Origin of the sequence: Streptomyces sp. NPDC059994 (assembly GCF_042737755.1) — a bacterium.
In the GTDB taxonomy this organism is placed as follows: domain Bacteria; phylum Actinomycetota; class Actinomycetes; order Streptomycetales; family Streptomycetaceae; genus Streptomyces.
Map to the genome: position 1 here is coordinate 54,547 of NZ_JBHWUR010000009.1, position 102,737 is coordinate 157,283.

A 102,737-nucleotide genomic window follows, 5' to 3' on the forward strand; every position below is an offset into this window, starting at 1 on the left:
TGGGGCTGTTACGCCGGGTTCGCCGTCGCCCTGTGGACCAAGACCAAGTTCGTACGGATCACACTGAACGACAGTGAGGTCACCGACCTCGCCGTCCTCATCAAGCACTACACCGCCACCATCGCCATCCTGGCGATCCTCAGCTACATCGTGGCGATCTACGGCCACTTCCCGGACGAGGGCGCGATCCCGAGGCACGTGCGGTTCGCGCGGACCGTGCAGCGGGTCGCCGCCAAGGCGTCCGTGGCCACGCTGATCCTGCTGACCGTGCTGTTCTTCACGGTCGTCGACCGTTCCGTCCCCTCCGACCGGTTCGTGTCGGACCATGCGGGGCAGTGGGGCGCGACGCTCTATATGAGCGTGTTCTACCTGTACTTGGGCGCCTCCTCGGCCGTCTGCGCGTACCAGTGGGCGCTGGCCACCGGCAACACGCAGGTGCGGCATCTGCGCGTCGGGCTCGGCATGATGACGTTCGCCATGTTCATCGGCGTGGCCTACACCCTCAGCCGGACGCTGTTCCTGTGGGTGAGCGTGGCCGACCGGCCGAGCAAGTCGTTCGCGCTGGAATTCGACGAGATCACCGAGGCCTCGCAGATCGTGCTGTTCGCGTTCTTCGCGCTCGGCGCGTCCGTCCCCGCGTGTCGCAAGGGCTGGCGGCGGCTGCGGCTGTGGCGGGCGCAGGCGCGGCTGCACCCGCTCTGGTACGGGCTGATGACGGCCTTCCCTGACCAGCCGTTCGAACCGCCGGCGCCGCTGCTGCGGGAGCTGACGCGCTTCGACACCCCGGCCGACCTGCGGATCGACCGGTGGGCCGCGGACATCGCGGACGCGGTGGAGAAGCTGCGCCACTATGTGCCGGACGAGCTCCTGGACGCCGCCAAGGAGGCCGCCGGGCCCGAGGCGGCCGGGCCGCTCGCCGACGCGCACTGGATCAAGGCCGCGCTGGCCGCCAAGGCAGACGGCGCTCCCGCGGGCCGGGCCGCCGCCATCGAGCCGCAGCACGCCACGGACCAGGACGGCGAGGTCGCCTGGCTGGTGCGGGTGGCCGCCGCGTACAAGACGATTCCGTACGACCGGGCCCGTGAGGTCCTGGCGTCCGCCGAAGACCGAACCCAGGCCCAGGCCCAGGAGACCTCCGCGTGACCAGCAGCACCGAAAGCCGCACCGCCGGGCTCGACGATCCCGCCCGGCGCCCCGTCGCCCTCGCCGTCACCAATGTGCTCCAGCCCCGCAACTGCCTCCTCGTCGGCATGCTCGGCATCGGGTTCGCGGCGGCGGGCGACTGGACCGGGCTGCTGTGGGGGTTCCTCGGGGCGCTGTGCGCGGGCCTGATCCCGGCCGGGTACATCGAGTGGGAGCGGGGGCGCGGCACCTGGGGCGACCGGCATGTGGTCGACCGTACGAAGCGGGCGCCGATCTTCCTCGTGATCCTCGGCTCGATCGGCACCGGCTCGCTCGTCATGGTCCTCGGGGACGCGCCCGTCGGCATCCTCGCGGCGATGCTCGGGCTGTGGGTGATGACGATCGGGCTGCTCGCGGTGAACACGGTCTGGAAGATCTCGGTGGACGCGTCGGTCGCGTCGGCGGTGGTGGCGCTGCTCGCGGCCGTGCAGCACGAGCCGCTCTGGCTCCTCGCGTACGCGCTGACGATCGCCGTGTGCTGGTCGCGGGTCGCCCTGAGCTACCACACGGTGGCCCAGACGGTCGCGGGCGCGGCGCTGGGGGCGGCGACGGCGGTGGCGTTCGTCTTCGTCTGACCGCGACGACGTGCGGCCCGCTGCGCGGAGTGGCTCGCTTTTCGCCTGCGGGCCGTCACAGCCTCACAGGTGGATCGGGCCCGCGTCTCCGCCCTCCGTCGGGTGCGGATGGGGCGGGCCCTTTCGGTAGAGCACGACGGTGAGCAGCAGCAGCGAGCCGAAAGCCAGGGCGTACGCGGTGACGATCCACTGGCGGTTGCCGTCGCTGAAGCCGAGATCGCTCTGCGCGGAGGGCAGAGCGATGTTCACGATGGTGGCGTCGAGCACCACCATGAGCTGGGCGACGCCGATGACCGCGAGGACCAGCCAGCGGTGTTCATGGGCGGCGCCCGGATGGGCGGTGCGCCCGGCGGCAGCGGCGGCGGCCGTGGCCGCGCCCCCGCCGCGCAGTGGCTGTCCGGGACTCGCCCCGGCCGCCGCCGCTCCGGCACTCTCCTCCGGTGCCGAAGCGGCGGCTATGCGTTCCGCCCTGCCCTCCTCGACGGCGTCCTTGGTGTGGCGACCCATGGCGTACGTCTCCTTACAGGGGATACGCGCCCTTCATCACGCTAAGGGGAGGTACGGGGTTCCGCCACGCGAGTGACACGGGGGGCCAAAGGGCGGGGCGTACCGGGCGCACCGCACGCGAACGAACCGTCGCGGGGAGCAACCGCGAGACGTTACGGCATGGTGGGCGGCCGGGGCCCGGACACGCCGGGCTCCGGACCCAACAACCGGAAGCGCAGGCCACTTCGGGCTCGAAGCGGGCGTCCGGGTCGTTCAGCGCGGACCCGAAGAGCCGCTCGATGCGGCGCAGGCGCGGGCGCCGGCGTACGGTCTGCGGATGCAGCGCGAGCTGCTCGGCAGAGCTGTGCCGCTTTCACGCATTTCCCGTGCCTGCGCGACGGGCGCGCTCGCGGTGACGGGCCCGGTGATCTGACCTTCAGAGGCTGCGCACGAAGGCGCTGAAGGCGGCGGGGCCGATGACGAAGGCCCCGCCGTCGGGGTTCTTGGAGTCGCGGACGGCGATGCGGTGGGGTTGGGACGCGATCTCGACGCAGTCGCCGCCGGTGTTGGAGCTGTACGACGACTTACGCCAGGCGGCAGCCCCGAGGGGCGCGCACTCGACGCATTCGCCGCCGGTGTCGCCGCTGTAGGACGACTTACGCCAGGCGGCAGCCCCAAGGGGCGCGCACTCGACGCATTCGCCGCCGGTGTCGGAGCTGTACGACGACTTACGCCACTGGGTGGCGCTTGTCAGGTTCAGGTTGGTCCCCATAACGCTCCTCCATTACGCGGGCGATCAATGCCGCCGAATCCTCCACGGAGAGGGCAGTGGCCTGCAAGTGATCGTAACGGAGTGAACCCTCCCTGATAGCGCGCGGGTTGGCCGTCATGTGGCCGCTGACGAAGTCCTCGGTGTACACGAGGTCCGGGTCGTCGTCGAACCGCAGGGTGGTGAAGGAGCCAGGCAGCCCCGCGTGCGCCCCAGCCTCGAAAGGCAGCACCTGCACCTTCACCCACTCCCGCTTCCTGTGCAGGTCCAACAGATGCTCAAGCTGCTCCCGCATGACCTTGCGGCCGCCGATCTCCTGATGCAGGACCGCCTCGCTCATCACCGCCCAGGTCAGCGGCGGAATCTCGCGGTCCAGGATCCGCTGCCGTTCCATGCGGGCCTCGACGCGCGCGTCGATGTCACCCTCGTCCCGGACACCGAGCACCGCACGGGCGTAATCCTCGGTCTGGAGCAGCCCGTACACCAACTGCGCCTGGAACGTGGAGATGTACGCCGCCCGCGCCTCCATCTCCGCGTACTGCTGGAACCACGACGGCAGCTGGCTGCGCAGGACCAGGCCGACGAGACGCGCGAAGAACCCCTCCGTGAGGAGCGCGGCGTCGAGCCGCTCGGAAATGTCCCGCGTAGGGACCTTCCGCGCCGTTTCGATCTGGCCGATCAACGACGCCGCGCAGAAGATGCAGCTCCCGAGCTGCTCCTGCGTCATTCCGGCTGCTTCGCGTTTGCGGCGCAGCTCGGAACCGTAATAATCCAGCGGTGAGGCGCTGGGATCGAGGTCTCGGATGTTGACCATGACGAAGGGTCACCCCCAACCACACGCGGTGGGCAGATTTTTCGGCCCATACCGAACGTAACCAGTTCACCGCACTCTGGTGGCGTGAACCACGCAACTCACCCTTCCGAGGCGGAAGTTGGCGGGCGCTACGGGATGACCCTCACCGTGGGCGACCACTCGGCCCGGCATTTACGCCGGATCCTCCGCCAGTATCTGGCCAACTGGTCCATGACCGAGCTGGTCGACGACGCGGAACTCGCGCTGACCGAGCTCATGGCGAACGTCGTACGCCATGTGCCCGGCCGTACCTGCCGGTTGGTGATATTCCAGCGCGCGGGCGGACTGCGCGTGGAGCTCACGGACGACTGCCCGAAGCTGCCCGCGATGCCCGCCCACCCCGACGAACTGGCCGAATCCGGCCGGGGGTTGCTGATCGTGGCGACGGTGGCGAACCGGTGGGGCGTGGTGTCGCACGCGGGGGGCGGGAAGACGGTGTGGTTCGAGTGCGACACGAGCGGTGAGCCGGAATAGGTGAGCCGGAATAGGTGAGCCGGATCAGCGGAAGCCGCCCATAGCGGCCCGTACCTCGTCGAGGGTGACCTCCGCGATCGCGTTGGCGCGTTTGTTGCCCTCGCGCAGGACCTCCCGTACGTACGGGAGGTCGCTCGCGTACTCCGCCCGGCGGGCCCGCATCGGCGCGAGGTAGGTGTTGACGGCCTCGGTGACGTGGCGCTTGAGCGCGGCGGCGCCGCCGTCCCCGATCTCGGCGGCCACGTCGTGCGGGTCGCGGTCCTGGCAGAGGGCGGCGAGCTGGAGCAGGCCGGAGACGCCGGGGCGGTCGGCGGGGTCGTACGTGATGCGGCGGTCCGCGTCGGTCGTGGCGCGGCGGATGAGCGCGGCGGTCTCGTCGGCGGTGGCGGAGAGGGGGACGGAGTTGGAGCGGGACTTGCTCATCTTCGTACCGTCGGTGCCGAGGAGCAGGGGCGCGGCGGAGAGCAGGGCCTCGGGCTCGGGGAAGACCTGCCCGTAACGGTCGTTGAAGCGGCGGGCGATCGTACGGGTGAGCTCCAGGTGGGGGACCTGGTCCTGGCCGACGGGGACGACGTCGGCCTTGCAGAAGAGGATGTCGGCGGCCTGATGGACCGGATACGTGAACATCAGGCCGCTGACGGCCGATTGGCGCGAGTGCGCGATCTCGTCCTTCACGGTGGGGTTGCGGCCGAGCTCGGCGACGGAGACGAGGCTGAGGAAGGGGAGGAGGAGCTGGTTGAGGGCGGGGACGGCGCTGTGGGTGAAGACGGTCGCGCGGGCGGGGTCGATACCGGCGGCGAGATAGTCGAGCACGAGGCCCTCGGTGTGGCCGACGAGGTTGTCGGCGAGGTCGCGGTCGGTGATGACCTGGTAGTCAGGGATGACGAGGAAGACCTCCACGCCGTCGTTCTGGAGGCGGACGCGGTTCTGGAGCGTGCCGAAGTAGTGGCCGAGGTGGAGGGGGCCGGTGGGGCGGTCGCCGGTGAGCATGCGGGTCATGTGGCTGCCTCTCTGGGTGGGTGGCGGGCGTCGTCGGGGACGGCCGGTCCGGTCCAGAGGGGTCCGGGCATGCGAAAGGGCCGTCCGTATCGAACGGCCCTCGATGGCGTGCAGGTGTCGTGGCCGCTCCTAGAAGGAGCGCCACCAGCAGAGAGTGCTGACACGGTGCACGTCGGAAGTCATATGGGGAGTGTAACGGGACGGGGGTCCCGGACGGCAGGGAATTCCGTCACTCACTTGTGCGCGTGGTCCCCCACGTAGAAGAGCAGCCAGACGAACCCGGCGAACAGGTGCGTGCCGAAGATGTAGAACCCGGCGCGGAGGGCGATACCGCGCTCTTTGCTCTTCTCGGTGTCCTCGGCCACGGGGGGCTCCTTGGGGTGCGGGGGCGGTTCCAGGGTACGGGGGCCGGGACAGCTACAGGGCGTCGATGGCCTTGACGATCAGGGCGCGGGCGTCGGAGCCGTACACGGCCATGGTGCGCAGGTGGTCGAAGGCCTTCAGGTAGAGGGCGATCTCGGAGGGCTGGGTGATGTTCACCTGGGCGGAGAGCAGCTCCACCGAGACGAGGGTGTCGTCGTACACGTGAAACGTCTCGTGGGGCCACATCGTCCGTTCCGGGGCGCTCCTCGGGACGATGCCGAGCGAGACGGCGGGCAGGGCCCCGGCGGTGAGCAGATACCCGAGCTGTGCGGCCATGGCAGCGGCGTCCCCCACCTGGTAGTACAGCGCGGCTTCCTCGATGAGCAGCACGAACCGGTGCCCTGGCTCGTGGATCACTCGGGAGCGCGCCACCCGGGCTTCGGCCGCGGCGGGTCCGTCGTTCGGGATGTCCCGGAAGTCGGCGATGGCGGTCAGCAGGGCTGTCGCGTACCCCTCGGTCTGGAGCAGCCCGGGTACCAGCGTGGACGAGTAGACGCGGAAGAGCCGGGTCTCGTGGAAGAACCGCACCCAACTGTCCTGAAGCTGCTTCAGGCCGCTGCGCACCTGGTGGCGCCACTCGCTGTACATCGACTCCGCGTTGAGGGACTGAGCGATGAGGTCGCTTGCCTGGTCAGCGGCCTGACAGGCAGCGCACCACAAGGCGATGTCCTTGGTCGAGGGGGCGGTGCGGGCGTTCTCGATGCGTGATGTCTTGGCATGGTGCCAGCCGCAACGGTCGGCCAGCTCCGTGACCGTCAGCCCCGCGCGCTTTCTGATCTCGCGCAGGCGGCCCGCGACCGCTTCGCGAGCCGCCTGGGCGGAGGAGGAGGGGGATATGGGCATGAGCGGGCCGGACCGGTGCTTTCTGTCAGTGGATCTCGTAGTCGTCGTGCGGGACGGCTCGCTCCCACACGGCTTCGAAGGCCGTGGCGCAGAGCTTCGCGGCGGCGGGGTGATCGGAAACTTCACCGCCGCCCGATGAGCCGTCTCCGGAGAAGTGGTTCCAGTGGACCCACTGCTCGTCGAAGAGCCAGAAGTCGTTGCCCGGCAGGGCGATGTCGGAGGCCCGGCGCCGGGGCAGCCAGCGGACCTGTTCGCCGGCTGCGACGTTGGTGAAGGTGCCCGAGTGTTCGAACCGGATGTACTCGCTGACCGGCTCCGAGACGATACGGGCGCGACGCACCACTACTCCTCGGGAGACCGTCTCCGACATCAGGTCGAGCCAGGGACGCCACCACGACGCCCGGTCAGCGGGGTCCAGGCGGTGACCGGCACGCCAGTCCGCGAACGGTCCCTTCTCGTAGTCGACGGCGTAGGAGTCGCGCATCTCCAGGTGCACGGCTGAGCGTGTGCACCGCGCGAGCAGCTCATCGAACGTCTCAGGGCTCGACGGCATCGCACGCCTCCCTGATCAAGCGCACCATCCTGGCCGGGATCCGGATCACTGCCTCGTTGTCCGGGATGCCCTTGGCGTGCCCGGGGACCTCCGTGGCAGCGCACTCCGCTGCGATTTCGGGGGTGGGCTTCCAGCCCTGGAGAACGAGCTCGCGCCTTTCCCTGTCGACCCACACGGTCGGGCTCTGCCTGTCCCCGGCATTCGGGTCGATGCCGACGAAGAGTAACGCCATGTCAACCTCCTTCGATGGCCGTGCAGTTGCGTGCACCACGGTCGCGCGGGAGACGTGATCGATCAAGAGGGCCGATAAGCCATTCACCAGGTCTGATTGATCTCTCTGCACATGTCTGCACATCGCTGGCAAGCGCTCACGCACCGCCTCTGGCGTCGGCCGCACCGACGACGCACACGGAGGTCACCCATGCGCTACCGACTCGATGTGGCCCGCAATGGCGACGAGGACGCGGACGGAGACGGGGGCGAGCCCAACCCGCCCACCGGGGACTCGGACGACGGCCGCCAGTACAACCACGTCCGCACCCGCTGATGACTCACTGGCACGCGTACGCGTGGACCGGGCCGGAGCGGCCCGCCGACCGGGAACGCGTCGATCCCGCCAACCCGGCCCCGCCTCTGGAGATCGCGGACTGGCTGCGGAAACAGGTGGGGCCGGAGGCGACGTTCGGGGACCGGGAGCGGGCCGCCGCGTGGCTGCGCGCCCAGGGCGAGGAGCACCGGCACCTCAGCCACGGCGCGTTTCCGCTGGACGAGCGCATGGAGTACGTCCACGAGGCGCTGGGGCTCGGGACGGATGTGGTGTGGGGCTACTACTCGACCGCCAAGCGGTACGTCTCCCGCAGCCTGATCGCCTGCCCCCGCGAGCATTACGCGTGCCCGGCGCCGCCGGGGGCGGGCTGAGCCCGCGCCGCTCGGACGCCCTTCCGCTCCCCCGCCTGCGACCCGTACGTGGCCGCTCGCGCGTGGCCTGCGGGTTGTGGTGGGTTGCTCGCGCAGTTCCCCGCGCCCCGAGGGGTTGGTGGTCTGCGGGTTGTGGTGGGTTGCTCGCGCCGTTCCCCGCGCCCTTTGGATGCCGCTGCGCGGCATCCTTGGGGGCGGCCCGAAGGGGCGCGTCTTTAGGGGCGCGGGGAACTGCGCGACCAGCCCCCACCGGCCCGCAGCCGAAAAGCGACCCACTCCGCGAAGCGGGCCGCCGCGCGCAGGGGCGGACGCCGACGGTATCGGACCACCCGCGAGAGGCCCGGGCCTCACCAACCCGGCCCAACGGGCGGGCGGGGTGGGGCAGCCCCCGGGCCGCCGGGGGCGGGCGCACCACGTACGCGCGGGCGGACGCCAACGGTGGGCGACCACCCACGAGAGGCCCGGGCGACCCAACCCGGCCGAACGGGCGGGCGGGGTGGGGTGGGGCAGCCCCCGGCCCGCCGGGGGCGGGCGCACCACGTACGCGCGGGCGGACGCCAACGGTGGGCGACCACCCACGAGAGGCCCGGGCGATCCAACCCCGCCGAACGGGCGGGCGGGTGGGCGATGCGGCGCCGCCGAACCGGCCGCCCCACCCCGGCCTACTCCCGCGTGTAGAACACATAGAACGCCGCCGCCATCATCCCGCCCCCCAGCAGCGCCCCCATCATCGACGCCCCGAACACACTCTCGCCCGACTGGGCATACAGAAACCCCGTCCCCGCCCCGAACAACGCTCCGAACGCCACCGCCCGCAGCTCCCGGGGCAACCGGCCCTGGATCATCAGCAACCCCAGCCCGAGCGCGGCGATCACCACTCCGGAGACCAGCCCGAGCGCTATGTTGCCGCCGGTGACCTCGCCGCCCCGCCGGTTGATGGACGCGGCCCAGAAGCCGTAGAAGATCCCGATGACCACCGGCAGGGCGATCAGCGCCAACGGCAGGCCCAGACGGGTGGTCAGGCCGGAGAGAGGGCCGGGCCGGGACGGTGCCGGCATCGTTGCGTGTGCGGACATGGCGCAACTCCTTCCACTTCCCCCATACAGCCCACACCCGCGCGCGCCGCCCGGCAACCCGGGGTTGGCTGGACCCGTGCGCTCCTCCGTCACCGCAGTCGGCCTCGGCATCGCCGCGGGCGGGCTCGGGCTGCGCGCCCTGGTCGCCCTGGGCCGTGTCCTCACCCTCGCCGACCTCCCGGCCCACGCCGACCCCGGCACCGCCGCGGGCGTCTATGACACGCTCACCGCGATCCTGCGCGGCGCCGCCTGGGGCGCCGTCGCCGTCGGTCTCGCCCTGGCCCTCACGGCCTGGCTGAGCGGCCGCGTACGGCGAGCTCCGCCAGCCGACGAAGCGCCGCGTCAAGCACCGGCCGTGGCGGCGACGCCAGACCCACCCTGACCGCGTCCGGCGCCGAAGCCGCGCCCACCGCGAACGCCGAACCGGGCGTGACCGCGATCCCCAGCTCCTCCGCGGCCGCCGCCGCGAACGTCTCCGCCCGCCACGGCGCCGGCAGCTCCCACCAGCAGTAGTAGGAGCACGGGTCGGTGCGAATCGCTTGGTCCCCCAGTTGTCCCGCCACCAGCGCGTGCCGCGCCCCCGCCTCCGCCCGCTTCGCCGCCGTCACCGCCTCGACCGTCCCGTCCTCCACCCACCGCACGGCCGCCTCCAGGTTGAACCGGCCCGCCGTCCACGCCCCGGACCGCAGCGCCCGCGCGACCTCCTCCCCGTACGCCTCGGGGACGCTCAGGAACCCCACCGTCAGCCCGGGCGCCAGCCGCTTCGACAGGCTGTCGACCAGAAGAGTCCGCTCCGGCGCGTACGCCGCCAGCGGCGGGGGCGTATCCGCGGCGGCCAGGAACGCCCACGTCGTGTCCTCCACCGCCACCAGTGCCAACTCCCGCAGAACCCGCGCCAGTTCCTCGCGGCGCGCCCCCGGCATCGTCAGCGACAGGGGGTTGTGCAGCGTCGGCTGTACGTACACCGCGCTCAGCGGCGTACGCCGGTGCGCCGCCTCAAGCGCCGACGGCAGCAGCCCCGACCCGTCCGTCCCGATCGGTACCAAGGTGATCCCCAGCCGCTCCGCCACCGCCTTGACCAGCGGATACGTCAGCTCCTCCACCCCCACCCGACCCCCGGGCCGCACCAGCGCCGACAGCGCCGCCGCGATCGCCTGGCGGCCGTTGCCCGCGAACAGCAGCCGGTCCGGGTCCGGATGCCAGCCGGGGCGGGCGAGCACCCGGGCCGCCGCCTCCCGCGCCCCGGGTGTGCCGTCCGCCGCCGCCGGGCGGGTGGCCTCCAGGAGTACGTCCGGGCGGGCCAGGCCCGCGAGTCCGCGCGCCATCAGCTCCGACTGGCCGTCCGCCACGGGGTAGTTGAGCTCCAGGTTCACCGGGGCGCGGCCGCTGTCCTCCGCGAGCACCGACCCGGGGTGCGGCGGCGCCGCCCGTACGAACGTGCCGCGCCCGACCTCCCCCACCACCAGGCCCCGGCGCACCAGCTCCCCGTACGCCCGTATCGCCGTGGAGACCGCCACCCGGTGGCGGCGCGCGAACGTCCGCTGGGGCGGCAGCCGGTCGCCCGGGCGCAGCCTCCCCTCGGCTATCGCCTTCGCCACGCCGTCCGCCAGCCGCCGGTAGTCCACCTCTGCCAGCCCCTCCCACATTGCACCGAGAGCAAAGATCTTATTGCACCGAGCAGTTGAGCACGCCTAGCCTCCTGACATGCCCACCACCTACACCGACCGGGGCATGGGCGACGCCCTGCTCCTGGTCCACGGCCATCCCTTCGACCGCACGATGTGGGACCCCCAGATCGAGGAGTTCGCGCGTACGCACCGCGTCGTCGCCCCCGATCTGCGCGGCTACGGCAGCGCGCCCGGCGCCCCCGGCACCACCCTCCTGTCGGACTTCGCCGAGGACGTCCGCGCGCTCGCCGACCGGCTCGGCATCGCGCGCTTCGCGCTCGGCGGGCTCTCCATGGGCGGCCAGATCGTCATGGAGTGCTACCGGCTCTTCCCGGAGCGGATCACCTCGCTCGTCCTCGCCGACACCTTTCCCGCCGCCGAGACCCCGGCCGGGCGCATCGCCCGCCGCGAGATGGCCGACCGGCTCGCAGGCGAGGGCATGAAGCCGTACGCGGACGAGGTCCTGGAGAAGATGGTGGCGCCCTACGCGGACGCCGAAGTGAAGGCGCACGTCCACCGGATGATGACCGCCACCGATCCCGAGGGCGCCGCCGCCGCGCTGCGCGGGCGCGCCGAGCGGCCCGACTACCGCGAGCTGCTCACCACCGTCACCGTCCCCACCCTGATCGTCGTGGGGCGCGACGACACGTACACGCCGGTCGAGGACGCCGAGGCGATGCACGCGGCGGTCCCCGGATCCACCCTCGTCGTCGTGGAGTCGGCGGCCCATCTGCCCAATCTGGAGCGGCCCGCCGAGTTCAACGCGGCCCTGCGCGCCCATCTGACGGGCTGACGGCGCACACCGGCGGATACTTGAGGGCGCAAAGGCCTGTCGAACCGTCGACCGGGAGGGTCCCTTGGACGCCCTTGGCACCGCACCGCCCTGGCCCGCCACGGACGCGGCGGCGGGGCCGCCCGGGGAGCGGGGGCACCCGTGGCGCCGGGCGAGTGCGGTCCTGGGCGGGCTGGTGCTCGCCGGGGTCAGCGCGGTCGTCGGGTGCCGGGCCGCGGCCTCGGACGGGGTCACGCCCGTGCCGCAGCTGCTCGCCTTCCTGCCGTGGCTGCTGGTGCCGGGCGGCGCCGGGCTCGTACTGGCCGCGTTCGGGCGGTGGCGGACCGGGATGGCGTGGGCGCTCGTCGTGCTGGCGGTGACCGGCTGGTACACCCAGCCGTACGGCGCCGAGATCACCCGGCCGCACGGCCGCCCCCTCGGTGAGCTGCGCGTGCTCACCTCCAACACCGAATTCGGCTGGGCGACGGACGACTTGATCGCGGCGGTGCGGCGCGAGAAGCCGGACTTCGTCTTCGTCGAGGAGTGCGCCTTCGTCTGCGCGGACGCGCTGGAGCAGCGGGTGGCGAAGGCGGACTACCCGTATCGGAACGTCGTACGCGAGGACGGCTCGGCCGGGTCCGCGGTCCTCAGCAGGTACCCGCTCACGGCCGCCCCCACGATCCCCTCCGAGATGGCCATGCCGGGCGCGGTGGCGCTGGTCGCGGGCCGGAACGTACGGCTCCAGCTCGCGCATCCGGAGCCGCCGCTGCCGGGCCGGGAGGGCACGTGGCGCCGGGAGCTGGGGCGGGTGCGGGACTTCGCGGCGTCGGTGAAGGGGGAGCCGGTGATCGTCGCCGGGGACTTCAACGCCACCCAGGACCATGCCGCCTTCCGGTCGGTCCTGAAGGCGGGCGCCCTGCACGACAGCGCCCGGCTGGCGGGCAGGTCCCGCGCGTACTCCTGGCCCGCCGACCGCGCCACGCCGTTCCGGACCCAGATCGACCATGTGCTGGTCAGCGGCGACGACTTCACGGTCAGGTCGGCGCGGTTCCTGACCCTGCGCGGGACCGACCACCGGGCGCTCGTCGTCGACCTCGAACTGTTCGAGGGCTAGGGCCGGATGGCGGTTCCCCGGGGTGCGGGCGGCGCGGTCCTGGGTGAGGATCGGACCGTCCGTAGGCCTGGTTGCAGGGGGGCCGAGCAGGAGGCGTACGCGTATGCGCGCTGTCGCGGTCCAGGCCTTCAGGGCCACGCCGGGGGTCATCCATGTCCCCAAGCCGGTGCCCGGCCCCGGCGAGGTCCTGGTGAAGATCGACTACGCCGCCCTCAACCCGTTCGACTGGCAGGTCGCCGACGGTCTCCTCGACGGCCGCCTCCCGCATGTCTTCCCGCTGGTCCTGGGCCTCGACTTCGCGGGCCGCGTGGACGTGGTCGGCCCGGGCGAGAACCGGTTCGTGGTGGGCGACGCGGTGTACGGGCAGGCGGCGCGGCCACCGGTGGGGACCGGAACGTACGCGGAGTACGTGACGATGCCGCACGACTCGACGATCGCCGGGGTGCCGGAAGGCCTCGCGCTGCGGGCGGCCGCGGCCCTGCCCACGGCCGGGATGACCGCGCTCCAGATCCTGCGCACCGGCGTGGCGCTCGAACCGGGCGACTCCATGCTCCTCGTGGGCGCGGCGGGCGGGGTCGGCAGCGCGCTGACCCAGCTGGCGGCGGCACGGGACGTCCGGGTCGTGGCGGTGGTGCGGGGCGACGAGCGGGAGCGGATGCGGGCGCTGGGCGCGGCGGTCGCGATCGACTCCACCGAGCAGTCGGTGCCCGAGGCGTGCGCGCGGGCCGCGCCGGGCGGGGTGGACGCGGTGGTCGACCTGGTGTCGGCCGACGCGGAGGCCTTCGACGCGTACGCGTCGCTGATGCGGCCGGGCGGTGCCGCGCTGAGCACCCGGGGCGCGGCCCCGCCCGGGAAGGGCGTGAACTTCCGGCTCACGGCGTCGGGAGCGCTGCTCGACGCGCTGGCCGCGGTGGCGCTGGCGGGCGAGGTGCACGTGCCGGTGGACGGGGAGTACCCGTTGGAGAAGGTGCCGGAGGCGCTGGAGCGGAACCGGGCGGGCGGGGCGCGGGGGAAGACGCTGTTCGTGCCGTAGGGGTGGCTCGGCGGGAATGTTTATCCACAGGGTGTGGATAAACATTCCGACGGTCGAACACTCATCTGCGGCCCGGTGGGGGCTGGTCGCTCCCCCAAGTTCTCGGCTTCGCTCGAACAGGGGGGGACCCCCATCGCGGCGGAGCCGCAAATGCCACAGCCCCACGCCCCTGAAAACCACCGCTCGTCTGCGGACCGTGCTGGGTTGCTCGCGCAGTTCCCCGCGCCCCTTGGGCAGTCCGCCGCAGCCGGAGAATCCAGCTCAGCCACAGCCCTCCAGGGGCGCGGGGAACTGCGCGACCAGCCCCCACCGGCCCGCAGACAAACCCCGGGCAAAGATCATTGTGCCGAAGACCCGCCCAAAAGGCCTGAATCACCGTGATCGCATACTGATGCCATGGGTGGACAGCTCGACGTGGACAAGGACCCGGGCGACCGGGGGCGGGTGCGGCTGACGCCGCCGCAGTGGCTGGTCAGCGGGTTGCGCCCGCAGAGCACGCCGATCGTGTGGCCCGCCGTCGCCCGGGCCGGGATCGGCCTCGCGGCCCCGCTCGCCGTGGGCTTCGCCACCGACCAGCCGGCGTACGGCGCGCTGGTGTCGATGGGCGCCCTGTCGGGGGTCATCGGCGACACCGCCGACGCGTACCGGATGCGGGTCTTCAACATCGCCGTGCCGCAGCTCTTCGGCGCGATCGGCGTCACGCTCGGCACCCTGGTGTACGGGGACGGCTGGCTCGCCGTCGCCGTGCTCACCCTGGTCGCGCTCGTCTCCGGAATGATCTCGTCCATCGGCGCGGTGGCCTCCGTGTCCGGGCTGCTGCTCCTGCTGAACGCGGTGGTCGGGGCCGGGCTTCCGATGCCCTCGCCGTGGTGGAAGGCGCCGCTGCTGCTCACCCTCGGCGGCCTCTTCGTCCTCCTGCTCACCCTGCTCGGCTGGCCGCTGCGCAACCGGGTACCGGAGCGGGCCGCCGTCGCCGCGACCTACCGGTCGGTGGCCGATCTGCTCGAAGCGGCGGGCACACCGGCGTACGACGCCAGGCGGCAGGCGGTCACGCAGTCGCTCAACACGGCGTACGACCTGGTGCTCGCGCGCCGCACCCGCGACCACGGACGGCGCAGCCCGCTGGTACGGCTGCTCGCCCAGCTGAACGTGGTGATCCCGCTGGTGGAGGCGGCCCCGGCCGCGCATCTGCGGGGGCGGCCGCTGCCTCGTGACATCCCTGCCGCTGTACGGGAGTTGGCGGAAGCGGTGGAAGAGGCCCGGACGGGGCCGGTGCCGGACCTGACGCTCCCCGAGCCCGCCAAGCCGTCGGAGCGGGCGGTGGACGCGGCGCTGCGGCACGCGGCGGTGGTGGTGCACAAGCCGGACCCCGACCCGTACAACGTCGACGACCGGCTCGGGCGCCCGGCGGCGCTGCGCATCCGGCTGCGGCGGGGCGCGCGCAACGTGCTGTTCTCGCAGGCGTCCTGGCGGTACGGGCTGCGGCTCGCGCTCTGCATCGGGCTCGCCCAGGCGCTGGTGTCGCTGGTGGCGGTGCCACGCTCGTACTGGGTGGCGCTGACCGTCACGTTCGTCCTGAAGCCGGACTTCGGGTCGGTGTTCTCCCGGGCGGTGCTGCGGGCCCTCGGCACGGCGGTGGGGCTGGTCACGGCGGCGGCGGTACTCGCGGAGGTGCCACGGGGCTGGTGGGACGTGCCGGTGATGGTGGTCCTCGCGGCCCTGATCCCGGCGTTCTCGGCGAAGGGGTACGCCTTCCAGACGGCGGCGATCACCCCCGTGATCCTGCTCCTCTCCGACGTCCTGAACCACCAGGGCTTCGCGCTGGTCCTGCCGCGCCTGTGGGACAGCCTGATCGGCTGCGGGATCTCGCTGGTGGCCGGGTACCTGCTGTGGCCGGAGAGCTGGCACACCCGGATCGGGGACCGGCTGGCGGACGCGGTGGGGGAGGCGGCGGGGTACGTGGAATGCGCGTTCGCCGGCCGGGACCAGGTGGAGCGGGTGCGGCGGCGGCGCCGGCTCTACCGGGACCTGTCGGTGGTCCGCTCCGAGTTCCAGCGGGCCCTGACCGAGCCGCCGCCGACCGGGGCGCGGGCGGCGGCGTGGTGGCCGCTGGTGGTGGCGGTGGAACGGATCGTGGACGCGACGACGGCGGCGCGGGTGCGGGTGAACCACGGGGCGGCTGCGCCGGGCGCGTCGGAAGTGGCGGAGGTGTCCCGTGAGCTGCGCGCTCTGGCGGACGGGCTCCGGGCCTCATCCACCCTGGTGGAGGTACGGGCGTCCCTGACGGGGTCGGAGGAGAGCGTCCTCGCCCCCCTCCGCCAGGAGGTCCGAGCGGCGCGGGCGATCGCGTCCCCGCGCTAGCTGTATTGCGCCGCACGCCCACCCACCCGCCCGCCCGTTCGGCGGGGTTGGGTCGCCCGGGCCTCTCGTGGGTGGTCGCCCACCGCCGGCGTCCGCCCGCGCGTACGTGGTGCGCCCGCCTCCGGCGGGCCGGGGGCTGCCCCACCCCGCCCGCCCGTTCGGCGGGGTTGGATCGCCCGGGCCTCTCGTGGGGGTCCGATACCGTCGGCGTCCGCCCCTGCGCGCGGCGGCCCGCTTCGCGGAGTGCGTCGCTCCTCGGCTGCGGGCCGGTGTGGGCTGGTCGCGCAGTTCCCCGCGCCCCTAAAGACGCGCCCCTTCGGGCCGCCCCCAAGGATGCCGCGCAGCGGCATCCAAGGGGCGCGGGGAACGGCGCGATCAGCCCACCACAACCCGCAGACCACCAACCCCTCAGGGGCGCGGGGAACGGCGCGATCAGCCCACCACAACCCGCAGACAGCCAACCCCTCAGGGGCGCGGGGAACTGCGCGAGCAACCCACCACAACCCGCAGACCACCAACCCCTCAGGGGCGCGGGGAACTGCGCGAGCAACCCACCACAACCCGCAGACAGCCAACCCCTCAGGGGCGCGGGGAACTGCGCGAGCAACCCACCACAACCCGCAGACCACCAACCCCTCAGGGGCACGGGGAACGGCGCGAGCAACCCACCACAACCCGCAGACCACCAACCCCTCAGGGGCACGGGGAACGGCGCGAGCAACCCACCACAACCCGCAGACAGCCAACCCCTCAGGGGCGCGGGGAACGGCGCGAGCAACCCACCACAACCCGCAGACAATCCGGAAAGGGCCGCAGGCAGACGCGCGACCAGCCCTCCACGGCCTGCGGACGGCAACCCGAGGGGCGTGGGGTGTGAGCCGGCCGCGGGCGGCCACCCGGCGGAGGACCGGGCCGTGCCAACCCCGCCGGACGGGCGGGCGGGCGGGTGGGCGAGGGCCGGGTCAGAACAGGGGCAGCTGGCCCGGGAACAACGCCACTTCGTAACCGTCCAGCGTCCGCTGGCCCGCGGACGCCGGTGCCCGGCGCTTCGAGCCGGGGCAGAGCGTCAGCTCCCCGCCGCCCCCCGTGCGCGTGCGCGGATCGTGGCGCGCGTACTTGCCCGCCACCACGGCCACGGCACGGCCGCACGACGGACACGGACGGCGGGGAGAGACACTCGGCATACGTTCATGCTGCCAGAGGGGTACGACACCCAGGTGCCCCACCGGCCCGCCCGGCCGCATGCCGAGTCGGAAAGGGCGGCTCAGAACGGGCCCGGCCACCCCGCACGCCACCGGAACGGCCCGTAGACACCCAGGTGCCCCACCGGGCCGCCCGGCCGCATGCCGAGTCGGAGGTCCTCGGTATCGGCGCGGCTCAGGACGAGCCCGCCCCCGTACCCCTTACGCCGCAGGCACCGCCTTCGGCACCGCCGCCGGCTTGAACGCCGACGCCAGGCCGTTCCGCCACAGGCTGTTCACCCGCGACCGCTCCGTGCTGTTCGGGTACGCGTTCCTGCACGACGTGCCCGGCCCGCCGCCGGACATCAGCTCGCTGCACGGGCCCGAGTAGTGGTCCGGCAGACCGAGGACGTGGCCGGTCTCGTGGGCGACCACGCGGACCGAGTAGTACTGCTGGTTCTGCTGGTAGTCGAGGAAGATGTACCCGCCGCCGTGCCCGTCCGTGGACGCGTACGAGCCGTTCGGGTCGTTGCCCTCGTAGTACGAGAAGTCGGCGCCGGAGGAGGACTCGGTGAGGCGTACGTTCTGCACCGAGGAGTTCCAGATCTGCGCGGACTGCGATATCTGGGAGCGGAAGCTCGGCGCGTTGCGGGTGCTGTAGTAGACGGTGACGGAGGCCGCCAGCGGGTTGGCGGCCCGCTTCTTGGCCACCGACTTCATCACGGCGTCGTAGAACGCCTTGTTGTTGGCCGCCTCCTTGGCGGAACCCGCGTACGTCGAGCCCTGCGCGTACGCGGAGGTGGCGGCGGTGGACGGGGAAGGGGCGGCGGCCGTGGCGGGGATCGCGCCGAGGCCGGCGAGCGCCAGACCCAGTGCGGTGGACAGGACGACAGTCCTCTGGTGTCTCATGGGGGGGCTCCTGGTCGTTCTCGTGGGGGTGGCCCCGGTGGGTTGCCGGGACCAGGGCGAGTGTCGGGGAGCCGGGTGCGCGCGGGGATGATGGCAATCGGCGATAACTCGGCGTTATCGGCGGGGAATCGGCCGTCTAGTGCGGGACATGACAACCCCTTTACCCTCGGGCCATGGAGCTCGACGTGAGGCACCTCCGCGCCCTCTGCGCGATCGCCGACACCGGCAGTCTGCACAGGGCCGCGCGGCAGCTCGGAACCAGCCAGCCGGCCCTGACCACCCAGCTCCGGCGCATCGAGCACTCACTGGGCGGCCTGCTCTTCTCCCGGGAGCGCACCGGCTGCCGGCCGACCCCCCTCGGCCAGACCGTCCTCAGCCGCGCCCGCCCCCTGCTCGCCGGGATGGACGCGCTGGTCACCGAGGTGCGGGCGGCCGTCGACGGGGTGGACGGGCGGCCCCGGCTGCGCATCGGCTCGACCGCCAGCCGTGCCATCCCCGGCTGGCTGAGACGGCTGCGCGAACGCCTGCCCAACGCCGAGACCCAGCTGCACGTCGCCGTCTCCGCCAACGCCCTGCTCGGCCTGGTCGCGGCGGGCGAGCTCGACGTGGCCTTCGTCCACCAGGTGGAGGGCTGCCCGCTGCGGGTGCCGGACGGCCTCGACGTGCGCGTACTCGTCGAGCGCGAGCCCCAGTTCATCTCGCTCGCCGTCGACCACCCGGCGGCCGACGGCGAGGTGGTGGACCTCAGCGATCTGGCGGACGACCGGTGGATGGTCGATCCCAGCGTGGACGGCGAGTGGGACGGGCTGCGGCGCGTGTTCGCCGCCGCCGGGCTCAACCCCCGTGTGCTGCACGGCGATTACCTCACCGCCGCCTCCCTGGTCGCCACCGGCGAGGTCGTCACCCCCTGCCAGCCGACCTCCCGCCCGCGCCCGGACATGGCGATCCGGCCGCTGCGCGGCGACCCCCTGGCCGTACGGCTGCTGCTGGCCGCGCGGGCGGGGGCGTACGAGGAGGCGCTGTACGGGACGGTCCACTCCGCGCTCGACGGGGCGTACTGGGAGGCGGCCCGGATGTCCGCCCCCTACCGCGCGTGGCTGGCCGGGCCGCTGCGGACCCCGGCCCCCCGGCCCTGCCTGCGATAGGCGCCTCGCGGCATGGCGGACGCGACGGCTCCGTATGGCTGGATCCGTCCTCGTACGCGGGGGAGACGCGGCACCCCCTGCCCGCTCCGGAGCCCACTACGATGCACGCGGCTTCCGGATGCGCGTGGGCAACACCCGTTCCGGCGGCCGGAGTTCTGACATACCGCCATATGTCACGCAGCAAAGGACGTTCTGGTCATGAGCAGCAGCCGCAGCACGGGCAGAGGGCTACGCTCCAACGCCCTCGGCACGTTCGACACCGTCGTCATGGCCGTCGCGGGCAGCGCGCCCGCGTACTCGCTGGCCGCCACCACCGCCGTACTGACCGGGGCCGTCGGCCTCGCCGGACCCGCCGCGCTGCTCTACTGCGCGATACCCATGCTCGGCATCGTCCTCGCCTTCGGGCGCCTGGGACGCATCGACGTCAACGCGGGCGCCGCCTACTCCTGGGTGGCCCGGACCCTGCACCCCTTCCTCGGCTTCATGAGCGGCTGGGCGCTGGTCGTGGCCGCCACCCTCTTCATGGTCGCCGGATCGCTGCCCGCCGGGCAGATGACCCTCGCCCTCCTCGACCCCGAGCTCGCCCGCCACACCGCGCTCGCCACCGCCACCGGCGCCGGCTGGTTCCTGGTGATGCTCGCCGTGGTGCTCGGCGGCGCCCGGCTCTCCGCCCGCGCCCAGGTGATCGTCTCCGGCGTGGAGCTCGCGATCCTCGTCGTCTTCGCGGTCGGCGCGCTCCTCCACCACGGCGGCGCCGCCCCCTTCGACTGGTCCTGGCTGGGGTTCGGCCACTTCGACGGCCTGCGCGGCTTCGCCTCCGGCACCCTGATCGCCGCGTTCTACTACTGGGGCTGGGACGTCACCAGCAACCTCAGCGAGGAGACCCGCGACAGCCGCCGCACCGCCGGACTCGCCGCCCTCGTCGGCCTCGCCGTCGTCTTCCTGCTCTTCGTCGGCTTCACCGTCGCCGTCAACATGACGCTGACGCCGGGCGCGATCGAGCAGCACGGGTCCAACGTCCTCGCCGTGCTCGGCGAGACCATCTGGCCCGGCGTCGGCGGCAAACTCATGGTGCTCGCCGTGGTCCTGTCCACGATCGCCACCCTGGAGACCACGCTGCTCCAGGTCACCCGCTCGCTCTTCGCGATGGGCCGCGACCGTACGCTGCCCGCCGCGCTCGGCACCGTGCACCGCCGCTGGAACACGCCCTGGGTCGCCGTCGTGGTGGTCGGCGCCGTCGCCCTCGCCCTGTTCGTCGCCTCCAACGCGCTGGGCTCGGTCGAGGACATCATGGCCGACGCGCTCGCCGCGATCGGCCTCCAGACCACGTTCTACTACGGCCTCGCGGGCCTGGCCGCGGTCGTCGCGTACCGGGGGACGCTGACCAGATCGGTGGGCTCCTTCGTCTTCGGCGGACTGTGGCCCGCGCTCGGCGCCGTCTTCATGTTCTGCGTCTTCGTCGCCTCCCTCGCCCAGCTCAGCGCCGCCGCGATCGCCATCGGCCTCGGCGGCCTTGCCGCCGGGCTCGCCCCGATGCTCTGGTACTGGCGGCGCGGCAGCGCCTACTACCGGCCCGCCGCCCTCGACGCCGGCCGGGCCATCGCCGTCGACGAGGTGTACGCGGCCTCCGGCGCGGGCCGCCCCGAGTACGCGGGCGCGGCCCTGCCCACCGACTTCTGACCACCTGGCCCCGAGCCACCGACCAGAGAGGGGTGTTGATGGCCGCTGCCCGCCGCCGCTCCCCGGCCGTCCGCTTCGACCCGGACCTCGGCGACCGCCCGCTCGCCACCGCCCGGCACGACATCGTGATCGGGCGCTGGCAGGGCGTACGGGACCTGCTGCGGGCGACCGGCGAGAACTGGCCACTGCGCACCCACCGGATCCGGCTGCTCGCGCCCGCCGTCGCGGGCTCCACCGTCGTGGAGGCCTGGCGCGCCGCCGAGCCCGACAGCGCGGACGCGGCCGTACTGCGGGCCGCCACCGAAGTGGTCCGGGTCTTCCACCTCGCCATCGCGGCCGGGCGCGGCGCGGCGCCCGACCGGGACCGGCTCGACGTGGCGGTGATGGCCTGCCTGGGCGCGGCGGACGCGCACCCCGGCGACCCGATGCCGTGGGCGTCGCTGCTCACGGTGGCCCGGCTGTACGAGGGCGGGGTGGGGCGGCGCGATCTGCGCGGCTGGTGGGACGAGTTGCGCCGGCGCGACCCGTACCACGTGGAGGGCCATGTGCAGATGCTGCGCTACTTCTCGGCCCGCTGGCACGGGACGCACGGCACGATGTACGACTTCGCCCGGGACGCGGCGGGCGCGGCGCCCGAGGGCTCCGCGCTGCCGGTGCTCGTGCAGATCGCCCGGGTGGAGGAGTACCGGTACGCCGCCGAGGGCGCCAAGGGGCAGCCGGTGCGGGGGTTCGGGCAGCACTGGAGCGGCGAGCTGGCGGTGACCGACCTGCGCCGCACCTACGACCGCTGGCTGGGCGGCCGCCCGCCCGGCCCGGTGCCGGTCGCGGAGGCGGCCGAGCTCAACTACCTGGTGCACGCCGCGTGTTGTGCCGGGCTGAGTCTGGAGGCGCGTTCCCTGGTGGGGCTGCTGGGGGAGCGGGCGGCGCGGGTGCCGTGGGTGTACACGGGCGATCCGGAGCAGCAGATCACGCGCTGGCGGATGCCGTCCGGGGCCTAACCGGTACGGCGCCGTCCGCCCCCTGCCGAGGTTGACCGGATCGGATCGCTAACCTTACGTGTCCACGCTCGTGGTCCCGCTCACGCGACGTGGATACATATGGATACGTAACTGGATGGCAATCGGATACGTAAAGCCATGCAACGCATATCGCACCCAACTCATGCGAAAGGCCTCGCCCATGGGCATTCGGAGCTTGCTGCGCAAAGTGTTCGGACGCGATCGCGACGCGGAGAGCGCCGACCTGACGGCGGCTCCGGCGGAGGAATCGGCACCGGCCGCGGCCACCGTGCCGGCCCCCGCCGAGGAGTCCGCACCCGCGACCCCGACGGTGCCGGCCCCGGCCCGGCGCGACCTCTCCCCCGCGGAGGAACTGGTCGCGGCGGCGTTCGACGCGTCCTCGTCCCGTCCGGCGGTCCCGTCCCCGGCGCGCCCGACGGAGGACACCTCCCTGACTGAGGCCCCGGCCCCCGCCACGCCCCCGGCCGGCTCCGACGTCCCGCAGCCGCGGGGCGAGTCCCCACTGACGGAGCCCGCCGCCCCGGCGGAGCCGGAGCCCGTGGTGGCCGAGCCGGCGGTGGCGGAGGTGGAGCCCGTGGAGGCCGAGCCGGCGGTGGCGGAGGCGGAGCCCGTGGAGGCCGAGCCCGCCCCGGCGGAGGCGGAGCCCGTGGAGGCCGAGCCCGTGGTGGCGGAGGCGGAGCCCGAGCCCGTGGTGGCCGAGCCCGAACCGGTGGCGGAGGCTGTCGAGCCCGAGCCGGTGATCGTGGCCGAGCCGGAGCCGGTGGTCGTGGCCGAGCCGGAGCCGGTGGTCGTTGTGGCCGAGCCCGAGCCGGTGGCGGAGGCTGTCGAGCCCGAGCCCGAGCCGGTGGCGGAGGCTGTCGAGCCCGAGCCCGTGGCCGTGGTGGCCGAGGCCCAACCGGTGGCGGAGGCTGTCGAACCCGAGCCCGAACCGGTGATCATGGCCGAGCCCGAGCCCGTGGCCGTGGTGGCCGAGCCCGAGCCCGTACAAGCCGAGGCCGAGCCGGAGCCGGAGCCGCAGGCCGTGGAGCCCGAGCCGGAGCCCGTCGCTGTCGTGGCCGAGCCGGACCCGGAGCCCGTCGCCGTCGTGGCGGAGCCCGAGCCCGTACAGGCCGAGGCCGACCCGGACCCGGAGCCCGAGCCGCAGGCCGAAGAGCCCGTGGCGGCAGCCATCGACGCCGAGGCCGAGCCCGCGGAGCCCGCCGCCAAGGCGTCCGCGGCCGTCGCCCTCCCCCGTATCAAGTCCCGGGCCCCCGGCCTCGTGGAGCACTACAAGGCCGCCGGGGCCCAGCTGCGCAAGGCCGGGCTCGTCGGGGCGCGGGCCAAGGTGTACCTCGTGCTCGACCGGTCCGGGTCGATGCGGCCGTACTACAAGGACGGCAGCGCCCAGCAGCTCGCCGAGCAGGCGCTCGCGCTCGCCGCGCACCTCGACGAGGACGCCGCCGTCCACACCGTGTTCTTCTCGACCGAGCTCGACGGCACCGCCGACCTCTCCCTCGGCTCGTACGAGGGCGTCGTCGACGACGCGCACGCCGCGCTCGGCCGGATGGGCCGCACCAGCTACCACTGCGCCGTCGAGGCGGTCGTCGAGCACTACGAGAAGAGCCAGTACGACGGCCCCGCGCTGGTGGTCTTCCAGACCGACGGCGCCCCGGACGCCAAGGTGGCCGCCCGCCAGGCGCTCGCGGACGCGTCCGGCAAGCAGTTGTTCTGGCAGTTCGTGGCGTTCGGCGAGGACGACAGCAAGGCCTTCGACTTCCTGCGCAAGCTGGACGCGCCGAACGCCGCGTTCTTCCATGCCGGGCCGGCCCCGCGCGAGCTCGATGCCGCCGCGCTCCAGGCCGGGCTCATCGGTGGGTTCGCCCGCCGCTAGACGCTCCGCGAGGAGGACCGTTCTCCGTCTGCGGGCCGGTGGGGGCTGGTCGCGCGGTTCCCCGCGCCCCTGAAGGGGCTCGGTACCGCAGCCTCCCTCCACCGCGCAGGACGCTCGACAGGCTCCGGCAGACGCACCACCACGGCCAGGCCGCCCTCCGGGAGCGGTCTGGCCGTCGCCGTTGCGCCATGGGCCGTCGCCACCGAGCGCACGATCGAGAGGACCGGGCCCGCCCCCGGGCCCATCCGGTCGCGGCCCCGGACGCGTCCTTCGTACGGGAGCGGATGTTTCGCGGACCTCTCCACCGGCCGCCGCGGGTTTATGCGGGTGAGTGGATCTCCCCGCGGCCGTTAGGATTTCGACCATGGCGGCCACTGGATCCGAGAAGCAGGGGGCGAAGGCGTTTTACGTCTCGACCCCCATTTACTACGTCAACGACGCTCCTCACCTGGGCCACGCCTACACGACCGTCGCAGGCGACGTGCTCACGCGCTGGCACCGTCAGCGCGGCGAGAAGGTGTGGTACCTCACCGGCACGGACGAGCACGGTCAGAAGATCATGCGCACTGCCGACGCCAACGGGGTGACCCCGCAGGAGTGGTGCGACAAGCTCGTGGAGGAGGCCTGGAAGCCCCTCTGGGAGCACCTGGAGATCGCGAACGACGACTTCATCCGTACGACGGAGAAGCGGCACACCGACCGTGTGCAGGAGTTCGTCCAGGACCTGTACGACAAGGGCGAGATCTACAAGGGCGGCTACGAGGGCCCGTACTGCGTGGGCTGCGAGGAGTACAAGCTCCCCGGCGACCTCATCGAGGCGGAGGACGGCACCAAGCTGTGCCCCGTCCACAAGAAGCCGGTGGAGATCCTCAAGGAGGAGAACTACTTCTTCAAGCTGAGTGAGTACGGCCCGAAGCTGATCGAGTTCTACGAGGCCAACCCCGGCTTCATCCAGCCCGAGTCGGCCCGCAACGAGGTCGTGAACTTCGTGAAGCAGGGCCTTGAGGACCTCTCGATCTCCCGTTCCACCTTCGACTGGGGCGTACCGGTCCCGTGGGACGACAAGCACGTCATCTACGTGTGGATCGACGCGCTCCTGAACTACGCCACGGCGGTCGGTTACGGGGCGAACCCGGAGAAGTTCGACGAGACGTTCCCGGCCAATGTCCACCTGATCGGGAAGGACATCCTCCGCTTCCACGCGGTCATCTGGCCCGCGATGCTGCTGGCCAACGGCCTGCCGGTGCCCGGCAGGATCGCGGCCAACGGCTGGCTGATGGTCGGCGGCGAGAAGATGTCGAAGTCCAACCTGACCGGCATCAAGCCGCAGGACCTGACCTCGCACTTCGGCGTCGACGCCTACCGCTGGTACTTCCTGCGCGCCATCGCCTTCGGCCAGGACGGCTCGTTCTCCTGGGAGGACTTCACCGCGCGGTACACCTCGGAGCTCGCCAACGACTACGGCAACCTCGCCTCGCGCCTGGCGGCCATGGTCGGCAAGTACTTCGGCGGCACGCTGCCCGCGGCGACGGCCTCCGGCCCGGCCGAGCAGGCCATCGCCGACGGCCTGACCAGGGCCGTCACCGAGGCGGACCGGAAGATCGGCGAGGAGCTGGACTTCCAGGGCGGCATCCTGGCGGTCTTCGACTTCGTGAAGCAGGTCAACGGCTACATCACGGAGCAGGAGCCGTGGAAGGTGGCCAAGGACGAGTCGGAGGAGGGCCGCGCCCGTCTCGCGACCATCCTCTACACGGCCGCCGAGGCGCTGCGCGCCGTCGCCGTCCTGCTGAACCCCGTCATGCCGGACACCTCGCAGAAGCTGTGGGAGTCGCTCGGAGCCGAGGCCGCAGGCCTCGGGCCGCTGGCGGACCAGCGGGTCCAGGACGCGGCCCGCTGGGGGCAGCTCCCGGTCGGCGCGACGGTGACGAAGGGCGCGGTGCTGTTCCCGCGTCTGGAAGAGAAGCCGGCGTAGGCGTTACGTACGTGTGAAGGGCCCGGAACCGGCCAGGTTCCGGGCCCTTCGCGTGCGGTCCGCGGTTGCGGGGCGCCTCCTGTGGGCGCACGCTGCACGTGAATATGTACGTGCATGAGGGGGTGCGCGCCATGACCAGGAGTACGGACCAGCAGCGGGCCGAGGAAGAGGCCCAGCGCCGCGAGGAACTCATCCGCAAGGTCCGCGAGGCGAATCGCCAGAGCGCGAATCGCCCCACGGGACCGCCGTCCCCGGACTTACCGTCCCGGGACGAGGACTGAGGCGGGCCAACAGGATCAGCGGGACAGGGCCGCCGCGTCCCCCATCACGACCACCGGGGTGCGCGCCGGGTCGAGCGCGCGCAGCAACTGCCGCATCCGGTCCCGGGGAAGAGCCACACAGCCCTGCGTCGGGCCGCCGTGGTCGACGTGCAGCCAGATCCCGCCGCCGCGCCCGGCGCCGAGCGGCCGGGTCCAGTCCAGCGGGGTGGTCCCGGGCGCGCGGTTGTAGTTGACCGCCACCACGTAGTCGAAGGACCCGGCGAGCGGCTCGCCCTCGACGCCGGTGCCGCGCGCGGTGAACCCGGGCCCGTGGTCGTACGGGAGACGGGTGCCGGGGTCGGCGAGGCGGCCGCCCGCGTCGGTGAGGCCGAACACCCCGACGGGCGAGCGCAGATCGCCCGCCCGGTGCTCGCCGGTCCAGCCGCGCGCCGCGTTGCGTGCGGGCCAGGGGCCGTCGGCGGGCAGCCAGCCCTTGACCCGGTCGCGGGTGTAGAGGACGGCGGTGGCCCGGTTGGCGTCGGGCCCCTCGCCGGTGACGACGAGCGCCTGGGTGCTGGCGGCGGGGATACGGGCGCGGGTGGCGGGGCCGAGCGCGGGTATCTCGCGGGGGCGTACGGGTTCGGGCGCGGCCCGCCCCGCGTGCGCGCCCACGGCGTCGGTGCCGACGTCGGTGCCGACGTCGCTGCTGACGTCGCTGCTGACGTCGCTGCTCACGTCGGCGAGCGTGCCGGGCCCGTCACCCTCGTCCCGGACGCCCTGGCCGTCGTTCCCGCACCCGGTCAGCAGCAGGGTCGCCAGGGAGAGGGCGACCCAGGCGCCCCGGGTGGCACGCACGGACATGGCGGGGCCTTTCTTCGCGGGGACTTTCGTGGAGACGTTCGCGGGGACTTTCGCGGAGACGTTCGCGGAGACGTTCGCGGAGACGGCGGTCACTTCCGCCTCCCCTCGGGGGTGGGGTTCCTGGTGGGCGGGGGAGTGTCCCAGGTCGCGGTGTCCAGGACGCCGCGGACCTCGTCGGCGAGGCGGTCGGTGCCGTTGCCGGTGCCGGTCCCGCCCGCACACAGGCTCGCGAACAGGGCCGTTCCGGGGTTCCCGGTGGCGCGCAGGGTCGTGTACTGCGCGCTGCCGCCGATCCGGCGGCAGCCGGGCCACACCTCGCCGGAGCGGACGAACGCCGCCCCGTTCGGCGCCACCTTGGTGCCGAAGTCCCCGCCCCGCACCAGAGTGAGCGAAAGCAGGACGCCCCCGGGGCCCAGCCGCTCCACGGGCTGGCAGAGCATGCCCGACCCGCCCGGCCTCTTCAGCTCCGGGCAGGTCCGCTCGTACGGCTGGAGCCGCTGCGAGGCCACGAAACCGGTCGCCTGGACCTTGCGGGTCTCCTCGCCCGGCAGCCACAGCGCGTCCCAGGACGCGGGCAGCCGCAGCACCAGGCCGTCGAGCTCGGGGAAGGGCGCCCGCACCCCGGCGGCCCCGGTCACCGCCTGCGGCGGGGTCGCGGCGGGGGGCACGCCGTGCCGCTCGGTGCGCAGCGCGTCGGGCAGCAGCGCGCCGGCCGCCACCAGCGAGACCACCGCGACGGCCGCACCCCCGGCGGCCCGCCGCCGCCTGCGCCGCGCCAGCCGCTCGCGCACCTTGTCGAGGCGGCTCGCGGGGACGGGCGGCTGGGGCACGGCCCGCTCCAGCAGGATCCGCAGCGCCTGCTCGTCGTCGGGGAGGCCGTGGCCCGGGGAGCCGTGGCCAAGGAAGCCGTCGTCACTCATGGCGCTCCTCGATCAGTACGGGCAGCAGCGTCCGCAGGGTGCGCAGCGCCTTGGCGGCCTGGCTCTTGACGGTGCCCGGCGCACAGCCGAGCACCGCCGCCGTCTCCTCGACACCCAGGTCCTCGAAGTAGCGCAGCACCACGACCGCGCGCTGGCGGGCGGGCAGCGCGCGGACGGCCGCCGCCAGCGACTGCTCCAGGTCCACGCCCTCGTACGCGTCGAACGGACCGGCGGCGTCCGGGAGTTCGCCGTGCGGGACCTCGCCCCGCCAGCGCCGCCGCCACCAGGAGGTGTAGGTGGTCACCAGCGTCTTGCGCAGATACGCCTCGGGGTGGTCGTCGGCTATCCGGTGCCACTTCGGCCAGACCTTGGCGAGCGCCGTCTGGAGCAGGTCCTCCGCCAGGTGCGCGTCGCCGGTCAGCAGCCAGGCCACCCGCAGCAGCCGGGGGCCCCGGGCGGCGACGAACTCCTCGAATCCGTCGGGTGCGTCGGGGGCCATCGTCGTGTCCTCGTCTGTCTGTCCGGGCTCTCACACCTGTCGAACGCGGTGGGGTGCCCGCCGGGTTGCCCCGGGCACGCGGAAGGGCCCGGATCCGCAGGAGGATCCGGGCCCTTCGTGACGCGTGCGGCGGACTACTTCTCCGCGCCGACTTCTCCGCGCCTACTTCTCCGTGCCTACTTCTCGGTGCCTACTTCTCCGTGCCCTTGGCCACGACCGGCTTGCGGAGCTGGATGTTGAGCTCGCGCAGACGCGACTCCTCCAGCTCGCTGGGCGCGCCCATCATCAGGTCCTGCGCGTTGCCGTTCAGCGGGAACGCGATCGTCTCGCGGATGTTGGGCTCGTCCGCGAGGAGCATCACGATGCGGTCGACGCCCGGGGCGATGCCACCGTGCGGCGGGGCGCCGAGGCGGAACGCCTTGAGCATGCCGCCGAACTCCCGCTCCACGGTCTCCCGGTCGTAGCCCGCGACCTCGAACGCCTTGAACATGATGTCGGGCTCGTGGTTGCGGATCGCGCCCGAGGACAGCTCGATGCCGTTGCAGACGATGTCGTACTGCCATCCCAGGACGTCCAGCGGGTCCTGGGTCTCCAGGGCCTCAAGGCCGCCCTGCGGCATCGAGAACGGGTTGTGCGAGAAGTCGATCTTGCCGGTCTCCTCGTCCTTCTCGTACATCGGGAAGTCGACGATCCAGCAGAACCGGAAGACGCCCTCCTCGAAGTGGCCGGCGCGCCTGGCGGCCTCGACGCGGACCGCGCCCATGATCTTGGAGACCTCGTCGTACTCGCCCGCGCCGAAGAACACGGCGTGACCGGCGGCCAGGCCGAGGCGCTCGGTGAGGACCTTGATGTTCTCCTCGGTGAGGAACTTGGCGATCGGGCCCGCGAACGTGCCGTCCTCGCCGACGCGGATCCAGGCCAGGCCCTTGGCGCCGTGCTCGACCGCGTACTCGCCCAGGCCGTCGAAGAACTTGCGGGACTGGCCCGCCACGTCCGGCACCGGCAGCGCGCGCACGTGCTTGCCCGCGAACGCCTTGAACTCCGAGCCCTCGAAGACATCGGTGATGTCGACGAGTTCGAGCTGGGCGCGCAGGTCCGGCTTGTCGTTGCCGTACTTCAGCATCGACTCGCGGAACGGGATACGCGGGAACGGCGAGGTGACGTGGCGGCCGCCGCCGAACTCCTCGAACAGCTCGGTCATGAGCTTCTCGATCGGCTGGAAGACGTCCTCCTGCTCGACGAAGCTCATCTCGACGTCGAGCTGGTAGAACTCGCCCGGCGAGCGGTCCGCGCGGGCGTCCTCGTCGCGGAAGCAGGGCGCGATCTGGAAGTAGCGGTCGAAGCCCGAGATCATCAGCAGCTGCTTGAACTGCTGGGGGGCCTGCGGCAGCGCGTAGAACCTGCCGGGGTTCAGCCGGGACGGGACGACGAAGTCGCGGGCGCCCTCGGGGGAGGTCGCGGCGAGGATCGGGGTCGCCATCTCGTTGAAGCCGAGCGCGGTCATCTTGTGGCGCATCGCCGAGATGACGGCGGAGCGCAGCATGATGTTGCGGTGCATGCGCTCGCGGCGCAGGTCGAGGAAGCGGTACTCCAGGCGCCGCTCCTCGTTGACGCCGTCCTCGGCGTTGATCGTGAACGGCAGCGGGCCGGCCGCGCCGAGCACCTCGACCTCGCCGACCTCGATCTCGATCTCGCCGGTCGGCAGGTCCGCGTTCACGTTCTCGGCGCCGCGCGAGACGACCTTGCCGTCGATCCGGACGACGGTCTCCTTGGAGAGCTTGTCCAGGACCTCCGCGCCGGCCGTGCCGGGGCGGGCGACGAGCTGCGTGATGCCGTAGTGGTCGCGCAGATCGATGAAGAGGATGCCGCCCAGGTCTCGGCGATTGTGCAGCCAGCCGCTCAGCCGGACGTCGGTACCGACGTCGGAGGCGCGGAGCTCGCCGCAGGTGTGGGACCTGTACCGATGCATTTCTTCATCCAGTTCTTCGCGTGACAGGCGGGAAACAGTCCCTCCAGGTTACCGGCCGGGCCGAACACCTCTCGCCGGTATAAATCCGGCTGCCTAGAGTGGGGATCATGCGCACCGAGGACGTCCTGGCTGCGATCGCCACCGGGCTGTGGCGCTGGGACAACGCGTCCGGAACGGTCACGCTCGACGCCGAGGCCGCCCGCCTGCTCGGCCTGCCCCCCGAGCGTGCCGAGCTCACCGGGGCCGCCGTGCGCTCCCGCTTCCACCCGGTCGACTGGAACGAGGTCGACCAGATCGTGGCCCTCGCGCTCGCGGAGGGCACCCTCGCCGAGGCCCGGCTGCGGATCATGGACGAGAACGGCCGGGTGCTGCGTACGGTACGCAGCCGCTCCAAGCCGCTGCGCAAGTCCACCCCCGGGAACAGCGGGGACGGCCTGGACTACGTCCTGGTCGGCACCCTCCAGGAGGTCGCGGAGCCGCAGCCCGGCACCACGGCCGCGCACACCTCCATCACCGGCGACTGGCGCCGCTCCCGCGAGGCGTTCCTGCTGGACGCGGGGCGGGCACTGGCCGAGGCCCGCTCCACGGCCGAGGTGCTGCGGGTGGCCGCCTCCCTGTCCATGCCGGGCTTCTCGCCGGACGGCCTCGCCGTCTTCGGGGTCGCGGGCGACCGCCTCTCGATCATCGGCCACCACGGGCACAACCCGGGCGACGACGGCCCCTTCGCGGACATGCAGCTGGACACGGACTACCCGGCCGCCGACGTCGTACGGACCGGCCGGGCCATCTACCTCCCCAGCCCCGAGGAGTACCGCCGCCGCTACCCGGCCACCTGGCCGCTCGCCCAGCGCTTCGACCGCCGGTCCTGGGCCTTCCTGCCGCTGATCGTGGCCGGCAGGACCATGGGCACCTGGATGGCGGCATTCAAGCACCCGGTGGCGTTCACACCCGACGAGCGCTCGGTCCTGACGACGGTGGCGCGCATGCTGGCCCAGGCGCTGGCGCGGGCGGGCGAGGCCGAGTCCGAGCGGGAGCTCTCGCTCGGACTCCAGCGCTCGATGATGCCCACGCTCGGCCCGGAGATCCCGGAGATGACGGTCGCCGCGCGCTATGTGCCGACCGGCGGCGGACTCCAGGTGGGCGGCGACTGGTACGACATGATCCCGCTGCCGTCCGGCCGGTTCGCCCTGGTCATCGGGGACGTCCAGGGCCATGACGTACGGGCCGCCGGGCTGATGGGCCAGCTCCGCATCGCCCTGCGGGCGTACGCGAGCGAGGGCCACCGCCCCGACGCGGTCCTCTCGCGCGCCTCGCGCTTCCTGTACGGGATCACCGAGTCGTACGGGGAGTCCTACGCGGGTGACGACGACCACCCGCGCTTCGCGACCTGCCTCTACATCGAGGTCGACCCGGCGACCGGCACCCTCGACATCGCCCGGGCCGGACACCCCGACCCGGTGATCCGCACCGCCGAGGGCACGGCGCTGATCCGCCAGACGTCGGGCGGCCTCCCCCTGGGCATCGAGGCGGACTCGGACTACCCCACCACCCAGCTCGTCCTGGAGCCGGGCGAGACGATGATGATCTGCACGGACGGCCTGATCGAGACCGGCGGCCACGACATGGGCTCCGGCTGGACACGGCTGCGCCCGGTCCTGGAGGAGGACAACGGGGCCAGCCTGGAGGAACTGGCGGACGCCCTGGTCCAGGCGGTGCACGGACCTCCCTCGCACCACACGGTGGGCCCGCTGGCCGACCGCCGCGAGGACGACATCGCGGTGCTGCTGCTGTGCCGCAACAGCGATGTGTGCGGCTGCGGCACGGGCCCGGGCGCCGGGGTGGTCCCGGCCCGCCGCACCGCCGTGACCGTCGCCCAGACCGAGCCGCACCGCATCGCGGGGGTCCGCCGCGAGCTGCGCGAGCTGCTGCACGACTGGGCGGACGACGAGCAGGTGGACGCGGCGGTCCTGATGGTCTCCGAGATGGTCACCAACGTCCTGGTCCACACGGACGGCCACGCGCTCCTGGTGGCCGAGGCCACCGGCACCCCGGGCACGCGCTGTCTGCGGGTGGAGGTGGCCGACGCCAGTGACGACCTGCCGCACAAGCGCCGCCCCGGCGAGATGGCGTCCAGCGGGCGCGGCCTGGTGCTGATGGAGATGCTCGCGGACCGCTGGGGGGTCGATCCCAGGGGCGAGGGCAAGTCGATCTGGTTCGAGCTCTACGAGGGGCCGGACGGGGGTTCCGCCGGTGCGGGCGGCTCCTCGGTGGCGTAACGCTTCCGCAGCTCGCTGAACACGCCGAACCCGGCGGCTGCCACGGGCACGGCGAGCAGCATCCCGAGCAGCCCGGCCACGCCGGCCCCCGCCGTGATGGCGATCATGACCATCGCGGGATGCATCTGCACGGTCCGGCTCTGGATCATCGGCTGGAGGATGTGCCCCTCCAGCTGCTGTACGGCGAGGACGACCCCGAGCGCCCAGAGCGCGATGCCGATCCCCCGGTCGGCGAGCGCCACGAGGACGGCGACGGCGCCGGAGACGAAGGCGCCGAGGTAGGGGATGTACGCCCCGATGAACACGAGCGCGCCCAGCCCCACGGCACCGGGGACCCTGAGGATCAGCAGCCCGACGGTGATGCAGAGGGCATCGATGAGGGCGATGATCGTGGTCCCGCGCATGAACCCTTCCACGGCCTCGAAGGCGCGCCGGGCCATGGCCTCGACGGTGGGCCCGGTGCCGCGGGGGGCGAGGGAGTGGGCGAGGCCGACGGCCCGGTCGGAGTCCTTCAGGAAGAAGAAGGTCAGGAACAGCGAGAGCACGCCCGTCGCGATGAGCGAGCCGACGATGCTGAGCCCGGTGAGCAGCCCCGAGGCGGCGCTGGCGCCGAACTTCCCGAGCAGCTTCTTGGCGTTGTCGGCGAGGCTGGACACCCCGTCGCCACTGGCGACCCCGAAGTGATCGGCGAGCCACGCGCCTGCTTGCCGCAGGGAATCGATGATCTGGTCGCCGGTGTCGATGAGGGCGCTGACGACGACGTACCCGGCGCCGCCGACGACGGCGACGAGCGCGACGCAGGTGAGCCCCGCGGCGAGCGACCGCTTCATCCGCAGCTTCAGCAGCCGCCGGAAGACGGGCCCGAGGAGGGCTGTCCCCAGCAGGGCGAGCAGTACGGGGGTGACGGCGGTCTTGAACACCACGCACAGCCAGATGGCGACGGCGGCGACACCGGTGACGAGCAGCACGACGACGCACCAGGCGGCGAGCCGCCGCGCGGGGTCGGGGAGTAGTGGCTTGCCGGGCTCCACGGGGCCAGCGCACCACGCCCGGTCCCCCTGCGCCCGTGGGGGGCGCCCGCCTGGGTGTTCCCCACCCCGCCCCTTCCCGAGACCCTCCGGGGGCGGGTGGGGGCTGAGGTGGCTCTCCCGGGGCTGGGCCCCCGGACCCCGTTGCGGGGCCCGCGGCCCCTGCACCCCGCTTCGGCGCCCCGGGTACCCCCGCTGGGGCTGCGCCCCCGCCCCCGCCCCCGCTTCGGGGCTCCGCCCCCCGGACCCCGTTTGTCTGCGGGCTGTCCGTGGCTGGTCGCGCAGTTCCCCGCGCCCCTGAAGGGCGGGGCCTGCGGCCCCTGCCCCGCTCCTCAAGCGCCGGAGGGGCTGAGCTTTGGCCGAGCCCCGCGCCTCGCACGCCCGAGGGACTGAGTTTGGGCCGAGCCCCCTTGCCTTTAGGGGCGCGGGGAACTGCGCGGCCAGCCCCCACCGGGCCTGCGGAAAAACGAGGGGTTCGGGGCGCAGCCCCGGCCGGGGGCCGGGGGCGCAGCCCCCGGGTACCCACCTCCGCCCCCTCCCACCCCCGGAGGGTTCAGGGAAGGGGCGGGGTGGGGTGGGGCTCACATGCCGTGGACCGCCGGGATCGTCCCCAGACGACCCTTCTGGAAGTCGTCGAACGCCTGCTGCAGCTCATCCCGCGTGTTCATCACGAACGGCCCGTAGTGCGCCATCGGCTCACGAATGGGCCGGCCCCCAAGCAGCACGACCTCCAGATCCGGCGTGTGGCCGTCCTGCGTCGCGTCCGCCCGGACCGTGAGCGACCCACCGTCACCGAAGACGGCCGTCTGGCCCATGTGGACGGGCCGGCGCCCCGCACCCACCGACCCCCGCCCGGCCAGCACGTACGCCAGCCCGTTGAAGTCCGACCGCCAGGGAAGCGTGACCTCCGCCCCGGGGCGGATCGTCGCGTGGATCATCGTGATGGGGGTGTGGGTGATGCCAGGACCCTCGTGGCCGTCCAGCGCCCCCGCGATCACGCGGAGCAGCGCACCCCCGTCCGGCGAGGTGAGCAGCTGGACCTGGCCGCCGCGGATGTCCTGGTAGCGCGGGTCCATCATCTTGTCCGCGGCGGGGAGGTTCACCCACAGCTGGAGGCCGTGGAAGAGGCCGCCCGAGGTGACCAGGGACTCCGGCGGCGCCTCGATGTGGAGCAGGCCGGAACCGGCCGTCATCCACTGGGTGTCGCCGTTCATGATCGTCCCGCCGCCACCGTTGCTGTCCTGGTGGACGAAGGTGCCGTCGATCAGGTACGTCACGGTCTCGAAGCCGCGGTGCGGGTGCCAGGGCGTGCCCTTGGGCTCGCCCGGCGCGTACTCCACCTCACCCATCTGGTCCATCATGATGAACGGGTCGAGGTACTGGTAGTTGATCCCGGCGAACGCGCGCCGCACCGGGAACCCCTCCCCCTCGAAGCCGCCCGGCGCTGTGGAAACGGCGAGCACGGGACGCGGCACCGCACCTTCCGGCGCGGCCACTCGCGGCAGGGTGAGCGGGTTTTCGACGGTCACAGCAGGCATGGGACGGCCCTCCTCGCGGGATGCTCAGCATCCAAAGTAGTTGAATGGTGAACAGTCGGCAAGGCGTGCTGATTCCCGGAGGTGTCGCAGAGAGGCTCCGCAGGGGTTCCACAGAGGCTCCGCAGGTGTTCCGCAGGGGTTCCACAGAGGCTCCGCAGGGGTTCCGCAGGAGTTCCGGGGACGCCCCACCCCCGTGAAGTCGGCCGGAAATCGGCCGCGAAACGGGGCCGGGCAGCCCGAGCCGCCTCAGCCGTACATCCGCCGCATCGCGAAGTCCACCATCTGCTCGACCGCCTTCGCGTCGAACACCATCCGGTGGTCGCCCTCCATGTCGAGGACGAAGCCGTACCCGGTCGGGAGCAGGTCGATGACCTCCGCGCCGGTGATCACGAAGTACTTCGACTCCTTGCCCGCGTACCGCCGCAGCTCCTTGAGCGACGTGAACATCGGGATGACCGGCTGCTGGGTGTTGTGCAGGGCCAGGAAGCCGGGATTGTCGCCGCGCGGGCAGTAGACCTTCGAGCCCGCGAAGATCTGCTGGAAGTCCTCGGCCGAGAGCGAGCCCGTGGTGAACGCCCGCACCGCGTCCGCGAGCGAGGGCGGCGACGGCTCGGGGTACAGCGGCTGCTCCCCGTAGGAAGGCTGCGGCTGGGCGTACTGCTGCTGAGCACCCTGGTTCTGGTCGTAGCCGTACATGGGCGCAAGAGTAGTGCGCCACATATGTGCCCAGAGGGGTTGCGTCTTATTACCGACGGGTAGCATCATCGTAGCTACTTGCTGGTACAGATGTAACCGATCCTGCTTACGGAGCCGTCGCCATGGGGCACTACAAGTCGAATCTCCGCGACATCGAGTTCAACCTCTTCGAGGTCCTCGGACGCGACAAGCTGTACGGCACCGGCCCGTTCGCCGAGATGGACGTCGACACCGCCAAGACCATCCTCGACGAGATCGCGCGCCTCGCCGAGAACGAGCTGGCCGACTCCTTCGCGGACGCCGACCGCAACCCGCCGGTGTTCGACCCGGAGACCAACACCGCGCCGGTCCCGGCGTCCTTCAAGAGCTCCTACAAGGCGTTCATGGACAGCGAGTACTGGCGCCTGGGCCTGCCGGAGGAGATCGGCGGCACCGTATCGCCGCGCTCGCTCATCTGGGCCTACGCCGAGCTGCTCCTGGGCGCCAACCCGGCCGTCTGGATGTACTCGTCCGGTCCGGCGTTCGCGGGCATCCTCTTCGAAGAGGGCAACGAGGCGCAGAAGAAGGTCGCCGAGATCGCCGTCGAGAAGCGCTGGGGCTCGACGATGGTCCTGACCGAGCCGGACGCCGGTTCGGACGTCGGCGCCGGCCGCACCAAGGCGGTCGAGCAGCCCGACGGCTCCTGGCACATCGAGGGCGTGAAGCGCTTCATCACCTCCGGTGAGCACGACATGGAGGAGAACATCCTCCACTACGTCCTCGCCCGCCCCGAGGGCCACGGCCCCGGCACCAAGGGCCTCTCGCTCTTCCTGGTCCCGAAGTTCCACTTCGACTGGGAGACCGGCGAGCTGGGCGAGCGCAACGGCGTGTACGCGACGAACGTCGAGCACAAGATGGGCCTCAAGGCCTCCAACACGTGCGAGATGACCTTCGGCGACAAGCACCCCGCCAAGGGCTGGCTGATCGGCGACAAGCACGACGGCATCCGCCAGATGTTCATGATCATCGAGTTCGCCCGCATGATGGTCGGCACGAAGGCCATCGCGACGCTGTCGACGGGTTACCTGAACGCGCTTGAGTACGCCAAGGAGCGCGTCCAGGGCAGCGACCTCTCGCAGTTCATGGACAAGTCCGCGCCCAAGGTGACGATCACTCACCACCCGGACGTGCGCCGCTCCCTGATGACGCAGAAGGCGTACGCCGAGGGCATGCGCTCCCTCGTGCTCTACACCGCCGCCGTCCAGGACGCGATCCAGGTCAAGGAGGCCGCGGGCGAGGACGCGAAGTCCCTCGTCGGCCTCAACGACCTGCTGCTGCCGATCGTGAAGGGCTACGGCTCGGAGAAGTCGTACGAGAAGCTGTCGTCCGAGTCGCTGCAGACCTTCGGCGGCTCCGGGTACCTCCAGGAGTACCCGATCGAGCAGTACATCCGCGACGCCAAGATCGACACCCTCTACGAGGGCACCACGGCGATCCAGGGCCAGGACTTCTTCTTCCGGAAGATCGTCCGCGACCAGGGCGCCTCGCTCAACCTCCTCTCCGAGGAGATCAAGAAGTTCCTCGCCGAGCAGTCGGGCCACGAGGAGCTGGGCGGCGCGCTCGACTCGCTGGCCAAGGCCGCGGTGGACCTGGAGGCGATCGTCGGCACGATGATCACCGACCTGACCGCCACCGGCGAGGACGTCAAGAACATCTACAAGGTGGGCCTCAACACCACCCGCCTGCTGATGGCGTCCGGTGACGTCGTCGTCGGCTACCTGCTCCTCAAGAGCGCGGCCGTCGCCGCCGAGAAGCTGCCGTCGGCCTCCGCCAAGGACGTCCCGTTCTACACCGGCAAGATCGCCGCCGCGAAGTTCTTCGCCGCGAACATCCTGCCGGGCGTCGGCGCCGCCCGCGCGCTGGCCGAGACCGTCGACAACTCCCTGATGGAGCTGGACGAGGCGGCCTTCTAGACCGTCCCCCGGCCTCCTTCCAGGCCGCCGGACGAAGGGCCCGCTTCCCGCTGGGGAAGCGGGCCCTTGTCCGTCAGCGGCCCTCGTTAAGGTGAACACATGAGCACACCCTCCCGCTTCGACCGCGGACACACCGACGACCTGATGTCCTTCCTCGCGGCGAGCCCGTCGCCGTACCACGCGGTGGCGAACGCGGCCGCGCGGCTGGAGAAGGCCGGATTCCAGCAGGTGCGGGAGACGGACGCGTGGGACGCGACGAGCGGCGGGAAGTACGTGCTGCGCGGCGGCGCGATCATCGCGTGGTACGTGCCGGAGGGCGCGGCGGCGCACACCCCGTTCCGGATCGTGGGCGCGCACACCGACTCGCCCAACCTGCGGGTCAAGCCCCTGCCGGACACCGGGGCGTACGGCTGGCGCCAGATCGCCGTGGAGGTCTACGGCGGCACGCTCCTGAACACCTGGCTGGACCGCGACCTGGGCCTGGCCGGCCGCCTCACCCTCCGCGACGGCTCGCACGTCCTGGTCAACGTGGACCGCGCGCTGCTGCGCGTCCCCCAGCTGGCGATCCACCTGGACCGCTCGGCCAACGACGGCCTCAAGCTGGACCGGCAGAAGCACCTCCAGCCGATCTGGGGCCTCGGTGACGTCGCGGAGGGCGACCTGATCCGCTTCCTTGAGCAGGAGGCGGGGCTGGCCGAGGGCGAGGTCACCGGGTGGGACTTGATGGTGCACTCGATCGAGCCGCCGTCGTACCTGGGCCGGGACAAGGAGCTGCTGGCCGGGCCCCGGATGGACAACCTGATCTCGGTGCACGCGGGCGCGGCGGCGCTCGCGGCCTCGGCGTCGGCCTCGGCGTCGGCCTCGGATCTGTCGTTCATCCCCGTCCTGGCGGCCTTCGACCACGAGGAGAACGGCTCACAGGCCGACACCGGCGCGGACGGGCCGCTGCTCGGCACGGTCCTGGAGCGGTCGGTCTTCGCGCGCGGCGGTACGTACGAGGACAAGGCGCGCGCCTTCGCGGGCACGGTCTGCCTGTCCTCCGACACCGGCCACGCCATCCACCCCAACTACGCGGAGCGCCACGACCCGACGCACCACCCGCGCGCCAACGGCGGCCCGATCCTGAAGGTCAACGTCAACCAGCGTTACGCGACGGACGGTTCGGGCCGAGCGATCTTCGCGGCGGCGTGCGAGCGGGCCGGGGTGCCGTGGCAGCACTTCGTGTCCAACAACGCGATGCCGTGCGGGACGACGATCGGGCCCATCACGGCGGCGCGCCACGGCATCCAGACGGTGGACATCGGGGTGGCGATCCTGTCGATGCACAGCGCGCGCGAGCTGTGCGGGGCGGATGACCCGTATCTGCTGGCGAACGCCCTGCTGTCGTTCCTACAGGGCTGACCCCCGCCCCCGCTGGGGCTGCGCCCGGATCCCCTGTCCGTCTGCGGGCCCGGTGGGGGCTGGTCGCGCAGTTCCCCGCGCCCCTAGGCATCTCCAGCTCCTCCGGCGTTTGAGGAGCGGGGGCGGGGCGGGGGCGGAGCCCCGGCCCCCGGGGCGGGGGCGGGGTGCAGGCCCAGCGGGCCGCAGCCCCAACGGGGTGCAGCCCCAACGGGGTGCAGGGGCCGCAGGTCCCGCGACGGGGGGCCGGGGGCGTAGCCCCCGGGAAACCCACCTCAACCCCCCCCCCCCCCCCCCCGGGGGTTGGGGACGGGGGGGGGGGGGGGACGCGGCCCAGCCCCCCCCGCCCCGCGGCCCCCCGGGCCCCGCCCCCGCCACCAACCGCACCGGCACCCCCCAGTCCTGCTGATGCACATGACACGCCGGGTACTCGTTCGACGGGTCGTCGTCGCAGGACGCCGCCATCGCGGACACGTGCAGGACGCCCTCCGCAACCGACGGGTTCAGGGTCAGGTCACGGAACAGGTCCGTCCCCGTCCCCTCTCCGGCCTCCAGCAGCTCCGCCGGCGTCGAGGAGACGATCAGCCGCGTCGACGGGCCGTACCGCGTGTCCAGCTTCTGGCCGGCCGGGGCCTGGAAGACCACGTCGAGCCGGAGCGCGCCCGGCGCGACCTCGGTCGCGGCCCGCTGCGTACGGTGCGCCACCGCGTCCACCCGTACGGCAGACTCCGGCAGCCGCAGCCGCGTCAGCCGGTGCCGGGCCGACTCGACGACCACGATGTCGTCCCCGACGAGCACCGCGTCGCTCGGCTCGCGCAGGTCCGTGGCGAGCGTGCTGACTTCCCCGGACGCCGGGTCGTAGCGCCGCAGCGCGTGGTTGTACGTGTCGGAGACCGCCACCGAGCCGTCCGGCAGCGCGGTGACACCCAGCGGGTGCTGGAGCAGCGCCTGCCCCGCCTCCCCGTCCCGGTGGCCGAAGTCGAACAGGCCGGTTCCGACCGCCGTGCCAACCACATAGCCAGAACCGTCGCGCTCCACGTACCGCAGCGCCGAGTTCTCGGAGTCGGCCACCCACAGCCGGTCCCCGTCGGCCGCGAGGCCGGACGGCTGCGCGAACCACGCCTCGGCGGCCGGGCCGTCGACGAGGCCCTCCTGCGTCGTCCCGGCCGCGACCTCGACGGTCCCGCTCTCCGGGTCGTACGTCCACAGCTGGTGCACCCCGGCCATGGCGATCCACACCTTGCCCTGCCACCAGGCGACGTCCCACGGCGAGGAGAGCTCGACCTCCAGGGCCGGTCCGGACGTGGGCGAGCCCTGCCACCACTGCTTGCCGGTGCCCGCGACCCGTACCACCTCGCCGGTCTCCGGGTCGAAGACCCGCAGCGCGTGGTTGACGGTGTCCGCGACGATCACGCGCCCGTCCGGGAGGAGCGCGAGCCCCTGCGGCTCCTTGAACTGATCATCGCCGATCCGCCGTACGACCGTCTCCCCGTCCGGCGCGAGCTCGACCAGCTGGTGCCGGGTGGAGTCGGAGACCAGGAAGTTGCCCGAGCCGGGCAGCGACACAGCCTTCCCCGGGAAGCGCAGATCCGTCGCCTCCGGCTCCGGCGGCACATACGGCCCGTCCCCGCGCCGCAGCGTCCCCTTCGCCGCGTGCTCGGCCTCCAGCTCCTCCACCAGCTTCTCGATGGCGTGAGCATGCCCCTCGCCCGCGTGCTGGCCGACGATGTACCCCTCGGGGTCGATCACGACGAGCGTGGGCCAGGCCCGTACCGCGTACTGCTTCCAGGTCGCGAGCTCCGGGTCGTCCAGGACCGGGTGGTGCACCTGGTAGCGCTCCACGGCGTCGACGACGGCCTGGTGGTCGGCCTCGTGCACGAACTTCGGCGAGTGCACCCCGATGATCACCACGGTGTCGCGGTGCTTCTCCTCCAGCTCCCGCAGCTCGTCCAGGACGTGCAGACAGTTGATGCAGCAAAACGTCCAAAAATCGAGAATGACGATCCTCCCCCGCAGGTCGGCGAGGGTGTACTGCTGGTCACCGGTGTTCAGCCAGCCGCCCTTGCCGATCAGCTCGGGGGCCCGAACGCGTGCACGTGTAGCCATAACCCCATCCAACCCCAAAAGCAGGGGTACGCATTCCGCCATGAAATATCTGGTGCGCGACAAGATCTTCGCGATCGGGGACGACTACTGGATCGAGACCGAGGACGGCCGCCAAGCCTTCCTCGCCGACGGCAAGGCGCTGCGGCTGCGGGACACGCTGGAGCTGAAGGACCCGACCGGACGGGTCCTGATCACTCTGCGCAAGAAGATGTTCAGCGTCAGGGACGCGATGACCATCGAGCGGGACGAGCGGCCGCTGGCCACGATCCGCCGCAAGCGGCTATCGCTGCTGCGCAACCACTACCGCGTCGCTCTGGCCGAGGGCACCGAGCTCGACGTCTCGGGCAGGATCTTCGACCGCGAGTTCACGGTCGAGTACGAGGGAGAGCTGCTCGCGCACGTCTCGCGCCGCTGGTTCCACGTCCGCGAGACGTACGCGGTGAACGTCGTCCGCGAGGACGCGGACGCGGCGCTGCTGATCGCGGTGGTGGTGTGCGTGATCCGGATGGACGAGCGGGAGCGGGGGCCGGACCGCGACGGCTAGGGCCTGTCCGGCGGACGGGCCCCGGCCCCCTGGCTCATGTCACGCCCCCGGCGTCCGCATCCCCAGCCGGCGGTCCTTCAGCGCCGGGAACTGCTCCCGCGTCGCCGCCACCTTCTCCGGGTCCAGCTCGACCGTGAGGACCTCCTCGCCCTCGCCCGCCTCCGCCAGGACCTCGCCCCAGGGGTCGACCACGATGCTGTGGCCCGCCTGCGGGACGCCCGCGTGGCTGCCGCCGGTGCCGCAGGCCAGGACGTACGCCTGGTTCTCGACCGCCCGCGCGCGGGCAAGCAGCGTCCAGTGCGCCAGGCGCCTGGCGGGCCAGCCCGCGGGGATCACGAAGGTCTGGGCACCCGCGTCGACCAGGCCCCGGAACAGTTCGGGGAAGCGCAGGTCGTAGCAGGTCGCCAGGCCCAGCGTGGTCCCCGGCAGCGCGACGGTGACCAGGTCGGCGCCCGCGCTCATCAGCACCGCCTCGCCCTGGTCGAAGCCGAAGCGATGGATCTTCCGGTAGGTGGCCGTCAGTTCGCCCTCGGGCGAGAAGACCAGGGAGGTGTTGTAGAGCCCGCCGTCCGCGCCGCGCTCGGGGATGGAGCCCGCGTGCAGCCAGACGCCCGCGTCCCGCGCGGCCTTTGACATCGCCTCATGCGTCGGTCCGTCAGCGGCCCGTTCCGCCTCGGCCGCGAAGCTCTCGTACGCGAAGGCGCCCACGGTCCACAGCTCCGGCAGCACCACGAGGTCGGCGCCCGCCTGCTCGCGCACGAGCGAAGCCGCCCGCTGCCTACGGGAATCGACCGATTCCCGGGGGTCTACACCGAATTGGATGAGGGAGGCGCGCACACTACCACCGTCCTGGCATTCGAGTCGTCAACACGGGCCTACGATCGTCACACGAAAGCACTGCCGGGGTGCCTTTCGGCAGCGTAACTTAACTGCCACAGCGCCCAGCCCGCGTACGTACAGAACCGCCGAGGGGTCCCGTGACCGTCCATCCCAGCCTCCAGACCTACGCCGACGCCTGGACCCACTCCATCGAGGCGATAACCGAGCTGGTGATGCCGCTCGTCGAGGGGGAGTGGAACCGCGCCACACCATGCCCGGCGTGGTCGGTGCGCGACATCGTGTCGCACATCATCGGGATGGAGTGCGAACAGCTCGGCGACCCGCGCCCGATCCACACCCTGCCGCGCGATCTCTACCACGTACAGAGTGAGTTCGCGCGCTACATGGAGATGCAGGTCGATGTGCGCCGGCACCACACCGCGCCGGAGATGACCTCGGAGCTGGAGTACACGATCATCCGCCGGGCGCGGCAGCTGCGCAACGAGAACCGGGCTCCCGACACCATGGTCCGCGCCCCGCTCGGCGCCGAGCAGACGCTGGAACTGGCGCTGCGGATGCGGGCGTTCGACGTGTGGGTGCACGAACAGGACCTGCGGTGGGCGCTGGGCAAGCCGGGCAACCTCGACTCGCCGGGCGCGTACGTCGTCCGCGACATCCTGCTGCACACGCTGCCGAGAGTGGTCGCCAAGGACGCCGGGGCCCCGCCGAACTCGGCGGTCGTCTTCGACGTCCACGGGCCGGTGGAGTTCCTGCGTACGGTACGGGTGGACGCCGACGGGCACGGCACGGTCGACGGCGCCCCCTCGCTCGGCCCGCTCGCCACGATCGCGCTGGACTGGGAGACGTTCGTCCGCCTGGCCTGCGGCCGGGTGCGCCCGCACGCCGTCGCGGACCGGGTGAAGACCGAGGGCGACCAGGAGCTGGCGGCGGCGATCCTGCGGGACTTCGCGGTGACGCCGTAAGCGGTGACGCCGTAAGCGGAGAGGCCGTAGGCCGGTCCGCTTAGGGGTGCTACGCGGGGACGTGCACCGCCTCCACCCGGCTCGCCACCAGGCGTTCCCGTTCGCGGTGCGCCGCGCGGCCGCGCAACCGCAGGATCTGGGTGACGCCCAGCGCCTGAAGGACGAACACCGAGGCGAACGCGATCCGGTAGTTGTCGCCGGTCGCGTCGAGCAGCACGCCCACCGCGAGCAGCGTCGTCATCGAGGCCGTGAAACCACCCATGTTGACGATTCCCGAGGCCGTGCCCTGACGCTCCGGCGGGTTGGCCGGGCGGGCGAAGTCGAACCCGATCATCGACGCGGGACCGCAGGCGCCGAGCACCACGCAGAGGGTGATCAGCAGCCACATCGGCGAGTGCGGCGCGGGGTAGGCGACGGCGCCGGCCCACAGCGCGGCGGTCGCCCCGACCGTGCCGAGGGCGAGCGGCGTGCGGGCCGCGTGGTGGCGGGCGATGACCTGCCCGTACACCAGGCCCACCACCATGTTGGACAGCACGACCAGGGTCAGCAGCTCGCCGGCCGTCCCCCGGGAGTGGCCCTGCGCCTCGACCAGATACGGCATCCCCCACAGCAGCAGGAACACCATGGCCGGGAACTGCGTGGTGAAGTGCACCCACATCCCCAGCCGCGTCCCCGGCTCGCGCCAGGACTCGGCGATCTGGCGGCGTACGTAGGCGGCCCCGGCGTGGGTGACGGGCGCGGGCTCGTGGCCCTCGGGGTGGTCGCGCAGGAACAGGAGCAGCAGGACGAGGACGGCCACTCCGGCGAGCGCGCTGCCCGCGAAGGTCTGCGTCCAGCCGATCCCGTGCAGCGCGCGGGAGATGACGATGGTGGAGACGAGGTTGCCCGCCACTCCGAAGAGCGCCGCCACCTGCGCTATCAGCGGGCCCCGCCGGGCGGGGAACCAGCGCGAGCCGAGCCGCAGGACGCTGATGAACGTCATCGCGTCGCCGCAGCCGAGCAGGGCGCGGGAGGCGAGGGCGGTGCCGTACGAGGGTGAGAGCGCGAAGCCGAGCTGCCCGGCCGTGAAGAGCACGACGCCCAGGGTGAGCACCTTCTTGGTGCCCAGACGGTCGACCATGAGGCCGACGGGTATCTGCATCCCCGCGTAGACGAGCAGCTGGAGTATGGAGAAGGTGGAGAGCGCGGAGGCGTTGACGCCGAACCGGTCGGCGGCGTCGAGCCCGGCGACGCCGAGGCTGGTGCGGAAGATGACGGCGACGAAGTAGACGCAGACGCCGACGCCCCAGACGAGGGCGGCGCGGCGCCCGCCGGGAGGGTCGCCCGGCAGGGAAGGGCTCGCTCCTGCTGCGGCGGAGCTCATCGTTCCTCACCCCGGACCAGGACCTTGACCCAGCTCAGGTGCTGGCGCACACAGTGCGCGGCGCGCTCGGCGTCGCCGGCCCGGATGGCCTCCAGCATCTCCTCGTGCTCGGCGATGTTCTTGGCGATCCGGTCGGGCTGGGCGTGCATCACGGCGACGCCCATCCGCAGCTGCCGGTCGCGCATCTGGTCGTAGAGCCGGGAGAGGATCTCGTTCCCGGCGTTGCGGACGATCTCGGCGTGGAAGCAGCGGTCGGTGACGGCGACGGCGGCGAGGTCGCCGGCCGCCGCGTTCGCCTTCTGCTCCTCCAGGAGCTCTTCGAGCCGTGCGATCAGCCGCCCGGGCGCGGGGACCGCCCTGCGGGCGGCGAACTCCTCGACCAGGAGCCGGGTTTCGACCACGTCGGCGGTCTCCTGCGCGGAGACGGCGATGACGAGGGCGCCCTTCTTGGGGTAGAGCCGGATGAGCCCTTCCACTTCGAGCTTGAGCAGCGCCTCGCGCACGGGCGTGCGCGACACCCCGACGGCCTCGGCCAGCTCGCCCTCGGTGAGGAGCGTCCCGCCCTCGTACCGCCGGTCGAGTACGGCCTGCTTGACGTGCATATAGACGCGGTCGGCGGCAGGCGGCTGCTTCACGGAGGCCGGTGCGGGCGTGACGGCGGAGGCGGGAGCGGACGGCATGCGCACAGGATAGATACAACAGTTGTCCATCAGAAAGGGGGCGTCCGGATGCCGAAACGCCTCTCGCCTCCTCGGCCGCACGGCAGTGCCCCCGGACGCACGGGCGTCCGGGGGCACTCACACTCGCTTACGCCCAGGTGATCAGCCGCTTGGGCTGCTCCAGGACCGCCGCCACATCGGCCAGCACCTTGGATCCCAGCTCGCCGTCGACCAGGCGGTGGTCGAAGGACAGCGCCAGCGTGGTGACCTGGCGGGGCTTCACCTTGCCCTTGTGGACCCAGGGCTGGAGCTTGATCGCACCGACCGCGAGGATCGCGGACTCGCCCGGGTTCAGGATCGGGGTGCCCGTGTCGACGCCGAACACGCCCACATTGGTGATGGTGACCGTGCCGCCCTGCATCGCCGCCGGAGACGTCTTGCCCTCGCGGGCCGTCGACACCAAGTCGCCCAGGGACGCCGCCAGCTGCGGCAGCGTCTTGTCGTGGGCGTCCTTGATGTTCGGGACGATCAGACCGCGCGGGGTGGCCGCCGCGATGCCCAGGTTCACATAGTGCTTGAGGACGATCTCCTGCGCCGCCTCGTCCCACGACGCGTTGACGTCGGGGTTGCGCTTGATCGCGACGAGCAGGGCCTTGGCGATGAGCAGGAGCGGGTTGACCCGCAGCCCCGCCATCTCCTTGTCGCCCTTCAGCTCCTCGACCAGCTTCATCGTGCGCGTCACGTCCACCGTCACGAACTCGGTGACGTGCGGCGCCGTGAACGCCGAGCCGATCATCGCCTGCGCGGTCGCCTTGCGTACGCCCTTGACGGGGATACGGGTCTCGCGCGCGTCCGTGGAGACAACGGCCGCGACGGGCGCGGGAGCTGTATCACGTGAAACAGGGGCCGGTTCTGCCACCGGGGCCGCCGCCGCGTGGACGTCGTCGCGGGTGATGACGCCGTCCGGGCCGGTCGGGACCACGCTCGCCAGGTCGATGCCCAGGTCCTTGGCCAGCTTGCGGACCGGCGGCTTCGCCAGCGGCCGGGCGGCCGGGGCGGCGCCGTGGCCGTTCAGCTCGGCCGGCACGGCCACGGCCTGCCCGGGGACCGAAGCCCCCTTGCGCGGGCGGCGCTTGGTGGAGGACTCCGCGACCCCGTAGCCGACGAGGACCGGCTGGCGGCCCTTGGGCGCCTCAGGCTCCTCGGCGGCCGGGGCCTCGGCGACCGGTGTCTGGACGGGGGCGGCGGCCTCGGCGGCCGGCTCACCGGAGCCCGGGGCCACGTCCACCGAGATGATCACCTCGCCGACGTCCACCGTCGTGCCCTCGGGAAAGCGCAGCTCGTGCACCACCCCGTCGAAGGGGATCGGCAGCTCGACGGCCGCCTTCGCCGTCTCCACCTCGCAGACGACCTGGCCGTCGGTGACCGTGTCGCCGGGCTGGACGTACCACTTGAGGATCTCCGCCTCGGTGAGCCCCTCGCCGACGTCCGGCATCTTGAACTCGCGGAAGCGGGCAGAAGTTTCAGTCATGGTCACGGGACTCCTCAGTACGCCAGCGAGCGGTCGACGGCGTCGAGCACCCGGTCCAGACCCGGCAGGTACTCCTCCTCCAGGCGCGCCGGCGGGTACGGGGCGTGATAGCCGCCGACCCTGAGCACCGGTGCCTCCAGGTGGTAGAAGCTGCGCTCGGTGATCCGCGCGGCGATCTCCGCGCCCGCGCCGTAGAACACCGGCGCCTCGTGGACGACCACCAGGTGGCGCGTCTTCTCCACCGACGCCTGGACCGCGTCGAAGTCGATCGGGGACATCGAGCGCAGGTCCAGGACCTCGATCGACTTGCCCTCCTCGGCGGCGGCCGCGGCGGCCTCCACGCAGACCTTCACCATCGGACCGTACGCCACCAGCGTCAGGTCCGAACCGGCCACGACCGTACGGGCCTTGTGCAGCGGACCGGGGATGGCCTCGGTGTCGACCTCGCTCTTGTCCCAGTAACGCCGCTTGGGCTCGAAGTAGATGATGGGGTCGTCGGACTGGATGGCCTGCTGCATCATCCAGTACGCGTCGGAGGCGTTGGAGGGCGAGACCACCTTGAGGCCGGGGATGTGCGCGAAGAGCGCCTCCGGGGACTCGCTGTGGTGCTCTACCGCGCCGATGCCGCCGCCGTAGGGGATGCGGATGACGACCGGCAGCTTGATCTTTCCGAGCGCGCGGGCGTGCATCTTCGCGAGCTGGGTGACGATCTGGTCGTACGCCGGGAAGACGAAGCCGTCGAACTGGATCTCCACGACCGGGCGGTAGCCGCGCAGGGCCAGGCCGATCGCGGTGCCGACGATGCCCGACTCGGCGAGCGGGGTGTCGATGACCCGGCCCTCGCCGAAGTCCTTCTGGAGCCCGTCGGTGACCCGGAAGACGCCGCCGAGCTTGCCGACGTCCTCACCCATGATCAGGACCTTGGGGTCGTTCTCCATCGCCTTGCGCAGCGACTCGTTGATCGCCTTCGCGATGGGAAGCTTCTGTACGGTCATGGCTACTTGCCCTCCCCCGCGGCGAAGCCGCCATCGGACTCAGTCGCGAACGACGCCTGGTAGGCCGCGAACTGGGCCCGCTCCTCGTCGACGAGCGCGTGCCCGTCGGCGTAGATGTTCTCGAAGATGGCCATCCGGTCCGGGTCGGGCATGGCGCGGACCGCCTCGCGGACCTGCTTGCCGAGCGTCTCGGACTCCTCTTCGAGGGAGGTGAAGAACGCCTCGTCGGCGTGCCCCTCGTTCTCCAGGTACGTCTTCAGCCGCAGGATCGGGTCCTTGGCCTCCCACGCCTCGCGCTCCTCGTCGGCCCGGTACTTGGTCGGGTCGTCGGAGGTGGTGTGCGCGCCCATCCGGTACGTGAACGCCTCGACCAGGGTCGGCCCCTCGCCGCGCCGGGCCCGCTCCAGGGCGGACCGGGTCACGGCCAGACAGGCCAGCACGTCGTTGCCGTCGACCCGGATGCCGGGGAAGCCGTAGCCCTGGGCGCGCTGGTAGAGCGGCACCCGGGTCTGCTTCTCGGTCGGCTCCGAGATCGCCCACTGGTTGTTCTGGCAGAAGAACACGACCGGGGCGTTGTAGACGGCGGAGAAGGTGAACGACTCCGCGACATCGCCCTGGCTGGAGGCGCCGTCGCCGAAGTACGCGATCACGGCCGAGTCCGCGCCGTCCTTGGCCACACCCATGGCGTAACCGGTCGCGTGCAGCGTCTGCGAGCCGATCACGATCGTGTACAGGTGGAAATTGTTGCTGTTGGGGTCCCAGCCGCCGTGGTTCACACCACGGAACATGCCGAGGAGGTTGGTGGGGTTGACCCCCCGGCACCAGGCGACACCGTGCTCGCGATAGGTCGGGAACACATAGTCGTCGTCGCGCAGAGCGCGGCCGGAGCCGATCTGGGCGGCCTCCTGGCCGAGCAGCGAGGCCCACAGGCCCAGCTCGCCCTGGCGCTGCAGTGCGGTGGCCTCGGCGTCGAAGCGCCGGGTCAGCACCATGTCGCGGTAGAGCCCGCGCAGCTCTTCGGGGGTCAGGTCAACGTCGTAGTCAGGGTGCTCGACCCGCTGGCCCTCGGGCGTCAGCAGCTGTACGAGCTGGGGTTCGGCGACAGCCTTCCCGGCGCTGCTACCGGTGCGCTTGCTGCTGCGTCGCGGTTTGCGCGCGGCAGTGCTCTCCACGGTCACGTGCGTGCTCCTCCGTCTGTCCGGCCCCCGGGTTCGCCGGTGTGGCCAGTTGCGGCTCCTCGCCTGCTTCCGGTCGCGGTGCACGGGGGTGGGTGCGCCTCACCGGGAACCAGGCGTGACAGGTGCCCCGGCGAGCGCCCTGTCATAGGCACGTTACCCAGTGCTGCGCATTACTGCGAAACCCCATTTGACCTGCGATTTTGCTTGGATTTCCAAGTAAATCGAGAAAGTCGGGAACAACCACTGGTCACAGCCTTGCAGGCCGCCGGAACAACGGCACGTTATCCCGGTCACCTGCGGCACGGGAAGAGCGAATGTGTGAGACTGCCTCCGTGCGCGAACCAGGCAAAATCACCGTATTCCTGCTCGACGACCACGAAGTGGTCCGCCGTGGCGTCCACGAAATGCTCTCCGTCGAGGAGGACATCGAGGTGGTCGGCGAGGCCGGCACCGCGACGGATGCCCTGGTCAGGATCCCTGCGACGCGTCCGGACGTGGCTGTGCTCGACGTCCGGCTGCCGGACGGGAGCGGCGTGGAGGTCTGCCGCGAGATCCGCTCCCAGAACGAGGACATCAAATGCCTGATGCTGACCTCGTTCGCGGATGACGAAGCCCTCTTCGATGCGATCATGGCGGGTGCGTCCGGATATGTCCTCAAGGCGATCCGGGGCAGCGAACTGCTCTCGGCGGTACGGGACGTGGCGGCGGGCAAGTCCCTGCTCGACCCGGTCGCCACGGCCCGGGTCCTTGAGCGCCTGCGCGACGGCGGCACGGCCAAGCGCGACGACCGCCTGGCCAACCTCACCGAGCAGGAACGCAGGATCCTCGACCTGATCGGCGAGGGCCTCACGAACCGGGTGATCGGCGAACGCCTGCACCTGGCAGAGAAAACGATCAAGAACTATGTCTCGTCGCTGCTGTCGAAGCTGGGGATGGAGCGGCGGTCGCAGGCGGCGGCGTATGTGGCAAGAATCCAGGCCGAACGCCATTAGCCCCACGAGTCCCCCACCCCGCCCCTTCGCCTAGACCCTCCGGGGGTGGGTGGGGGGTGAGGGTGGTCTCCCGGGGGCTACGCCCCCGGACCCCTTTGCGGGGCCTGTGCGGCCCCTGCACCCCGCTCACGGGGGCTCCGCCCCCCGGTAACCCCCACCGGGGCTGCGCCCCCGCCCCCGCTTCGGGGCTCCGCCCCGGACCCCGCTCCCCAAACGCCGCAGGGGCTGAATTTCGGCCGGGCCCCGTTCGTCTGCGGGCCGCCCCTGGCCGGTCGCGCAGTACCCCGCGCCCCTTGAATGCCGCTGCGCGGCAATCCCCTGGGCGCCCCGAAGAGGCGCTTTTAGGGGCGCGGGGAACTGCGCGAGCAACCACAACCGACCCGCAGACAAACACCGGGCCAAAAAGGGGCACGGGGAACTGCGCGACCAGCCCCCACCGAACCCGCGGACGAACAAGGGACCCGGGGGGCGGAGCCCCGTAGATCGGCCCACCGAGCCAAGGGGCTCGGGGCGCAGCCCCAGGCGGGGCCCCACCGCGTGGACGGCGAGCCCTTCGAGCCCGTCCCTCTATGCATCGAACGCCAGTTCGTAACCGTCCACTCGTTGGACTATTCCACAGAGCCACACCTGCGCCACGCCGTGTGATCTAACATCTGGCGCGTGCCGCGCTCATATGCAACCCCGCCCGTGAGGGATCTGCTTCGCCGATTCGCCTCGCTGGGCGAGCCGCTCACCTGCGAACCCGTCGCCCAGGGCCTCCTCAACCGCGGTTACCGCCTCGCCACCACCCGCGGCGAGTTCTTCCTGAAGCACCACCTCGACGGCGACCGCGAGGCCATCGCCCGCCAGCACGACGCCACCCGCCGCCTCCAGGCGCTCGGCGTGCCCGTCGCGCCCCCCGTACCGGACTCCGACGGCGACACCGTCACCGTCCTCGGCGGCCGCTGCTACGCCCTGCACCCATGGGTCCACGGCCGCCACCGCGACGGCGCCCAGCTCAGCGCCGTCGGCTCGCGGCGGCTCGGCGCACTGCTCGGCCTCGTCCACATCTGCCTGGAGGAGGTGATGGAGGGGCGGGACGAGCACGCCGACCACCTCAGCGCCGACCCCGCCGACACCTTCGCCCTCATCGACGACCTGCTCGCCCGCGCCCGCCGGCGCCGCCCCCGCGACTCCTTCGACGAGCTCGCCGAACACCGGCTGCGCGAGCGCCGCCACCTCATCGAGCAGCACGCCCACCGCCGCCCGCCCCCGCAGAACGCCGGCGGCTGGGTGCACGGCGACTTCCATCCGCTGAACCTGCTCTACCGCGGCAAGGAGCCCGCCGCGATCGTCGACTGGGACCGCCTCGGCGTCCAGCCCCGCGCGGAGGAGGCGGTACGGGCCGCCGTGATCTTCTTCGTACGCCCGGCCGGGGAGCTGGAGCTGGACAAGGTGCGCGCGTACGCCCGCGCGTACCGGGGAGCCACCGGCGCGGACCCGGCGGAGCTCGCCGCCGCCGTCCACCGCGTGTGGTGGGAGCGGCTCAACGACTTCTGGATCCTGCGCTGGCGCTACCAGCTCCAAGACCGAAGGGCCGACCCGCAGTTCCCTGCGGCGTCGGCCCTGGCGGTCTGGTGGACCCGCGAATACGAGGCGGTGTGCGAGGCGTTCGCGGGGTGAGGCACGAACGCCGGGCGCCTCAGGGCGTCTTGGGCGTGCTGCCGCCGGCGCTCTGACCCGCGGTCGTACCGGTGGTGGTGCCCTGGTTCGTCCCCGCGTTGGTACCCGCGGTCGTACCGGTGGTGGTGCCCTGGTTCGTCCCCGCGTTGGTGCCCGCGGTCGTGCCCTGGTCCGTACCGGCCGTCGTGCCCTGGTCCGTCCCGGCCGTCGTGCCCGTCGTCGTGCCCTCGTCCGTCCCGGCCGTCGTGCCCTCGTCCGTACCGGCCGTCGTCCCCTGGTCGGTGCCCGAGGTCGTGCCCTGGTTCGTGCCGGACGTCGTGCCCTGGTTGGTGCCCGGCGACGGCGAGCGCTTCTTGGTGTGCTTGGGCGACGGCGTGTACGGCGGCGGGTAGTCGCCGCCGGTCGTCGACGTCTGGTCCTGGCCGCGGCTGGCCTGGTCGTCGGGGCTCGGCGAGGTCTTCGACTCGTCGGACGGCGACGGGGAGTGGGAGATCGCCGGCTTCTTCGGCGTCTGACCGCCGTCCTTCTTGTTCGCCGCGTTGATCGCGAACGCCACGCCCGCCGCGATCGCGATGATCGCGAACACCACGAACAGGACGACCTTGCCCCGGCCGCTGGAGCGGCGGCCGTTGCCGTTGTAGCCGCCGTTGTTGTAGCCGCCCGAGCCGTAACCCCCGTCGTACCCGCCGTCGTCCGGGTTCATCGGCGGCAGGATCGGACCGCGGAACTGCGAGGTCTCCCCGTGCACGGGGTGGCCCATGGCGGAGGTCGGCGCGGTCATGCCCATGGCGGGGGCGCGGGCGCCCTCGTGCATGAGCTCGACCGGACCGGTGTTCCAGGTGCCGGTGTGGCTGCCCTGCGCCTGGAGCATCTGCAATCCGTACTGGACCAGGCCGCGCATCTCCTCGGCGGACTGGAAACGGTCGTCCGGGTCCTTGGCGAGAGAACGCATGACGAGCCCGTCGAGTTCCGGCGGCGCCACATCGGCTACGTGCGACGGCGGAACCGGGGTGTCCTGGACGTGCTGGTACACCACTGACAACGGTGTCTCGCCGGTGAAGGGCGGGCGCAGCGCGAGCAGTTCGTACAGCAGGCAGCCCGTCGCGTACAGGTCCGAGCGGTGGTCGACGGCCTTGCCGAGCGCCTGCTCCGGCGAGAGGTACTGCGGCGTGCCCATGACCATGCCGGTCTGCGTCATCGTCGACTGCGCGCCGTGCAGGGCGCGCGCGATGCCGAAGTCCATCACCTTGACGGCGCCGGTGTGCGTGATGATCACGTTGGCGGGCTTGATGTCGCGGTGCACGATGCCGTGCTGGTGCGAATACGCCAGCGCCTCAAGGACGCCGGAGACGATGATCAGCGCCTGCTCCACCGGCGGCGCGTCCGCCTGGACCAGCAGGTCACGGATGGTGCGGCCCTCGACCAGCTCCATCACGATGTAGGGGACGGTCTGGCCGCCCACCGTGTCCTCGCCCGAGTCGTACACCGCCACCACCGCATGGTGGTTGAGCCCGGCCACCGACTGCGCCTCGCGCGTGAAGCGGGCCTTGGAGACCGGGTCCTCGGCGAGATCGGGACGGAGCAGCTTCACCGCGACGGTACGGCCCAGACGTACGTCCTCGGCCGCGAAGACCTCCGCCATGCCGCCCCGGCCGAGCCGGTGCGTCATCCGGTAGCGGCCGTCACCGACGAGTCCGCCGACCCACGACTCGTGGTCCTGCGCATCGGGCATCCCGGCGCCGTTTCCCTCGGGTTCGGGTGCCATCAGTCCTCGCCGTCGTGTCTGGCCGCGTCAGCGGTGGTTCCTTACGGTCTTACGGTTGTGCAGTAGTGCACGCTACAGCGTTCGTACAAGCCGCCGGTTCGGGATGGACCGGCCATCCAATCGGTTCCGCGTGTACCCATGCAAATTCCATGCGATTCCTGTAACGCTTACGAGACGCTTCTTGCGCGTACGGTCACGGAACGGGCACCCGGCTTGACGTGTCAGGCCCCTCCGGCAGACTTGGCCTGAAAAATTCGAGGATCATCACTGGCCGTCGCGCCACGGGGGGATGCACAGTCATGAGCCAGGACGGCGCACAGGGCCGCTATGCGGGCGGCTCCATCGCGGGCGGGCGCTACCAGCTGCGCGACCTCCTCGGCGAAGGCGGCATGGCCTCCGTCTACCTGGCGTACGACGCCGCGCTTGACCGCCAGGTGGCCATCAAGACCCTGCACACCGAACTCGGCCGGGAACAGTCGTTCCGCGAGCGCTTCCGCCGCGAGGCCCAGGCCGTCGCCAAGCTCCAGCACACCAACATCGTCTCGGTCTTCGACACCGGTGAGGACGAGCTGGGCGGCGCGATGATGCCGTACATCGTCATGGAGTACGTGGAGGGCCAGCCGCTCGGCTCGGTGCTGCACACCGACATCCAGCAGTACGGCGCGATGCCCGCCGACAAGGCCCTCAAGATGACCGCCGACGTACTGGCGGCCCTTGAGGTCAGCCACGAGATGGGCCTGGTCCACCGCGACATCAAGCCCGGCAACGTGATGGTGACCAAGCGTGGTGTGGTCAAGGTCATGGACTTCGGCATCGCGCGCGCCATGCAGTCCGGCGTCACCTCGATGACCCAGACCGGCATGGTCGTCGGCACCCCGCAGTACCTCTCGCCCGAGCAGGCGCTGGGCCGTGGCGTGGATGCCCGCTCCGACCTGTACTCGGTCGGCATCATGCTCTTCCAGCTGCTCACCGGCCGCATCCCGTTCGACGCCGACTCGCCGCTGGCCATCGCGTACGCACACGTCCAGGAGGAGCCGGTCGCGCCCTCCTCGGTCAACCGCTCCATCCCGCCGGCCGTGGACGCGCTGGTGGCCCGCGCGCTGAAGAAGAACCCGAACGAGCGCTTCCCGAGCGCCGCCGCGATGCGCGACGAGATCGCCCGTATCTCCGCCAGCGGCCAGACCGGCGCGGCCCCGGTGATCACCGGCGGCGGCCCGGTCTCCAGCGGCCAGGGCGTCGGCTCGACGGTCTTCCCGCCGCTGGACTCCTCGGCCCAGCAGGGCTACCAGGGCAGCGTCCAGACCCCGTACCAGGCGAGCCCGTACGGCCCGCCGACGCCGGCCCCCACGCCCCACCCGCAGCCCTCGTACGGCTACCCGCAGCAGCAGATGCAGCCGCAGGCACCGATGCCCGCGCAGCACACCCCGCCGCCGTACACGATCTCCCCGAGCGCCCCGGCCGGTGGTTCTTCTTCGAAGAAGAACACCCCCGTCATCGTGGGCGCGATCGCGGTGGCGGTCCTCGCGGTCGGCGGCCTGGTCACGGCGCTGACGCTGAACAACGGCGGCGACTCGGACTCCGGCGGCGACAAGAAGGCCTCCAGCGAGAACGTCGCGGGCCACAAGGGCCCCGAGCGCAGCCGCACGCTGGACACGACCAAGTGCACGAGCCCTTCGAAGTCCGCCCTCGACCCGTCGAAGGTCCAGGCGCCCGACTTCAGCTACAAGGACATCCTTTCGGTTAAGTCGTGCATCCAGGCGGCGGGCTGGAAGGTCAACACCGAGACCGTGGACAACGGCCAGTGGGGCCAGGACGTCGTGGTGACGCAGTTCCCGGCGTCGGGCGTCGATGTCGACCCCAAGACGGCACAGTTCACGCTGACGCTGTCGTCGGGCAACCCGCCGCAGCAGTAGGGGGCGCGGGCTCGGGGCACCCGGGTGACGCGCCCGGGATGCCCGTTTTGTCGAGTCATGTGACGCTGACTCCATGGCTTCAGGGCTCCGGACACGGCTCCGGGCGCGGCTCCGGACACTCGGCGTGGGCGCCGCGCTGGCGGTCCTGCTGGTCGTGACCCCGCCCGGCACACCCGCGTACGCCGCCGGGGACCCGGCGCCGCCCGCCGCCCCCTCCCCCCTGGACCAGCGTCTCGCGGGCAACCGGGCCGGGGAGGGCCGGGCCAGGCCGGGACGCCCGCCGCAGACCCTCCCGTACGTACCGGACGAGTCGGCGCAGCCGATCGCCGACGCGTTCCTGTCGCCTACACCGCCGCCCCCGAGCGCCGAGCCGGCGGTGGCCAGCAAGAGCCAGCCGTCCCGTCTGTCCACCACGTCGGACCTACGGGTCCACGTCCTGTCGATGGGGGCGGGCCTGACCCTGACGGGCCTGGGCCTGGGTTTCCTGGCCCTGCGCCTACGCCGACCCTGACGCACATTTCCCTCCCCTCCAATGGGTGGATCACCCCTCTCCGGGGGCACAACGTGATGTGAGGCACGTGTGCGAGAGAATGGGCGGCATGGAGATGCCGAGGAACGAACAGTCGCCGGACAGCCCCCACATCCTGGTAGTCGGACAGGACGGCATGGCCATCGGCGGCGGTGACGACGAGTCGCGCGAGGTCCCGGTGACGGAGATGGTCGAACAGCCGGCGAAGGTCATGCGCATCGGCAGCATGATCAAGCAACTTCTGGAAGAAGTACGCGCGGCTCCTCTGGACGAGGCGAGCCGCGTACGCCTGAAGGACATCCACGCCTCCTCGGTCAAGGAGCTTGAGGACGGCCTGGCCCCGGAGCTGGTCGAGGAGCTGGAGCGCCTCTCGCTCCCCTTCACGGACGAGGCGATCCCCTCCGAAGCGGAACTGCGCATCGCCCAGGCCCAGTTGGTGGGCTGGCTGGAAGGCCTCTTCCACGGCATCCAGACGGCCCTGTTCGCCCAGCAGATGGCAGCCCGGGCCCAACTGGAACAAATGCGCCGAGCCCTCCCGCCCGGCACCTCTCACGACGACGAGGACGGGCCGGGGCTGCGGTCGGGGCCGTACTTGTAGGAGTGCGGCGGGGCTGCCGCGCGCCCTGATGGGCCGGGGGCGGCCCCACGCCACCTGCGCAGGCGGGGTGCCCCTCAGGGCGCGGGGAATCGCACAGCCAGCCACACACAGCCCGCAGACGAGCTGGCGGGGCGCAGCTCCATGAGGGCCCGAGGACAGCGGCCCCCACCAGCCCGCCCACCCGTGGGGGCCGAGCCCCAGCAGCCCACCTACCCGAGCAGGGGCCGAGGCCCAACCTCGCGGGGTCCGGGGCGCAGCCCGATGCGGGGTGCAGGGGCCGCAGGCCCCGCCAGGGGTGCAGGGGGCGGAGCCCCCGCCCAGCCGCCCGGGGACGGAGTCCCCGGGAAACCCCCTTCCCCCACCCACCCCCGGAGGCCACGCGGCGTAGCCGCACATGTCTCAGCGGGAAGGGGCGGGGAGGGGCTCAAACCACCAGCAAAACCTTCCCCACGTGCTCCCCCGCCTCCAGCACCCGATGCCCCTCCGCCGCGGAGCTCATCCCCAACGCCCGGTCCACAACCGGCCGCACCCGCCCCGCAGCAACCAGCGGCCACACATGCTCCCGGACCGCCGCCACGATCGCCGCCTTCTCCACCGCCGGGCGCCCCCGCAGGGTCGTCGCCGTCACCGCCGCCCGCTTCGCCATCAGCGCCCCGAGGTTGAGCTCACCCTTCACCCCGCCCTGCATCCCGATGACGGCCAACCGCCCGTTGACCGCCAACGCCCGTACGTTCCGGTCGAGATACTTCGCGCCCATGATGTCGAGGACGACGTCCGCCCCCGCCCCGTCCGTCGCCTTGCGGAGCTCCTCCACGAAGTCCTGCTCGCGGTAGTCGATCAGCACGTCCGCGCCCAGTTCCGCGCACCGCGCCAGCTTCGCGGGCCCGCCCGCCGTGACGGCGACCCGCGCCCCGACCGCCTTGGCCAGCTGGATCGCCATCGTGCCGATCCCGCTCGCACCCCCGTGCACCAACAGCGTCTCGCCGGGCCTCAGATGGGAAACCATGAACACGTTGGACCACACCGTCGAGACGGCCTCCGGCAGCGACGCCGCGACCGTCAGCTCCACCCCTTCCGGCACCGGCAGCAACTGCCCCACCGGCACCGCCACCTTCTCCGCGTACCCGCCACCGCTGAGCAGCGCGCACACCTCGTCGCCCACGGACCACCCGGACACCCCGGTCCCCAGTGCGACGATCCGCCCGGAGCACTCAAGGCCCGGATACGGCGAGGCCCCCGGCGGCGGCTCATAGTGCCCCTGCCGCTGCAGCACATCCGCACGGTTGACGGCCGCCGCCGCCACCTCGACGAGGACCTCGCCCTCGCCCGCCACCGGATCGGGCACCTCGGCCCAGACCAGCGCTTCGGGACCACCCGGCTCAGGAATCGTGATCGCATGCATGCGGCCGACGCTACTCCGCCGCGCCCTCCGAGGCCGCCCCGCCCGCCCGTACGATCGTGATCAGCCGGTCCGTCAGCTGGAGCGGGCTGGCCCGTGCGTCGTCGTACGCCAGCAGCCGGTGTCCGCGCAGCACACTGACCGTGAGGTCCTCGGTCTCCCGGACCCCCCGCCCCACCTCGCTCTTCTTCACCGGCCGTTCGACGAGGTCGAGCCCGCTGCCCTGCTGGATCAGGTCCTCCATCACCGTTCCGGCGCTCGGGCTGAGCACGGACAGCCCGAGCAGCCGCCCGGCCGCGCTCGCGCTGGTGATCACCGCATCCGCCCCGGACTGCCGCAGCAGCGGCGCGTTCTCCTCCTCCCGCACCGCCGCGACGATCTTCGCCCCCCGGTTGAGCTGGCGTGCCGTCAGCGTGACCAGCACCGCCGTGTCGTCGCGCTGGGTGGCGATCACGATCTGACGGGCCTTCTGCACCTCGGCGCGGAGCAGCACATCACTGCGCGTCGCGTCCCCGACGACCCCGACGAACCCCTCCGCGTTGGCGGTCTCGACCACCTGCGCGCTCGGGTCGACGACCACGACCTGCTCCTTCTTCAGTCCGGTCGCACACAGCGTCTGGATCGCCGAACGGCCCTTCGTCCCGAAGCCGACAACGACGGTGTGGTCTCGCAAGTTCGCCTTCCAGCGGTTGAGCCGCCACTCCTCCCGGGTCCGCTCCGTGAGGACCTCGAGAGTCGTACCGACCAGGATGATCAGAAAGAGCACGCGCAGCGGTGTCACCAGCAGGATGTTGGTGAGCCTGGCACTGTCGCTGTACGGAACGATGTCGCCGTAACCCGTCGTGGAGAGCGTGACGGTGGCGTAGTAGGCGGCGTCCAGCAGGTCAACGCCGCCGTCGGCGTTGTCGTGGTAGCCGGCACGGTCGATCCACACGATGAACGTGGTCAGCACCAGCACGCTGAGCGCCATCAGGATCCGCTTGCCGACCTGACGCAGAGGCCGGTCGACCACCCGGCGCGGCAGTTTCACCCGCCGGGTGACCAGATTCTCGCCCGCCTGCCGGGCGATCGCGTCTTGGCCGGGCAGTTTCACGTGAAACACCGTTCAGTGGTGCAGGAGTTGGGGAGCAGGGCGGGATGTTTCACGTGAAACACCGTTCGGGAGTGCAGGAGTTGCGGAGCCGGGCGAGAGAAGCGGGGTGTTTCACGTGAAACACCCTTCGCCCGCCGCCAGTTGCCCCCACGGCAGGTCCAGGACCTCGACCTCCTGACGGGCCCGCGCCCCGCCGGGCGGTACGACCGCCAGCCCGTCCGCCGCCGCGATCCCACGAAGCATCGCCGGGCCGTTGTAGTGCAGCGGCACGATCCGGTCGGCCCGGTGCACCACGGGCACGAGCCGGGTGTCGTACGGATGCCCGTGGACTTCGTCGCGCAGCGCGGCGGTGTACGGGCCGGTGGACGCGGCACCGCCCGCGCGCCCCGCGAGCTCCCGCAACAGGGGTTCGGCGAGCGTGAGCAGCGCCGAGACGGCCGCGAGCGGGTTGCCCGGCAGGCCCACCAGGTGCTTCCCGGCGGCGATGCGGGCCAGCAGCATCGGATGCCCGGGGCGGACGGCGACCCCGTCCACCAGCAGCTCGGCCCCCATCGCCCGCAGCACGGGGTGCACATGGTCGACGGGCCCGGCCGCCGTCCCGCCGGTCGTCATCACCAGGTCGGCCTCCGACCCGGTGACGGCCGCGAGCAGTATGTCGGCGTCGTCCTTGAGCCGCCGCGTGGCGACGACGTCCGCGCCGAGCATGCGCAGCCAGGGCCCCAGCATCGGGCCGAGCGCGTCCCGGATCAGCCCATCGTGCGGCAGCCCCTCGGCCAGCAGTTCGTCGCCGAGGACGAAGATCTCGACGCGGGGCCGTGGCACGGTGCTCAGTCCGTCGTACCCGGCGGCCGCCGCCAGCCCCAGGACCGCCGGGGTGACCAGCGTGGACGCGGGCAGCAGCTGGTCGCCGGAGCGGCACTCCTGCCCGCGCGGACGGATGTCCTGCCCGGTGACGACCTCCCGCTCCGCGTGGAGCAGCGCCTTGGCCGCGTCCGTGCGGGCGTGCTCGCTGCGGATGACGGCGGTCGCCTCGGCGGGGATGCGCGCGCCGGTGGCGATCCGTACGGCCTCGCCGTCCACGAGGGGCGCGGGTGCGGCGTGCCCGGCGAGGATCCCGTCGGCCGCGCCCCGGATCCGCCAGGGCCCGGGGCCCGCGACGACCCAGCCGTCCATGGCGGAGGTGTCGAAGGACGGCAGATCGGTGAGGGCCGCGAGGGGGGCGGCCAGGGTCTCGCCGAGGGCCTCGGCCAGCGGCACCCGATGGCTGCGGCGGGGAGCCGCGCGCCCGGCCGCGACGGCGGTGTCCCTGGCCTCATGCCAGGGCGCGGCGCGGTGGCGGGGGCGGGGACGGGACCCCGGTGCGGGGCCGGGGGCGGGGACGGGGACGGGAGCATTCACCAGGGCCAGCGCCTCCTCCACCCCGTCGTCGACGGGTGATACGGACGGCTCGGCGCCGGTCACGGGTTGAGCTCGTCCTTCTCGGCGGCCCACCGGTTGGCGAGGGCGGCGGCCTTGCGGGCCGCCTCGGCGACATCGGCGCCCTCCCCGCCCGCCTTGGCGGCCGCGTAGCCGACCAGGAAGGTCGTGAGCGGCGCGGCGGGCCGGGCCACGCCGTGGGCGGCGTCTCTGGCCAGGTCGAGCAGCACGCCGGTGTCGACGTCCAGGTCGATGCCGAGTTCGTCCTTGACTGCGGTGATCCATTCGTCCAGCACGTACCCATGCTCCCTGATCCGGGCCCGGGCCGCCGCGATGTCCTCCCAGGTGTCGCAGTCGAACGAGGCGAGGGGCTGGGGGGCGGGAAGGCGGGCGAGGTCGAGTTTCCGGGTCAGCAGCCGCAGGGGAAGCCCGCCGAGGCCCCCGTGCTCGGCTGCGAGGAGGGCGAGCTCACGGCGGAGCGGCTCGGCCCGGTAGACGGCGACCAGCGGCTGCGCCCGCCCGCTCTCGTCGACGCACAGGACGCCTTCGCGCCCGCCCGTGGCGAGCGCGTCCAGGAGGCCCGTGACGGTGGGTTCGCCCAGGAAGGGAAGGTCGGCGGAGAGCGCGAGCACCGAGGGGGCGGTGGTCAGCCGCAGTCCGGCGTCGAGCGCCGCGAGGGGCCCGCCGCCGGCCGGCTCCTCCCGCGTCCACACCACGGGCCGCGCCGTGGTCCGGCGCCCCCCGACCACCACGGTGACCCCGGCCCCGGCGCAGGCGCCGAGCACACGGTCGAGCAGCGCCCTGCCCCCCACCCGCACCCCGGGCTTGTCCGCCCCGCCGAGCCGCCGCGCGGCCCCTCCGGCGAGCACGATGGCGTCATAGGGGGTCGTCATCCCAGCAGTATGGGGCGCCCGGGATACGAGGGGCATCGCCCGGGGTACGAGGGGCACCCCGGGGTACGAGGGGCACCCCTGGGTACGAGGGAAAGCCCGCCCGGGCACACGGGGTAGCGGAGCCCGCTACCCCTGCCCGGCTACGGCCCTCGCTGCCCCCGCGCGGCTACAGCGACCGCAGCAGCACCGCCGGCTGCTCCACGCAGTCCGCCACGTACCGCAGGAATCCGCCCGCCGTACCGCCGTCGCACACCCGGTGGTCGAACGTCAGCGACAGCTGGACGACCTGACGCACCGCCAGCTCGCCCTGGTGCACCCACGGCTTGGCCATGATCCGGCCCACTCCGAGCATGGCCGCCTCGGGGTGGTTGATGATCGGCGTGGATCCGTCCACCCCGAACACCCCGTAGTTGTTCAGCGTGAAGGTGCCCCCGGTCAGGTCGCCGGGTGTCAGCGTCCCCGCCCGGGCCGCCTCGGTCAGCCGCGCGAACTCCTCGCTCAGCGACGCCGCGCTGCGCGCCTGCGCGTCCCGGACGACCGGCACGACCAGGCCCCGCTCGGTCTGGGCGGCGAAGCCCAGGTGCACCGCCGGCAGCCGCACGATCTCCCGCGCCGCCGTGTCCACTGTCGAGTTGAGCTCGGGATACCGGTCGAGGGCAGCCGTGCAGATCCGGGCCAGCAGGGCCAGTACGGAGATCTTCGGGCCGCCCACCGCGTTCATCGCGGCCCGCGCCGCCATGAGTTCGGTGGCGTCCGCGTCGACCCAGCACGTCGCGTCCGGGATCTCGGTCCGGCTGCGCGCCAGCTTGTCGGCGACCGCGCCCCGTATCCCGCGCAGCGGTATGCGCGTCCCGTCGGTGGCGGAACCGGCCGCCACCGGTACGGGCCGGGCCGTCGTCCCTGCCGGTTCGGCCTCCACCCGAAGCGCCGACTCCACGTCGCAGCGCAGGATCAGACCCTCCGGCCCGGAACCGGTCAGCTCGCGCAGGTCCACTCCGTTCTCGCGGGCCAGCTTCCGTACGAGGGGCGAGATGACCGCCACGGGGCCACCGGCCGCCGGAGCGGCGACGGGCGCGTGGCCCGGCGCGGCATCCGCCGGGGGCCCGGACGGCGTCACCGGCACGGCGGCGGGCGGTGCGCCCACCGGCGCCGGGCGCACCCGGCGCCGCCGTCGCACGGCCTCGCCCGTCCCGTAGCCGACCAGCACATTGCCGGAGTACTCCGACGACTCGGCCTCGGCGGCCTCGGGCGCGCCGACGGCGACGGTCAGCAGGGGCGCGCCGACGGGCAGTTCCGTGCCCTCCTCGCCGAACCGCGCCGTCACCACGCCCCCGTAGGGGCACGGCACCTCCACCATCGCCTTGGCGGTCTCGACCTCGACCACCGGCTGGTCGATCGCCACGACGTCGCCCACCGCCACCAGCCAGCGCACGATCTCCGCCTCGGTGAGGCCCTCGCCGAGGTCCGGCAGCTTGAATTCCAGGACCTTGGGCATCAGCTCCCCGCCTCCCACTGCAGCCGCGCCACCGCGTCCAGGACCCGGTCCACGCCCGGCAGGTGGTGCTTCTCCAGCATCGGCGGCGGGTACGGGATGTCGAACCCGGCGACGCGCAGCACCGGCGCCTCCAGGTGGTGGAAGCAGCGCTCGGTGACCCGGGCCGCTATCTCGCCGCCGGGGCCGCCGAAGCCGGTCGACTCGTGGACGACGACCGCCCGGCCCGTACGCCGCACCGAGGCGCACACCGTCTCGTCGTCGAAGGGCACGAGGGAGCGCAGGTCGACGACTTCCAGGTCCCAGCCCTCGGCCGTGGCCGCCTCGGCCGCCTCCAGGCAGACCGGGACGGAGGGCCCGTAGGTGATCAGCGTGGCGCTGCGGCCGGGGCGGCGGACCACCGCCTTGCCGATCGGCGCCACCTCGGTGGGCGCGTCCGGCGACCACTCGGCCTTCGACCAGTAGAGCCGCTTGGGCTCCAGGAAGACGACCGGGTCGTCGGAGGCGATGGCCGCGCGCAGCAGCCCGTACGCGTCCTCGACGGTGGCGGGCGTCACCACGTGCAGCCCCGGGGTCGCCATGTAGTACGCCTCGGAGGAGTCGCTGTGGTGCTCGACGCCGCCGATCCCGCCCCCGTACGGCACCCGGACCACCAGCGGCATGCCCATGGAGCCGCCCGTGCGGTTGCGCATCTTGGAGACATGGCTGATCAGCTGCTCGAACGCCGGGTAGGCGAACGCGTCGAACTGCATCTCCACCACGGGCCGCAGCCCGTACATCGCCATGCCGACCGCCGTGCCGAGGATCCCGGCCTCGGCGAGCGGGGTGTCGGTGCAGCGGTCCTCGCCGAACTCCTTGGCGAGCCCGTCGGTGATCCGGAAGACCCCGCCGAGCGTGCCCACGTCCTCTCCGAGGACATGGACCGTGGGGTCCTCGGCCATCGCGTCGCGCATGGCGCGCTGCAGCGCCTGCGCCATGGTGGCGGGCTTCGCCGCGACCGTGGTCATCGCTCCCCCTCGTCCTCGTTCTCGTGCGCCGCCAGCTCGGCCCGCAACTGGGCCTCCTGTTCGCGCAGCTGGGCCGTCTTCTCGGCGTAGACGTGCGCGAAGAGGTCCATGGGGTCGAGCTCCGCGTCCGCGTTCATCCGTTCGCGCAGCTCGGCGGCCATCGTCTCCGCGGCCTCGGCCGCGGCCTTCTTCGCGCTGTCGTCGAGGAATCCGCGGCTGGTCAGCTCGGCCTCCAGGAGCTGGATCGGGTCGTGGTCGCGCCACGCCGCCACCTCGGCGTCCACCCGGTAGCGGGTGGCGTCGTCGGCGTTGGTGTGTGCCTCGATCCGGTACGTCACGGCCTCGATCAGCGTGGGGCCCCCGCCACGGCGGGCGCGCGCGACGGCGTCGGCCAGCACTTCGTGGACCGCCGCCGCGTCGTTGCCGTCGACCAGCCGGCCCGGCATCCCGTACCCGACGGCCTTGTGTGCGAGGGAGGGGGCCGCGGTCTGCTTGGCCAGCGGCACCGAGATCGCGAAGCCGTTGTTCTGCACGAAGAAGACGACCGGGGCCTGCCAGACGGCCGCGAAGTTCAGCGCCTCGTGGAAGTCGCCCTCGCTGGTGCCGCCGTCGCCGACCATGGCGAGCGCCACCACGTCGTCGCCCTTGAGCCGGGCGGCGTGCGCCAGGCCCACCGCGTGCGGGAGCTGGGTGGCGAGCGGGGTGCACAGGGGGGCGATGCGGTGCTCGTGCGGGTCGTATCCGGTGTGCCAGTCGCCGCGCAGCAGGGTAAGGGCCTGTACGGGGTCGAGTCCGCGGGCTACGGCGGCGAGGGTGTCCCGGTAGCTGGGGAAGAGCCAGTCCTGCTCCTGGAGCACCAGCGCGGCCGCGACCTCGCAGGCCTCCTGGCCGGTGGAGGACGGGTAGACCGCGAGGCGGCCCTGCTTGGTGAGGGCGGTGGCCTGCGCGTTGTACCGCCGGCCGCGGATCAGCTCCGCGTACAGCCGCAGCATCAGGGCGCGGTCGAGCGGGGCGTCCGTGCCGAGCACGCGGTACGGCTCGGGGTCCGGGAGCAGCGGGGCGGGGTCGGTGCGGGGCCTCCAGGCAGGGGGAGGGGTGGGCCGGTAGGCGGCGGCACCGGCACCGGGCAGCTCTTGGACCGTCATGACGAAGCACCTCCTCGTGGGAGCGGGAAGGAGGCACGACAGTGTGATGCGCCTCACCTACCGATTGTTCGGTCGAGAGCGCATTTTGGCTACAGGCACCGCGAGCCTGTGGACAAACGGTTCTGCACAGCCTGGGATAGAGACAGGTCGTCCATGCTAGGGAGGCGGGGGGACATGGCAGCTGAACAAATGGCCGACGAGGGTCAGGGCATCCAGGGCACGGCGGCGCGGCCGCTGGACGCCGTCGACCGCGACATCCTGCGCATGCTCCAGACCGACGGGCGCGCGTCGATACGCTCCGTGGCCGAGCGTGTGCACGTGTCCCGCGCCAACGCCTACGCCCGGATCAACCGTCTGCTCGACGACGGGGTGATCCGCGGCTTCACCGCGCGCGTGGATCACGAGAGGGCGGGCCAGGGCGCGTCCGCGTACATCACGCTCAAGATCGTGCAGAACTCGTGGCGCACGGTCCGCGAACAGCTCCAGGCGCTGCCGGGCGCCGCGCACATCGCCCTGGTCAGCGGCGACTTCGACGTGCTGCTGCTTGTGCACTCGCCGGACAACCGGGCGCTGCGCGAGCTGGTCCTGACCAAGCTCCAGTCGATCCCCGAGGTGCTGTCCACACGGACCCTGCTGGTCTTCGAGGAGACCGACCTGGACCCGGGACCCGGCACGCCGTAGGCGGGTGCGGCGTCAGGCGCCGTACTTCTTTCAGATGCAGTACTTCTTGAGGAAGGCCAGCACAGTGGACCAGTTCTTGGCGTCGTCCAGCAGCGCGACGCCGTGCTCGTACACGCCCTTGGGCTCGTGGAGCCGGTTCCCGGGCGCCTTGGTGCTGGCTCTGCTCAGCTGGACGGCCGCGTCGCCGAAGGGGCTGTCCTCGGCGCCCGCCATGTAGAGCACGGGCGAGGTCAGCTTGGGCGCCGCGGCCAGGGCGTCGTCCGGGCCGTACTCGGTCGGCCCGGAGAGCCAGACGACGGCGTCGGGCCTCGGCTCCAGCACCGTGGCCGCCCTCACGACGGCGGTGCCGCCCTTGGACGCGCCCATCAGGATCAGCTTCCAGGCGCCCTTGGCGCGCAGATGGGCGGCCGCCCCGTCGACCTCGGCGACGTCGTCGCCGGCGGAGTTGACGGCGAGCGCCTGGAAGCCCTCCTTGCCCAGCTCCAGGGCCCTGTCCTTCCACTGGCAGACGTTCCCGTCCGCCTGGTGCGCGAGCACGATCCCCGTGTTGCCCCTGCCGGCGTAGAAACCGGCCGTCCCCGCGCCGCCGGTGCCCTTGAAGACGACGGATCCCGCCTTGGCCTGCCCGGGCGTCAGACAGCCGGAGCCGTCGCCCTTCTTGAGGGGCACGCGTGCGCTGCCGCTCTGCTTGGCGGAAGGTTTCTCCCGCTGTCGCCGCCCCCGTCGCAGCCGGACACCATCACTTCCACGAGCAGCGTGACTGCGCACAGGGACACGGCGGCAACACCGGCGCGCAGGGCATTCATGACCGTGGAGGGTGATCTGGATCCAGTGGGGAGTCCACGGCACGCGCGCGTCAGGGGTGGGTGCGCAGCCCGTCGAAGGCCAGGTGGACGATCGCCTCGGTGACCTGGGCGCGCTCCGCCTCCCCGTCGCGCTGCGGCCGGTACCACTCCACCAGGGAGTTGACCATGCCGAACAGCAGCCGGGTCGCCAGGCGTATGTCCATGTCAGAACGGAGGTCCCCGTCGGCCGCCGCGGCCTTGAGCAGGTCGGAGACGCGCTGGTCGAACTCCCGGCGGCGCTCCATCGCCCAGCGCTCGGTCTTGGTGTTGCCGCGTACGCGCAGCAGCAGCGTGACGTACGGCAGCTCCGCCATCAGCACTTCGACCGTACGTCGGGTGACGTACTCGACCCGCTCGATCGGCCGCCCGCGCGTGGCACCCGGCTCGTCCAGGACGGCGAACAGGCCGTCGATGGCGCGGCTGACGGCCCGTCGCAGCAGCTCTTCCTTGCCCGACACATGGTGGTAGATCGACGACTTGGAGATACCGGCTGCCTTGGACAGGTGCTCCATGGACGTGCCGTCGTAGCCGCGCTCGTTGAAGACCCGCACGGCGACCGTGAGCAGGGTCTCCGGGGTGTACGTGTCCCGTTTGGCGGTGGTCATGAGGCGGTCTCCTCGCCGTTGCTGTACGACTGCCGGTAGAGGGCGAGCGAGGGCGCGTACCGCCCGGTGGGGCAGCGCTCGTGCATCGCCGACAGCAGGTCGTACGCCCAGTCCCGGCCGAGCCTGCGACTCCACTCGACGGGTCCGAGCGGGTAGTTGACGCCCAGGCGCATCGCGGTGTCGACGTCCTCGGCCGTGGCCACGCCCCGGGCGACCGCGTCGGCGGCGAGGTCCGCGAGCATCGCGACGGTACGGGCGACGATCATGCCGGGCACGTCCCCGATGACGCTGACCTCCTTGCCGAGCTTCTGGAAGAGGCCCACGGCCTCGCTCACCGCGCGCGTGGAGGTGTCCTCGCTCGCCGAGAGCGCGATACGGGTGGCGCCCCGGTAGTCGAGGGCGAGGTCGAAGTAGACGACATCCGCGTACTCGACGGAGGTGCGCCCGTCGGCCGGGACGAGCTGGCCGTCGCCCGGCAGCCCGATGTAGGGGCCGCCCGACTCGACCGTCTTCACCTCGATGCCGGCCTCGCGCATCATCGCGACGAGCTCGGCAGCGGGGCCGAGGTCACCGACGACCGTGACGGCCTCGGGCGCGTCGGCGGGCTCGGCGGTGTGCGGCTCGGGCCGCACCGCGCCGTCCCCGTACGCGTACCAGCCGCGTCCGCTCTTGCGGCCGTGCAGGCCCGATTCGACCAGCCTGCGCTGGGCCAGCGACGGGGTGAACTTGGGGCTCTGGAAGAAGGACTCCCACACCGAGCGGGTCACGGCCTCGTTGACGTCCTGGCCGATGAGGTCGGTCAGCTCGAAGGGACCCATGGCGAAGCCGCCGCTCTCACGCAGCACGGCGTCGATGGTGGCGGGGTCGGCGCCGCGCTCCTCGTACACGGAGAAGGCCTCCGCGTAGAAGGGCCTGGCGATGCGGTTGACCAGGAAGCCCGGGGTGTCGGCGCACCGCACCGGGGTCTTGCCCCAGGCCTTCGCCGTCTCGTACGCGCGCGTGGCGGCCGCCTCCTCGGTCGCGAAGCCGGAGACGACCTCGACGAGGGGGAGCAGCGGCGCCGGGTTGAAGAAGTGCAGCCCGACGAAGCGGCCCGGGTGGCGCAGGGGGCCCGCGACGGCCGTGACGGACAGGGAGGAGGTGTTGGTGGCGAGCAGGCAGTCCTCGGCGACGATCTCCTCGATCGCCGTGAACAGCTCCTGCTTGACATCGAGTTGCTCAAGGACCGCCTCGACGACCAGCGCGGCGTCCGCGAGCTCGGCCAGCTCCTCGGCCGGGTGCAGCCGGGCGAGTGCCGCGTCACGCTCGGCCGATGCGATCCGGCCTTTCTCGACGAGCCGCTCCAGGCGGGCCGCGATGGCCGCCGCGGCCTCGCGCGCCCGGCCGGGGACGGCGTCGTACAGCCGCACGGGGTGCCCGGCCACCAGGGCCACCTGGGCGATGCCCTGTCCCATGGTCCCGGTGCCGACGACGGCGACGGCACGGTCCGGCCCGACGGCGGTGCTCTGTTCGATGGCGGTCATGACGCGATCCTCCCCGATGAGTTGTCCACAGGTTCGACGGACCCCCTTGTCCCGACCGATCGTTCGGTTACTCTAACTCTGTCCGCCCGTCCCTGCCCAGCTCGACGAGGAGTGGGTCCGTATGGCCGCCCAGCTCAGCCCCCAGCAGCTCACCGAGACCCACCGGGCCACGCTCGACCAGGCCCTGGAAGCGATCCGCACGCGTGCGTACTGGTCGCCCCACCCCGAGCACCCCAAGGCGTACGAGAACGACGGCAAGGCCGCCTTCGACGCCCTGCTCGGCACCCGCATCGACCTGGACCAGCCCGGCACCGACGACTGGACGGGCGCGGAAGTCTCCCCGTACGGGACAGAGTTGGGCATCACCTACCCGCACCCCGACCTGGAGGTGCTGCTGCCCGCGATGAAGGCCGGCATGGCCGCCTGGCGCGAGGCCGGGCCCGAGACGCGCGCCCTGGTGTGCCTGGAGATCATCTCCCGCATCTCCGCCCGCACCCCGGAGCTGGCGCACGCGGTCATGCACACCAGCGGCCAGGCCTTCATGATGGCGTTCCAGGCGGGCGGCCCGCACGCCCAGGACCGCGGCCTCGAAGCGGTGGCGTACGCGTACCAGGAGCAGACCCGCACCCCCTCGGACACGGCGCACTGGTCCAAGCCGCAGGGCAAGCGCGACCCGCTGGAGCTCAGCAAGACCTTCGTCCCCACCGCGCGCGGCATCGCGCTGATGATCGGCTGCAACACCTTCCCGACGTGGAACGGCTACCCGGGCCTGTTCGCCTCGCTGGCCACCGGCAACCCGGTCCTGGTCAAGCCGCACCCGCGCGCGGTGCTGCCGCTCGCCCTGACCGTCCAGATCGCCCGTGCGGTCCTGTCGGAGGCGGGCTTCGACCCGAACCTGGTGGCGCTGGCCGCCGAGCGGCCCGGTGAGGGCATCGCCAAGACGCTGGCCGTCCGCCCCGAAATCAAGATCATCGACTACACGGGGTCGACTGCCTTCGGCGACTGGCTGGAGGCCAACGCCCGCCAGGCACAGGTCTACACCGAGAAGGCCGGCGTCAACACGGTCGTCGTGGACTCCACCGACGACTACAAGGGCATGCTCTCCAACCTGGCCTTCTCGCTGTCCCTCTACAGCGGCCAGATGTGCACCACCCCGCAGAACCTGCTGATCCCCCGCGACGGCATCAGCACGGACGCGGGAGCCAAGTCCTACGACGAGGTGGTGGCCGACCTCGCCGCCTCGGTCGGCGGCCTGCTCGGCGACGACGCGCGCGCCAACGCGATCCTGGGCGCGCTGGTCAACCCCGACGTGAAGACCCGTCTGGAGGCCGCTTCCGGCCTCGGCGAAGTCGCCCTGCCCTCACGGGAGATCGCCAACCCCGACTTCCCGGACGCGGTGGTGCGCACCCCCGTGATCGTCAAGCTGGACGGCGCCAAGCCGGACGCGGAGGCGGCGTACCTCTCGGAGTGCTTCGGCCCGGTCTCGTTCGCCGTGGCGGTCGACTCCACGGCCGGCGCGGTGGAGCTGCTGCGCCGCACGGTCCGCGACAAGGGCGCCATGACGGTCGGCGCGTACACGACGTCGCAGGAGGTGGAGCGTGCCATCGAGGACGTCTGCCTGGAGGAGTCCGCCCAGCTCTCCCTGAACCTGACCGGCGGGGTCTACGTCAACCAGACGGCCGCGTTCTCCGACTTCCACGGCTCGGGCGGCAACCCGGCCGCGAACGCGGCCCTGTGCGACGGCGCGTTCGTGGCCAACCGCTTCCGGGTGGTGGAGATCCGCCGCCAGGCCTGACGCGCGCGCACCTGCGCCCGCACCGGACCCGGCCGCTTCAGAGCGCCGGGTCCGGGATCGCGGCGTAGCGCTGCACCCAGGCGTGCATCGCGATCGCGGCCGCCGCGCCCGCGTTGATCGACCGGGTCGAGCCGAACTGGGCGATCGAGCACACCGCCGAGGCGTGCTCACGCGCCTGCTCGGTGAGCCCCGGCCCCTCCTGCCCGAACAGCAGCACACACCGCCGGGGCAGCACGGTGCGCTCCAGCGGCACGGCGCCCGGCAGATTGTCGATCCCGATGATCGGCAGCCCCTCGGCGGCCGCCCACGCCGTCAGCGACTCGGTGTCCGGGTGGTGGCGTACATGCTGGTAGCGGTCGGTGACCATCGCGCCGCGCCGGTTCCAGCGCCGCCGCCCCACGATGTGGATCTCCTTAGCCAGGAAGGCGTTGGCAGTCCGTACGACGGAGCCGATGTTGAAGTCGTGGCCCCAGTTCTCCACCGCCACATGGAAGTCATGGCGGCGGGTGTCCAGGTCCGCGACGATCGCCTCGCGCGTCCAGTAGCGGTAGGCGTCGACGACATTGCGCCGGTCGCCGTGCGCGAGCAGCTCCGGGTCGTACCGCTCCCCCTGGGGCCAGGGCAGCGGGTGCGGCCCGACGCCGACCTCGGGCGCGTAGCCGTCGTCGTACTGAAGCGGCTCCTCGGCCGGGGCCTCGGCAGAAGGGGAAGGGCGGGGACTGTTCTCGCTGCTCACGCCACGAGCGTACGGGGCCGCTGCTCCTCTTCCGTACGCCGCTGCGGGGCCACCCGCGCCGCCAGCCGCTCGCGCAGCCGCCCGACACGACCGCCCAGCCACCGCAGGAAGCCGGTGGGCAGGAACACCGCGTCGGCCGCGATCATCGCGAGCGAGAAGAACGGCAGCCCGAGCAGCAGGGCGATGCCCGCGTGCTCCATCATCATCGCCACCAGCAGGACGTTCTTGACCCGCCGATTGAAGAGCGTGAACGGGAACGCCACCTGGACGGCGACCGTTCCATAGGTGAGCAGCATGACGATCAGGCCGCTGCCGCCGAGGATGTCCGAGAGGGCGGGCCAGGGCGAGAAGTAGTCCAGGTGCAGCGGGTAGTAGAGCGCGGTGCCGTCCTGCCACCGCGAACCCTGGATCTTGTACCAGCCGGCGGTCGCGTAGATCAGACAGACCTCGGCCATGATCACGACCATGGTGGCGTTGTGCGCGAGGTTGGCGACGACATCGAGCAGGGCGCGCGGGTCACCCTGGGCGTACCGGCCGGCCGCCCACCACAGCGCCTGCACCACCCACAGGCCCCAGAGGGTCAGCAGCCAGCCCCCGCCGGCGTCGCCGAGCAGTGTGACGGCGACGAGGGCGGCCCCGAGGACGGCCCACAGCACGGGCCCTATCCGGTCCGGCACCGGCTCGCCGGACTCGGCGGCGCGGGCGGCGGCCCGCTCGCGGCGCCGCGCGTCCAGCGACCAGACCTGGCCGCAGCGGGTGAGCACCAGATAGATCGCCATCAGGTGGATGACGTTGTCACCGCCGTCCCCCATGAAGACGGACCGATTCTGCAGCGACAGGACACCCACCATGAACAGCACGGACATCGTGCGGGTGCGCCAGCCGAGCATCAGCAGCGCGCTGGAGAGCACAGCGACGGCGTACACGACCTCGAACCAGAGCGTGCTGTCCGTCCACAGCAGCGCCGTGAAGGCGTGGTTGCCGGAGACGAGCCGCTGGGCCATGTCCCAGCTCCACGGGCCCTCGGGGCCGTACAGCTCACGGCGGTGCGGCAGCTCGCGCAGCAGGAAGAGCAGCCACGTCGCGGAGAAGCCGATACGGACGACAGCGCTCTGGTACGGCCCGAGCGCGGCGCCCGTGACCCGGCGCAGGGCCTGGGCGGGCTTGGACTCGGGGGGGAGGTGGGGGGCGGACGCGTGGGAGGGGTGGGGCGTGGGGGTGGTGTGGGGCGTAAGGGTGGCGTGGGCTGTCTGAAGTGATTGGTGCTCAAGGGACGCGTGCCAGCCCTGAGACTCAGGGGACGTAGTCGGCGCATGAGTCTGCTCGCCGGTCACCCCGCTCGTCGCGCCCTTCACCGATCCGCTCACCGGCCCGTTCACCGCCGCTTCACTCTTCGACTCGCTCATCGGCCGGCCTCCGTCCGCGCGTCGGCGGAACCGGCGCCGGCCGGGAGGTCGGCGGGGGTCACGGTCCACCAGGGAACGACCCGGTAGTACGGCCGGGTGTCGATCTTCTCGTCGCTCCACCGCGGAGCCTTCACGGACGTCGTCACGGACCTGACCTGTACACGCTCGACGGTCCCGCCGTCGCGCTGCGCGCCGAGGCGGAGCATCACGATCCGGTGGATGTAGCGGTCGGAGAGCTCGCCGCGCAGGCCGTTGGGCTTGTTGTCGTCGGTGTGGGAGTTGATGAAGAACTCCCAGCCCCGGCGCAGCTCGTTCTGCTGGGTGTGGCTCGGCAGCGGGTTGCCGCGGATGCCGGAACCGTCCCCGGCCGACAGGTCGATCCAGCCGGTCGTCCTGCGGTTCCCGTCCGCCATCCGGATCTCGGCACGTGCCTGTACCGCGATGTTCTGCTGGAGTGGATTGGGAGCGAAGAGCTTCCAGTTCTGTTCGAACTCGGGATAGATCCAGTCGTCGACGACCTTGCCGTGCTGCTTGGTGACCGTGTTGGACGGCGCGACGTGCAGGAACACCATGGCGATGTGGACGACCCCCACGACGGCGACGACGGCCAGCGCGAGCGCGGCCGCCACCTGGTACGGGAGCGAGAGCCCGGCGATACCGCGCCCGGGGACACCGGGAGCGGCGGGCTCGGGAGCCGTGGGAGCTGCGGAGGCGGGAGCGGGCGCGCCGGGCGCGTGGGCGGGCCCGTCCGAGGCGCCGGACGCGGAGGCGGGTGTGTCCGAGGCGCCGGGCGCGGTCACGTCTTCGCTGTTCGGAGCGGGTGCGGCAGCGCCAGGGGCGGCCTGCGGGCCGCCGTCGGCGGCATCGGATCCGGGCCGCCGGGCCCGCTCCTCCCCGTCCGGCACGTCCTTCTCGTCGTACGAATCCATCCCGCCCCGATCCCGGTTGGCTCCACTGGGTTATCCACAGGGTTGACACCCTACGGGCCGCCGACTCACCATTGAAGTCAATGAACCGAACGATCGGTCGGGAGCGAGTGGCCCGGCGGACGGCCCGGAATCGACAGCTCGGCAGGGGGCTCGGATGACGGCAGTGACCGCGGAGACCGGCACCAACAAGCACGGCTCACCAGCGGCGGAAGAGAAGGACGCGTCGGCATACGCGGCGGCGTTCGACGCCGCCGTGGCCGCCGACGAGCGCATCGAGCCGCGCGACTGGATGCCCGATGCCTACCGGGCCTCGCTGGTCCGCCAGATAGCGCAGCACGCCCACTCCGAGATCATCGGAATGCAGCCCGAGTCCAACTGGATCACCCGCGCACCCTCACTGCGCCGCAAGGCGATCCTCATGGCGAAGGTGCAGGACGAGGCGGGCCACGGGCTGTACTTGTACAGCGCGGCGGAAACCCTCGGCGTGAGCCGCGACGAGCTGCTCGACAAGCTCCACTCGGGCCGCCAGAAGTACTCGTCGATCTTCAACTACCCCACCCTGACCTGGGCCGACGTCGGCGCCATCGGCTGGCTCGTGGACGGCGCCGCCATCACCAACCAGGTCCCCCTCTGCCGCTGCTCCTACGGGCCGTACGCACGGGCGATGGTCCGCGTCTGCAAGGAGGAGTCCTTCCACCAGCGCCAGGGCTACGAGCTGCTCCTCGCCCTCTCCCAGGGCACCCCGGAGCAGCACGCGATGGCGCAGGACGCGGTGGACCGCTGGTGGTGGCCCTCCCTGATGATGTTCGGCCCGCCCGACGACGAGTCGTCCCACTCGGCGCAGTCCATGGCCTGGAAGATCAAGCGGCACTCGAACGACGAACTGCGCCAGCGCTTCGTCGACATCTGCGTCCCCCAGGCCGAGGCGCTCGGCCTCACCCTCCCCGACCCCGGCCTGCGGTGGAACGAGGAGCGGGGACACCACGACTTCGGGGCGATCGACTGGACCGAGTTCTGGGACGTCCTCAAGGGCAACGGGCCCTGCAACGAACAAAGGATCACCCAGCGGCGCCGCGCCCACGAAGAAGGCGCCTGGGTCCGCGAAGCGGCAGCCGCGTACGCGGCCAAGCAGCACAAGAACGGGGAGGCAACGGCATGACCACACACGACTGGCCGCTGTGGGAGGTGTTCGTGCGCTCGCGCCGCGGACTGTCCCACACCCACGCCGGAAGCCTGCACGCCCCGGACGCGCAGATGGCGCTGCGCAACGCGCGCGACCTGTACACCCGACGGTCCGAAGGCGTCTCCATCTGGGTGGTGCCCTCCACCGCCGTCACCGCCTCCTCCCCCGACGAGAAGGACTCCTTCTTCGAACCGGCCGGCGACAAGCCCTACCGCCACCCGACCTTCTACGAGATCCCGGAAGGGGTGAAGCACCTGTGACGACCCCGACCCCGCAGAAGACGGCGGACACGCCGGCAGCCACGGCCGCGCTGGCCCTCGGCGACGACGCGCTGGTGCTCTCGCACCGGCTGGGGGAGTGGGCGGGACACGCCCCCGTCCTCGAAGAGGAAGTGGCCCTCGCCAACATCGCACTCGACCTGCTCGGCCAGGCCCGCATCCTGCTCTCCCTCGCGGGCGACGAGGACGAACTGGCCTATCTGCGCGAGGAGCGGGCCTTCCGCAACCTCCAGCTCGTCGAGCAGCCCAACGGCGACTTCGCCCACACCATCGCCCGCCAGCTCTACTTCTCGACCTACCAGAAACTGCTCTACGGACAGCTCGCGGCAGGCGACAGCGAACTCGCCGGACTCGCCGCCAAGGCGGTCAAGGAAGTCACCTACCACCAGGACCACGCCGAACAGTGGACCCTGCGCCTGGGCGACGGCACCGAAGAGAGCCACCAGCGGATGCAGCGCGCGTGCGAGGCGCTGTGGCGGTTCACCGGCGAGATGTTCCAGCCCGTCGACGGCGTCGACATCGACTGGCAGGAGACCGAGCGGACCTGGCTGACGTCCGTCACCTCCGTGCTGCAGCAGGCCACCCTCACCGTCCCCGAAGGCCCCAGGACCGGCGCCTGGGCCGCCGGAGCCGGCCGCCAGGGCCTGCACACCGAGCCCTTCGGGCGGATGCTCGCCGAGATGCAGCACCTGCACCGCAGCCACCCGGGGGCGACATGGTGACCGGCACGGCCGCGGCCACGGCCGACATGACACCGCTGGAACAGGAACTGGCCCGGCTCGCCGGATCGGTCCCCGACCCCGAGCTGCCCGTGCTCACCCTGGAAGAACTCGGCGTGCTGCGCGGAGTCCACCTGGAGAGCCCCGGCAGGGTCACCGTCCAGCTGACCCCCACATACACCGGCTGCCCCGCCGTAGAAGCGATGACCGCCGACATCGAACAGGTACTGCACGAGAACGGGATCCCGGACGTCTCGGTCGTCCGGGTACTCTCCCCCGCCTGGTCGACCGACGACATCAGCGCCGAAGGCCGCCGCAAACTGGCGGAGTTCGGGATAGCGCCGCCCCGGCCCCACACCGCCGAGGGACCCGTCGCCCTCACCCTCTCCGTGCGCTGCCCCCACTGCGGCTCCACCGACACCGAGCTGCTGAGCCGGTTCTCCTCCACGGCGTGCAAGGCCCTGCGCCGCTGCGTGGCCTGCCGCGAACCGTTCGACCACTTCAAGGAGTTGTAGATGTTCCATCCACTCCGGGTGAGCGAGGTCGAACAGCTCACGGACGACTCGGTGACCGTCACCTTCGACGTGCCACCGGACCTGCGCGAGGCCTACCGGCACCGCCCCGGCCAGCACCTCGCACTGCGCCGCACGGTGCAGGGCCAGGAGATCCGCCGCACGTACTCGATCTGCGCACCCGCCGTCGAACAGCCGGACACACCCGTCCTGCGCGTCGGCATCCGCCTCGTCGAAGGCGGCGAGTTCTCCACGTACGCCTTCAAGGAACTCACCGTCGGCGACGTCGTCGACGTCATGGAGCCGATGGGCCGCTTCATCCTGGAGCCCCGCGCCGGATACTTCGTGGCCGTCGTCGGCGGCAGCGGCATCACCCCGGTGCTGTCGATCGCCACGACCCTGCTGGAGCGGGAGCCCGCAGCCCGCTTCTGCCTCATACGCAGCGACCGCACGGTGTCGTCCACCATGTTCCTGGAGGAGACGGCCGACCTGAAGGACCGCTTCCCCGACCGGTTCCATCTGGTCACCGCGCTCTCCCGGGAGGAGCAGCAGTCCGGGCTCCCCTCCGGACGGCTCGACCAGGAACGGCTGACGGCCCTCCTGCCCGCGCTGCTCCCCGTGGAAGAGGTCGACGGCTGGTACCTGTGCGGACCGTTCGGCCTGGTCCAGGGAGCCGAGCGGGCCCTGCGCGAACTGGGCGTCGCACGCGGCCGCATCCACGAGGAGATCTTCCACGTCGACGAAGCCCCCGTGAAGAGCACCGCGGCGGCCTCGGCCCCGGCGCACGCCACACTGACCGCGACGCTCCACGGCCGCTCCGGCACCTGGCCGGTCCAGGACGGCGAGAAGCTCCTGGACACGGTGCTGCGAGCCCGCTCCGACGCCCCGTACGCCTGCAAGGGCGGGGTCTGCGGCACCTGCCGTGCGTTCCTGGTCTCGGGCGAGGTGCGAATGGACCGCAACTTCGCCCTGGAGGAAGACGAGACCGAGGCGGGCTACGTACTGGCCTGCCAGTCCCACCCGGCGACGAAGGAAGTGGAGCTGGACTTCGATCGGTGAGGTGGAGTGGGCGGGGCGGGGGCGGGGAGGGGGAGGGAGGGGGAGGGGGAAGCCCCCAGGTACTCCCGGTTCTGCTCATCGGGCGACGCCGGGCCATTCCAATCCGCTAGAACCTGTTCTATCTTGACGGTCCGTCAGATCCGGTGTGTGCGGGAGGACAGGGCTGTGGACTTCACCTTCACCGAGGAGCAGCAGGCGGCCGTCGAAGCGGCGAAGGCGGTCTTCTCGGGGGTGGTGCCCGACGCGGTGCCGAGCCCCGCGCTGACTCAGGGCGCGGTGGCCGAGGAGTTCGACCGCCCGCTGTGGGCCAAGCTCGCCGAGGCGGACCTGTTGAGCCTGGTCATCGACCCCCAGTACGGCGGGGCGGGCCTCGACCCGATCACCCTCTGCCTGGTGCTGCGCGAGTCCGCGAAGGTGCTGGCCCGGGTGCCGCTGCTGGAGAGCAGCGCGGTGGCGATGGCCATACAGCGTTACGGGGACACCGAGTTGGCCCGTGAGCTGCTTCCCGCCGCAGGGCGGGGCGAGCTGGTGTTCACCGTCGCGGCCAACGGCCGCACCGGCCACGACCCCGCCGAACTCGCGGTCACGGCACGGCCGGGGAGCGCCGACAGCGGCGACGACTGGGTGCTCGACGGGGTGCAGACCGGGGTGCCCTGGGCGCAGAACGCGGACCGTATCGCCGTGCCCGCGCACACCGGTGAGGGCCGCGCCGTACTCGCGCTGATCCCCCGCGTCCACGACGGAATCACGCTCGCCGAGCAGATCTCCACCAGCGGAGAGCGCTTCGCCGAGGTCCGCCTCGACTCCGTACGTATCGAAGCGCGCGCGGTCATCACGGCCGAGGGGGCATGGGAGTGGCTGCGCGAGCTGCTGACCACCGGCACCTGTGCGCTCGCGCTCGGCCTCGGTGCAGGCGTACTCGCGATGACCAGCGAATACACCGGGAAACGCGAACAGTTCGGGTTCCCGATCGCCACCTTCCAGGCGGTCGCCGTCCAGGCGGCCGACCGCTACATCGACCTGCGCGCGATGGAGGCCACCCTGTGGCAGGCCGCGTGGCGCATCAGCACCGGCGCCGGGGGAGCGCTGCCCGTCTCCGGTGACGTGGCGGTGGCGAAGATCTGGGCCTCCGACGGCGTACGCAGAGTCGTACAGACCGCCCAGCATCTGCACGGCGGCTTCGGCGCCGACACCGACTATCCCCTGCACCGCTACCACGCCTGGGCCAAGCAGCTGGAACTGTCACTCGGCCCGGCCGCGGCCCACGAGGAAGCCCTCGGCGACCTGCTGGCCGCGCACCCGCTCGGGTAGCGGGTGCGTACAGCCACCCACACCGCCGCGCGAGCGGCTCAGTCGGCGGCCCGGCCGCTCAGCAGGCGGGGCCGGTGCCGGTGCCGGTCAGAGGACGAAGGCCGCGCTGTCGTTGTCCGTGACCATCGGACGCCCGGCAAAGTCCCACGCCTGCATGCCGCCGTCGACGTTCACCGCGTCGATGCCCTGCTGCACCAGATACTGCGTGACCTGCGCGGACCGGCCGCCGACCCGGCACATCACATACGCCCGGCGGCCGTCCTCGACGGCCTGCGTCACATCGCCGAAGCGCGCCACGAAGTCGCTCATCGGCACGTGCAGCGCGCCCTCGACATGCCCGGCCGCCCACTCGTCGTCCTCACGGACATCCAGCACCAGGGCGTCGGCCGGCACGGCAGCGACATCCACGGACGGCAGCTGGGCGAAATTCATGGGTCATGCCTTCTCTCGTACGCGTCGGCCGCGACGGCCGTGTCGGTCGCAGGGCCGTATCGGCCACACCAGTTGTACCGGCTGCATCGGCCGCATCGGTCGTATCGGCCGCTCAGCGAGATCGCCGTATGGGCAGGTCACTGGGAACGCTACTGCACCAGCTCGGCCAGCATCGCCTCGCGCCCGGCCACCTGGGCGAGCAGCTGCTCGGCGATCTCCTCAAGGAGCCGGTCCGGGTCGTCGGGCGCCATCCGCAGCATCGAGCCGATCGCGCTCTCCTCCAGCTCACGGGCCAGCACGGCCAGCAGCTCCTTGCGCTGGGCCAGCCACTCCAGCCGGGCGTAGAGCTCCTCGCTCTCGCTGGGCCGCACCTCCTCAGGCACCGGCCCCGCCGCCCACTCCTCTGCGAGCTCCCGCAGCAGCTCCTCGTCACCGCGGCCATAGGCGGCGTTGACCCGGGTGATGAATTCCTCCCGCCGGGCCCGTTCCTGGTCCTCCTGCGCGAGGTCGGGGTGCGCCTTGCGGGCCAGCTCGCGGTAGAGCCTGCGCGCCTCCTCGCTCGGGCGGACCCGCTTGGGCGGCCGTACGGGCTGGTCGGTGAGCATCGAGGCGGCCTCGGCGGAGATCCCATCCGAGTCCATCCAGTCGTGGAAGAGCTCGTCGACCCCGGGCATCGGCTGCACCGCGGCCCGCGCCTCGCGTGCCTTGCGCAGGTCCTCCGGGTCGCCGGTGAGCGAGGCCTTGGCCTCGGCGATCTGGGCGTCGAGCTCGTCGAGCCGGGTGTACATCGGGCCGAGCTTCTGGTGGTGGAGGCGGGAGAAGTTCTCCACCTCCACGCGGAAGGTCTCCACGGCGATCTCGAACTCGATCAACGCCTGCTCGGCCGCCCGCACAGCCCTGTCCAGCCGGGCTTCGGGCCGTTCCGCGTTCTCAGGGTCCTCGGGCCGGGCGGTCGTCTCTTCGGCAGGTTCGTCCGTCACTGGTCCAGCGTACGGGCGCGGGGGGTGGGGCCCCTCCCTCCCCCTCCCCCCCGGCCCCCCTCTCCCCACCCCCACACCTCACCCCAGCCGAAAGCACCACCCCGCAACGCGGGGCCCACCCCAGCCCACCCCCAGCCCACCCAGCCCGCCGCGCACCGCCGACCGACCCGCCTCACACCGCCGACCGACCCGCCTCACACCGCCGGCCGACCCGCCTCACACCCCCATCCCGTCCGGCTCACACCCTCACCCCGCGCGCGTCACACCCCCAGCTCTGCCGCCACCCGTCCGTCCCTGATCGCGGCGAGGAGCGTCGCGTGGTCGGACTCCGTGCGGTCGGCGTAGAGGACCGCGAAGCCGGCTACGGCCTCGTCGAGCTCTTCGTTCTTGCCGCAGTACCCGGCTATCAGGCGCGGGTCGGCGCTGTGGGCGTGGGCGCGGGCCAGCAGTGCGCCCGTCATGCGGCCGTAGTCGTCCAGCTGGTCGGCGGTCAGGGCCGCGGGGTCGACGCTGCCCTTGCGGTTGCGGAACTGCCGTACCTGGTATGGACGTCCGTCGACGGTGGTCCAGCCGAGCAGGATGTCGCTGACGACCTGCATCCGCTTCTGGCCGAGGACCACACGGCGGCCCTCGTGGCCTCCGTCCGGGGCGTGGAAGCCGGCCTTGGCCAGGTGCGGCAGCAGGGCGGAGGCGCGGGCCTCCTTGACCTGGAGCACCAGCGGCTCGCCGCGGTGGTCCAGGAGCAGGACCACGTACGACCGTGTTCCGACGCTGCCGGTGCCGACGACCCGGAAGGCCACGTCGTGTATCGCGTACCGCGCGAGCAGCGGCAGGCGGTCTTCCGAGAGGGTTTCCAGGTAGGGGCCGAGCGAGGCGGCCACGGCGGCCGCCTCGGCGTCGGGCACCCGGCGCAGCACCGGCGGCGCGTCGACGAAGCGTCGGTGCCCGTCGGCGATCTGCTCGGTGGCCTTGGCGGCGAAGCGGGCGCTGGTGTTGTTGCGGGCCTTGGCCGACACCCGTTCCAGGGTGCCGAGCAGGTCCCGGGCGTCGGCGTGGGAGACCAGCTCCTCGTCGGCTATCGCGTTCCAGGCGTCCAGCACCGGCAGTTTCGCGAGGAGGCGCATCGTCCGCCGGTAGGCGCCGACCGAGTCGTAGGCCGCGGCCCGGCAGGTGTCCTCGTCGGCGCCCGCTGCACGGCCGGCCAGGATCAGGGAGGCGGCGAGGCGCTTGAGGTCCCATTCCCAGGGGCCGTGCACGGTCTCGTCGAAGTCGTTCAGGTCGATGACGAGTCCGCCGCGCGCGTCGCCGTAGAGGCCGAAGTTCGCCGCGTGGGCGTCGCCGCAGAGCTGGGCGCCTATTCCGGTGACGGGGGTGCCGACGAGGTCGTGGGCCATCAGTCCGGCGGCGCCGCGCAGGAAGGCGAACGGGGAGGCCGCCATGCGGCCCACCCGGATCGGCGTGAGCTCCGGCACGCGGCCCAGGTTCGACTCCTCGACGGCCCGGACCGCGTCGGGCCGGTCGGTGGAGAGGACGAGCGAGTCGTGCGAGGAGCGGGGCACGCGGTCGCGCAGTGCCTTGCCGTCACTCTTCGGCGAGCCGGCCGTATGGCCCGGTCCCCGGCCGTGGTGGTGTCGGAAGCCCGGCACCTCGGGAATCCGGATCTGCCCGTCGTCGGGCACCGCTCGCAGGACCGGAATCATCGTCTCGACAGCGCTCATCGCGTGCCGCCTCCCCCGTGCTCGTTCAACATCAACAGCTCGAATGCCATGACGGTACCGGCGGCGGCCGACAGCCGTCTCCCCCTGTGGATAACTCCCGGCGGTGGCCATCGGGCAGGCCGCCGCCGGGAGTTATCCACAGGGGGACAGTCGAAGTCAGGCAGACGATCGCGGTCAGACGCCGACCGCTTCCTCCAGCTCCTCCTCCAGCTCCTCTTCTCCGTCCCGGCCTTCGCCTCCGGCACCGACTCCCGTACCGGAGCCCGTACCGGCGTCCGCACCGGAGCCCGTACCGGCGTCCGCACCGCCCACAGCGGCCGCACCCGCACCAGCCGCCGGACCGGCTCCCACACCCGCACCGGCACTCACCCCCGGAGCCGCTACCCCCCGCCCCCGCTCGGCCAGCGCCGCGATACCCATCAGAGCGACGCCCGCCAGGAGCCAGAGCACCAGGACGAGCATGTGGCCGCCGAGGCCGTTGCCCGCGAAGTACACGTGGCTGCGGGCACCCTCGACGAACCCGGCGCCGTTCCAGAAGGCGTGCAGGGCGCTGAAGAAGCCGGGCTGGAGTTCGGGCCGGAAGATGCCGCCCGAGCTGGTGAAGTTGAGCATCACGAAGAGGACCATCACGCCGAGCGTCGTCCACCTCTTGAGGAAGGTGTGCAGCCCGACGCCGATCAGCAGGATCCCGGCCGAGTACAGCCACGCCATGCCCCAGACGCCGCCGAGTCCGGTGTCGACGAGGTGGAACATCGGGCCCGCGAAGACCGCGCCGATGCCGCTGACCAGGACCGACATGCCCAGCGCCAGCAGCGCCCTGATCCGCAGCGGCAGTACCGCACCGGCGCCGCCGATCACCGCGACGGACGCGTAGGAGCCGATGCTCAGCGCGACGAGCAGGAAGAAGATGCCCTGGCCGGTCGGGTCGCCCTTGGCGAGGTCCGTCACGTCGGTCACCTTGAGGGGGGCGTCCTGAGCCGCCGCCACCTTGGTGAAGACCTTCTCGACGGCGGTGGCGCTGGTGTCGGAGGAGGCGGAGGCGACGAGCAGTTCGGGCTTGGCGCCGGGGATGTAGGCGCCGTACACGTGCTGCTGCTCCAGGCTGTCGACGGCGGTGGCGCGGTCGGGGACGGTACGGACGTCGAGCGCGCCCGCGCCCTTGTCCTGGAGGGTCTGGGCAAGCACCTGCGCGCTGGGGCCAGAGCCGACGATGTCGACCCGCAGGTCGTGCGGCTGCGGGTTGTGGAAGGCCCCCAGATACGCGAGGCCCATCCCGACGCACATCAGCAGCGGGGTGAGGAGATGGCTGAGCACATGGCGCAGAGGGCTGGGAGCGGTACCGGAGGACACCACAACTCCAATGGTTGGCTTATACAACTCACTCGATACGTTGTACTCTACAACCACTTTTTTGAGATGGCGAACGCCCAGATCAGAGCGTCAGGCCAGGGGCGTCAGGCCAGCGCGTTAGATCAGCGCGTTAGATCAGCGCACCCGGAAACCGCAGCGCGCCGCGCCCGGTGTTTCACGTGAAACAAGCTCCTCAGACGCTGAGCCTCCAACCCCACCCCACGCCTCCCCATCGCCCCCACCCCATCGCCCCGCCTACATCCCCGCATCCCGCGCCAACAGCGCCGCCTGCACCCTGTTCTCGCACTCCAGCTTCGCCAGGATGCGGCTCACATACGTCTTCACCGTGGCCTCGCTCATATGGAGCCGCTTCCCGGCGTCCGCGTTGGACAGACCCTCCCCGAGCAGCGCCAGTACGTCCCGCTCCCGCGCGGACAGCACCTCCACCCGGCGCCGCGCCTCCTCGCCCCGGGCCGCCGCGCGCCCCGTGGCCAGCTGGTCCACGACGTGCCGGGTCGCACCGGGCGACAGATAGGCGTCCCCGGCCGCCGCCGCCCGTACCGCAGCGATCAGCTCGGCCGGGGCGGTGTCCTTCAGCAGGAATCCCGCGCCCCCGTACTCCAGCGCGCGCAGCACGTTCTCCCGCTCGCCGAACGTCGTGAGGATGATCACTCGGGCCGCCGGGGTGCTCCTGCGCAGCTCGGCCAGCGCGGTCAGACCGTCCATCACCGGCATCTGGATGTCGAGCAGCACCACGTCGGCGCCGTGCGCCCGTACCGCCTCGATGGCCTCCCGGCCGTTCGCCGCCTCGGCCGCGACCTCGATGGCCGGGTCCGACGTGAGGATCATCCTGATCCCCGCCCTGATCAGCGGCTCGTCGTCCGCGATCACCACCTTGATCCGCACACCGTGTGCGCCCCCCGGACCGAGTGGACCGCCTGGACCCGTCACGCCTGCTCCTGTCCTCGCGCCGCGCCGACGTGCTCCCGCCGCCACCGCGCTACCACTCGACCTCGTACGACGAGCTATCGCTCGACCTCGTACGACTTCTTCTCGATCAGCTTGCCGTCCTTGAAGCAGAACCGGAAAACGGGCTCGGTCCTGGCGTTGTCGCCGAACTCGGACGACATCAGTACCAGGCAGCTCGAACCGGCGGGCTCGGCAGGGCCCTTGCCGGGCAGCCCCTTCGTCAGGAACGTGTCGCCGCCGGGCAGCCGGTCGCGTACGTCCTGCTCGGCGCTGCCGACCTTGATGTCCTTGTACTCGGCGGGGTCGATCATCGCCTTGTCCGCGGACCCGGCGAGGAAGAACAGCCCGACGCCCGCGGCCACCGCGAGCAGCACCACCGCCGCGAAGGCGATCCCGCACCCCAGGGCGACGCCACCGGCCCTGTCCCTGCTGCTCATGGCCAACTCCTTCTCCGCGACGTTCAGGTCGACGTTCCAGCCGACGTGCCGGCCGGCCTGCTGCCGGCCGGTCCACGTCGCGCCGGCCGGACCACCGTCGCCGAGCGGGAGTGCGCCCGGATGCTGCCGGAAGTCGTCCGCCGTATCGACGAAGGTCGTCGCCTCCGCCGCCCCGTAGGGGAGCACCCCGGCCACCCGGAAGCCCCCCTCGCCGGTCCGCCCCGTGTGGACCATGCCGCCGACCAGCCGGGCCCGTTCGTGCAGCCCGGTCAGGCCCTGGCCACCGCTGACCACTTCGTCCGGCGGGGGCCCGGCCACCGGCCCGTTGACGACCTCGACGACGAGCGAGTCGGGCTCGTAGCGCAGTTCCACGCCGATGGGGGCGCCGGGCGCGTGCTTGTACGCGTTGGTCAGCGCCTCCTGGACGATGCGGTACGCCGCGTGGTCGGACGCGGGCGCCAGCTGCCGGGGCTCCCCCGTCTCGCGCAGCTCCACCGTCGTGCCCGCCGCCCGGGCGGCCGCCACCAGGAGCTCGACGCCTGCCGTGCCGCGGGCGGCGCGCTGTGCCTCGTCCGTGTGGTGGTCCGGTGCCTCGACGCCGTCGCGCAGGATGCCGACGACCGCGCGCAGTTCGTGCATGGCGGCGACCGAGGCCTCCCGCAGCACCCCGACGGCCTCGCGCTGGCGGCCCGTCAGCGCCGGGTCGACCTCAAGGGCACCGGTGTGCACGGAGATCAGCGCCAGTTGGTGGCCGAGGCTGTCGTGCATGTCCTGGGCGATGCGCTGACGCTCGCGCAGCCGTGCCTGTCCAGCGACCATCGCGCGCTCGCGCAGCAGCTGCGCGTTGCGCTCCTGCATGGTCTGCAGCAGGGTGCGGCGCTGGTACCAGTAGCGGCTGGCGAGGCCCGGCACCACGGCGATCACCATGAAGAAGAGCGTCGCGAACAGGGCGACGACGAACAGCGGCTGCTCGCCGGACTCGGTGAGCGCGATGCCGGCCAGATATCCGGCGAACGCGGCGCAGAAGGCGCCCAGGGCCCGTCCCGCCCCGGCGATGCGCCGCCCCGCCGAGCAGGCCACCACGAGCAGCAGCAAGGTGGCGCCCGCGCTGGCCCCGCTGAGCGCGGCCGTGGCGATGAGCACGCTCGCGGGGAACCTGCGGCGCAGCGGCGTCAGGACTAGGACGGCGGCGGCCACCAGGGCGGGCACCACCAGGCCGCCGTCGGCCAGCCGGCCCGCGCCTGCGGCGGCCAGGGCCAGCAGGAGGGCGAGGGCCGACTCGCCGAAGGTCCGGCGGCGGGACCAGGGCTCCGGTCCCGCCAGCCGGCGGCGGGCGTCCTGGATCTTCGATGACACATCCACGTCCGCACCCTAGGCAGCGGTCCGGGCGCCGGACGGCTCTCTTTCGTCGCGCCCCGCCGAGACGAAAGTCTCCTTGGGGCGGGGTCGGCGGCCGGGTCTGGCCGGGTCGGCGGCGGGTGCGCTCGGCAGGCTCGTATGACGGACATCTTGTACGAGAGGGTCCGCCGAGTTCTCCCGCGCATCCGGGAACGCGAAAGCCCCGCCGGTCGTTTGACCTGCGGGGCTTCCGTTCTGTGGGCGAGGGGGGATTTGAACCCCCACGTCCCGAAGGACACTGGCACCTGAAGCCAGCGCGTCTGCCGTTCCGCCACTCGCCCGAGTGGTGTCCGAGGCCTTCGCACCTTTTCGGTGCGCTTGCCTGGCGACGTCGAGAAGATTAGCACGCTGGACAGGGTGGATTCACATCCGTTGTTTCCGCTGCCCATGGGGGGCAGGAGAGGGGAGGAAGGACGACGTACAGCGACGGTTCGGAGACCCACAGAAACCTCACAGGGGCCCGATGGGAACGAGGAGGGACTCCACCCACTCCTCCACGGTGCACCCCGGGTGCGGGACACTGTCAGGAGGCCACCTCTACGATCCGTGTGAGAGGTGACACTCGTCCACCGGTCACAGAAGGGGAACCAGCCGATTTCCCGACGCGTGGATACGATCAGTAAGCAGTACCAGGACGACATCGACGGAGGAGGTGCCCCATGGGAGTCCTGAAGCGTTTCGAGCAGCGTCTCGAAGGCCTGGTCAACGGCACCTTCGCGAAGGTCTTCAAGTCCGAGGTCCAGCCCGTCGAGATCGCAGGCGCCCTCCAGCGCGAGTGCGACAACAACGCGACGATCTGGAACCGCGAGCGGACCGTCGTCCCCAACGACTTCATCGTCGAGCTCAGCGCGCCCGACTTCGAGCGCCTGAGCCCGTACTCGGGCCAGCTGGGCGACGAACTGTCCGGCCTGGTCCGCGACTACGCCAAGCAGCAGCGGTACACGTTCATGGGGCCGATCAAGGTCCATCTGGAGAAGGCCGACGATCTCGACACCGGCCTGTACCGGGTGCGCAGCCGTACGCTCGCCTCCAGCACCGACCAGCAGGACCAGCACAACCAGCAGGAGCAGCAGGAGCGGCACGGCAGGCCTGCGGGTCCGGCCCGTCCCGCTCCCGCCGCATCGCCGCAGTCCCCCCAGGGCCGCGGCGGCTACGGCTATCCGCCCGCCGCGGCACCGCCGATGCCCGCCGCCCCCCCGCCCCCCGGCGGGAACGGCGGCCCCGGCCGCCCCGGCGCGGACCGCCGCCCGACGGCTCCCGGCCCCATGCCGGGCTCCCAGGTGCGGCGCTGGATCGAGATCAACGGCACCCGCCACCAGATCTCCCGCCCGACGCTGGTGCTGGGTCGCAGCACCGACGCCGATGTGCGGATCGACGACCCCGGCGTCTCGCGCCGGCACTGTGAGATCCGGACCGGAACGCCCTCGACGATCCAGGATCTCGGGTCCACCAACGGCATCGTGGTGGACGGGCAGCACACCACCCGCGCTACGCTCCGCGACGGCTCGCGGATCGTCGTGGGCAGCACCACCATCGTTTACCGGCAAGCCGAAGGGTGAAGCGGGGGCAATGTCAGAGCTGACCCTCACGGTCATGCGGTTGGGTTTCCTCGCCGTACTGTGGCTGTTCGTCATCGTGGCCGTTCAGGTCATTCGCAGTGACCTGTTCGGCACCCGGGTCACCCAGCGCGGTTCGCGCCGGGGTGGCGACTCGGGCCGCCAGCAGACCGGCCGGCAGGCCGCCGCCGCTGCCGCGCCGCCGCAGCAGCGTGGCCAGCAGGCCCCGTCCGGCGGCCGCCAGCGCCGGGGCGCGCCCACCAAGCTGGTGGTGTCCGAGGGCACCCTCACCGGCACGACGGTGGCGCTGCAGGGCCAGACCGTCACGCTGGGCCGGGCGCACGACTCGACGATCGTCCTGGACGACGACTACGCATCGAGCCGGCATGCCAGGATCTACCCGGACCGCGACGGCAACTGGATCGTCGAGGATCTGGGTTCCACCAACGGCACCTACCTGGACCGGACGCGGCTCACCACCCCGACCCCGATTCCGCTGGGCGCGCCGATCCGCATCGGCAAGACCGTCATCGAGCTGCGGAAGTAGTACGACAATGAGCGAGCGGAGCGAGCGAGCCGCGGCGGTCCGGACGACGGACCGGGACGGGCTCCCGACCGGAGGGTGGGCAGTGTGGCTCGACATGACCGGCTGTACCCCGAGCCGACGGGCGAGGTGGGTATGAGTCTCTCCCTGCGCTTCGCCGCCGGATCCCACAAGGGCATGATCCGCGAGGGCAACGAGGACTCCGGTTACGCGGGTCCCCGTCTCCTCGCCATCGCCGACGGCATGGGCGGCCAGGCCGCCGGTGAGGTCGCCTCCTCCGAGGTGATCTCCACCCTGGTCACGCTCGACGACGACGTGCCCGGCTCCGACATCCTGACCTCGCTCGGTACGGCGGTGCAGCGCGCCAACGACCAGCTGCGCCTGATGGTCGAGGAGGACCCCCAGCTGGAGGGGATGGGCACCACGCTCACCGCTCTGCTGTGGACGGGCCAGCGCCTCGGCCTTGTGCACGTGGGCGACTCGCGCGCGTATCTGCTGCGCGACGGCGTGCTCACCCAGATCACGCAGGACCACACCTGGGTGCAGCGGCTCGTGGACGAGGGCCGCATCACCGAGGAGGAAGCGACGACGCATCCGCAGCGCTCGCTGCTGATGCGCGCGCTCGGCAGCGGCGACCACGTCGAGCCGGACCTGTCGATCCGCGAGGTGCGGGCGGGCGACCGCTATCTGATCTGCTCCGACGGCCTGTCGGGGGTGGTGTCCCACCAGACGATGGAGGACACCCTCGCGAGCTACCAGGGCCCGCAGGAGACGGTGCAGGAGCTGATCCAGCTCGCGCTGCGCGGCGGCGGCCCGGACAACATCACGGTGATCGTGGCGGACGTCCTGGACGTCGACTCCGGCGACACGCTGGCCGGGCAGCTCAGCGACATTCCGGTGATCGTGGGCGCGGTCGCCGAGAACCAGCTGCAGCTCAACGACGACGGGGCGATGCAGACCCCGGCGGGCCGCGCCTCCGGCCTGGGCCGTGCCACCCCGCCGCAGGGGGGCTTCGGCCCGCCCGGCAGCGGTGAGGACTCCGGCTACGGCGCCCCGCCCGAGGGCACCTTCGGCGCCTACTCGGACGAGGACTTCGTCAAGCCGCGGCGCGGCAGGTGGCTGAAGAGATCCGCCTACATCGTGCTCGCCCTGGCCGTGCTCGGCGGCGGGCTGTACGGCGGCTACCGCTGGACGCAGACCCAGTACTTCGTCGGCACCAAGGACGAGCACGTCGCGCTCTACCAGGGCATCAGCCAGGACCTGGCCTGGGTGAAGCTGTCGAAGGTGGAGACCGACCACCCCGAGGTCGAACTCAAGTACCTGCCGCCGTACCAGCGCAAGCAGGTCGAGGCGACGATCGCCGAGAGCAGCCTCTCCAAGGCCCAGGCCAAGATCACCGAACTGTCCACGCAGGCGTCGGCGTGCAAGAAGGACGAGCAGCGGCGCGCCGCCGAGAGCCAGAACCCGCCGAAGACCGGTACGACGACATCACCGTCGCCGTCCGGCAAGCCCGGTTCCACCAAGACCACCGCCACTCCCACGCCCGGCCCCAGCCTCTCGGAGGAAGAGCAGAAGCTGGTCCCGCAGTGCGGTAAGCAGTAGGCAGCCGTAGGGGGCCTTTCCACACCATGAGCGTTGTCACCAACACGACCACCATCGGCGCGATCGACGCACCGAGCCGTCGCAACACCGAGCTCGCGCTGCTCGTCTTCGCTGTCGCCATCCCGGTGTTCGCGTACGCCAACGTGGGCCTGGCCATGACCGGCAAGCTGCCTTCCGGCATGCTCGGTTACGGTCTGGGCCTCGGGCTGCTCGCGGGCGTCAGCCACCTCGTGGTGCGCAAGTTCGCCCCGTACGCGGATCCGCTGCTGCTGCCGCTGGCGACGCTGCTCAACGGCCTGGGCCTGGTGCTGATCTGGCGCCTGGACCAGTCGCCGCGCCTGATCCAGCGGGCCAAGACCAACTTCGGCGCCTTCCACGCGGACGCCCCGAAGCAGCTGCTGTACACGGCGATCGGTGTGGCGCTGTTCATCGCTGTGCTGATGCTGCTGAAGGACCACCGGATCCTCCAGCGCTACACGTACATCTCGATGGCGGGCGCGCTGTTCCTGCTGATCCTGCCGATGTTCTTCCCCGCGGTGAACGGCGCCAAGATCTGGATCTCCATCCCCGGTCTGGGAACCATCCAGCCCGGCGAGTTCGCGAAGATCATCATCGCGGTGTTCTTCTCCGGCTACCTGATGGTCAAACGGGACGCGCTGGCGCTCGCCAGCCGCCGATTCATGGGCATGTACCTGCCGCGCGGCCGCGACCTCGGGCCGATCCTCGTGGTGTGGGGCGTCTCGATCCTGATCCTGGTCTTCGAGACCGACCTCGGTACCTCACTGCTCTTCTTCGGCCTGTTCGTCATCATGCTGTACGTGGCGACCGAGCGGACCAGCTGGATCGTGTTCGGTCTGCTGATGTCGGCGGGCGGCGCGGTCGCGGTGGCGTCCTTCGAGCCCCACGTGAAGCTGCGCGTGGACGCCTGGCTGGACCCCTTCGGCTGCTACAAGACCACGGGCGCCTGCGAGCAGATCGGCCAGGCGATCATGTCGTTCGGCTCGGGCGGCACGCTCGGTACGGGCCTGGGCCAGGGCAACTCCGACCTGATCGGCTTCGCCGCCAACGCCGACTTCATCCTCTCCACCGTCGGCGAGGAGCTGGGCCTGGCCGGGATGATGGCGATCCTGCTGATCTACGGCCTGATCGTGGAGCGGGGCGTGCGCACCGCGCTCGCCGCCCGTGACCCGTTCGGCAAGCTGCTGGCCATCGGCCTCTCGGGCGCGTTCGCGCTCCAGGTCTTCGTGGTCGCCGGCGGTGTCATGGGTCTCATTCCGCTGACCGGTATGACCATGCCGTTCCTCGCGCAGGGCGGCTCCTCGGTCATCGCCAACTGGGCGCTGATCGGCATCCTCATCCGGATCAGTGACACCGCGCGCCGCCCGGCGCCCGCCCCTGCCCCGTCCCCCGACGCCGAGATGACCCAGGTGGTCCGACCGTGAACAAGCCCCTGCGACGGATCGCGATCTTCTGCGGGCTGCTGATCATGGCCCTGATGATCCGCGACAACTGGCTCCAGTACGTGCGCGCCGACGAGCTGAACGCGCACAAGTACAACCGCCGGGTCCAGATCGAGCGGTTCGCCCACGAGCGCGGCAACATCATCACGGCCGACGGCCAGCCGATGACCTCCTCCAAGGAGACCTCGGGCAGCGACTTCAAGTTCAAGCGGACCTGGAACAACGGCACCCTCTGGTCGCCGGTGACCGGCTTCAACTCGCAGGCCTTCGACTCCTCGCAGCTGGAGAACATCGAGGACAAGATCCTCTCCGGCAACGACGACCGGCTCTTCTTCGACCGCACCCTGTCGATGTTCACCGGTGAGAAGAAGCAGGGCGGCAACGTCGTCACCACCCTCAACAGCGCGGCCCAGAAGGCCGCCTTCGAGGGGCTCGGCGACAAGAAGGGCGCCGTCGCCGCGATCGACCCGCGCACCGGCGCGATCCTGGCGCTGGCCTCGACGCCGTCGTACGACCCGTCGGTGTTCGCGGGCAACTCCAAGGCCGACTCCGAGGCCCGCCAGAAGCTGCTCACCGACAAAGACAAGCCCATGCTGAACCGGGCGCTGCGCGAGACCTACCCGCCCGGCTCCACGTTCAAGGTGGTCACCGCCTCCGCGGCGCTGGAGAACGGGCTGTACTCCAGCATCGACGAGCCGACCCGCTCACCGGTGCCGTACCAGCTGCCGCAGTCGACGACCCCCCTGAAGAACGAGGGCAACATCCCCTGCGAGAACGCCAACCTCAAGGTGGCACTCCAGTGGTCCTGCAACACCGTCTTCGGCAAGATCAGCGATGACCTCGGCAACAAGAAGATGATCGACGAGGCCAACAAGTTCGGCTTCAACGACGAGGTCTTCACCCCCGTCCGGGCCGACGCCAGCGTCTACCCCAAGGACAACCGGCCGCAGAACGCGATGGCCGGCATCGGCCAGGCCTCCAACCGCGCCACCCCGCTCCAGATGGCCATGGTGGCCGCCGCCGTCGCCAACGACGGCAAGCTGATGAAGCCGTACATGGTCGACCAGCTCCAGGCACCCAACCTCGACGTCCTCTCCAAGACGCAGCCGGAGAAGATGAGCCAGCCGCTGTCGGCGGCCAACGCCCAGAAGGTCCAGGCGCTGATGGAGAACGTCGTCACGGACGGTACGGGCAAGAGGGGCGCCATCGACGGCGTCACCGTCGGCGGCAAGACCGGTACCGCCCAGCACGGCCTCAACAACAGCGAGAAGCCGTACGCCTGGTTCATCTCGTACGCCAAGACCGACCAGGGCTCCCCGGTCGCGGTCGCCGTGGTCGTCGAGGACGGCGACGCCAACCGCGACGACATCTCCGGCGGCGGTCTGGCCGCCCCCATCGCCAAGGCTGTGATGAAGGCAGTGCTCAAGAAGTAACCCCGGGACGTTTCACGTGAAACAGTCCTCGTTTCACGTGAAACGTCTCTCGCGCCCTGTACCGGTCCGGTATCAGCTGACGGTCACGGACAGATCCACTACCGGTGCCCGGTAGCGTATGCGCGAACAGCACACCGCCGGACCACACACACGGGTGCGGTCGGGACTGACGGAGAGGGCTGGAACGTTATGGAAGAGCCGCGTCGCCTCGGCGGCCGGTACGAGCTGGGCCAGGTGCTCGGCCGTGGTGGCATGGCGGAGGTCTACCTCGCGCACGACACCCGGCTCGGCCGCACCGTCGCTGTGAAGACGCTGCGGGCCGACCTCGCCCGCGACCCGTCCTTCCAGGCCCGGTTCCGCCGTGAGGCCCAGTCCGCCGCCTCGCTCAACCACCCGGCGATCGTCGCGGTCTACGACACCGGCGAGGACTACGTCGACAACATCTCCATCCCGTACATCGTGATGGAGTACGTCGACGGATCCACCCTGCGTGAGCTGCTTCACTCCGGACGCAAGCTGCTGCCCGAGCGCACGCTGGAGATGACGGTCGGCATCCTCCAGGCCCTGGAGTACTCCCACCGCGCCGGCATCGTCCACCGCGACATCAAGCCGGCCAACGTCATGCTGACGCGCACCGGCCAGGTCAAGGTCATGGACTTCGGCATCGCGCGCGCCATGGGCGACTCCGGCATGACGATGACGCAGACCGCGGCCGTCATCGGCACCGCCCAGTACCTCTCCCCGGAGCAGGCCAAGGGCGAGCAGGTCGACGCCCGCTCCGACCTGTATTCGACGGGCTGCCTCCTCTACGAGCTGCTGACCGTCCGGCCGCCGTTCGTCGGCGACTCGCCGGTCGCGGTCGCCTATCAGCACGTACGGGAAGAGCCGCAGCCGCCGAGCAACTTCGACCCCGAGATCACCCCCGAGATGGACGCCATCGTCCTGAAGGCGCTGGTCAAGGACCCGGACTACCGCTACCAGTCGGCCGATGAGATGCGCGCCGACATCGAGGCCTGCCTGGACGGCCAGCCGGTCGCCGCGACCGCCGCCATGGGCGCGGCCGGCTACGGCGGCTACGACGCCTACACCTCGGGCCCCCAGGACCAGCCGACGACCGCGCTGCGCCCCACGGACGCGGCGGGCCAGACGTCCATGCTGCCCCCGGTCAACCCGGACGACGGCAACTACGGCTACGACGACCGCCCCGCCCGCCGCCGCCAGAAGAAGTCGCACACCTCGACGATCCTGCTGGTGCTCGCTGGTGTGCTGGTGCTCGTCGGCGCCATCCTGATCGGCAAGTCGGTCTTCGGCGGGGGCGGCGACAGCGGCCAGGTGCCGGTGCCGCAGCTGGTCGGCGAGACCCAGAAGTCCGCCGAGACCCTGACGGCGAACGTCGGCCTCAAGCTGACCGTGTCCAAGACGGAGCCCTGCGCCGACCAGCCCAAGGGCAGCGTCTGCAGCCAGAGCCCGACCAGCGGCAAGCTGAACAAGGGCGACGCCGTCTCGGTCGTCGTCTCGACCGGCGCGCCCAAGGTCGAGGTGCCGGACGTCACGGAGAAGAAGAAGGACAGCGCGATCCAGCTCCTCCAGGAGAAGGGCTTCGCCTTCAAGACGACCACGGTCGAGTCCGAGCAGGAAGAGGGCACGGTCGTCAGCCAGGACCCCAAGGGCGGCGCCCAGGCCGAGAAGGGCTCCGAGGTCACCCTCACCATCGCCAAGAAGAAGACGTCCAAGCTCCCCGACGTCACGGGCACCGACTACACCGCGGCGGTGGCGCAGCTCAGCACGCTCGGATACGTCAACGTGTCCCGCCAGGACGTCGACTCGAACAAGCCCGCGAACCAGGTCGTCGACCAGACGCCCAAGGGCAACACCAACCAGACCAAGGACGTCCAGATCGTCCTGAAGGTCTCCAAGGGCCCGCAGACCCCCGTGCCGGTCCCGGTGCCCAGCGTGTTCGGACTGACCGTCAAGCAGGCCACCGAGAAGCTCAACGCGGCCGGATTCAGCAACATCCAGTTCGCGCCGGGAAGCTCCAGCGACGAGAAGGCCCGGGTCACCACGCAGACCCCGCCGGCCAACACCCCGTCCGACCCGGCCACCACGGCGATCGTCCTGACGACGATCGGCGGCGGCGGGAACCAGGGCCAGGACGGCGGCGGGAACTTCCCGTTCGGCGGCCCGTCCGGCGGCTGACCGGCAGCACAGCGCGAAGCCCCGGTCCCCTTCACAGGAGGGCCGGGGCTTTCCCGTACGTACGCCGTGTACGCGGAGGCCGTGCAGGGGCTGCTAGCGCAGTTCCACGGGCTTGGTGCGCTTCTCGTCGACCTTCTGGGTGCGCACCAGCTCGCCCCACACGATGTAGCGGTAGTCGGAGGTGTAGACGGGCGTGCACGTCGTCAGCGTGATGTAGTGGCCCGGCTTCTTGGCGCCGGACTCCTCCGGCACCGGCTTGAGGACGTCGACGTTGTACTTCGACGTCTCCTTGAGCTCCGCGAACGCCTTGTAGACGTACCAGGTGCCCTTCGTCTCGAAGACGATCGGGTCGCCGGTCCTTATCCTGTCGATGTTGTGGAACTTCGCGCCGTGGCCGTCGCGGTGCGCGGCCAGCGTGAAGTTGCCCTTGGTGCCGCTCTCGGGCAGGGCCGCCTTCAGCGGGTCGGTGTAGTAGCCCGCGACGCCGCCGTTGAGCACCTTGGTGTCGGTGCCCCGCTTGACCAGCACCTCGCCGTTCTTCATGGCGGGGACGTGCAGGAAGCCGATGCCGCCCTTGGTGTCGAGGGCGCCGGGGCCGGTGTTCGCCCAGTCGCGGCGGACGTCCTTGCCGTCCTTGGCCGCCTCGCGGTCCGCTATGACATTGGTCCACCACAGCGAGTAGACGACGAAGAGGCCGAGCACCAGCCCGACCGTGATCAGCAGCTCGCCGATGACGCTGACTACCCCGGCGACCACGCCGCGGCGGCGCGGTCGTGGCGGGACGGGGGCGTCGGTCTGCTGGTCGTCGTGCTCGGTCCTCACTGCCACCGCACCTGTCTGTCGTTCCGTCAGCCGGAGAGCGCGTCGGGCACGCCCTTGCTGCGCGGTCGTTCGTCGACCATCTTGCCCCACACGATCATTCGGTACGTACTCGTGAATTCGGGGGTGCAGGTCGTCAGCGTCAAGTAGCGGCCCGGCCGGGTGAACCCCGAGCCGGCCGGGACCGGCTTGAGCACCGAGACGTTCCTCGGGCTGGTCGACGGAAGCGTGCTGGTGATCGCGTACGTGTAGTACGCCTGCTGGGTCTCCACGATCACCAGATCGCCCGGCTTGAGCCGGTTGATGTAGCGGAAGGGCTCGCCGTGCGTGTTGCGGTGCCCGGCGACCGCGAAGTTGCCGGTCCTGTCGCCCGGCATCGCGGTCTTCAGGCTCCCCTGGCCGTAGTGGCCGACCATGCCCTTGTCGAGGACCTTGTGCTTGTTGATGCCCTCGGCGACGGGGACGACCACGTCCAGCTTGGGGATGTGCATGATGGCGAAGCCCTTGCCGGGCTCGAAGGCGCCGGGGGCCTTCTTGCCGCTGGCCCAGTCGTGCGTGATCTTCTTCGCCTCGCTGCCCGCCTGCTGATGGGCGCGGATGTTGGTCCACCACAGCTGGTACGTGACGAACAGCAGCATCATCACGCCGAGCGTGATGAACAGTTCACCGATGACCCGGCTGGCCACCACGGCCGCGCTGTCCTTGCGCGCCTTGGCGGCGCGGCGTGCCTCGGCGCGGGTCGGCGGACGGCCGCTCACCACGGGCTCGGCGGGCGCGGGCGCGGCCGGGGCGCGGTGTCCCCGCGCCTTGGCGGCCCGACGCCGCTCGGCCCGCCCACCGGTGGGGGGTGCGGGCGTCTCTGCTATTCGCTTGAGCGCCATGGTCGCGTCGTCGAAGGGGACGACGCCGGGCCCTGGCTCGGGCACCGGGCCGGGCTCGGGGAGAGGCGGGCCGGGGTCCGCGGCGGGCTCCGCGTACCACTCCTGCGCGGGCGCAGCCGCCGCTTCCGCCACGCGCGCGTAGGCGTCGCCCCGCACCTGGGCCTGGGGTTGGACCTGGACCTGGACCTGGACCTGGGGCTGAGCCTGGTCCTGCGGGATGTTGTCCGCCCCGAGCCAAGGCGACCCGTGACCACCCGCCGGAAGGGGGTCCGTCAGCGGGTCGTACTCGTGCTCGGGCCGGACGGCCGTCACGCCGCGGCCTTGCCCACCACCGGGGCCAGGCCTGCCGACCGTTCGACGGCTCCCGTGTCCCCGCACCGCACCAGCCAGTTGGCGAGCATCAGATGGCCGTGTTCGGTCAGGACGGACTCGGGGTGGAACTGGACGCCCTCCACGGGCAGTTCCCGGTGGCGCAGCCCCATCACGATCCCGTCGGCCGTCCAGGCGGTGACCTCCAGCTCCGCGGGGAGCGTGGCGGGCTCGGCGGCCAGCGAGTGGTAGCGGGTCGCGGTGAACGGCGAGGGCAGCCCCTGGAAGACCCCGGCGCCCTCGTGCAGGACCGGCGAGGTCTTGCCGTGCAGCAGCTCGGGCGCCCGGTCGACCACGCCCCCGTACGCGACCATCATCGACTGCATGCCCAGGCAGACGCCGAAGACCGGCACCCCGGTCGCCGCGCAGTGGCGGACCATGTCGATGCAGACACCGGCCTGCTCGGGCGCGCCCGGGCCGGGCGAGAGCAGCACGCCGTCGAAGCCGTCCTGGGCGTGCTCCAGGGACACCTCGTCGTTGCGCACCACCTCGCACTCGGCGCCCAGCTGGTACAGGTACTGGACCAGGTTGAAGACAAAGCTGTCGTAGTTGTCCACGACGAGAACGCGTGCGCTCATCGGGTCGCTCCCATGCCCTGGTCGACGGTGACATCGTTGAACGGCAGCAGCGGCTCCGCCCACGGGAAGATGTACTGGAAGAGCACATAGACAATCGCCAGTACCAGTACGAACGAAGTGAACGCCCGTACCCACGCGTTGCCCGGCAGATGCCGCCAGATCCAGCCGTACATGCTGTCCGCTGTCCCTTCCGACGATCGTTACCGCACCAGACTAAGGGTCGGCGCTGCGGACAGGGGCTCAGCCGGTCAAAGCTTGGGGCTTGCCCTTGGCCACGGACAAGGTGGAGTCGAGGTGGCCCCAGGCGATCAGCCGGTGGCTGCTGCCCCATTCCGGATCGCAGGTGGTGAGGGTCAGATAGCGGCCGGGGGAGCGGAACGGCGACTTGGCGGGGACCGGATCGATGACCCCTATGTCACGCGGCACGGTCCGGTAGGGCTTGTTGTCGACGCGGTAGGTGAACCAGGTCGTCCCGTCGGTGAGCACCACAGCGTCGCCGGGCCGCAGCTCGGGGAGGTCCTTGAACGGGTCGCCGTAGGTGCGCCGGTGTCCGGCCACCGAGAAGTTGCCGGGCTGCCCCAGGCGCGTGGTGGTGGCGTAGTGCCCGAGGCCCTTCTGGAGGTCCTTGACCCCGGTCCCTTCGAGCACCGGCTTGTGCCAGTCCTTGCCCAGCCTGGGGATGTACATGACGGCGAAGGGCTTTCCCTCGGTGTACGGGCCGGGCGCGGGCGGTGCGGTCCGCTCGGGCGCGCTCGCGGCGGGGGTACGCGCCCACTGGTGGTGCAGGTCGGATATCTGGCTGTCGGCGGCGCTGTCCGCCTTCACCCCGGTCCAGTACAGGACGTATACGACGAAGAGGATGATCAGGGCGCCGGCCGTGATGCACAGCTCGCTGAACGTCCTGACGACCAGCCGCACCGAGACAACAGGCACCGGGCCGCCCCCTCCCGCGCTATCCCACCGGCTTCGCGTAGTGGAGATCCACTGTGCCCGAGTAGCCGGGCAGAGTCATCGCCTTGTGCTCGTCGACTTTCCAGCCGAGCCCGTACGCCTTCACATACAGCTGGTAGTTCTGGATCGCCCGGGAGTCCGTGAGCGCCTGGCGCAGCTTCCCGGGATCGCCCACCGCGCTGATCTTGTACGGGGGCGAGTAGACGCGGCCCTGGAGGATCAGGGTGTTGCCGACGCAGCGCACGGCGCTGGTGGAGATGAGCCGCTGGTCCATGACCTGGATGCCCTGGGCGCCGCCCTGCCACAGCGCGTTGACGACGGCCTGGAGGTCCTGCTGGTGGATGACCAGGTCGTTGGGCTGCGGGGCGGGGTAGCCGGGGGCTGCCGTGGCGTTGGGCGGGGCGTCGTTGAGGGTGACGCTGAGCGCCTTGCCGGCGACCTTCTCGGTGCCGGCCGCGTCCTTGAGGGCGGCGAGCTGCCGGTCCTGCGCCTTGGTGGAGCCGTTGTCGCGCTGGGCGAGGGCGTCGACATCGGTGCGGACGGTGGCGGTGGACTGGTCGAGCTCGGCGTTCTTGCGGCTGCGCTGCTGGATCAGGTCGGAGAGCTTCAGCAGCGAGGCGTCGGTGCGGATGTTGGTGCCCTTGGCCGTGTTGAAGCTGGTGACGAAGATGAGTCCGGCCAGAGCGAAGACGGCCGCGGAGAGCAGCCGGACGGGGCGGGCGCGAAAGCGGCGGCCCGGACCGGCGGGCTCGTCGGGGAGCCCTTCGGGGGAGTCGGCGGAATTGCTCAACGTACCCTTATCTCCTTCGGCGCCACGGAAGCACTACGCTAACGGACGCCTGGGGGCAGCAGTGATCCCCCGTTGTCCCTCCGCCGCCGCCCAGCCACAGTTCCCTGCGCGGTCACGCAGCGCATCGACAGGAGTGTTCCTCGTGCCGAAGTCACGTATCCGCAAGAAGGCCGATTTCACGCCGCCGCCGGCGGCGAAGCAGGCCACCGCCATCAAGCTGGGCAGCAGGGGCTGGGTGGCCCCGGTGATGCTGGCGTTCTTCCTGATCGGGCTCGCCTGGATCGTCCTCTTCTATGTGACCGAGGGCGATCTCCCGCTGCAGTCCTTCGGGAACTGGAACATCGTGGTCGGCTTCGGCTTCATCGCCGGCGGCTTCGGTGTCTCCACACAGTGGAAATAGCCCCTCCACAGCCTCCTCGTCAAGCCTTGCCCACGGGTTATCCACAACGCTATCCACACTGGGGAAAAGGTCAGACGATCTGTGGATAACCTCCGCCGTGTTGACGCCGGTGTGACTGCACCCTCCCACACCGGCCCACGGCCCGCCCCTTGTCTCTCCTGGGAAAACCCAGGTCAGCGACAAGGGGCACAGCTGTTCCCCACCGGATGCACAGGATCCGGCACGCGCTGTGGACAACCTTGGGGGAAAGCCCGACTCCACGTGCCCGCCCAGCTGGGGGTCCGCCGGTTCAGGTGAGCGCGGCGGTGCGGGCTATCACGATGACCACAACGGCCAGCAGGACCACCGCGCACGTCCCCCACTGGACCAGCGACCGGCGCTCGCGGGGCGCGTGGACCATGGCGTACGCGATCACCGTGCCGCCCACCAGGCCGCCGATGTGGGCCTGCCAGGCGATCCCGCCCCAGGGGTTGAACGTGATCACCAGGTTGATCACCAGGAGCGCGATCAGCGGCCGCATGTCGTAGTTCAGCTTGCGCATCAGCACGGCGGTGGCGCCGAACAGCCCGAAGATCGCCCCGGAGGCGCCGAGGGAGGGTGAGTTCGGGGCGGCGAGCCAGTACGTGAGCGCGCTTCCGGCGAGCCCGGAGACGAAGTAGAGCGCCAGATAGCGCACCCGGCCGAGCGCCGCCTCCAGCGGCCCGCCGATCAGCCACAGGCTGAGCATGTTGAACGCGATGTGCATCGGGCCGCCATGCAAAAACATCGACGTCACCAGGCGGTACCACTGCCCTTCGGCGACGCCCTGGAGCGAGTCGAACCCGGGCGCGAAGGCCCGCCCCAGCATTTCGTACCCGTACTCGAACTTGTCCCCGATCACCTGCTGCAGCAGATAGCCGACGAGGTTGAGCCCGATCAGGACCTTGGTGAGCAGATGGGGGTCGCCGGGTGCGAACGCGGCGCCCGCCATCGTGCGCGGCTGGTTGGCCGTCGGCGCGTGGCCGGTGCCCGAGCCGCCGCGGACGCACTCCGGGCACTGGAATCCGACCGAGGCGCTGACCATGCACTCCGGGCAGATCGGGCGCTCGCAGCGGGTGCAGGTGATGCCCGTCTGCACGCCCGGGTGCCGGTAGCAGCTCGGCAGGCTCGCCTGGTCCATCGGGCTCCTTGTACTCGGTGTGGGGGCGGCAACCGCGCCGCCCCGCTCGTCACGTCATACGGACGAGCGGGGCGGTTTGGTTCCCCTCGAACGGGTGCCGTCGGTGGTGTCGCTTCCTCGGGGGGCTCGCGGTGCCCCCCGGGTCCGGCGCGCGGGGTCAGCCCTCGCGGGACTCGATGACGACCGACTCGATGACCACGTCCTGGACGGGGCGGTCGGTGCGCGGGTTCGTCTGGGCGCTCGCGATGGCGTCCACGACCTTCTTGCCGGCCTCGTTGGCGACCTCGCCGAAGATCGTGTGCTTACGGGTCAGCCACGCGGTGGGGGACACCGTGATGAAGAACTGGGAGCCGTTGGTGCCCGGCCCTGCGTTCGCCATGGCCAGCAGGTACGGCTTGTCGAAGCCCAGCTCCGGGTGGAACTCGTCGGCGAACTCGTAGCCCGGGCCGCCGGTGCCGTTGCCCAGTGGGTCGCCGCCCTGGATCATGAAGCCGCTGATCACCCGGTGGAAGACCGTGCCGTCGTAGAGCGGGTCCGTGGACTGCTTGCCGGTCGCCGGGTGCGTCCACTCGCGCTCGCCCTTGGCCAGCTCGACGAAGTTCCTGACCGTCTTCGGGGCGTGGTTCGGCAGGAGCCGGATCTCGATGTCCCCTTGGTTGGTCTTCAGGGTGGCGTAAAGCTGCTCGGCCACGGTCTGCCTTCCTTTGGTCCGCACTGACGTCCCACGATCCTCGCACGGAGGGCCCCGCGGCAAGGAAACGCCGCCGAGTGCCGCCGATCCCGCCGAACAGGCGCGCCCCGGGGCGAACCGTGACATCGTCGAACGCGAGCTCCCCTCGCACCGCCCTCGCGCCCTCGTGCCGTGCATCGGCCGAAGTCGCCCCGCATGACCCGGATGCCTTTCCTCGCATGCCGGGTACCCGTCCGACAGGCATGATTTCGAGATGGGTGGAAAGGCGACACTGTGCTCATTCCGGCGACAACCCACCGGACCGCCCTGAACCCCGCCACCAAGGAGGAGGATCACGTGACCCGCATGGACAGCGTGCGCGCCGCGACCGGCTCGGCGAAGGAGAGCGTGCTGCACGCCGCGGAAGTGGTGGCGCCCTACGCCGACTCGGCCAGGAGTCAGGCCGCGCACTACGCGCACGAAACCCGCGTACGGCTCGCGCCCAAGGTGGCCAAGGCCGCCCAGCAGGCCCGCAGCCAGGCGCATCTCCAGTACGACTCGTATCTCGCACCACACGTGCCGCCGAAGGTCGACGAGGTGGCCCGGGAGGCCGCCGCCCGCTCCCGCCGCGCCGCCCGCCAGGCAGCCGACTACACGGCGCCCCGCGTCAGCCAGGCGGTCGCCGCCACCCAGCCGGTCCGCGAGGAGGCCATGGCCCGCTCCACGGCCGCCCTGGCGGCGCTGCGCGGCCAGATCTCCCCGCGCCAGATCGAGAAGCTGGCCAGGAAGCAGCGGCGCCGGGCCCGGGCCGGACGCGTCGCCAAGGGCCTCCTGGTCGTCGGCATCCTGGCGGGCGGCGCCGTCGCCGCGTGGAAGTGGTGGGACAAGCAGGCCAACCCGGACTGGCTGGTCGAGCCCCCGGCCCCCACCGAGGTCGCCGAGCGGACCCCGCTGAGCTCGGTCGACGGCAGCGGCTCCCTCGACCCGGAGGTCCAGGCCAAGGAGGCCGAGGAGGCCGAATACGGCGACGAGCGCGGCGGCGGCCACTGACCCCGGGCCACCGGCCGTACGTAACGAAGCGGCGGGTGCCGTGGACCATCGGTCCACGGC

Annotated in this window: 95 protein-coding genes, 1 tRNA gene and 2 pseudogenes (1 of these 98 running past the window's edge); 42 read left to right on the plus strand and 56 right to left on the minus strand. The window is 71.7% G+C overall.

The window, feature by feature from the left end:
• Positions 1-1,143 carry the 3' portion of an MAB_1171c family putative transporter gene (locus ACFWA7_RS07905; protein ID WP_385821613.1) on the plus strand. Its footprint begins 117 nt before the window's first position, so 1,143 of the gene's 1,260 nt are visible here — the last part of the coding sequence; the start codon falls outside the window, past its left edge; its stop codon occupies positions 1,141-1,143.
• Positions 1,140-1,757 (plus strand): hypothetical protein, encoded by a 618-nt coding sequence (locus ACFWA7_RS07910; protein WP_385539064.1) that lies wholly within the window; start codon positions 1,140-1,142, stop codon positions 1,755-1,757. Before ACFWA7_RS07905 ends, ACFWA7_RS07910 begins: the two co-directional genes overlap by 4 nt.
• A 141-nt stretch (positions 1,758-1,898) precedes the next feature.
• On the opposite strand, the pseudogene ACFWA7_RS07915 reads toward ACFWA7_RS07910, so the two are convergent.
• The 4 genes and pseudogenes from ACFWA7_RS07915 to ACFWA7_RS07930 all read right to left on the minus strand — a co-directional run.
• A pseudogene (locus ACFWA7_RS07915) lies at positions 1,899-2,147 on the minus strand (MFS transporter); the annotation flags it as partial.
• A gap of 130 nt (positions 2,148-2,277) precedes the next feature.
• Positions 2,278-2,586: a helix-turn-helix domain-containing protein gene (locus ACFWA7_RS07920; protein ID WP_385821690.1), complete on the minus strand. Its 309-nt coding sequence runs from the start codon at positions 2,584-2,586 to the stop codon at positions 2,278-2,280.
• 93 nt (positions 2,587-2,679) lie between these two features.
• Positions 2,680-3,015, minus strand: coding sequence for a DUF397 domain-containing protein (locus ACFWA7_RS07925; protein WP_385821615.1), 336 nt, complete (start codon positions 3,013-3,015; stop codon positions 2,680-2,682).
• A complete protein-coding gene (locus ACFWA7_RS07930; protein WP_385821617.1) occupies positions 2,972-3,826 on the minus strand; it encodes a Scr1 family TA system antitoxin-like transcriptional regulator in 855 nt (284 codons plus the stop codon). The genes ACFWA7_RS07925 and ACFWA7_RS07930 overlap by 44 nt, the downstream gene beginning before the upstream one ends.
• 84 nt (positions 3,827-3,910) lie before the next feature.
• On the opposite strand from ACFWA7_RS07930, the gene ACFWA7_RS07935 reads away from it, so the two are divergent.
• Entirely contained in the window at positions 3,911-4,339 is a 429-nt protein-coding gene (locus ACFWA7_RS07935) for an ATP-binding protein (protein ID WP_385821619.1), read from the plus strand.
• A 24-nt stretch (positions 4,340-4,363) separates the two neighbouring features.
• Here the strand turns inward: ACFWA7_RS07935 and trpS are convergent, their stop codons facing one another.
• From trpS to ACFWA7_RS07960, 5 genes are all read right to left on the minus strand, one after another.
• A complete protein-coding gene (trpS, locus tag ACFWA7_RS07940) occupies positions 4,364-5,338 on the minus strand; it encodes a tryptophan--tRNA ligase (protein WP_385539056.1) in 975 nt (324 codons plus the stop codon).
• Between the two features lie 233 nt (positions 5,339-5,571).
• Positions 5,572-5,703 (minus strand): DUF6126 family protein, encoded by a 132-nt coding sequence (locus ACFWA7_RS07945; RefSeq protein ID WP_385539054.1) that lies wholly within the window; start codon positions 5,701-5,703, stop codon positions 5,572-5,574.
• A 52-nt stretch (positions 5,704-5,755) separates the two neighbouring features.
• Complete coding sequence (locus tag ACFWA7_RS07950) at positions 5,756-6,604, minus strand: helix-turn-helix domain-containing protein (protein ID WP_385821621.1); 849 nt, start codon at positions 6,602-6,604, stop codon at positions 5,756-5,758.
• 25 nt (positions 6,605-6,629) lie between these two features.
• Positions 6,630-7,157 carry a DUF6879 family protein gene (locus ACFWA7_RS07955; protein WP_385539050.1) on the minus strand — a complete coding sequence of 176 codons (528 nt, stop codon included), beginning with the start codon at positions 7,155-7,157 and terminating at the stop codon, positions 6,630-6,632.
• A complete protein-coding gene (locus tag ACFWA7_RS07960) occupies positions 7,141-7,389 on the minus strand; it encodes a hypothetical protein (RefSeq protein ID WP_385821623.1) in 249 nt (82 codons plus the stop codon). Before ACFWA7_RS07960 ends, ACFWA7_RS07955 begins: the two co-directional genes overlap by 17 nt.
• Before the next feature lie 189 nt (positions 7,390-7,578).
• Here ACFWA7_RS07960 and ACFWA7_RS07965 point away from each other — a divergent pair, with 189 nt between their 5' ends.
• Both ACFWA7_RS07965 and ACFWA7_RS07970 read left to right on the plus strand, forming a co-directional pair.
• Positions 7,579-7,704 (plus strand): hypothetical protein, encoded by a 126-nt coding sequence (locus tag ACFWA7_RS07965; RefSeq protein ID WP_385821625.1) that lies wholly within the window; start codon positions 7,579-7,581, stop codon positions 7,702-7,704.
• Positions 7,704-8,075, plus strand: coding sequence for a hypothetical protein (locus ACFWA7_RS07970; RefSeq protein ID WP_385821627.1), 372 nt, complete (start codon positions 7,704-7,706; stop codon positions 8,073-8,075). Before ACFWA7_RS07965 ends, ACFWA7_RS07970 begins: the two co-directional genes overlap by 1 nt.
• A gap of 662 nt (positions 8,076-8,737) precedes the next feature.
• Here ACFWA7_RS07970 and ACFWA7_RS07975 read toward each other — a convergent pair.
• On the minus strand, positions 8,738-9,151 hold the full coding sequence (locus tag ACFWA7_RS07975; protein WP_385550050.1) for a hypothetical protein: 414 nt from the start codon (positions 9,149-9,151) through the stop codon (positions 8,738-8,740).
• A gap of 76 nt (positions 9,152-9,227) precedes the next feature.
• On the opposite strand from ACFWA7_RS07975, the gene ACFWA7_RS07980 reads away from it, so the two are divergent.
• Entirely contained in the window at positions 9,228-9,533 is a 306-nt protein-coding gene (locus tag ACFWA7_RS07980; protein ID WP_385550047.1) for a hypothetical protein, read from the plus strand.
• Here the strand turns inward: ACFWA7_RS07980 and ACFWA7_RS07985 are convergent.
• Entirely contained in the window at positions 9,436-10,797 is a 1,362-nt protein-coding gene (locus tag ACFWA7_RS07985) for a PLP-dependent aminotransferase family protein (protein ID WP_385821629.1), read from the minus strand. The genes ACFWA7_RS07980 and ACFWA7_RS07985 overlap by 98 nt on opposite strands.
• 58 nt (positions 10,798-10,855) lie before the next feature.
• Here ACFWA7_RS07985 and ACFWA7_RS07990 point away from each other — a divergent pair, with 58 nt between their 5' ends.
• The 4 genes from ACFWA7_RS07990 to ACFWA7_RS08005 all read left to right on the plus strand — a co-directional run bounded on the left by ACFWA7_RS07990 (position 10,856) and on the right by ACFWA7_RS08005 (position 16,098).
• Positions 10,856-11,611 carry an alpha/beta fold hydrolase gene (locus ACFWA7_RS07990; RefSeq protein ID WP_385550042.1) on the plus strand — a complete coding sequence of 252 codons (756 nt, stop codon included), beginning with the start codon at positions 10,856-10,858 and terminating at the stop codon, positions 11,609-11,611.
• Between the two features lie 64 nt (positions 11,612-11,675).
• Positions 11,676-12,704: an endonuclease/exonuclease/phosphatase family protein gene (locus tag ACFWA7_RS07995; RefSeq protein ID WP_385821631.1), complete on the plus strand. Its 1,029-nt coding sequence runs from the start codon at positions 11,676-11,678 to the stop codon at positions 12,702-12,704.
• 103 nt (positions 12,705-12,807) lie between these two features.
• Positions 12,808-13,737, plus strand: a complete 930-nt coding sequence (locus tag ACFWA7_RS08000; RefSeq protein ID WP_385550037.1) for an NADP-dependent oxidoreductase — start codon at positions 12,808-12,810, stop codon at positions 13,735-13,737.
• Positions 13,738-14,133: 396 nt separating this feature from the next.
• Positions 14,134-16,098 carry an FUSC family protein gene (locus ACFWA7_RS08005; RefSeq protein ID WP_385821633.1) on the plus strand — a complete coding sequence of 655 codons (1,965 nt, stop codon included), beginning with the start codon at positions 14,134-14,136 and terminating at the stop codon, positions 16,096-16,098.
• Between the two features lie 962 nt (positions 16,099-17,060).
• On the opposite strand, the gene ACFWA7_RS08010 is transcribed toward ACFWA7_RS08005, so the two are convergent.
• Positions 17,061-17,282, minus strand: coding sequence for a hypothetical protein (locus ACFWA7_RS08010; protein WP_385543653.1), 222 nt, complete (start codon positions 17,280-17,282; stop codon positions 17,061-17,063).
• 219 nt (positions 17,283-17,501) lie between these two features.
• Entirely contained in the window at positions 17,502-18,188 is a 687-nt protein-coding gene (gene snpA, locus ACFWA7_RS08015) for a snapalysin (protein WP_385543650.1), read from the minus strand.
• A gap of 173 nt (positions 18,189-18,361) precedes the next feature.
• On the opposite strand from snpA, the gene ACFWA7_RS08020 reads away from it, so the two are divergent.
• The 6 genes from ACFWA7_RS08020 to ACFWA7_RS08045 all read left to right on the plus strand — a co-directional run bounded on the left by ACFWA7_RS08020 (position 18,362) and on the right by ACFWA7_RS08045 (position 26,155).
• On the plus strand, positions 18,362-19,333 hold the full coding sequence (locus ACFWA7_RS08020; protein WP_385543647.1) for a LysR family transcriptional regulator: 972 nt from the start codon (positions 18,362-18,364) through the stop codon (positions 19,331-19,333).
• A gap of 198 nt (positions 19,334-19,531) precedes the next feature.
• Positions 19,532-21,013 carry an APC family permease gene (locus ACFWA7_RS08025; protein ID WP_385821636.1) on the plus strand — a complete coding sequence of 494 codons (1,482 nt, stop codon included), beginning with the start codon at positions 19,532-19,534 and terminating at the stop codon, positions 21,011-21,013.
• Between the two features lie 38 nt (positions 21,014-21,051).
• Complete coding sequence (locus ACFWA7_RS08030; RefSeq protein WP_385821638.1) at positions 21,052-22,011, plus strand: hypothetical protein; 960 nt, start codon at positions 21,052-21,054, stop codon at positions 22,009-22,011.
• 208 nt (positions 22,012-22,219) lie between these two features.
• Positions 22,220-23,902: a VWA domain-containing protein gene (locus ACFWA7_RS08035; protein WP_385821640.1), complete on the plus strand. Its 1,683-nt coding sequence runs from the start codon at positions 22,220-22,222 to the stop codon at positions 23,900-23,902.
• Between the two features lie 364 nt (positions 23,903-24,266).
• Positions 24,267-25,874 (plus strand): methionine--tRNA ligase, encoded by a 1,608-nt coding sequence (gene metG, locus ACFWA7_RS08040; RefSeq protein ID WP_385543635.1) that lies wholly within the window; start codon positions 24,267-24,269, stop codon positions 25,872-25,874.
• A gap of 131 nt (positions 25,875-26,005) precedes the next feature.
• Positions 26,006-26,155 carry a hypothetical protein gene (locus tag ACFWA7_RS08045; protein WP_385543632.1) on the plus strand — a complete coding sequence of 50 codons (150 nt, stop codon included), beginning with the start codon at positions 26,006-26,008 and terminating at the stop codon, positions 26,153-26,155.
• 15 nt (positions 26,156-26,170) lie between these two features.
• On the opposite strand, the gene ACFWA7_RS08050 is transcribed toward ACFWA7_RS08045, so the two are convergent.
• The 4 genes from ACFWA7_RS08050 to aspS form a co-directional block, all read right to left on the minus strand.
• Positions 26,171-26,995, minus strand: coding sequence for a L,D-transpeptidase family protein (locus tag ACFWA7_RS08050; protein ID WP_385821692.1), 825 nt, complete (start codon positions 26,993-26,995; stop codon positions 26,171-26,173).
• A gap of 89 nt (positions 26,996-27,084) precedes the next feature.
• Entirely contained in the window at positions 27,085-27,915 is an 831-nt protein-coding gene (locus ACFWA7_RS08055) for a hypothetical protein (RefSeq protein WP_385821642.1), read from the minus strand.
• A complete protein-coding gene (locus ACFWA7_RS08060) occupies positions 27,908-28,414 on the minus strand; it encodes a SigE family RNA polymerase sigma factor (RefSeq protein WP_385543626.1) in 507 nt (168 codons plus the stop codon). Before ACFWA7_RS08060 ends, ACFWA7_RS08055 begins: the two co-directional genes overlap by 8 nt.
• A gap of 190 nt (positions 28,415-28,604) precedes the next feature.
• Positions 28,605-30,383 carry an aspartate--tRNA ligase gene (aspS, locus tag ACFWA7_RS08065; protein WP_385543623.1) on the minus strand — a complete coding sequence of 593 codons (1,779 nt, stop codon included), beginning with the start codon at positions 30,381-30,383 and terminating at the stop codon, positions 28,605-28,607.
• Between the two features lie 107 nt (positions 30,384-30,490).
• On the opposite strand from aspS, the gene ACFWA7_RS08070 reads away from it, so the two are divergent.
• Positions 30,491-32,659, plus strand: coding sequence for a SpoIIE family protein phosphatase (locus ACFWA7_RS08070; protein WP_385543620.1), 2,169 nt, complete (start codon positions 30,491-30,493; stop codon positions 32,657-32,659).
• Here the strand turns inward: ACFWA7_RS08070 and ACFWA7_RS08075 are convergent.
• From ACFWA7_RS08075 to ACFWA7_RS08085, 3 genes are all read right to left on the minus strand, one after another.
• Positions 32,605-33,690, minus strand: coding sequence for an AI-2E family transporter (locus ACFWA7_RS08075; RefSeq protein ID WP_385821644.1), 1,086 nt, complete (start codon positions 33,688-33,690; stop codon positions 32,605-32,607). The genes ACFWA7_RS08070 and ACFWA7_RS08075 overlap by 55 nt on opposite strands.
• A gap of 578 nt (positions 33,691-34,268) precedes the next feature.
• On the minus strand, positions 34,269-35,225 hold the full coding sequence (locus ACFWA7_RS08080; RefSeq protein WP_385543614.1) for a pirin family protein: 957 nt from the start codon (positions 35,223-35,225) through the stop codon (positions 34,269-34,271).
• 246 nt (positions 35,226-35,471) lie between these two features.
• Entirely contained in the window at positions 35,472-35,921 is a 450-nt protein-coding gene (locus ACFWA7_RS08085; protein WP_361376051.1) for an SseB family protein, read from the minus strand.
• A gap of 122 nt (positions 35,922-36,043) precedes the next feature.
• Here ACFWA7_RS08085 and ACFWA7_RS08090 point away from each other — a divergent pair, with 122 nt between their 5' ends.
• The gene (locus ACFWA7_RS08090; protein ID WP_385543611.1) at positions 36,044-37,873 is read left to right on the plus strand and encodes an acyl-CoA dehydrogenase; all 1,830 of its coding nucleotides are present in this window, start codon (positions 36,044-36,046) and stop codon (positions 37,871-37,873) included.
• 99 nt (positions 37,874-37,972) lie between these two features.
• The gene (locus ACFWA7_RS08095; protein ID WP_385821646.1) at positions 37,973-39,274 is read left to right on the plus strand and encodes a M18 family aminopeptidase; all 1,302 of its coding nucleotides are present in this window, start codon (positions 37,973-37,975) and stop codon (positions 39,272-39,274) included.
• Positions 39,275-39,643: 369 nt separating this feature from the next.
• Here the strand turns inward: ACFWA7_RS08095 and ACFWA7_RS08100 are convergent.
• Positions 39,644-41,377, minus strand: a pseudogene (locus ACFWA7_RS08100) (NHL domain-containing thioredoxin family protein); the annotation flags it as partial.
• 40 nt (positions 41,378-41,417) lie between these two features.
• Between ACFWA7_RS08100 and ACFWA7_RS08105 the strand changes: the two are divergent.
• Complete coding sequence (locus ACFWA7_RS08105) at positions 41,418-41,921, plus strand: LURP-one-related/scramblase family protein (RefSeq protein WP_385543602.1); 504 nt, start codon at positions 41,418-41,420, stop codon at positions 41,919-41,921.
• Positions 41,922-41,960: 39 nt separating this feature from the next.
• On the opposite strand, the gene ACFWA7_RS08110 is transcribed toward ACFWA7_RS08105, so the two are convergent.
• Complete coding sequence (locus ACFWA7_RS08110; RefSeq protein ID WP_385543599.1) at positions 41,961-42,758, minus strand: carbon-nitrogen family hydrolase; 798 nt, start codon at positions 42,756-42,758, stop codon at positions 41,961-41,963.
• Positions 42,759-42,898: 140 nt separating this feature from the next.
• Here ACFWA7_RS08110 and ACFWA7_RS08115 point away from each other — a divergent pair, with 140 nt between their 5' ends.
• Complete coding sequence (locus ACFWA7_RS08115; protein ID WP_385543596.1) at positions 42,899-43,723, plus strand: maleylpyruvate isomerase family mycothiol-dependent enzyme; 825 nt, start codon at positions 42,899-42,901, stop codon at positions 43,721-43,723.
• A 49-nt stretch (positions 43,724-43,772) separates the two neighbouring features.
• Here the strand turns inward: ACFWA7_RS08115 and ACFWA7_RS08120 are convergent, their stop codons facing one another.
• The 5 genes from ACFWA7_RS08120 to pdhA (ACFWA7_RS08140) form a co-directional block, all read right to left on the minus strand.
• On the minus strand, positions 43,773-45,086 hold the full coding sequence (locus ACFWA7_RS08120) for a nitrate/nitrite transporter (RefSeq protein WP_385543593.1): 1,314 nt from the start codon (positions 45,084-45,086) through the stop codon (positions 43,773-43,775).
• Positions 45,083-45,766, minus strand: coding sequence for a GntR family transcriptional regulator (locus ACFWA7_RS08125; protein ID WP_385543590.1), 684 nt, complete (start codon positions 45,764-45,766; stop codon positions 45,083-45,085). Before ACFWA7_RS08125 ends, ACFWA7_RS08120 begins: the two co-directional genes overlap by 4 nt.
• A gap of 127 nt (positions 45,767-45,893) precedes the next feature.
• The gene (locus tag ACFWA7_RS08130) at positions 45,894-47,276 is read right to left on the minus strand and encodes a dihydrolipoamide acetyltransferase family protein (RefSeq protein WP_385821648.1); all 1,383 of its coding nucleotides are present in this window, start codon (positions 47,274-47,276) and stop codon (positions 45,894-45,896) included.
• 14 nt (positions 47,277-47,290) lie between these two features.
• Entirely contained in the window at positions 47,291-48,271 is a 981-nt protein-coding gene (locus ACFWA7_RS08135; protein ID WP_385543584.1) for an alpha-ketoacid dehydrogenase subunit beta, read from the minus strand.
• A gap of 2 nt (positions 48,272-48,273) precedes the next feature.
• On the minus strand, positions 48,274-49,449 hold the full coding sequence (gene pdhA / locus ACFWA7_RS08140; RefSeq protein ID WP_385543581.1) for a pyruvate dehydrogenase (acetyl-transferring) E1 component subunit alpha: 1,176 nt from the start codon (positions 49,447-49,449) through the stop codon (positions 48,274-48,276).
• Positions 49,450-49,781: 332 nt separating this feature from the next.
• Between pdhA (ACFWA7_RS08140) and ACFWA7_RS08145 the strand changes: the two genes are divergently transcribed.
• Both ACFWA7_RS08145 and ACFWA7_RS08150 read left to right on the plus strand, forming a co-directional pair.
• A complete protein-coding gene (locus ACFWA7_RS08145; protein WP_385543578.1) occupies positions 49,782-50,441 on the plus strand; it encodes a response regulator in 660 nt (219 codons plus the stop codon).
• Between the two features lie 660 nt (positions 50,442-51,101).
• Complete coding sequence (locus ACFWA7_RS08150; RefSeq protein WP_385550134.1) at positions 51,102-52,103, plus strand: phosphotransferase; 1,002 nt, start codon at positions 51,102-51,104, stop codon at positions 52,101-52,103.
• Between the two features lie 19 nt (positions 52,104-52,122).
• Here the strand turns inward: ACFWA7_RS08150 and ACFWA7_RS08155 are convergent, their stop codons facing one another.
• Positions 52,123-53,868: a protein kinase gene (locus ACFWA7_RS08155; protein ID WP_385821650.1), complete on the minus strand. Its 1,746-nt coding sequence runs from the start codon at positions 53,866-53,868 to the stop codon at positions 52,123-52,125.
• 299 nt (positions 53,869-54,167) lie between these two features.
• Here ACFWA7_RS08155 and ACFWA7_RS08160 point away from each other — a divergent pair, with 299 nt between their 5' ends.
• The 3 genes from ACFWA7_RS08160 (at position 54,168) to ACFWA7_RS08170 (ending at position 56,908) form a co-directional block, all read left to right on the plus strand.
• A complete protein-coding gene (locus ACFWA7_RS08160) occupies positions 54,168-55,781 on the plus strand; it encodes a protein kinase (RefSeq protein WP_385821652.1) in 1,614 nt (537 codons plus the stop codon).
• Between the two features lie 73 nt (positions 55,782-55,854).
• Entirely contained in the window at positions 55,855-56,292 is a 438-nt protein-coding gene (locus ACFWA7_RS08165; RefSeq protein WP_385550142.1) for a hypothetical protein, read from the plus strand.
• A gap of 88 nt (positions 56,293-56,380) precedes the next feature.
• Positions 56,381-56,908 carry a bacterial proteasome activator family protein gene (locus ACFWA7_RS08170; RefSeq protein WP_385550144.1) on the plus strand — a complete coding sequence of 176 codons (528 nt, stop codon included), beginning with the start codon at positions 56,381-56,383 and terminating at the stop codon, positions 56,906-56,908.
• A 424-nt stretch (positions 56,909-57,332) separates the two neighbouring features.
• Here the strand turns inward: ACFWA7_RS08170 and ACFWA7_RS08175 are convergent, their stop codons facing one another.
• The 7 genes from ACFWA7_RS08175 to pdhA (ACFWA7_RS08205) all read right to left on the minus strand — a co-directional run bounded on the left by ACFWA7_RS08175 (position 57,333) and on the right by pdhA (ACFWA7_RS08205) (position 65,353).
• Complete coding sequence (locus tag ACFWA7_RS08175) at positions 57,333-58,310, minus strand: NAD(P)H-quinone oxidoreductase (RefSeq protein ID WP_385821654.1); 978 nt, start codon at positions 58,308-58,310, stop codon at positions 57,333-57,335.
• A 10-nt stretch (positions 58,311-58,320) separates the two neighbouring features.
• A complete protein-coding gene (locus tag ACFWA7_RS08180) occupies positions 58,321-59,400 on the minus strand; it encodes a potassium channel family protein (RefSeq protein WP_385821656.1) in 1,080 nt (359 codons plus the stop codon).
• 111 nt (positions 59,401-59,511) lie between these two features.
• A complete protein-coding gene (locus ACFWA7_RS08185; protein ID WP_385821658.1) occupies positions 59,512-60,891 on the minus strand; it encodes a molybdopterin molybdotransferase MoeA in 1,380 nt (459 codons plus the stop codon).
• Positions 60,858-61,709 (minus strand): DUF6457 domain-containing protein, encoded by an 852-nt coding sequence (locus tag ACFWA7_RS08190; protein ID WP_385821660.1) that lies wholly within the window; start codon positions 61,707-61,709, stop codon positions 60,858-60,860. Before ACFWA7_RS08190 ends, ACFWA7_RS08185 begins: the two co-directional genes overlap by 34 nt.
• A 166-nt stretch (positions 61,710-61,875) precedes the next feature.
• Positions 61,876-63,204, minus strand: coding sequence for a dihydrolipoamide acetyltransferase family protein (locus ACFWA7_RS08195; RefSeq protein WP_385821661.1), 1,329 nt, complete (start codon positions 63,202-63,204; stop codon positions 61,876-61,878).
• A complete protein-coding gene (locus ACFWA7_RS08200; RefSeq protein WP_385541714.1) occupies positions 63,204-64,208 on the minus strand; it encodes an alpha-ketoacid dehydrogenase subunit beta in 1,005 nt (334 codons plus the stop codon). The genes ACFWA7_RS08195 and ACFWA7_RS08200 overlap by 1 nt, the downstream gene beginning before the upstream one ends.
• On the minus strand, positions 64,205-65,353 hold the full coding sequence (gene pdhA, locus ACFWA7_RS08205) for a pyruvate dehydrogenase (acetyl-transferring) E1 component subunit alpha (protein WP_385541716.1): 1,149 nt from the start codon (positions 65,351-65,353) through the stop codon (positions 64,205-64,207). Before pdhA (ACFWA7_RS08205) ends, ACFWA7_RS08200 begins: the two co-directional genes overlap by 4 nt.
• Before the next feature lie 174 nt (positions 65,354-65,527).
• Here pdhA (ACFWA7_RS08205) and ACFWA7_RS08210 point away from each other — a divergent pair, with 174 nt between their 5' ends.
• The gene (locus tag ACFWA7_RS08210; protein WP_371653640.1) at positions 65,528-66,034 is read left to right on the plus strand and encodes an Lrp/AsnC family transcriptional regulator; all 507 of its coding nucleotides are present in this window, start codon (positions 65,528-65,530) and stop codon (positions 66,032-66,034) included.
• Between the two features lie 30 nt (positions 66,035-66,064).
• On the opposite strand, the gene ACFWA7_RS08215 is transcribed toward ACFWA7_RS08210, so the two are convergent.
• The 3 genes from ACFWA7_RS08215 to ACFWA7_RS08225 form a co-directional block, all read right to left on the minus strand.
• Complete coding sequence (locus ACFWA7_RS08215) at positions 66,065-66,703, minus strand: alpha/beta hydrolase family protein (protein ID WP_385821664.1); 639 nt, start codon at positions 66,701-66,703, stop codon at positions 66,065-66,067.
• 187 nt (positions 66,704-66,890) lie between these two features.
• Positions 66,891-67,484 carry a TetR/AcrR family transcriptional regulator gene (locus ACFWA7_RS08220; RefSeq protein WP_371653641.1) on the minus strand — a complete coding sequence of 198 codons (594 nt, stop codon included), beginning with the start codon at positions 67,482-67,484 and terminating at the stop codon, positions 66,891-66,893.
• Complete coding sequence (locus ACFWA7_RS08225) at positions 67,481-69,007, minus strand: 3-hydroxyacyl-CoA dehydrogenase (RefSeq protein ID WP_385821666.1); 1,527 nt, start codon at positions 69,005-69,007, stop codon at positions 67,481-67,483. Before ACFWA7_RS08225 ends, ACFWA7_RS08220 begins: the two co-directional genes overlap by 4 nt.
• 121 nt (positions 69,008-69,128) lie before the next feature.
• Between ACFWA7_RS08225 and paaN the strand changes: the two genes are divergently transcribed.
• A complete protein-coding gene (paaN, locus tag ACFWA7_RS08230) occupies positions 69,129-70,802 on the plus strand; it encodes a phenylacetic acid degradation protein PaaN (RefSeq protein WP_385821668.1) in 1,674 nt (557 codons plus the stop codon).
• A 37-nt stretch (positions 70,803-70,839) separates the two neighbouring features.
• Here the strand turns inward: paaN and ACFWA7_RS08235 are convergent, their stop codons facing one another.
• Genes ACFWA7_RS08235 through ACFWA7_RS08245 form a run of 3 tightly spaced genes read right to left on the minus strand, consistent with a single transcriptional unit; the run spans position 70,840 to position 73,873 of the window.
• Positions 70,840-71,538 (minus strand): TrmH family RNA methyltransferase, encoded by a 699-nt coding sequence (locus ACFWA7_RS08235; RefSeq protein ID WP_385541723.1) that lies wholly within the window; start codon positions 71,536-71,538, stop codon positions 70,840-70,842.
• Positions 71,535-72,944: an HTTM domain-containing protein gene (locus ACFWA7_RS08240; RefSeq protein WP_385821670.1), complete on the minus strand. Its 1,410-nt coding sequence runs from the start codon at positions 72,942-72,944 to the stop codon at positions 71,535-71,537. Before ACFWA7_RS08240 ends, ACFWA7_RS08235 begins: the two co-directional genes overlap by 4 nt.
• Entirely contained in the window at positions 72,941-73,873 is a 933-nt protein-coding gene (locus tag ACFWA7_RS08245) for a DUF5819 family protein (RefSeq protein ID WP_385821672.1), read from the minus strand. Before ACFWA7_RS08245 ends, ACFWA7_RS08240 begins: the two co-directional genes overlap by 4 nt.
• Positions 73,874-74,027: 154 nt before the next feature.
• On the opposite strand from ACFWA7_RS08245, the gene paaA reads away from it, so the two are divergent.
• The 6 genes from paaA to ACFWA7_RS08275 all read left to right on the plus strand — a co-directional run bounded on the left by paaA (position 74,028) and on the right by ACFWA7_RS08275 (position 78,935).
• Positions 74,028-75,032, plus strand: a complete 1,005-nt coding sequence (gene paaA / locus ACFWA7_RS08250) for a 1,2-phenylacetyl-CoA epoxidase subunit PaaA (protein ID WP_385821674.1) — start codon at positions 74,028-74,030, stop codon at positions 75,030-75,032.
• Complete coding sequence (gene paaB, locus ACFWA7_RS08255) at positions 75,029-75,316, plus strand: 1,2-phenylacetyl-CoA epoxidase subunit PaaB (protein WP_361375961.1); 288 nt, start codon at positions 75,029-75,031, stop codon at positions 75,314-75,316. The genes paaA and paaB overlap by 4 nt, the downstream gene beginning before the upstream one ends.
• The gene (paaC, locus tag ACFWA7_RS08260; RefSeq protein ID WP_385821676.1) at positions 75,313-76,056 is read left to right on the plus strand and encodes a 1,2-phenylacetyl-CoA epoxidase subunit PaaC; all 744 of its coding nucleotides are present in this window, start codon (positions 75,313-75,315) and stop codon (positions 76,054-76,056) included. Before paaB ends, paaC begins: the two co-directional genes overlap by 4 nt.
• Positions 76,050-76,568 (plus strand): 1,2-phenylacetyl-CoA epoxidase subunit PaaD, encoded by a 519-nt coding sequence (paaD, locus tag ACFWA7_RS08265; RefSeq protein ID WP_385821678.1) that lies wholly within the window; start codon positions 76,050-76,052, stop codon positions 76,566-76,568. Before paaC ends, paaD begins: the two co-directional genes overlap by 7 nt.
• Entirely contained in the window at positions 76,569-77,624 is a 1,056-nt protein-coding gene (locus tag ACFWA7_RS08270) for a 2Fe-2S iron-sulfur cluster-binding protein (protein ID WP_385541736.1), read from the plus strand.
• A 165-nt stretch (positions 77,625-77,789) separates the two neighbouring features.
• A complete protein-coding gene (locus ACFWA7_RS08275) occupies positions 77,790-78,935 on the plus strand; it encodes an acyl-CoA dehydrogenase family protein (protein ID WP_385821680.1) in 1,146 nt (381 codons plus the stop codon).
• 87 nt (positions 78,936-79,022) lie between these two features.
• On the opposite strand, the gene ACFWA7_RS08280 is transcribed toward ACFWA7_RS08275, so the two are convergent.
• The 7 genes from ACFWA7_RS08280 to ACFWA7_RS08310 form a co-directional block, all read right to left on the minus strand.
• Positions 79,023-79,367, minus strand: a complete 345-nt coding sequence (locus ACFWA7_RS08280; protein WP_385541739.1) for a rhodanese-like domain-containing protein — start codon at positions 79,365-79,367, stop codon at positions 79,023-79,025.
• A 149-nt stretch (positions 79,368-79,516) separates the two neighbouring features.
• Entirely contained in the window at positions 79,517-80,347 is an 831-nt protein-coding gene (locus ACFWA7_RS08285) for a hypothetical protein (protein ID WP_385541741.1), read from the minus strand.
• 260 nt (positions 80,348-80,607) lie between these two features.
• Positions 80,608-82,065, minus strand: coding sequence for a DUF2252 domain-containing protein (locus tag ACFWA7_RS08290; RefSeq protein ID WP_385541743.1), 1,458 nt, complete (start codon positions 82,063-82,065; stop codon positions 80,608-80,610).
• 174 nt (positions 82,066-82,239) lie between these two features.
• A complete protein-coding gene (locus ACFWA7_RS08295) occupies positions 82,240-83,349 on the minus strand; it encodes a hypothetical protein (RefSeq protein WP_385541769.1) in 1,110 nt (369 codons plus the stop codon).
• 321 nt (positions 83,350-83,670) lie between these two features.
• Complete coding sequence (locus ACFWA7_RS08300) at positions 83,671-84,321, minus strand: response regulator (protein WP_385541745.1); 651 nt, start codon at positions 84,319-84,321, stop codon at positions 83,671-83,673.
• Positions 84,322-84,440: 119 nt separating this feature from the next.
• On the minus strand, positions 84,441-86,183 hold the full coding sequence (locus ACFWA7_RS08305) for a sensor histidine kinase (protein ID WP_385821682.1): 1,743 nt from the start codon (positions 86,181-86,183) through the stop codon (positions 84,441-84,443).
• A gap of 234 nt (positions 86,184-86,417) precedes the next feature.
• A tRNA-Leu gene (locus ACFWA7_RS08310) sits at positions 86,418-86,500 on the minus strand.
• Between the two features lie 378 nt (positions 86,501-86,878).
• Here ACFWA7_RS08310 and ACFWA7_RS08315 point away from each other — a divergent pair.
• The 6 genes from ACFWA7_RS08315 (at position 86,879) to pknB (ending at position 95,010) form a co-directional block, all read left to right on the plus strand.
• Positions 86,879-87,778, plus strand: coding sequence for an FhaA domain-containing protein (locus ACFWA7_RS08315; protein WP_385541748.1), 900 nt, complete (start codon positions 86,879-86,881; stop codon positions 87,776-87,778).
• A 10-nt stretch (positions 87,779-87,788) separates the two neighbouring features.
• The gene (locus ACFWA7_RS08320; protein WP_385541750.1) at positions 87,789-88,322 is read left to right on the plus strand and encodes an FHA domain-containing protein; all 534 of its coding nucleotides are present in this window, start codon (positions 87,789-87,791) and stop codon (positions 88,320-88,322) included.
• A 132-nt stretch (positions 88,323-88,454) separates the two neighbouring features.
• Complete coding sequence (locus tag ACFWA7_RS08325; protein WP_385541771.1) at positions 88,455-89,921, plus strand: Stp1/IreP family PP2C-type Ser/Thr phosphatase; 1,467 nt, start codon at positions 88,455-88,457, stop codon at positions 89,919-89,921.
• A 26-nt stretch (positions 89,922-89,947) separates the two neighbouring features.
• Positions 89,948-91,363 (plus strand): FtsW/RodA/SpoVE family cell cycle protein, encoded by a 1,416-nt coding sequence (locus tag ACFWA7_RS08330; RefSeq protein WP_385541752.1) that lies wholly within the window; start codon positions 89,948-89,950, stop codon positions 91,361-91,363.
• Entirely contained in the window at positions 91,360-92,814 is a 1,455-nt protein-coding gene (locus ACFWA7_RS08335) for a peptidoglycan D,D-transpeptidase FtsI family protein (RefSeq protein ID WP_385541754.1), read from the plus strand. Before ACFWA7_RS08330 ends, ACFWA7_RS08335 begins: the two co-directional genes overlap by 4 nt.
• Before the next feature lie 189 nt (positions 92,815-93,003).
• Positions 93,004-95,010 (plus strand): Stk1 family PASTA domain-containing Ser/Thr kinase, encoded by a 2,007-nt coding sequence (pknB, locus tag ACFWA7_RS08340; RefSeq protein WP_385541756.1) that lies wholly within the window; start codon positions 93,004-93,006, stop codon positions 95,008-95,010.
• Between the two features lie 93 nt (positions 95,011-95,103).
• Here pknB and ACFWA7_RS08345 read toward each other — a convergent pair whose 3' ends face one another.
• The 6 genes from ACFWA7_RS08345 to ACFWA7_RS08370 all read right to left on the minus strand — a co-directional run bounded on the left by ACFWA7_RS08345 (position 95,104) and on the right by ACFWA7_RS08370 (position 99,398).
• Positions 95,104-95,838 (minus strand): class E sortase, encoded by a 735-nt coding sequence (locus ACFWA7_RS08345; RefSeq protein WP_385541757.1) that lies wholly within the window; start codon positions 95,836-95,838, stop codon positions 95,104-95,106.
• A gap of 20 nt (positions 95,839-95,858) precedes the next feature.
• On the minus strand, positions 95,859-97,022 hold the full coding sequence (locus ACFWA7_RS08350) for a class E sortase (protein ID WP_385821684.1): 1,164 nt from the start codon (positions 97,020-97,022) through the stop codon (positions 95,859-95,861).
• Positions 97,019-97,657 (minus strand): aminodeoxychorismate/anthranilate synthase component II, encoded by a 639-nt coding sequence (locus ACFWA7_RS08355; RefSeq protein ID WP_371653664.1) that lies wholly within the window; start codon positions 97,655-97,657, stop codon positions 97,019-97,021. The genes ACFWA7_RS08350 and ACFWA7_RS08355 overlap by 4 nt, the downstream gene beginning before the upstream one ends.
• The gene (locus ACFWA7_RS08360; protein ID WP_385821686.1) at positions 97,654-97,830 is read right to left on the minus strand and encodes a hypothetical protein; all 177 of its coding nucleotides are present in this window, start codon (positions 97,828-97,830) and stop codon (positions 97,654-97,656) included. Before ACFWA7_RS08360 ends, ACFWA7_RS08355 begins: the two co-directional genes overlap by 4 nt.
• Before the next feature lie 67 nt (positions 97,831-97,897).
• A complete protein-coding gene (locus ACFWA7_RS08365) occupies positions 97,898-98,575 on the minus strand; it encodes a class E sortase (protein WP_385821695.1) in 678 nt (225 codons plus the stop codon).
• 34 nt (positions 98,576-98,609) lie between these two features.
• Positions 98,610-99,398: a DUF881 domain-containing protein gene (locus ACFWA7_RS08370; protein WP_385821688.1), complete on the minus strand. Its 789-nt coding sequence runs from the start codon at positions 99,396-99,398 to the stop codon at positions 98,610-98,612.
• A gap of 142 nt (positions 99,399-99,540) precedes the next feature.
• Between ACFWA7_RS08370 and crgA the strand changes: the two genes are divergently transcribed.
• Positions 99,541-99,798, plus strand: coding sequence for a cell division protein CrgA (gene crgA / locus ACFWA7_RS08375; RefSeq protein ID WP_385541762.1), 258 nt, complete (start codon positions 99,541-99,543; stop codon positions 99,796-99,798).
• A 289-nt stretch (positions 99,799-100,087) separates the two neighbouring features.
• Here the strand turns inward: crgA and ACFWA7_RS08380 are convergent, their stop codons facing one another.
• Positions 100,088-100,957: a rhomboid family intramembrane serine protease gene (locus ACFWA7_RS08380; RefSeq protein ID WP_385541764.1), complete on the minus strand. Its 870-nt coding sequence runs from the start codon at positions 100,955-100,957 to the stop codon at positions 100,088-100,090.
• A gap of 157 nt (positions 100,958-101,114) precedes the next feature.
• Positions 101,115-101,648 (minus strand): peptidylprolyl isomerase, encoded by a 534-nt coding sequence (locus tag ACFWA7_RS08385; RefSeq protein WP_385541766.1) that lies wholly within the window; start codon positions 101,646-101,648, stop codon positions 101,115-101,117.
• Positions 101,649-101,984: 336 nt separating this feature from the next.
• Between ACFWA7_RS08385 and ACFWA7_RS08390 the strand changes: the two genes are divergently transcribed.
• Entirely contained in the window at positions 101,985-102,677 is a 693-nt protein-coding gene (locus tag ACFWA7_RS08390) for a DUF5324 family protein (protein ID WP_385541768.1), read from the plus strand.
• Positions 102,678-102,737 lie beyond the last annotated feature (60 nt).

What these genes read in the sequence shown, in the direction of transcription:
- ACFWA7_RS08120 (WP_385543593.1), bottom strand. Translation starts at nt 45,086, where the DNA reads ATGAGCTCCGCCGCAGCAGGAGCGAGCCCTTCCCTGCCGGGCGACCCT.
- aspS (WP_385543623.1), bottom strand. Translation starts at nt 30,383, where the DNA reads ATGCATCGGTACAGGTCCCACACCTGCGGCGAGCTCCGCGCCTCCGAC.
- ACFWA7_RS08240 (WP_385821670.1), bottom strand. Translation starts at nt 72,944, where the DNA reads ATGAGCGAGTCGAAGAGTGAAGCGGCGGTGAACGGGCCGGTGAGCGGA.
- ACFWA7_RS08030 (WP_385821638.1), top strand. Translation starts at nt 21,052, where the DNA reads ATGGCCGCTGCCCGCCGCCGCTCCCCGGCCGTCCGCTTCGACCCGGAC.
- ACFWA7_RS08245 (WP_385821672.1), bottom strand. Translation starts at nt 73,873, where the DNA reads ATGGATTCGTACGACGAGAAGGACGTGCCGGACGGGGAGGAGCGGGCC.
- ACFWA7_RS08010 (WP_385543653.1), bottom strand. Translation starts at nt 17,282, where the DNA reads ATGCCGAGTGTCTCTCCCCGCCGTCCGTGTCCGTCGTGCGGCCGTGCC.
- ACFWA7_RS08380 (WP_385541764.1), bottom strand. Translation starts at nt 100,957, where the DNA reads ATGGACCAGGCGAGCCTGCCGAGCTGCTACCGGCACCCGGGCGTGCAG.
- ACFWA7_RS08160 (WP_385821652.1), top strand. Translation starts at nt 54,168, where the DNA reads ATGAGCCAGGACGGCGCACAGGGCCGCTATGCGGGCGGCTCCATCGCG.
- ACFWA7_RS07950 (WP_385821621.1), bottom strand. Translation starts at nt 6,604, where the DNA reads ATGCCCATATCCCCCTCCTCCTCCGCCCAGGCGGCTCGCGAAGCGGTC.
- ACFWA7_RS08320 (WP_385541750.1), top strand. Translation starts at nt 87,789, where the DNA reads ATGTCAGAGCTGACCCTCACGGTCATGCGGTTGGGTTTCCTCGCCGTA.
- ACFWA7_RS08105 (WP_385543602.1), top strand. Translation starts at nt 41,418, where the DNA reads ATGAAATATCTGGTGCGCGACAAGATCTTCGCGATCGGGGACGACTAC.
- pdhA (WP_385541716.1), bottom strand. Translation starts at nt 65,353, where the DNA reads ATGACGGTCCAAGAGCTGCCCGGTGCCGGTGCCGCCGCCTACCGGCCC.
- ACFWA7_RS08045 (WP_385543632.1), top strand. Translation starts at nt 26,006, where the DNA reads ATGACCAGGAGTACGGACCAGCAGCGGGCCGAGGAAGAGGCCCAGCGC.
- ACFWA7_RS07930 (WP_385821617.1), bottom strand. Translation starts at nt 3,826, where the DNA reads ATGGTCAACATCCGAGACCTCGATCCCAGCGCCTCACCGCTGGATTAT.
- ACFWA7_RS07985 (WP_385821629.1), bottom strand. Translation starts at nt 10,797, where the DNA reads ATGTGGGAGGGGCTGGCAGAGGTGGACTACCGGCGGCTGGCGGACGGC.
- paaN (WP_385821668.1), top strand. Translation starts at nt 69,129, where the DNA reads ATGGCCGCCCAGCTCAGCCCCCAGCAGCTCACCGAGACCCACCGGGCC.
- ACFWA7_RS08210 (WP_371653640.1), top strand. Translation starts at nt 65,528, where the DNA reads ATGGCAGCTGAACAAATGGCCGACGAGGGTCAGGGCATCCAGGGCACG.
- ACFWA7_RS08270 (WP_385541736.1), top strand. Translation starts at nt 76,569, where the DNA reads ATGTTCCATCCACTCCGGGTGAGCGAGGTCGAACAGCTCACGGACGAC.
- ACFWA7_RS08220 (WP_371653641.1), bottom strand. Translation starts at nt 67,484, where the DNA reads ATGACCACCGCCAAACGGGACACGTACACCCCGGAGACCCTGCTCACG.
- ACFWA7_RS08225 (WP_385821666.1), bottom strand. Translation starts at nt 69,007, where the DNA reads ATGACCGCCATCGAACAGAGCACCGCCGTCGGGCCGGACCGTGCCGTC.
- ACFWA7_RS08070 (WP_385543620.1), top strand. Translation starts at nt 30,491, where the DNA reads ATGCGCACCGAGGACGTCCTGGCTGCGATCGCCACCGGGCTGTGGCGC.
- ACFWA7_RS08175 (WP_385821654.1), bottom strand. Translation starts at nt 58,310, where the DNA reads ATGCATGCGATCACGATTCCTGAGCCGGGTGGTCCCGAAGCGCTGGTC.
- ACFWA7_RS07975 (WP_385550050.1), bottom strand. Translation starts at nt 9,151, where the DNA reads ATGTCCGCACACGCAACGATGCCGGCACCGTCCCGGCCCGGCCCTCTC.
- paaA (WP_385821674.1), top strand. Translation starts at nt 74,028, where the DNA reads ATGACGGCAGTGACCGCGGAGACCGGCACCAACAAGCACGGCTCACCA.
- snpA (WP_385543650.1), bottom strand. Translation starts at nt 18,188, where the DNA reads ATGAGACACCAGAGGACTGTCGTCCTGTCCACCGCACTGGGTCTGGCG.
- ACFWA7_RS08090 (WP_385543611.1), top strand. Translation starts at nt 36,044, where the DNA reads ATGGGGCACTACAAGTCGAATCTCCGCGACATCGAGTTCAACCTCTTC.
- ACFWA7_RS08280 (WP_385541739.1), bottom strand. Translation starts at nt 79,367, where the DNA reads ATGAATTTCGCCCAGCTGCCGTCCGTGGATGTCGCTGCCGTGCCGGCC.
- ACFWA7_RS08200 (WP_385541714.1), bottom strand. Translation starts at nt 64,208, where the DNA reads ATGACCACGGTCGCGGCGAAGCCCGCCACCATGGCGCAGGCGCTGCAG.
- ACFWA7_RS07990 (WP_385550042.1), top strand. Translation starts at nt 10,856, where the DNA reads ATGCCCACCACCTACACCGACCGGGGCATGGGCGACGCCCTGCTCCTG.
- ACFWA7_RS08060 (WP_385543626.1), bottom strand. Translation starts at nt 28,414, where the DNA reads ATGGCCCCCGACGCACCCGACGGATTCGAGGAGTTCGTCGCCGCCCGG.
- ACFWA7_RS08330 (WP_385541752.1), top strand. Translation starts at nt 89,948, where the DNA reads ATGAGCGTTGTCACCAACACGACCACCATCGGCGCGATCGACGCACCG.
- ACFWA7_RS08195 (WP_385821661.1), bottom strand. Translation starts at nt 63,204, where the DNA reads ATGCCCAAGGTCCTGGAATTCAAGCTGCCGGACCTCGGCGAGGGCCTC.
- ACFWA7_RS08085 (WP_361376051.1), bottom strand. Translation starts at nt 35,921, where the DNA reads ATGTACGGCTACGACCAGAACCAGGGTGCTCAGCAGCAGTACGCCCAG.
- ACFWA7_RS08020 (WP_385543647.1), top strand. Translation starts at nt 18,362, where the DNA reads ATGGAGCTCGACGTGAGGCACCTCCGCGCCCTCTGCGCGATCGCCGAC.
- ACFWA7_RS08050 (WP_385821692.1), bottom strand. Translation starts at nt 26,995, where the DNA reads ATGTCCGTGCGTGCCACCCGGGGCGCCTGGGTCGCCCTCTCCCTGGCG.
- ACFWA7_RS08000 (WP_385550037.1), top strand. Translation starts at nt 12,808, where the DNA reads ATGCGCGCTGTCGCGGTCCAGGCCTTCAGGGCCACGCCGGGGGTCATC.
- ACFWA7_RS08095 (WP_385821646.1), top strand. Translation starts at nt 37,973, where the DNA reads ATGAGCACACCCTCCCGCTTCGACCGCGGACACACCGACGACCTGATG.
- ACFWA7_RS08130 (WP_385821648.1), bottom strand. Translation starts at nt 47,276, where the DNA reads ATGACTGAAACTTCTGCCCGCTTCCGCGAGTTCAAGATGCCGGACGTC.
- ACFWA7_RS07970 (WP_385821627.1), top strand. Translation starts at nt 7,704, where the DNA reads ATGACTCACTGGCACGCGTACGCGTGGACCGGGCCGGAGCGGCCCGCC.
- paaD (WP_385821678.1), top strand. Translation starts at nt 76,050, where the DNA reads ATGGTGACCGGCACGGCCGCGGCCACGGCCGACATGACACCGCTGGAA.
- ACFWA7_RS08165 (WP_385550142.1), top strand. Translation starts at nt 55,855, where the DNA reads ATGGCTTCAGGGCTCCGGACACGGCTCCGGGCGCGGCTCCGGACACTC.
- ACFWA7_RS08295 (WP_385541769.1), bottom strand. Translation starts at nt 83,349, where the DNA reads ATGTGCGTCGGGATGGGCCTCGCGTATCTGGGGGCCTTCCACAACCCG.
- ACFWA7_RS08125 (WP_385543590.1), bottom strand. Translation starts at nt 45,766, where the DNA reads ATGCCGTCCGCTCCCGCCTCCGCCGTCACGCCCGCACCGGCCTCCGTG.
- ACFWA7_RS08005 (WP_385821633.1), top strand. Translation starts at nt 14,134, where the DNA reads ATGGGTGGACAGCTCGACGTGGACAAGGACCCGGGCGACCGGGGGCGG.
- ACFWA7_RS07960 (WP_385821623.1), bottom strand. Translation starts at nt 7,389, where the DNA reads ATGGCGTTACTCTTCGTCGGCATCGACCCGAATGCCGGGGACAGGCAG.
- ACFWA7_RS08135 (WP_385543584.1), bottom strand. Translation starts at nt 48,271, where the DNA reads ATGACCGTACAGAAGCTTCCCATCGCGAAGGCGATCAACGAGTCGCTG.
- metG (WP_385543635.1), top strand. Translation starts at nt 24,267, where the DNA reads ATGGCGGCCACTGGATCCGAGAAGCAGGGGGCGAAGGCGTTTTACGTC.
- ACFWA7_RS08025 (WP_385821636.1), top strand. Translation starts at nt 19,532, where the DNA reads ATGAGCAGCAGCCGCAGCACGGGCAGAGGGCTACGCTCCAACGCCCTC.
- ACFWA7_RS07965 (WP_385821625.1), top strand. Translation starts at nt 7,579, where the DNA reads ATGCGCTACCGACTCGATGTGGCCCGCAATGGCGACGAGGACGCGGAC.
- ACFWA7_RS08170 (WP_385550144.1), top strand. Translation starts at nt 56,381, where the DNA reads ATGGAGATGCCGAGGAACGAACAGTCGCCGGACAGCCCCCACATCCTG.
- ACFWA7_RS08325 (WP_385541771.1), top strand. Translation starts at nt 88,455, where the DNA reads ATGAGTCTCTCCCTGCGCTTCGCCGCCGGATCCCACAAGGGCATGATC.
- ACFWA7_RS08155 (WP_385821650.1), bottom strand. Translation starts at nt 53,868, where the DNA reads ATGGCACCCGAACCCGAGGGAAACGGCGCCGGGATGCCCGATGCGCAG.
- ACFWA7_RS08355 (WP_371653664.1), bottom strand. Translation starts at nt 97,657, where the DNA reads ATGAGCGCACGCGTTCTCGTCGTGGACAACTACGACAGCTTTGTCTTC.
- pknB (WP_385541756.1), top strand. Translation starts at nt 93,004, where the DNA reads ATGGAAGAGCCGCGTCGCCTCGGCGGCCGGTACGAGCTGGGCCAGGTG.
- paaB (WP_361375961.1), top strand. Translation starts at nt 75,029, where the DNA reads ATGACCACACACGACTGGCCGCTGTGGGAGGTGTTCGTGCGCTCGCGC.
- ACFWA7_RS08080 (WP_385543614.1), bottom strand. Translation starts at nt 35,225, where the DNA reads ATGCCTGCTGTGACCGTCGAAAACCCGCTCACCCTGCCGCGAGTGGCC.
- ACFWA7_RS08055 (WP_385821642.1), bottom strand. Translation starts at nt 27,915, where the DNA reads ATGAGTGACGACGGCTTCCTTGGCCACGGCTCCCCGGGCCACGGCCTC.
- ACFWA7_RS07955 (WP_385539050.1), bottom strand. Translation starts at nt 7,157, where the DNA reads ATGCCGTCGAGCCCTGAGACGTTCGATGAGCTGCTCGCGCGGTGCACA.
- ACFWA7_RS08315 (WP_385541748.1), top strand. Translation starts at nt 86,879, where the DNA reads ATGGGAGTCCTGAAGCGTTTCGAGCAGCGTCTCGAAGGCCTGGTCAAC.
- ACFWA7_RS08190 (WP_385821660.1), bottom strand. Translation starts at nt 61,709, where the DNA reads ATGACGACCCCCTATGACGCCATCGTGCTCGCCGGAGGGGCCGCGCGG.
- trpS (WP_385539056.1), bottom strand. Translation starts at nt 5,338, where the DNA reads ATGACCCGCATGCTCACCGGCGACCGCCCCACCGGCCCCCTCCACCTC.
- ACFWA7_RS08290 (WP_385541743.1), bottom strand. Translation starts at nt 82,065, where the DNA reads ATGAGCGCTGTCGAGACGATGATTCCGGTCCTGCGAGCGGTGCCCGAC.
- ACFWA7_RS08360 (WP_385821686.1), bottom strand. Translation starts at nt 97,830, where the DNA reads ATGTACGGCTGGATCTGGCGGCATCTGCCGGGCAACGCGTGGGTACGG.
- ACFWA7_RS07925 (WP_385821615.1), bottom strand. Translation starts at nt 3,015, where the DNA reads ATGGGGACCAACCTGAACCTGACAAGCGCCACCCAGTGGCGTAAGTCG.